Annotated in this window: 116 protein-coding genes and 2 riboswitches (2 of these 118 running past the window's edge); of the genes, 72 read left to right on the top strand and 44 right to left on the bottom strand. The window is 62.7% G+C overall.

Going from position 1 to position 113,153, the window contains the following annotated elements:
* The 3 genes from gnd to dnaA form a co-directional block, all read right to left on the bottom strand.
* Positions 1-225 carry the 5' end (the start) of a phosphogluconate dehydrogenase (NAD(+)-dependent, decarboxylating) gene (gene gnd / locus ACX80A_RS04705; RefSeq protein ID WP_459258526.1) on the bottom strand. 669 nt of this gene lie to the left of the window's left edge, so 225 of the gene's 894 nt are visible here — the first part of the coding sequence; its start codon is at positions 223-225; the stop codon falls past the left edge of the window.
* 65 nt (positions 226-290) lie between these two features.
* Positions 291-1,415 carry a DNA polymerase III subunit beta gene (dnaN, locus tag ACX80A_RS04700; RefSeq protein WP_459258525.1) on the bottom strand — a complete coding sequence of 375 codons (1,125 nt, stop codon included), beginning with the start codon at positions 1,413-1,415 and terminating at the stop codon, positions 291-293.
* A 452-nt stretch (positions 1,416-1,867) separates the two neighbouring features.
* Complete coding sequence (dnaA, locus tag ACX80A_RS04695; RefSeq protein WP_459258524.1) at positions 1,868-3,274, bottom strand: chromosomal replication initiator protein DnaA; 1,407 nt, start codon at positions 3,272-3,274, stop codon at positions 1,868-1,870.
* 428 nt (positions 3,275-3,702) lie between these two features.
* Here dnaA and rpmH point away from each other — a divergent pair, with 428 nt between their 5' ends.
* The 8 genes from rpmH to ACX80A_RS04655 all read left to right on the top strand — a co-directional run bounded on the left by rpmH (position 3,703) and on the right by ACX80A_RS04655 (position 9,438).
* Positions 3,703-3,840 carry a 50S ribosomal protein L34 gene (gene rpmH / locus ACX80A_RS04690; RefSeq protein WP_022892375.1) on the top strand — a complete coding sequence of 46 codons (138 nt, stop codon included), beginning with the start codon at positions 3,703-3,705 and terminating at the stop codon, positions 3,838-3,840.
* Positions 3,841-3,923: 83 nt separating this feature from the next.
* The gene (gene rnpA, locus ACX80A_RS04685) at positions 3,924-4,277 is read left to right on the top strand and encodes a ribonuclease P protein component (protein ID WP_459258523.1); all 354 of its coding nucleotides are present in this window, start codon (positions 3,924-3,926) and stop codon (positions 4,275-4,277) included.
* Positions 4,274-4,621, top strand: a complete 348-nt coding sequence (gene yidD, locus ACX80A_RS04680) for a membrane protein insertion efficiency factor YidD (protein WP_459258522.1) — start codon at positions 4,274-4,276, stop codon at positions 4,619-4,621. The genes rnpA and yidD overlap by 4 nt, the downstream gene beginning before the upstream one ends.
* 13 nt (positions 4,622-4,634) lie before the next feature.
* Positions 4,635-5,597, top strand: a complete 963-nt coding sequence (yidC, locus tag ACX80A_RS04675; protein ID WP_459258521.1) for a membrane protein insertase YidC — start codon at positions 4,635-4,637, stop codon at positions 5,595-5,597.
* Positions 5,594-6,151: a Jag family protein gene (locus tag ACX80A_RS04670; protein WP_459258520.1), complete on the top strand. Its 558-nt coding sequence runs from the start codon at positions 5,594-5,596 to the stop codon at positions 6,149-6,151. Before yidC ends, ACX80A_RS04670 begins: the two co-directional genes overlap by 4 nt.
* Before the next feature lie 22 nt (positions 6,152-6,173).
* Positions 6,174-6,809, top strand: coding sequence for a 16S rRNA (guanine(527)-N(7))-methyltransferase RsmG (rsmG, locus tag ACX80A_RS04665; RefSeq protein ID WP_459258519.1), 636 nt, complete (start codon positions 6,174-6,176; stop codon positions 6,807-6,809).
* Between the two features lie 116 nt (positions 6,810-6,925).
* Positions 6,926-8,029 (top strand): ParA family protein, encoded by a 1,104-nt coding sequence (locus ACX80A_RS04660; RefSeq protein WP_459258518.1) that lies wholly within the window; start codon positions 6,926-6,928, stop codon positions 8,027-8,029.
* Between the two features lie 95 nt (positions 8,030-8,124).
* Positions 8,125-9,438 carry a ParB/RepB/Spo0J family partition protein gene (locus ACX80A_RS04655; RefSeq protein ID WP_459258517.1) on the top strand — a complete coding sequence of 438 codons (1,314 nt, stop codon included), beginning with the start codon at positions 8,125-8,127 and terminating at the stop codon, positions 9,436-9,438.
* A gap of 1,347 nt (positions 9,439-10,785) precedes the next feature.
* On the opposite strand, the gene trxA is transcribed toward ACX80A_RS04655, so the two are convergent.
* The 5 genes from trxA to ACX80A_RS04630 all read right to left on the bottom strand — a co-directional run bounded on the left by trxA (position 10,786) and on the right by ACX80A_RS04630 (position 16,291).
* Positions 10,786-11,109 carry a thioredoxin gene (trxA, locus tag ACX80A_RS04650; protein WP_459258516.1) on the bottom strand — a complete coding sequence of 108 codons (324 nt, stop codon included), beginning with the start codon at positions 11,107-11,109 and terminating at the stop codon, positions 10,786-10,788.
* On the bottom strand, positions 11,106-12,149 hold the full coding sequence (gene trxB / locus ACX80A_RS04645) for a thioredoxin-disulfide reductase (protein WP_459258828.1): 1,044 nt from the start codon (positions 12,147-12,149) through the stop codon (positions 11,106-11,108). The genes trxA and trxB overlap by 4 nt, the downstream gene beginning before the upstream one ends.
* A gap of 162 nt (positions 12,150-12,311) precedes the next feature.
* Positions 12,312-13,796: an ABC transporter substrate-binding protein gene (locus tag ACX80A_RS04640; RefSeq protein ID WP_459258515.1), complete on the bottom strand. Its 1,485-nt coding sequence runs from the start codon at positions 13,794-13,796 to the stop codon at positions 12,312-12,314.
* A 146-nt stretch (positions 13,797-13,942) separates the two neighbouring features.
* On the bottom strand, positions 13,943-15,715 hold the full coding sequence (gene murJ, locus ACX80A_RS04635) for a murein biosynthesis integral membrane protein MurJ (RefSeq protein ID WP_459258514.1): 1,773 nt from the start codon (positions 15,713-15,715) through the stop codon (positions 13,943-13,945).
* A 45-nt stretch (positions 15,716-15,760) separates the two neighbouring features.
* Complete coding sequence (locus ACX80A_RS04630; RefSeq protein ID WP_459258513.1) at positions 15,761-16,291, bottom strand: NUDIX hydrolase; 531 nt, start codon at positions 16,289-16,291, stop codon at positions 15,761-15,763.
* 149 nt (positions 16,292-16,440) lie between these two features.
* Between ACX80A_RS04630 and ACX80A_RS04625 the strand changes: the two genes are divergently transcribed.
* Both ACX80A_RS04625 and ACX80A_RS04620 read left to right on the top strand, forming a co-directional pair.
* Positions 16,441-17,880, top strand: coding sequence for a CCA tRNA nucleotidyltransferase (locus ACX80A_RS04625; protein ID WP_459258512.1), 1,440 nt, complete (start codon positions 16,441-16,443; stop codon positions 17,878-17,880).
* Positions 17,877-18,524 (top strand): histidine phosphatase family protein, encoded by a 648-nt coding sequence (locus tag ACX80A_RS04620; RefSeq protein WP_459258511.1) that lies wholly within the window; start codon positions 17,877-17,879, stop codon positions 18,522-18,524. Before ACX80A_RS04625 ends, ACX80A_RS04620 begins: the two co-directional genes overlap by 4 nt.
* A 13-nt stretch (positions 18,525-18,537) precedes the next feature.
* Here ACX80A_RS04620 and ACX80A_RS04615 read toward each other — a convergent pair whose 3' ends face one another.
* Positions 18,538-19,692, bottom strand: coding sequence for a DUF418 domain-containing protein (locus tag ACX80A_RS04615; protein ID WP_459258510.1), 1,155 nt, complete (start codon positions 19,690-19,692; stop codon positions 18,538-18,540).
* Between the two features lie 499 nt (positions 19,693-20,191).
* On the opposite strand from ACX80A_RS04615, the gene ACX80A_RS04610 reads away from it, so the two are divergent.
* From ACX80A_RS04610 to ACX80A_RS04595, 4 genes are all read left to right on the top strand, one after another.
* The gene (locus ACX80A_RS04610; RefSeq protein ID WP_459258509.1) at positions 20,192-20,512 is read left to right on the top strand and encodes a hypothetical protein; all 321 of its coding nucleotides are present in this window, start codon (positions 20,192-20,194) and stop codon (positions 20,510-20,512) included.
* A gap of 270 nt (positions 20,513-20,782) precedes the next feature.
* Positions 20,783-22,030, top strand: coding sequence for a D-inositol-3-phosphate glycosyltransferase (mshA, locus tag ACX80A_RS04605; RefSeq protein ID WP_459258508.1), 1,248 nt, complete (start codon positions 20,783-20,785; stop codon positions 22,028-22,030).
* A 49-nt stretch (positions 22,031-22,079) separates the two neighbouring features.
* Positions 22,080-22,844: a phosphatase gene (locus ACX80A_RS04600; protein ID WP_459258507.1), complete on the top strand. Its 765-nt coding sequence runs from the start codon at positions 22,080-22,082 to the stop codon at positions 22,842-22,844.
* A gap of 99 nt (positions 22,845-22,943) precedes the next feature.
* Positions 22,944-24,635 carry a formate--tetrahydrofolate ligase gene (locus ACX80A_RS04595; protein ID WP_459258506.1) on the top strand — a complete coding sequence of 564 codons (1,692 nt, stop codon included), beginning with the start codon at positions 22,944-22,946 and terminating at the stop codon, positions 24,633-24,635.
* A gap of 78 nt (positions 24,636-24,713) precedes the next feature.
* On the opposite strand, the gene ACX80A_RS04590 is transcribed toward ACX80A_RS04595, so the two are convergent.
* Positions 24,714-25,799: an inositol-3-phosphate synthase gene (locus ACX80A_RS04590; protein ID WP_459258505.1), complete on the bottom strand. Its 1,086-nt coding sequence runs from the start codon at positions 25,797-25,799 to the stop codon at positions 24,714-24,716.
* Positions 25,800-25,978: 179 nt separating this feature from the next.
* Here ACX80A_RS04590 and ACX80A_RS04585 point away from each other — a divergent pair, with 179 nt between their 5' ends.
* From ACX80A_RS04585 to rplI, 25 genes are all read left to right on the top strand, one after another.
* Positions 25,979-27,406, top strand: a complete 1,428-nt coding sequence (locus ACX80A_RS04585) for a glycosyltransferase family 87 protein (protein WP_459258504.1) — start codon at positions 25,979-25,981, stop codon at positions 27,404-27,406.
* A gap of 15 nt (positions 27,407-27,421) precedes the next feature.
* Positions 27,422-28,510: a lipid II:glycine glycyltransferase FemX gene (locus ACX80A_RS04580; RefSeq protein WP_459258503.1), complete on the top strand. Its 1,089-nt coding sequence runs from the start codon at positions 27,422-27,424 to the stop codon at positions 28,508-28,510.
* Entirely contained in the window at positions 28,503-29,951 is a 1,449-nt protein-coding gene (locus ACX80A_RS04575; protein ID WP_459258502.1) for a phytoene desaturase family protein, read from the top strand. The genes ACX80A_RS04580 and ACX80A_RS04575 overlap by 8 nt, the downstream gene beginning before the upstream one ends.
* Positions 29,952-29,971: 20 nt before the next feature.
* Positions 29,972-30,241 carry a CsbD family protein gene (locus ACX80A_RS04570; RefSeq protein WP_459258827.1) on the top strand — a complete coding sequence of 90 codons (270 nt, stop codon included), beginning with the start codon at positions 29,972-29,974 and terminating at the stop codon, positions 30,239-30,241.
* A 36-nt stretch (positions 30,242-30,277) separates the two neighbouring features.
* Positions 30,278-30,380: riboswitch (glycine riboswitch) on the top strand.
* Between the two features lie 155 nt (positions 30,381-30,535).
* Positions 30,536-33,373, top strand: coding sequence for an aminomethyl-transferring glycine dehydrogenase (gcvP, locus tag ACX80A_RS04565; protein ID WP_459258501.1), 2,838 nt, complete (start codon positions 30,536-30,538; stop codon positions 33,371-33,373).
* Between the two features lie 65 nt (positions 33,374-33,438).
* Positions 33,439-34,545 carry a glycine cleavage system aminomethyltransferase GcvT gene (gene gcvT / locus ACX80A_RS04560; RefSeq protein WP_459258500.1) on the top strand — a complete coding sequence of 369 codons (1,107 nt, stop codon included), beginning with the start codon at positions 33,439-33,441 and terminating at the stop codon, positions 34,543-34,545.
* A gap of 35 nt (positions 34,546-34,580) precedes the next feature.
* Positions 34,581-34,964 carry a glycine cleavage system protein GcvH gene (gcvH, locus tag ACX80A_RS04555; protein ID WP_459258499.1) on the top strand — a complete coding sequence of 128 codons (384 nt, stop codon included), beginning with the start codon at positions 34,581-34,583 and terminating at the stop codon, positions 34,962-34,964.
* Positions 34,961-36,289 carry a serine hydroxymethyltransferase gene (glyA, locus tag ACX80A_RS04550; protein ID WP_459258498.1) on the top strand — a complete coding sequence of 443 codons (1,329 nt, stop codon included), beginning with the start codon at positions 34,961-34,963 and terminating at the stop codon, positions 36,287-36,289. Before gcvH ends, glyA begins: the two co-directional genes overlap by 4 nt.
* Positions 36,290-36,297: 8 nt before the next feature.
* A complete protein-coding gene (locus ACX80A_RS04545) occupies positions 36,298-37,671 on the top strand; it encodes an L-serine ammonia-lyase (RefSeq protein ID WP_459258497.1) in 1,374 nt (457 codons plus the stop codon).
* Between the two features lie 3 nt (positions 37,672-37,674).
* Entirely contained in the window at positions 37,675-38,484 is an 810-nt protein-coding gene (locus tag ACX80A_RS04540; protein WP_459258496.1) for a methylenetetrahydrofolate reductase, read from the top strand.
* A 105-nt stretch (positions 38,485-38,589) separates the two neighbouring features.
* Positions 38,590-40,272, top strand: a complete 1,683-nt coding sequence (locus tag ACX80A_RS04535) for an ABC-F family ATP-binding cassette domain-containing protein (RefSeq protein ID WP_459258495.1) — start codon at positions 38,590-38,592, stop codon at positions 40,270-40,272.
* Between the two features lie 102 nt (positions 40,273-40,374).
* Positions 40,375-41,547, top strand: a complete 1,173-nt coding sequence (locus tag ACX80A_RS04530; protein ID WP_459258826.1) for an MFS transporter — start codon at positions 40,375-40,377, stop codon at positions 41,545-41,547.
* Between the two features lie 96 nt (positions 41,548-41,643).
* Positions 41,644-42,636 carry an ATP-binding cassette domain-containing protein gene (locus ACX80A_RS04525; RefSeq protein WP_459258494.1) on the top strand — a complete coding sequence of 331 codons (993 nt, stop codon included), beginning with the start codon at positions 41,644-41,646 and terminating at the stop codon, positions 42,634-42,636.
* Positions 42,633-43,466, top strand: coding sequence for an ABC transporter permease (locus ACX80A_RS04520; RefSeq protein WP_459258493.1), 834 nt, complete (start codon positions 42,633-42,635; stop codon positions 43,464-43,466). The genes ACX80A_RS04525 and ACX80A_RS04520 overlap by 4 nt, the downstream gene beginning before the upstream one ends.
* 15 nt (positions 43,467-43,481) lie before the next feature.
* Positions 43,482-44,240 carry an ABC transporter ATP-binding protein gene (locus ACX80A_RS04515; RefSeq protein ID WP_459258492.1) on the top strand — a complete coding sequence of 253 codons (759 nt, stop codon included), beginning with the start codon at positions 43,482-43,484 and terminating at the stop codon, positions 44,238-44,240.
* Positions 44,237-44,992, top strand: coding sequence for an ABC transporter permease (locus tag ACX80A_RS04510; protein ID WP_459258491.1), 756 nt, complete (start codon positions 44,237-44,239; stop codon positions 44,990-44,992). The genes ACX80A_RS04515 and ACX80A_RS04510 overlap by 4 nt, the downstream gene beginning before the upstream one ends.
* Positions 44,993-45,141: 149 nt before the next feature.
* Positions 45,142-46,089 carry an ABC transporter ATP-binding protein gene (locus ACX80A_RS04505; protein ID WP_459258490.1) on the top strand — a complete coding sequence of 316 codons (948 nt, stop codon included), beginning with the start codon at positions 45,142-45,144 and terminating at the stop codon, positions 46,087-46,089.
* Between the two features lie 2 nt (positions 46,090-46,091).
* Positions 46,092-46,955: an ABC-2 transporter permease gene (locus ACX80A_RS04500; RefSeq protein ID WP_459258489.1), complete on the top strand. Its 864-nt coding sequence runs from the start codon at positions 46,092-46,094 to the stop codon at positions 46,953-46,955.
* Positions 46,956-46,990: 35 nt separating this feature from the next.
* On the top strand, positions 46,991-48,268 hold the full coding sequence (locus ACX80A_RS04495; RefSeq protein ID WP_459258488.1) for a sensor histidine kinase: 1,278 nt from the start codon (positions 46,991-46,993) through the stop codon (positions 48,266-48,268).
* Positions 48,269-48,275: 7 nt separating this feature from the next.
* A complete protein-coding gene (locus ACX80A_RS04490; protein ID WP_459258825.1) occupies positions 48,276-48,995 on the top strand; it encodes a response regulator in 720 nt (239 codons plus the stop codon).
* Positions 48,996-49,014: 19 nt separating this feature from the next.
* Positions 49,015-50,295 carry a M18 family aminopeptidase gene (locus ACX80A_RS04485; protein WP_459258487.1) on the top strand — a complete coding sequence of 427 codons (1,281 nt, stop codon included), beginning with the start codon at positions 49,015-49,017 and terminating at the stop codon, positions 50,293-50,295.
* A gap of 169 nt (positions 50,296-50,464) precedes the next feature.
* Positions 50,465-50,770, top strand: a complete 306-nt coding sequence (gene rpsF / locus ACX80A_RS04480; RefSeq protein ID WP_459258486.1) for a 30S ribosomal protein S6 — start codon at positions 50,465-50,467, stop codon at positions 50,768-50,770.
* Positions 50,771-50,835: 65 nt separating this feature from the next.
* Positions 50,836-51,420, top strand: a complete 585-nt coding sequence (locus tag ACX80A_RS04475; protein WP_019482096.1) for a single-stranded DNA-binding protein — start codon at positions 50,836-50,838, stop codon at positions 51,418-51,420.
* A 109-nt stretch (positions 51,421-51,529) separates the two neighbouring features.
* Positions 51,530-51,769 carry a 30S ribosomal protein S18 gene (gene rpsR, locus ACX80A_RS04470; RefSeq protein ID WP_005273147.1) on the top strand — a complete coding sequence of 80 codons (240 nt, stop codon included), beginning with the start codon at positions 51,530-51,532 and terminating at the stop codon, positions 51,767-51,769.
* An 18-nt stretch (positions 51,770-51,787) separates the two neighbouring features.
* The gene (gene rplI / locus ACX80A_RS04465; RefSeq protein WP_459258485.1) at positions 51,788-52,237 is read left to right on the top strand and encodes a 50S ribosomal protein L9; all 450 of its coding nucleotides are present in this window, start codon (positions 51,788-51,790) and stop codon (positions 52,235-52,237) included.
* A gap of 211 nt (positions 52,238-52,448) precedes the next feature.
* Here rplI and ACX80A_RS04460 read toward each other — a convergent pair whose 3' ends face one another.
* Positions 52,449-53,099, bottom strand: coding sequence for a TetR/AcrR family transcriptional regulator C-terminal domain-containing protein (locus ACX80A_RS04460; protein WP_459258484.1), 651 nt, complete (start codon positions 53,097-53,099; stop codon positions 52,449-52,451).
* A gap of 584 nt (positions 53,100-53,683) precedes the next feature.
* Between ACX80A_RS04460 and ACX80A_RS04455 the strand changes: the two genes are divergently transcribed.
* From ACX80A_RS04455 to dnaB, 3 genes are all read left to right on the top strand, one after another.
* Complete coding sequence (locus tag ACX80A_RS04455) at positions 53,684-54,115, top strand: MarR family winged helix-turn-helix transcriptional regulator (RefSeq protein WP_459258483.1); 432 nt, start codon at positions 53,684-53,686, stop codon at positions 54,113-54,115.
* Between the two features lie 52 nt (positions 54,116-54,167).
* A riboswitch (cyclic di-GMP riboswitch) is annotated at positions 54,168-54,242 on the top strand.
* A gap of 202 nt (positions 54,243-54,444) precedes the next feature.
* Positions 54,445-55,242, top strand: a complete 798-nt coding sequence (locus ACX80A_RS04450; protein WP_459258482.1) for a response regulator transcription factor — start codon at positions 54,445-54,447, stop codon at positions 55,240-55,242.
* Between the two features lie 709 nt (positions 55,243-55,951).
* Positions 55,952-57,334 (top strand): replicative DNA helicase, encoded by a 1,383-nt coding sequence (gene dnaB, locus ACX80A_RS04445; protein ID WP_459258481.1) that lies wholly within the window; start codon positions 55,952-55,954, stop codon positions 57,332-57,334.
* 9 nt (positions 57,335-57,343) lie between these two features.
* Here the strand turns inward: dnaB and ACX80A_RS04440 are convergent, their stop codons facing one another.
* The 4 genes from ACX80A_RS04440 to ACX80A_RS04425 are packed head-to-tail and all read right to left on the bottom strand — an operon-like array spanning position 57,344 to position 60,349.
* Positions 57,344-58,738, bottom strand: coding sequence for a DUF2254 domain-containing protein (locus tag ACX80A_RS04440; RefSeq protein WP_459258480.1), 1,395 nt, complete (start codon positions 58,736-58,738; stop codon positions 57,344-57,346).
* 44 nt (positions 58,739-58,782) lie between these two features.
* Positions 58,783-58,941, bottom strand: a complete 159-nt coding sequence (locus tag ACX80A_RS04435) for a hypothetical protein (RefSeq protein ID WP_459258479.1) — start codon at positions 58,939-58,941, stop codon at positions 58,783-58,785.
* 19 nt (positions 58,942-58,960) lie between these two features.
* Positions 58,961-59,260, bottom strand: coding sequence for a MoaD/ThiS family protein (locus tag ACX80A_RS04430; protein ID WP_459258478.1), 300 nt, complete (start codon positions 59,258-59,260; stop codon positions 58,961-58,963).
* On the bottom strand, positions 59,261-60,349 hold the full coding sequence (locus ACX80A_RS04425) for a WD40/YVTN/BNR-like repeat-containing protein (protein ID WP_459258477.1): 1,089 nt from the start codon (positions 60,347-60,349) through the stop codon (positions 59,261-59,263).
* A gap of 142 nt (positions 60,350-60,491) precedes the next feature.
* Between ACX80A_RS04425 and ACX80A_RS04420 the strand changes: the two genes are divergently transcribed.
* Positions 60,492-61,388 carry a DUF4031 domain-containing protein gene (locus ACX80A_RS04420; RefSeq protein ID WP_459258476.1) on the top strand — a complete coding sequence of 299 codons (897 nt, stop codon included), beginning with the start codon at positions 60,492-60,494 and terminating at the stop codon, positions 61,386-61,388.
* Between the two features lie 50 nt (positions 61,389-61,438).
* Positions 61,439-62,107, top strand: a complete 669-nt coding sequence (locus ACX80A_RS04415) for a TetR/AcrR family transcriptional regulator (protein WP_459258475.1) — start codon at positions 61,439-61,441, stop codon at positions 62,105-62,107.
* On the opposite strand, the gene ACX80A_RS04410 is transcribed toward ACX80A_RS04415, so the two are convergent.
* Positions 62,104-62,343: a hypothetical protein gene (locus ACX80A_RS04410; RefSeq protein WP_459258474.1), complete on the bottom strand. Its 240-nt coding sequence runs from the start codon at positions 62,341-62,343 to the stop codon at positions 62,104-62,106. The genes ACX80A_RS04415 and ACX80A_RS04410 overlap by 4 nt on opposite strands.
* A 97-nt stretch (positions 62,344-62,440) precedes the next feature.
* Here ACX80A_RS04410 and ACX80A_RS04405 point away from each other — a divergent pair, with 97 nt between their 5' ends.
* The 4 genes from ACX80A_RS04405 to ACX80A_RS04390 all read left to right on the top strand — a co-directional run bounded on the left by ACX80A_RS04405 (position 62,441) and on the right by ACX80A_RS04390 (position 65,202).
* Positions 62,441-63,778 carry an MATE family efflux transporter gene (locus ACX80A_RS04405; protein WP_459258473.1) on the top strand — a complete coding sequence of 446 codons (1,338 nt, stop codon included), beginning with the start codon at positions 62,441-62,443 and terminating at the stop codon, positions 63,776-63,778.
* Between the two features lie 124 nt (positions 63,779-63,902).
* On the top strand, positions 63,903-64,517 hold the full coding sequence (locus tag ACX80A_RS04400) for a hypothetical protein (RefSeq protein WP_459258472.1): 615 nt from the start codon (positions 63,903-63,905) through the stop codon (positions 64,515-64,517).
* A 63-nt stretch (positions 64,518-64,580) separates the two neighbouring features.
* Positions 64,581-64,913, top strand: a complete 333-nt coding sequence (locus tag ACX80A_RS04395; RefSeq protein ID WP_459258471.1) for a hypothetical protein — start codon at positions 64,581-64,583, stop codon at positions 64,911-64,913.
* A gap of 100 nt (positions 64,914-65,013) precedes the next feature.
* On the top strand, positions 65,014-65,202 hold the full coding sequence (locus ACX80A_RS04390) for a hypothetical protein (RefSeq protein WP_459258470.1): 189 nt from the start codon (positions 65,014-65,016) through the stop codon (positions 65,200-65,202).
* 290 nt (positions 65,203-65,492) lie between these two features.
* Here the strand turns inward: ACX80A_RS04390 and ACX80A_RS04385 are convergent, their stop codons facing one another.
* On the bottom strand, positions 65,493-66,038 hold the full coding sequence (locus ACX80A_RS04385; protein ID WP_459258824.1) for a CGNR zinc finger domain-containing protein: 546 nt from the start codon (positions 66,036-66,038) through the stop codon (positions 65,493-65,495).
* A gap of 55 nt (positions 66,039-66,093) precedes the next feature.
* Here ACX80A_RS04385 and ACX80A_RS04380 point away from each other — a divergent pair, with 55 nt between their 5' ends.
* Positions 66,094-67,092 (top strand): EamA family transporter, encoded by a 999-nt coding sequence (locus ACX80A_RS04380; RefSeq protein ID WP_459258469.1) that lies wholly within the window; start codon positions 66,094-66,096, stop codon positions 67,090-67,092.
* Between the two features lie 2 nt (positions 67,093-67,094).
* Here ACX80A_RS04380 and ACX80A_RS04375 read toward each other — a convergent pair whose 3' ends face one another.
* From ACX80A_RS04375 to ACX80A_RS04365, 3 genes are read right to left on the bottom strand one after another with little or no spacing between them, the layout of a single operon-like run.
* Positions 67,095-69,389 carry a heavy metal translocating P-type ATPase gene (locus tag ACX80A_RS04375; protein ID WP_459258468.1) on the bottom strand — a complete coding sequence of 765 codons (2,295 nt, stop codon included), beginning with the start codon at positions 69,387-69,389 and terminating at the stop codon, positions 67,095-67,097.
* Between the two features lie 59 nt (positions 69,390-69,448).
* Entirely contained in the window at positions 69,449-69,673 is a 225-nt protein-coding gene (locus ACX80A_RS04370) for a heavy-metal-associated domain-containing protein (protein WP_459258466.1), read from the bottom strand.
* Positions 69,674-69,702: 29 nt separating this feature from the next.
* Positions 69,703-70,014, bottom strand: a complete 312-nt coding sequence (locus ACX80A_RS04365; RefSeq protein ID WP_459258465.1) for a metal-sensitive transcriptional regulator — start codon at positions 70,012-70,014, stop codon at positions 69,703-69,705.
* 150 nt (positions 70,015-70,164) lie between these two features.
* On the opposite strand from ACX80A_RS04365, the gene ACX80A_RS04360 reads away from it, so the two are divergent.
* Both ACX80A_RS04360 and ACX80A_RS04355 read left to right on the top strand, forming a co-directional pair.
* Complete coding sequence (locus ACX80A_RS04360; RefSeq protein ID WP_459258464.1) at positions 70,165-70,800, top strand: DUF305 domain-containing protein; 636 nt, start codon at positions 70,165-70,167, stop codon at positions 70,798-70,800.
* Between the two features lie 54 nt (positions 70,801-70,854).
* A complete protein-coding gene (locus tag ACX80A_RS04355; RefSeq protein ID WP_459258462.1) occupies positions 70,855-71,499 on the top strand; it encodes a DUF3105 domain-containing protein in 645 nt (214 codons plus the stop codon).
* A 57-nt stretch (positions 71,500-71,556) separates the two neighbouring features.
* On the opposite strand, the gene ACX80A_RS04350 is transcribed toward ACX80A_RS04355, so the two are convergent.
* Positions 71,557-73,104 (bottom strand): MFS transporter, encoded by a 1,548-nt coding sequence (locus ACX80A_RS04350; protein WP_459258461.1) that lies wholly within the window; start codon positions 73,102-73,104, stop codon positions 71,557-71,559.
* A gap of 61 nt (positions 73,105-73,165) precedes the next feature.
* Here ACX80A_RS04350 and ACX80A_RS04345 point away from each other — a divergent pair, with 61 nt between their 5' ends.
* Complete coding sequence (locus tag ACX80A_RS04345) at positions 73,166-73,714, top strand: TetR/AcrR family transcriptional regulator (protein WP_459258460.1); 549 nt, start codon at positions 73,166-73,168, stop codon at positions 73,712-73,714.
* Positions 73,715-73,720: 6 nt separating this feature from the next.
* Here the strand turns inward: ACX80A_RS04345 and ACX80A_RS04340 are convergent, their stop codons facing one another.
* The 4 genes from ACX80A_RS04340 to arsB are packed head-to-tail and all read right to left on the bottom strand — an operon-like array spanning position 73,721 to position 77,177.
* A complete protein-coding gene (locus ACX80A_RS04340) occupies positions 73,721-74,368 on the bottom strand; it encodes an arsenate reductase ArsC (RefSeq protein WP_459258459.1) in 648 nt (215 codons plus the stop codon).
* Positions 74,369-74,402: 34 nt separating this feature from the next.
* On the bottom strand, positions 74,403-75,674 hold the full coding sequence (locus ACX80A_RS04335; RefSeq protein WP_459258457.1) for an FAD-dependent oxidoreductase: 1,272 nt from the start codon (positions 75,672-75,674) through the stop codon (positions 74,403-74,405).
* Positions 75,671-76,084, bottom strand: coding sequence for an arsenate reductase ArsC (locus ACX80A_RS04330; RefSeq protein ID WP_459258455.1), 414 nt, complete (start codon positions 76,082-76,084; stop codon positions 75,671-75,673). The genes ACX80A_RS04335 and ACX80A_RS04330 overlap by 4 nt, the downstream gene beginning before the upstream one ends.
* Positions 76,077-77,177: an ACR3 family arsenite efflux transporter gene (arsB, locus tag ACX80A_RS04325; RefSeq protein WP_459258454.1), complete on the bottom strand. Its 1,101-nt coding sequence runs from the start codon at positions 77,175-77,177 to the stop codon at positions 76,077-76,079. The genes ACX80A_RS04330 and arsB overlap by 8 nt, the downstream gene beginning before the upstream one ends.
* A gap of 109 nt (positions 77,178-77,286) precedes the next feature.
* Here arsB and ACX80A_RS04320 point away from each other — a divergent pair, with 109 nt between their 5' ends.
* Positions 77,287-77,640, top strand: coding sequence for an ArsR/SmtB family transcription factor (locus ACX80A_RS04320; RefSeq protein WP_459258453.1), 354 nt, complete (start codon positions 77,287-77,289; stop codon positions 77,638-77,640).
* Positions 77,641-77,835: 195 nt separating this feature from the next.
* Here the strand turns inward: ACX80A_RS04320 and ACX80A_RS04315 are convergent, their stop codons facing one another.
* Complete coding sequence (locus ACX80A_RS04315) at positions 77,836-78,915, bottom strand: lactonase family protein (RefSeq protein ID WP_459258452.1); 1,080 nt, start codon at positions 78,913-78,915, stop codon at positions 77,836-77,838.
* Between the two features lie 93 nt (positions 78,916-79,008).
* Between ACX80A_RS04315 and ACX80A_RS04310 the strand changes: the two genes are divergently transcribed.
* The 4 genes from ACX80A_RS04310 to ACX80A_RS04295 all read left to right on the top strand — a co-directional run bounded on the left by ACX80A_RS04310 (position 79,009) and on the right by ACX80A_RS04295 (position 82,291).
* Entirely contained in the window at positions 79,009-80,472 is a 1,464-nt protein-coding gene (locus ACX80A_RS04310) for a cryptochrome/photolyase family protein (RefSeq protein ID WP_459258451.1), read from the top strand.
* Between the two features lie 109 nt (positions 80,473-80,581).
* Entirely contained in the window at positions 80,582-80,833 is a 252-nt protein-coding gene (locus tag ACX80A_RS04305; RefSeq protein WP_459258449.1) for a hypothetical protein, read from the top strand.
* Positions 80,834-80,836: 3 nt separating this feature from the next.
* Complete coding sequence (locus ACX80A_RS04300; protein ID WP_459258448.1) at positions 80,837-81,751, top strand: FHA domain-containing protein; 915 nt, start codon at positions 80,837-80,839, stop codon at positions 81,749-81,751.
* A 9-nt stretch (positions 81,752-81,760) separates the two neighbouring features.
* Positions 81,761-82,291, top strand: coding sequence for a 2'-5' RNA ligase family protein (locus ACX80A_RS04295; RefSeq protein ID WP_459258447.1), 531 nt, complete (start codon positions 81,761-81,763; stop codon positions 82,289-82,291).
* 6 nt (positions 82,292-82,297) lie between these two features.
* Here ACX80A_RS04295 and purB read toward each other — a convergent pair whose 3' ends face one another.
* Positions 82,298-83,722, bottom strand: a complete 1,425-nt coding sequence (gene purB / locus ACX80A_RS04290; protein WP_459258445.1) for an adenylosuccinate lyase — start codon at positions 83,720-83,722, stop codon at positions 82,298-82,300.
* A gap of 207 nt (positions 83,723-83,929) precedes the next feature.
* Here purB and ACX80A_RS04285 point away from each other — a divergent pair, with 207 nt between their 5' ends.
* Positions 83,930-84,193, top strand: coding sequence for a hypothetical protein (locus ACX80A_RS04285; RefSeq protein WP_459258444.1), 264 nt, complete (start codon positions 83,930-83,932; stop codon positions 84,191-84,193).
* Positions 84,190-85,482, top strand: a complete 1,293-nt coding sequence (locus ACX80A_RS04280) for a hypothetical protein (RefSeq protein WP_459258442.1) — start codon at positions 84,190-84,192, stop codon at positions 85,480-85,482. Before ACX80A_RS04285 ends, ACX80A_RS04280 begins: the two co-directional genes overlap by 4 nt.
* Positions 85,483-85,492: 10 nt before the next feature.
* Here ACX80A_RS04280 and ACX80A_RS04275 read toward each other — a convergent pair whose 3' ends face one another.
* A complete protein-coding gene (locus ACX80A_RS04275; RefSeq protein WP_459258440.1) occupies positions 85,493-85,885 on the bottom strand; it encodes a phage holin family protein in 393 nt (130 codons plus the stop codon).
* Between the two features lie 51 nt (positions 85,886-85,936).
* On the opposite strand from ACX80A_RS04275, the gene ACX80A_RS04270 reads away from it, so the two are divergent.
* The 4 genes from ACX80A_RS04270 (at position 85,937) to ACX80A_RS04255 (ending at position 90,749) form a co-directional block, all read left to right on the top strand.
* On the top strand, positions 85,937-87,076 hold the full coding sequence (locus ACX80A_RS04270) for a histidinol-phosphate transaminase (RefSeq protein WP_459258439.1): 1,140 nt from the start codon (positions 85,937-85,939) through the stop codon (positions 87,074-87,076).
* Between the two features lie 119 nt (positions 87,077-87,195).
* On the top strand, positions 87,196-88,365 hold the full coding sequence (locus ACX80A_RS04265; protein WP_459258437.1) for a thiamine pyrophosphate-dependent dehydrogenase E1 component subunit alpha: 1,170 nt from the start codon (positions 87,196-87,198) through the stop codon (positions 88,363-88,365).
* Complete coding sequence (locus ACX80A_RS04260; protein ID WP_459258435.1) at positions 88,366-89,340, top strand: alpha-ketoacid dehydrogenase subunit beta; 975 nt, start codon at positions 88,366-88,368, stop codon at positions 89,338-89,340.
* A gap of 8 nt (positions 89,341-89,348) precedes the next feature.
* Positions 89,349-90,749, top strand: coding sequence for a dihydrolipoamide acetyltransferase family protein (locus ACX80A_RS04255; protein ID WP_459258434.1), 1,401 nt, complete (start codon positions 89,349-89,351; stop codon positions 90,747-90,749).
* A gap of 183 nt (positions 90,750-90,932) precedes the next feature.
* Here ACX80A_RS04255 and ACX80A_RS04250 read toward each other — a convergent pair whose 3' ends face one another.
* Positions 90,933-92,195 carry an aminotransferase-like domain-containing protein gene (locus ACX80A_RS04250; protein WP_459258823.1) on the bottom strand — a complete coding sequence of 421 codons (1,263 nt, stop codon included), beginning with the start codon at positions 92,193-92,195 and terminating at the stop codon, positions 90,933-90,935.
* Positions 92,196-92,315: 120 nt separating this feature from the next.
* The gene (locus ACX80A_RS04245) at positions 92,316-93,284 is read right to left on the bottom strand and encodes a LuxR C-terminal-related transcriptional regulator (protein ID WP_459258433.1); all 969 of its coding nucleotides are present in this window, start codon (positions 93,282-93,284) and stop codon (positions 92,316-92,318) included.
* 380 nt (positions 93,285-93,664) lie between these two features.
* On the opposite strand from ACX80A_RS04245, the gene ACX80A_RS04240 reads away from it, so the two are divergent.
* The 4 genes from ACX80A_RS04240 (at position 93,665) to ACX80A_RS04225 (ending at position 96,203) form a co-directional block, all read left to right on the top strand.
* Positions 93,665-93,802 (top strand): hypothetical protein, encoded by a 138-nt coding sequence (locus ACX80A_RS04240; RefSeq protein WP_459258432.1) that lies wholly within the window; start codon positions 93,665-93,667, stop codon positions 93,800-93,802.
* A gap of 84 nt (positions 93,803-93,886) precedes the next feature.
* The gene (locus ACX80A_RS04235; RefSeq protein ID WP_459258431.1) at positions 93,887-94,873 is read left to right on the top strand and encodes a lantibiotic dehydratase C-terminal domain-containing protein; all 987 of its coding nucleotides are present in this window, start codon (positions 93,887-93,889) and stop codon (positions 94,871-94,873) included.
* Positions 94,874-94,921: 48 nt separating this feature from the next.
* Positions 94,922-95,113, top strand: coding sequence for a hypothetical protein (locus ACX80A_RS04230; RefSeq protein WP_459258430.1), 192 nt, complete (start codon positions 94,922-94,924; stop codon positions 95,111-95,113).
* Positions 95,114-95,183: 70 nt separating this feature from the next.
* Positions 95,184-96,203 (top strand): Gfo/Idh/MocA family protein, encoded by a 1,020-nt coding sequence (locus ACX80A_RS04225; protein ID WP_459258429.1) that lies wholly within the window; start codon positions 95,184-95,186, stop codon positions 96,201-96,203.
* 1 nt (position 96,204) lies between these two features.
* Here ACX80A_RS04225 and ald read toward each other — a convergent pair whose 3' ends face one another.
* Positions 96,205-97,314, bottom strand: a complete 1,110-nt coding sequence (ald, locus tag ACX80A_RS04220; protein WP_459258428.1) for an alanine dehydrogenase — start codon at positions 97,312-97,314, stop codon at positions 96,205-96,207.
* Positions 97,315-97,593: 279 nt separating this feature from the next.
* On the opposite strand from ald, the gene ACX80A_RS04215 reads away from it, so the two are divergent.
* Positions 97,594-98,805, top strand: a complete 1,212-nt coding sequence (locus tag ACX80A_RS04215; protein WP_459258427.1) for a PucR family transcriptional regulator — start codon at positions 97,594-97,596, stop codon at positions 98,803-98,805.
* Between the two features lie 11 nt (positions 98,806-98,816).
* Here the strand turns inward: ACX80A_RS04215 and ACX80A_RS04210 are convergent, their stop codons facing one another.
* The 8 genes from ACX80A_RS04210 to ACX80A_RS04175 all read right to left on the bottom strand — a co-directional run bounded on the left by ACX80A_RS04210 (position 98,817) and on the right by ACX80A_RS04175 (position 106,485).
* A complete protein-coding gene (locus ACX80A_RS04210) occupies positions 98,817-99,218 on the bottom strand; it encodes a helix-turn-helix domain-containing protein (protein ID WP_459258426.1) in 402 nt (133 codons plus the stop codon).
* A gap of 559 nt (positions 99,219-99,777) precedes the next feature.
* Positions 99,778-100,542: an SDR family oxidoreductase gene (locus ACX80A_RS04205; RefSeq protein ID WP_459258425.1), complete on the bottom strand. Its 765-nt coding sequence runs from the start codon at positions 100,540-100,542 to the stop codon at positions 99,778-99,780.
* 55 nt (positions 100,543-100,597) lie between these two features.
* Complete coding sequence (locus tag ACX80A_RS04200) at positions 100,598-101,614, bottom strand: PHP domain-containing protein (RefSeq protein ID WP_459258424.1); 1,017 nt, start codon at positions 101,612-101,614, stop codon at positions 100,598-100,600.
* Positions 101,615-101,700: 86 nt separating this feature from the next.
* On the bottom strand, positions 101,701-102,462 hold the full coding sequence (locus ACX80A_RS04195; RefSeq protein ID WP_459258422.1) for an IclR family transcriptional regulator: 762 nt from the start codon (positions 102,460-102,462) through the stop codon (positions 101,701-101,703).
* A 209-nt stretch (positions 102,463-102,671) separates the two neighbouring features.
* Positions 102,672-103,478, bottom strand: coding sequence for an ABC transporter permease (locus tag ACX80A_RS04190; protein ID WP_459258822.1), 807 nt, complete (start codon positions 103,476-103,478; stop codon positions 102,672-102,674).
* A 40-nt stretch (positions 103,479-103,518) separates the two neighbouring features.
* Complete coding sequence (locus ACX80A_RS04185; RefSeq protein WP_459258421.1) at positions 103,519-104,499, bottom strand: ABC transporter ATP-binding protein; 981 nt, start codon at positions 104,497-104,499, stop codon at positions 103,519-103,521.
* Positions 104,496-105,623 (bottom strand): LolA family protein, encoded by a 1,128-nt coding sequence (locus tag ACX80A_RS04180; protein ID WP_459258420.1) that lies wholly within the window; start codon positions 105,621-105,623, stop codon positions 104,496-104,498. The genes ACX80A_RS04185 and ACX80A_RS04180 overlap by 4 nt, the downstream gene beginning before the upstream one ends.
* Before the next feature lie 220 nt (positions 105,624-105,843).
* The gene (locus ACX80A_RS04175) at positions 105,844-106,485 is read right to left on the bottom strand and encodes an NUDIX hydrolase (RefSeq protein ID WP_459258419.1); all 642 of its coding nucleotides are present in this window, start codon (positions 106,483-106,485) and stop codon (positions 105,844-105,846) included.
* A 59-nt stretch (positions 106,486-106,544) separates the two neighbouring features.
* On the opposite strand from ACX80A_RS04175, the gene ACX80A_RS04170 reads away from it, so the two are divergent.
* A complete protein-coding gene (locus ACX80A_RS04170) occupies positions 106,545-107,345 on the top strand; it encodes an MBL fold metallo-hydrolase (RefSeq protein ID WP_459258418.1) in 801 nt (266 codons plus the stop codon).
* A gap of 20 nt (positions 107,346-107,365) precedes the next feature.
* Here the strand turns inward: ACX80A_RS04170 and ACX80A_RS04165 are convergent, their stop codons facing one another.
* Entirely contained in the window at positions 107,366-107,731 is a 366-nt protein-coding gene (locus tag ACX80A_RS04165) for a hypothetical protein (protein WP_459258417.1), read from the bottom strand.
* A gap of 229 nt (positions 107,732-107,960) precedes the next feature.
* Between ACX80A_RS04165 and ACX80A_RS04160 the strand changes: the two genes are divergently transcribed.
* Positions 107,961-108,173, top strand: coding sequence for a DUF1206 domain-containing protein (locus tag ACX80A_RS04160; RefSeq protein ID WP_459258416.1), 213 nt, complete (start codon positions 107,961-107,963; stop codon positions 108,171-108,173).
* 3 nt (positions 108,174-108,176) lie between these two features.
* Here the strand turns inward: ACX80A_RS04160 and ACX80A_RS04155 are convergent, their stop codons facing one another.
* From ACX80A_RS04155 to ACX80A_RS04140, 4 genes are all read right to left on the bottom strand, one after another.
* Positions 108,177-108,938: an SDR family NAD(P)-dependent oxidoreductase gene (locus ACX80A_RS04155; RefSeq protein WP_459258415.1), complete on the bottom strand. Its 762-nt coding sequence runs from the start codon at positions 108,936-108,938 to the stop codon at positions 108,177-108,179.
* A gap of 8 nt (positions 108,939-108,946) precedes the next feature.
* Complete coding sequence (locus ACX80A_RS04150; RefSeq protein ID WP_459258414.1) at positions 108,947-109,945, bottom strand: acetamidase/formamidase family protein; 999 nt, start codon at positions 109,943-109,945, stop codon at positions 108,947-108,949.
* Positions 109,946-110,036: 91 nt separating this feature from the next.
* Entirely contained in the window at positions 110,037-110,675 is a 639-nt protein-coding gene (locus ACX80A_RS04145) for an alpha/beta hydrolase (protein ID WP_459258413.1), read from the bottom strand.
* 8 nt (positions 110,676-110,683) lie between these two features.
* Entirely contained in the window at positions 110,684-111,661 is a 978-nt protein-coding gene (locus tag ACX80A_RS04140; protein WP_459258412.1) for a ring-cleaving dioxygenase, read from the bottom strand.
* 417 nt (positions 111,662-112,078) lie between these two features.
* Here ACX80A_RS04140 and ACX80A_RS04135 point away from each other — a divergent pair, with 417 nt between their 5' ends.
* Together ACX80A_RS04135 and ACX80A_RS04130 are read left to right on the top strand one after the other, a co-directional pair.
* On the top strand, positions 112,079-112,756 hold the full coding sequence (locus ACX80A_RS04135; protein ID WP_459258411.1) for a type IV toxin-antitoxin system AbiEi family antitoxin domain-containing protein: 678 nt from the start codon (positions 112,079-112,081) through the stop codon (positions 112,754-112,756).
* 122 nt (positions 112,757-112,878) lie between these two features.
* Positions 112,879-113,153, top strand: partial view of a hydroxypyruvate isomerase family protein gene (locus ACX80A_RS04130; protein ID WP_459258410.1) — the beginning only. Its footprint extends 520 nt past the window's final position; the window shows 275 of its 795 coding nt (coding positions 1-275); it begins with the start codon at positions 112,879-112,881; its stop codon lies off the right edge, out of view.

Here is a 113,153-nt window from a genome sequence, read left to right as displayed (position 1 = left end):
CAAACGCTCAGCAAGGTCCTTCACGACAGCCCCGGTGGTTGCCCCAGCTGGCACCATAATCCAGATCACTCGTGGAGCTTGGAGCGTGGAGACCAGCTGATCGAGTGAATCAACATCAGAGATAGCTGGATTTCGGTCAAACCCGGTGACAGTTACCCCTTTGTGGCGCAGCCTTTCCCTCATGTTGAAGCCCATTTTGCCAAGTCCGATGAGGCCAATATGCATTGCGGCTTCGCTTTCTGTGGCCAGCGACTGGGGATTCAGCTGACTCGTTCCAGGGGTGGACGATTTTACTGGTTAGCCATTCGAACTGGCATCAGCAGGTACCGGTAATCGGTTCGGTCCTCGCCAGTTGCGTCTTCCTGGGCCGAAATTACTACCGGTTTGGGTGGTGTGGTGAATGAGAACCGAACGAATTTGCTATTGAAGGCGCCAAGCCCCTCGCTCAGGTAATGAGGGTTGAAGGCTACGGTGATCTCGTCTCCATCGAGGGTGGCCTCGATGGCCTCGGATGCCTGGGCATCCTCGCCTGTTCCTGCGTCAAGGGTGACCTGCCCCGCGCTGAAGGCCATCCGAACAGCAGTATTTCGTTCTGCAACGAGCGACACGCGGCGGACAGCCTCGACCAAGACACTGGTTTCAACTGTTGCATGGATGGGAGTATTTTCAGGGAACAGCGCACGAATCTTCGGGTAGTCGCCGTCGACAAGCAGCGACGTCGTGCGGCGGCCGCCGCTCTCGAACCCGATCAGTTCCCTGTCATTCGAAAGGGCGATGCTGAGGTCACCTGAACTGCCGAGCGTCTTGGCTACCTCATTCAGCGTCTTCGCTTTGACGAGAGCACTGGTCGAAATACCGGGGTTCCTTGGCTTCCAGGTGACCTCCCGGAGGGCCAATCGGTACCGGTCGGTGGCCAGAAGGGTAATCAGGTCATCCTCAATTTCCATCCGCACCCCGGTGAGAATGGGAAGAGTGTCATCACGACTTGCTGCGATGATCACCTGCGAAACAGCCTGGGCAAACGCATCCCCGTCGACGATGCCGCTTACTTCTGGTGGGGTGGGCAGCTCGGGGTATTCACCTTCCGGCATGGTTGCAAGGTTGAAACGGCTGTTTCGGCAGGTCAGCGTGACCTTGGTGCCCTCGGTTTCCACCTCGACCGGAGCGGATGGCAGGCTGCGGCAAATATCCGCCAACAGCCGACCGGATACCAGAATGGTTCCCTCTTCGGCGATATCAGCAGGGATCTCAAGGCGAGCGGAAATTTCATAGTCGAAGCTGGCAAGGCTGAGGGTTCCGCCAGCCGCTTTGATCAACAGGCCAGAAAGTACAGGAACTGGGGGACGGGGGGACAGCGAACGTGCCGTCCAGGTAACGGCCTCAGCTAGAACGTCCCGCTCAACTCTGAATTTCACTGAAGGGTGCCGCCTTTCTCAACATCATGCTTTGGAAGTTCACGTGGCCAGCGGGAAAAGGGGTCCGCCGCAGGGCAAGGAATAAGAGTACTCACAGAAAGCTTAGCCTGACTGCCGATGAGAGGTTTCCCGTCGTTTGGAGATGTTCGGGTGAGATTTTAGCGGGGGGGAAGGGACGCGAAAATGTTATTTGGAAGAACCCTTGGATTTAAGGTTCGTAGTGGTAGTAACGCCTGTTGAAACTGTGGATAACTGGCTTACAGCTAGTTGCGCCGGGCCATGGCCTGTTGAGAAGCTGTGTACAGCAGATCAGTGATCTCCGAGGGGTGTGTGGGGAAAACCCTTGGTATTCTGCGGATCCACAGCGTTGGGAAGGTTGTCCTCAGCAGAGTTGCTGTTGTTCGACCGGTTATCCACAGAATTATCCACACCTGTTAATACCCTTGCTGTAGTTAGGAGTCCTTACGGCGATGTTTGATCCGGTTGGTGAGTTCTGTGACCTGATTGAAGATGGCCCTACGTTCAGCCATCAGCTCACGGATCTTGCGGTCGGCATGGATGACGGTGGTGTGGTCTCGACCGCCGAGTTCCTGACCGATTTTCGGCAGAGACATGTCCGTGAGTTCCCGGCAGAGGTACATAGCAATCTGTCGCGCGGTGACCAGGGTCCGTGTGCGTGACTTGCTGCAAAGTTCTTCCATGCTGATCTGGAAGTAGTCTGCGGTCTGGGCCATGATGACGGCTGAGGTGATTTCCTGAGCGCCGTCGTCGGTAATAAGGTCCTTCAGCACCACTTCGGCGAGCGTCACATCCACTGGCTGCCGATTGAGACTGGCGAATGCAGTGACCCGAATCAGTGCACCTTCGAGCTCGCGGATGTTGGTGGAGATTTTTGAGGCGATGTATTCGAGCACGTCATCGGGAGCACTCATCCCCTCACTGATGGCCTTCTTCCGGAGAATAGCAATTCGGGTCTCCAACTCGGGCGGCTGGATGTCGGTGAGGAGACCCCACTCAAACCGTGACCGCATCCGTTCCTCAAACCCTGAGAGCTGTTTTGGGGGCAGGTCGGAGGTGATGACTACTTGCTTGTTGTGGTTGTGGAGGGCGTTGAAGGTGTGGAAGAACTCTTCCTGAGTCCGGTCTTTCCCCGAAAGGAACTGAATATCGTCAATCAGGAGGATGTCGACGTTGCGATAGGTCTGTTTGAAGCTCGTACCTTCATCGTCCCTAATGGAGTTGATGAAGTCGTTGGTGAACTCCTCCGAATTTACATACCGAACCCGGATGCCCGTGTAAAGATGCCTGGCGTAGTGGCCAATGGCATGCAGAAGGTGAGTCTTGCCGAGTCCGGAATCGCCATAGATGAAGAGGGGGTTGTAGGCCTTAGCCGGGGCTTCGGCGACAGCAACGGCCGCCGCGTGGGCAAATCGATTGGAAGAGCCAATGACGAAGGTGTCGAAAATATACTTCGGGTTGAGGCGACCAAACTCATGGGAGTTACTGGGAAGCGTAGGAGCGGGTTTGGCTTCCTCTCGGGCCGGCTCCGTGGTCTCGACAGGTTCGGCCTCTTCTACCTCGACCGGGGTCAACTCGGGGTCGATAACAAAGGCACACTGTAAATCCTCGCGGAAAACCGCCCGTAGTGCCTCATCCAGGGCAGCTTTCAGATGCGTCTGAAGAACCTCGCGGGTGAGTTCGTTAGGAACAGCGACCAGGAGGGTGGTGCCAATAAGCCCCTGAGCCTGGGCCAGCACAACAAATCCTCGCTGCCGAGGAGTCACCCTCTCATCGTGTTCCAGCGTGCGGATGACCTTGCGCCAGGAACTCCCTACGTCATTTATTTCGTCCGGGCCCACAAATACCTCTCACCATGTTCATTGAAAATGGCCATCATCCACAGAGTTATGCACAGCTAGTGGATAAATGACCCTTGGGCAAGACTAGAGGATGGGTAGTACAGAAGATAGCTCGTCTCCGGGGTCAACCAGGCGGTCAAAGGGAGCAAGCGGGGAACTATCGGGATCGTAAAACTGGGGGTTGTCCACAGCTCGGTGACTACCAACACCGGGATACCAACCGGGCCCGGTTTGACTGGCATGGGAGCGGTCGCCTAACGTTATGTAGTCCTATATGTCTGCATTCTGCATGCCTGCACGTCGGTTCCATCTCGTGGAACGTGTCGGTCTGCTCCATCCGCAGCCATCAAACGTCGAATCGCCAGTCTGTTCTTCCCCCTTGTAGCAACGGACCGGACGCATCCTAAGATTGTCTTGGAGTAAATACAGTGAGCAAGCGGACCTTTCAGCCGAATAACCGCCGCCGGGCTAAGAAGCACGGTTTTCGCCTTCGGATGCGCACACGCGCTGGCCGAGCCATCCTTTCAGCACGCCGCGGCAAAGGCCGCACCGAACTGTCGGCCTAAACGGGCCCAGCCAGTTTGACGAAGCCTCGGGCCAACCTGGCGGAACGCTATGCCGCACTAGTCCGATTGGTCGAGGTTCCCTAATGTTGGCTCGTATCAACAGGGTCCGAACAGCTTCAGATTTCACCCACACCGTACGTTCCGGCTCCCGTTCTGGGCGCCGGAACTTGGTGTTATATGCGGCACCCATTCACGGGGCGGATCCGAGCAGGTTTGGATTCATCGTTTCCAAGGGCGTGGGGAACGCAGTGACACGAAACCTCGTTAAGAGGAGACTAAGACAAATGGCTTCGTCAGCCTTATCGCGGCATCCCAGTGGACTCGCCGTGGTGGTGCGGGCGCTGCCTCCTGCCGCTGACGCAACCTGGAGTCAGCTCGCTAGCGACTTCGACCGGGCCTTCGACTCGGTATCCAGCAGGAAGAGAGGCAGCACATGACTACCGCTGCCCCACGTGTTTTTTCGCTGCTCGAACTGCCAGCCAATTGCTTGATTGCAGTGCTCAAGGCATACCGGATAGCCATTTCTCCTCTCTATGGCCAGGTGTGTAGATTTTTCCCCTCTTGCTCGGCATACGCGCTTGAAGCCGTAACCCTCCACGGTGCCCTCAGGGGCAGTGCCCTAGCAGCTCGACGGATTTGTCGATGCCACCCCTGGAATGACGGCGGGGTGGATCATGTTCCTGCAGGTGGTCGATCCTTCGCCGACGGAAAAATACCCAAAATTGTTGTGCTGAATCATCCTGTGATTCCCGCTGATGACGAAAGCCGCTCTGCGGCCTGAGGAGCAAATAGCTATGGACTTCTTCAATACCATCCTCTTCCCGTTCCAGTGGCTTGTGTCATGGATCATGACGTTTTTCCACGACGGGTTCACATTTCTTGGGATGGATGCCGCATCCGGCTGGACGTGGACGTTATCCATCGTGGGACTCGTGGTTGTCATCCGCGCCGCCTTGATTCCGGTTTTCGTCAAGCAGATCAAGGCACAGCGTGGCATGCAGGCGCTGCAGCCGGATCTGCGGAAGCTGCAGAAGAAGTACAAGGGTAAGACCGACCAGCTGTCCCGTCAGGCAATGACGCAGGAACAGATGGCCCTGTACAAGAAACATGGCACCAACCCGTTTGCTGCCTGTCTACCAATTCTGATCCAGATGCCATTTTTCTTTGCGCTCTTCACCGTGCTGAACGGTGTGTCTCGAGCCTCGGAAACGGGCGACACCATCGGGGAGATGACCGCCAAGGAAGTTGTCCAGTTTGATGACGCCGAGATTTTTGGAGCTCCGCTGTCGTCCACCTTCCTGGGAAGTTTTGGCGACAACGCCAACGTCAGCGTGATCATCCTGTCAGTGATCATGATTCTGGCCATGACAGCTTCGCAGTTCATCACGCAGAAGCAGATCATGGCCAAGAATATGTCTGAAGAAGCAATGCAGAGCCCGTTCATGCGCCAGCAAAAACTGATGCTCTACATTCTCCCGCTGGTGTTCGGTATCGGTGGTATCAACTTCCCCATCGGCGTCCTGATCTACTGGACGACCACGAACATCTGGACCATGGCGCAGCAGTTCTATGTGATTCGCCGGATGCCTACTCCCGGGTCTCCCGCAGCCAAGGCGCTTGCCGAGCGACGTGCCAAAAAGGGCCTTCCGATGATGCCGCTGCTTGGGGAGAGGAAGGCCGATCCCGTGGCGGAAGAAATCACTGAGACCAAGGGCCAGCGGACTCAGCCCCAGCGCAAGAACAGGAAGAAAAAATGACAGTTGAGAATGTTCCGGAGACAAACCCGGAGGAAGCGGTCGACAGCGCCGGGGTAGGGGCCGATTCGTCGGCCACGATCAGTCGACTCGAGGATGAGGGCGACGTTGCGGCAGACTATCTTGAGGAACTACTCGACATCGCCGACATCGACGGGGATATTGATATTGAGGTGAGGAACGGGCGCACCTATATCTCGATTGTTTCCGAAGATCCCACCAGTGGTTCGCTCAGCGGTCTGGTTGGCAAGGATGGCGAGGTACTCGAGGCGCTGCAGGAACTGGCTCGGCTGTCCGTGCTGACGTCGACAGACAACCGGTCACGGCTGGTGCTCGACATTGACGGTTTCCGTGAGGTACGAGGTAAGGAACTCCGCAGCATCGCGCTCGACGCGGTCAACAAGGTCAAGGAGTCAGGCGACGAGGTCGCCCTGGAACCCATGTCGGCCTATGAGCGCAAGATTGTGCACGACGTAGTGGCAGAGCTCGGGTTTGTCAGTGAATCCGAAGGTGAAGGCTCTGGCCGACACATCGTTGTCTCACCCGCCGAGTTCTAGCCATTATTGATCAGGTCAACACATGGTGGAAATGACTGCAGCTGAACTCGAGGCTGCGCAAACTATTTTTGGTGACCGGCTAGGTATCGCCGAACGCTTCGTTGGGCATCTCGCAACGACCGGAATCGAACGGGGTTTGCTGGGGCCCCGGGAAGTCCCCCGGCTATGGAGCCGTCACGTGCTCAACTGTGCGGTTACCGCCGAACTCTTCCCCGACGGGGTTTCTGTAGCCGACGTTGGCAGTGGTGCCGGCTTACCCGGTATTGCGTTGGCCATTGCTCGACCTGATCTCACTTTCACGCTGATCGAACCTCTTGAACGACGTGTGACGTGGTTGAAGGAAGTAGTTGGGGATCTTGCCCTGGATAACGTGGAGGTGTTCCGTGGGCGCGCTGAGGAAGCCGTGGGTAAGGTAACCGCGGCAGTGGTGACCGCCCGAGCCGTGTCCGCATTGGGCGGTCTTGCAGCAATGACTATCCCCATCCTGGCCGGAAATGGGCAGGTCTTGGCAATCAAGGGACAGAGCGCTGCCGAGGAAGTCACCAAGGCCGCGAAACTGATCCGCAAACTTGGTGGGCGAAAAACCGTTGTCCTTCAGGTCGGAGCTGGAATGCTAGAACAACCGACGACAGTTGTTCGCATTACCGTCGGGCAATAGCGGTGCGGCTCGTCGAATGTTCTCCCGAACAGGCTGTTTCACAGTCGGTTCGGTGGAGTCACCGGCTACTCTAGAAGGAGGACCGGCCCCGGCATGTTGAAAGCGAGTTATCCCGCGTGACCACGAAAGACAACGCAAGGCGGAATCAAACTTTGATGCCCGCAGGCTCTTCTCTCGCGGTCACCCTCGGCGAAATTCAACCAGAAGTGTTTGCAGATCCCGCCAACATGGGAATTGTTTCACGTGAAACAACTTTCACGGTATCCAACCCCCGGCCCGCAGCAACGACATCTGCTCCGACGAGCACCACTAGCGCAGCACCGAGGAATGTCATGGATGCGATGGACGACAGCACGCCGTTGGCCCGTGAACTCGCCAGCGAGAACCGGCGCCGGGAAAAACTCAACGGACGTTCCCTTCCGCGACCAGGTAGTACCCGTGTGCTGACGGTGAGTAACCAAAAGGGCGGTGTGGGTAAAACCACGACTACCGTAAATATTGCGGCGGCCCTTGCAGCAGCGGGCCTCAACGTTCTGGTCATTGACATCGATCCACAGGGTAATGCGTCGACAGCGCTGGGCGTGCCTCATCACGCCGAGGTTGACAGTATCTACGACGTTCTGATCGATGACCTGCCGTTGGGCAGTGTTGTCGTGGCATGTCCCGACGTATCAAATCTTCTGTGTGCACCAGCCACAATTCATTTGGCGGGGGCCGAGATTGAACTTGTGTCGCTCGTCGCGCGGGAGCAGCGACTTCGCCGTGCTCTCGACCTGTACGCGCAGGATCGAGCCAGGCAGGGCGAAGAACGATTGGACTACGTCTTTATCGATTGCCCTCCAAGTCTGGGACTTCTGACGGTCAACGCTTTCGTCGCGGCCAAGGAGGTCCTCATTCCTATCCAGTGTGAGTACTACGCGCTGGAGGGCCTTAGTCAGCTGCTGAAGAATATCGAGATGATTCAGAAGCATCTGAATGCCGACCTTGTCGTGTCCACAATCCTCCTGACCATGTATGACGGTAGAACCAACCTCGCCGCCCAGGTCGCCGCTGAGGTTCGTGAACATTTTCCGAAGCAGGTGCTAAAGGCGGTTGTCCCCCGTTCGGTAAGAATTTCCGAAGCGCCCAGCTATCAGCAGACTGTGATGACGTACGATCCGTCGTCGAGTGGTGCGCTTTCGTATCTTGAAGCAGCCTCCGAAATTGCTGAACGCGGATAAGCCGCTTTGACTACATGGATCCTCACCCGGAGTAGGGTGGGACTCAGTTATTCACACGATGCAGATTGTATTCTGCGCTCTTGAAGGGACCTGTCATGGCTGAGAAGCGACGCGGATTGGGGCGTGGGCTCGGGGCCCTCATCCCAAGTGCACCGGTGGAGACGCCGGATGAGGTCAGAGATACGGCAACTCCACGGAACGGTCGGCCGGCTGACCTCTTCTTCCCCGCCGCTCCGGAACGCTCGGTTAGCGAGTACGGTGCGACCGTCGAGCCTCCGCGGTCGGCCCGGGGTGCGTCGGGAATAAACAAGGACGCCCTCAAGGCTCCTACGCGGGCTCCGAAGCGGATCGTGCAGAAGAAGTCGGGCAGCGACCCCGTGGTGTCTTCAGAGCCTGATGGGAAGCTGGGCAGTGTGCCGACTGCCGAGGGGCAGTCCAACTCGACGCAGAGTGGATCGAGGGTGCCGACCGCGCCGGAGGTGGCCGATCTGTCTCGGATTGAGCCGGGTGTGACTGGGACTGAATCGCAGGATCTGGGTGGCGTTTCACGTGAAACAGCGCATTCTGGCGCGGAGTCGCATTTGGTCGCGGTGCCCGGGGCGACATTTGCTGAGATTCCTGTCGGCCTAATCCATGCCAATCGGAAGCAACCCCGCAGCGTTTTTGACGACGACGAGATGGCTGAGCTGGTGAACTCGATTCGTGAGATCGGGGTGCTACAGCCCATTGTCGTACGCCCTTCTGCGGAAGGCGGCGATCAGCCCTACGAGCTGGTTATGGGCGAGCGGCGTTGGCGAGCGTCACGCGAAGCAGGATTGGCAGCCGTTCCAGCAATCATTCGTTCGACAGCCGACGATGACCTTCTTAGAGATGCACTTCTGGAGAACTTGCACCGTAGTCAACTCAATCCGCTTGAGGAGGCCGCCGCCTATCAGCAATTACTTGATGATTTCGGGTGTTCTCACGACGAATTGGCCGAGCGCATCGGACGATCGCGCCCTCAGATCTCGAACACGCTTCGTCTCATGAAGCTTCCCCCATTGGTTCAGAGGAGACTGGCGGCAGGAATCATTACGGCCGGTCATGCTCGGGCTCTTCTTGGGCTGAATGATCAGGTTGAAATGGAGAAGCTGGCGCAGAAGATTGTTGCCGAGGGTCTATCGGTCAGAACCACTGAAGAGCTCGTGTCGATGAATGATGGTCTCAGGCGCCCAGTGAAACCCAACAGTCCTCGCGCGGGCGCGCGACACGAACGTCTCGACTACCTGGCATCATCGCTCTCAGATCGGCTTGATACCAGCGTGAAGATCACCCTGGGTGCCCGTAAAGGCAAAGTGAGCATTGAGTTTGCGAGCGTCGACGATTTGAATCGGATTATGGGCGTACTGGGCAGCTCCCCATCGGCCTAGGTGCGCTGCATGGCCTTATGCGACTTGCATGTTGCGTTTCACGTGAAACCTGGGAAGCGCTTCGCTGATACCGAACCGGCCGGGCTTCGGCGAGCCGATACTGCGGGGTCCAGGGTTGTGACCGGCCAGATTGCGGGCTCTGAAGGGTGACACCGATAGCGCGCAAACAATAGTGTTCTCGAAGGGCAGAATAGTCGATCTGCGGACCTTTACTGCTCGACGTGCCTAGAACCTACGTCGGTGCGGCAAATGAATGCGAACTCGCGCAATAGAGCTGTTCGAAGGGGACCTGCTGTTTCACGTGAAACAAGGGCTGCTACCGGCTCATAAAGGACCCTTTATTGATCAGAAATTCTCGACTTCAGACTATCTGTGGACGCATATTGCCTGCCAGGCAAGGCAATTACGGGATAAGCAAGCGTTTCACGTGAAACCTGGACGCTCGAGCCCGCCCGGTTTCAATAACCCACCATCAGCCGCGCCTTCCCTGCCTCTCCCGGACTAGCCTGGTACGGTCGTCGAGCCGATAGATTGAGATCCTTATCCGACTGTTTGGACCCGGCACAAAGGCTACCTACCCGGTTTCTCACTAAGCCGCTGGTCGCGCGAGCGGCCTTCATATCAGTCTTGCACGCTCCGAGCCTATTGAGCGACTGCGTTTCAACCCTCAAACACAACTGCGTGAAAATATCACGTGCAACTACTGGACACAGATGGGCACACAGGACGGCGATATGATGTGGCGAGGGAAAGTCTGTGAACCACGGGGCGTTCGGAAGCGGTGAACAATCATCTGGTGTCGCAGCCCGCTGGTCTGCTGCCGGGAGAAAATCACAAAGCCTCGTGCCAAAGGCGCGACGCTTACTGCAGGATATAGGGTCTTGTGTACGTCGTTTCACGTGAAACGACGTCCTAAGGCAGTTCACCGGATACCTATGGAGCTCCAGAAAGCCGTGGTCTAGTCCTTCGTCCGGATAGGGTATGGGTCGAAATGGGGCGCCCTATTCGCGGGTCCATCGTGGTAGCAGAATGGACAGTGAACTCGTGCGCCTAGATGACTATCATCAGATTCTCTTGAAGCTCCAGGAGGGGCAACCTATGGTTCCTTCAATCGAGCGGGGAAGGCCCTCTCCCGGGTTACCATTTTCCGCCGCTGGAGACAGCGTATAAATCCGCTACCGAAACATCGATTTGACCGTAAAGGACGATTGCGACGGCCGCGCGACGACAGCGACGGGAAATCCCTTGTTTCATGTGAAACCGGGGGCGAACCGGAGAAGCCACCACCTCTTTGGGAGGTGGTGGCTTAATAAGGCGACCGGCAATCTTTCGCTAACGCGCTCTGGACTACTTTAGGAAATCAGCAAATTCCTGCTCGATGACCTGTTTTGGCTTGGCCCCAATGGACTGGGCCGCTACGATACCATCCTTGAAAACATATACCGCCGGGATCGACGTGATGCCGTACTTGGCGGCCGTCGCCGGGTTGTCATCGACGTTGAGTTTTACAACATCAACCTTTTCGGAGTGTTCGCCGGCAATTTCATCAAGGATTGGGGATAGTTTGCGGCATGGACCGCACCACTCTGCCCAGAAATCGACAATGACGGGCTTGTTGGCCTGCAATACGTCGGCATCGAATGAGGCATCGGTAACTTCTTTGGCGGTCATAGTGCTTCTCCTAGGTTCGGGCTGAGTACGCGTGCTTCTTCTGAGACTTTTTCTGCTGGTGGAGTTGGGACCTCCGCAGCGGTATCCACTGAATCGCCGAGATCGGCCAGATAGTGTTCGACATCAAGCGCTGCAACACAGCCGGACCCGGAAGCTGTGATGGCCTGACGGTAGGTAGGGTCGATGACGTCGCCGGCAGCAAACACGCCCGGTATTGATGTCTTGGACGTGCGTCCTTGGACGGCGATGGTTCCCTCGGACGTCAATTCCAGCAAATCCTTGACGAGGTCGACCCGGGGATCATTACCTATGGCAACGAACACACCGGTGACCGCGAGTTGCTGGGTTGAGTCGTCAATTGTGCTACCGAGCCGTAGACCGGTTACTTTATCTTTGCCGTCGATCCCAACAACTTCCGAGTTCCAGATGAAGCGAATTTTGTCGTGATTAAGTGCGCGGTCCTGCATGATCTTGGAGGCGCGAAGAGACTCACGGCGGTGTACTACCGTGACGGTCCGCGCGAACTTTGTCAGGAAAAGCGCTTCTTCCATCGCCGAATCGCCACCACCGATAACGGCTATGTCTTGATCCTTAAAGAAGAACCCGTCACACGTTGCACACCAGCTGACGCCGTGACCGGACAGGCGCTTCTCGTCCTCGAGCCCCAGCTCACGGTATTCCGAGCCGGTGGAGATGATGATGGAGCGCGTCAGGTAGGTTTCCCCGGTACCAATGGTGACCTTCTTGACCAGCCCATTCAGCTCAAGAGCTGTCACATCCTCGAACAGGATTTCGGTACCGAATCGGACCGCCTGCTTTTCGAACTGTTCCATTAGGTCCGGGCCCATGACGCCGTCAGGGAAGCCGGGGTAGTTCTCTACATCAGTGGTGTTCATCAGTTCACCGCCAGCTTTGACTGAGCTGGCAATCATCAACGGAGCCAGGTTGGCGCGCGCGGTGTACACAGCTGCTGTGTACCCGGCTGGGCCTGAGCCCACGATGATCACGTCATGGATCATTTGTGTATCGTTGCTGGTCATTTCTGGCGTGCCGGTTTCTTTACTCACGGGTTTGGTGGACCTTCCTTTATTGACACCACAACAGTAGCCCTACGGCTCGATGACGCGGTTACTCATAAGAACCGCCCCATGGACCAGCTTATTCCGCCCCCGTCCCTGGGGTTTAACCAGAGGATGGCAGAGCTAGGAGGCGCTGATCTCCGCAATCCGGACGCCCCAGGGGAATACCGCCTGAACGTTGGTCAGGCGTGGAAGCTGCGTGAGGTTTACGATGATGTACTGCGCGGTGGCAGGCTCACCCTCTGCGCTGGGTGGAACCGGGATATTGATCGTGGGACCGGTGAATGAACTTTGCGCGATCTGCTCTGCACCATCAAGGGTCGGCTCATCGTTGAGGAGAACGGTGAAACTACCCCCCGAACCGTTGAGCTGTGCGATCTGAATCTGGTTGATCGTCGACTCTTCCTCGAGTTCGACGATGAGAGCCATGTTCTGGGCGAGGCCGCCAAAGGTTTCGTTGGCAAAAACCAGGCTTCCCCAGAAACTACCGGGATTTCCGTCAATGATGAGGGGGAGGTCCCCATCGGTGTCAGCGTTTAGCCCGGCGTTGTCGGGGACGAGCCGCGTGACCGTAGCCGGTACGGGATTGATGGGTTCAGGGGTCGGCTCGGTGGACTCTTCGAGGTCCTCAGAAGGTGTTGCAGTGACATCCTCGGTTGGCTCTTCGACAGCTTGGGTGGTGGTGGTGCCGGGTCCCGCCGCTGGATCCGGTGAGAAGAAGCCACTGAGCTGGTTTACGGCCAACGCTACAACCGTGACCAGGATGATGGTCAGCACTACACCGACGAGCACCCGCGTGTACTTTGGGTTGTTCCCCCGGTCGTCGTCATCGCTGTCGTCATACTCGTTATAGCCGTCGGGCACAGTGGCGCCGGTTGCGGCTGCGGCCGGGAAGTGCGATGCGGCGCGCCGGGTTTGGGTGGCCTGCGATTTCTCGGCACCGGCGTCATAATCCTGGTCAGACCAGAGTGAAACTTTTGGCTGACCAGGATCGCCGCCGCTACCTCCGTGGGTGACCCGGGGTGCTGATGTTGGTGGCGGCGGAACCGGAGACGGCGCCGGGGGGCCCGACGGGACTGCCCGGGCGGCAGCCGCCCCCGCGGCCCCGCCTGCTGCAGCTTTGCCGAACTTCGGCAGACGAGCTTTTAGCAGGCGAGACTTTCTGGCTGGCCGGTCATCTTCCTCGTCGGGCCCGTAGTCATCGTCGTCGTCGTCGTACGTTTCGGGCTCGGTAGAGCGAGGACCGCCAAAAATTTCGGATCCAAGAGTGTCGGTGAAAAACGGCTCAACAAACGGCGTATCCTGTGGGACAACGAGATCCAGCAGATCCGCAGGCGATGCGCGGTTGGTCACCAGGTAGGTGCTTTCGTCGGTGACGCCCAAGTCCAGGACCTGAATGTTCCCGGCTCGTTCACCGGTGGCAACCTCACGTGCGGTGGCGGCTATCTGGTCCGCGTTCGCGGCCGAGGCAACCAGGATACTGACGGGCCGGCTGAGAACCTGATCCATACCGTCGAGCACAAGATCCCGGTCAGCAGAAGCCAGTACGTAGGCGGTGACCTTGTAGCGGCCTCCCAATACTGAACCAACGTCTACTGGTTGTGGCACGTGTTCCTCCCGCGGAATGGTTGGATTGTCGGGCGTCGGACAGGGTTTCCCGTTCAACGCGTCAGATGAGCTGAAGATGATTCCTACCAATGTTACCGGTCAGTCTCGCCGATACCCGGGTTTTTCATGCGCACGCCGGGCTGGGTTCATTTGGCTCGGCTAAACCTCGCCAGTAGGGGGGCTAGGAAATCGTCCAGTTCCTTGATTCGCAGGACCTTCAGCATGCTCAGATAGACGCCCGCCATCAGGATTCCGCAGCTTGCCAGCACGATGAACGCGGCAGGCACCGATTGCCAGACGAATCCTTCGGGGTTGTACCCCCCGAAGAGCCACAGCGCCCCAGCGCCGACCGCGGCCGCGACCATTCCGGCGAGAGTTAGGCGTACATGGACGTTGTACACGTGCCCGGCACCATAGGAACCAATTTTGCGGACCAGGAACGTGTGGCTCACGACGACGGCGATCACGTTGCCCAGTGTGAAGCTGAGGGCGAGCAGCGGGACAATGTATTCGGGCGCGAAGGTCCCGGAGATGAGGGCAAGGGCGACACCAACCACTGACAGGATGAGTTGAATCCGGAGTGGCGTGACAGCATCTTCGGCCGCATAAAACACCCGATTGAGGAAGAAGTTGGCGCTGAGGAAGGGTGCGCCGATAGCCAGCAGGGTGATGAGCACTGCGTTGAGTGCCCCGTCCGGGCGTATCCCGCCCGAAAACAACATTCCCAGCGGTACGGCGAGCGCCAGGAGAACTGCAGCACCAAACACTGTCGCCACGCCCATGACGCGCAAACCGCGTGAGAGTGTTGCCTTGATCAGTGCAAAATCGTTGTTGCTGTGTGCAGCAGCCAACTGATTGAACATAACGGTGGCGATGGACAGCGCAATCACTGAATGCGGCAGGACGTACACCATGGTGCCGATGTCCAGGTTGAACGGGCCGGCAATCTGCCGGGGTGGCACGCGGTCGAGGTAATCGGGGCGGGCCTCAGCGGCGATCGATGCGACGCGAATATTGACCAGGTACAGACCGTTCCCGACCAGCATGGTGATGATGGTAATCGACGCCAGCTTCCCGGTGCGGCCCAATCCCACCCCGCGCCAGCCGAAGGTTGGTTTGAGCCCTAATCCGAGCCGTTTGAGGGGCCAGAAAAGGACCAGCGCTTGAATAACGATTCCGAGGGTAGTTCCTCCGGCCAGCAGGAGGGTTTGGGAGGAGTTCCACGATTCGGGCGTGTGCGAGCTATCGATTTGCGAGCCCATCAGCACGATGAACACCACCAGCGTTGTGATCGAAACAATGTTGTTGGCTACTGGCGCCCACATGTAGGGCCCGAAGGACCCGTTGGCATTAAGCACTTGTCCAATAATCGCGTAGAGACCGTAGAAGAAAATCTGCGGCAGACACCAGTAGGCGAAAATGGTGGCCAGAGCCAGCCGGCTGCCCGAAAAATCGGTGACGAGCGTTGTGATCAGCGGCGCAGCAAGGGTCACCAGAGCCGTCAGCACCACCAGGACGATGACTGCGAGGGTGATGAGACGACTGATGAAGTCCGCGCCACGGTCCGGGTTCCGCGTTGCCTTGATGATTTGGGGGACCAGAACCGCGTTGAACACGCCGCCGGCCACCATGAGATAGATGAAGTTGGGCAGCCCATTGGCAATGGAGAACGCATCCACCACACCGCCGGATGCCCCCAAGGCCGTCGCGAGGAGGGCTACCCGAACCAGTCCGAGCACTCGTGAGACGAGGGTCCCGGCTGCCATGATGGCGCTTGAGCGGGCCGTCGTGTCCGGGGCCTCAGGAGTGGGTCGCTTGTCGACGGCGTCGGTGGCTGCGGCGTCGCCAGGATGAACCGTGTGGCTGGGTAAAACTCCGGCGTCCTGGACGGGAAGGGAGGCTGTATTTAAATCCGACATCGTTGTCTATCGTCTCACCACTGGCTCGGCGGAGTTGACCTCGGGTCAGAGGTAGTCCGGGAGAACTTCCCGAGCCAGGTCGGCGATGCGGCGCTCGTTGGGGAATGAAAGTTTCTTGCCCAGGTCTGCCAGCGGAACCCACGCCACGTCCACGGCCTCGTGGTCGGGGTCATTTTCGATGGTCAGGTGGCCGCCGGTGGCGATCAACAGATAGTGGTGGACCGTTTTGTGAACGCGGTGTCCACTGACGGTAAACCAGTAGTCGATGCTGCCCAGGGCGGTGAGGATCCGGCCCTGAATTCCGGTTTCTTCCTCGATTTCCCTGACCGCTGCCTCGGAGTTGGTTTCGCTGCCTTCAGGGTGCCCCTTGGGCAGACACCACTCAAGGCGGCCGCCCCGGTTCAGCCGGGCTATGATCGCCACGTTCAGGAGACCATCGGAAGTATTGACTACTATCCCGCCGGCTGATACTTCTTCAACCGTTGGGAGGGACTGATGGACCTGGGGCGCGCCGGCACTGCCCATTGACACTGTCAACGGGGTCCGCTTTGGTGCGCTTGGAACAGGACGGTCCATGCAGTCCACTCTAACGATCTTTCGCTTCTGTTGATGACGACAACCAGCCTTCGCCGTCCCCTCGTGCGGGTTCCCGAGTGTCGGGCCCGAACGACGCGTCGCGGCCCCATAGTGGAGTTTTCCGTGTCATCTGGCACCCTTAAAGCACTATGGTGCACCTGCTGGACAACTCAACCCTGACCGCCCCGCTTCCACCGGTTGTTACCGAATTGGGACAGCTGTTCGTCGCAGCCGGACATGAACTGTCCCTGGTGGGCGGGCCGGTCCGCGATTTGTTCCTGAACCGCACCTCCCCGGACCTGGACTTCACCAGCGATGCGACTCCGGACCAGACCCTCACTGTGATCCGCCGGTGGGCCGATTCGTATTGGGAAATCGGTAGGGATTTCGGCACGATAGGCCTCCGCAGAGGCAATTACATGATCGAGGTCACAACCTACCGGGCCGAGGCGTATGACCCGACGTCCCGCAAGCCGGTCGTCGCTTTTGGGGACACGCTTGAGGACGATCTGCTCCGCCGGGACTTCACGATCAATGCTATGGCGCTCCGGCTTCCGTCAATGGAATTAATTGACCCTTACGGTGGGGTCAGGGACCTGCAGGCGGGTGTCCTGCGCACCCCTGGGACGCCGGCGTCGTCGTTCTCGGACGATCCGCTACGGATGATGCGCGCTGCACGATTTGTCTCGCAGCTGGGGATTGAAGTGGCCCCCGAGGTGTCGGAAGCGATGCGGGAAATGGCTCAGCGCATCACGATCATCTCCGCGGAACGGGTCCGTGACGAGCTGGTGAAGCTGATGTTGGGGGACGCCCCCCAGCGGGGCATCGATTTGATGGTGGAGAGCGGGCTGGCGGAGTTTGTCTTGCCTGAGGTCTCCGCCCTGCGGCTTGAGATCGACGAGCACCACCGGCACAAAGACGTCTATCAGCACTCACTGACCGTCCTGGAGCAGGCGTGCCGCCTTGAAACGGCCCCCGACGGTGCGGTACCCGGCCCCGACTTCGTCCTGCGGTTCGCTGCATTGATGCACGATGTCGGCAAGCCCGCCACTCGGAAATTTGAGCCATCCGGGGCCGTAAGCTTCCGCCACCACGACATGGTCGGGTCCAAGCTCACCGCCAAGCGGATGAAGGCCCTCCGATTCGACAACGACTCGATCAAGGCCGTGGCGCGCCTGGTAGAACTGCATATGCGGTTTTATGGCTACGGCGAGGCGGGCTGGTCGGATTCAGCGGTGCGCAGGTATGTCAACGACGCCGGCACCCTACTGGAACGGTTGCATCGGCTAACCCGGTCGGATGTCACTACCCGTAACCAGCGCAAGGCCGAACGGCTGGCTTTTGCCTATGACGACCTCGAGGCGCGCATTGATGCGCTGGCGGAACGGGAAGAACTGGAATCCATCAGGCCGGATCTTGACGGTGCCCAGATCATGGGGCTGCTGGACATCAAGCCTGGTCCAGTGGTGGGCAGGGCATACAGATTCTTGCTGGAGGAACGCATGGAACATGGACCGCATTCTGCTGAGGAAGCCGAGTCGAAGCTGCGTGCCTGGTGGGTACTGCAACCCGAGTCGGTGTCGTCATGAGTCTTTCCGGCGCCGCTTCCGCGGATTTGACCCCCGCCGGGACCCCGTTGCCGCAGCTCTGGTTGCTCCGGCATGGTGAGACCGAATGGTCCCGGGACGGCAACTACACCGGACTCACAGATCTCCCGCTGACCCACGTTGGGGAACGGCAGGCGGTTGACGCGGCAAGTCACCTGAAAGAAATTACGTTCGACACGGTGCTGTCCTCACCGTTGCAGCGAGCTGTCCGGACAGCTGAGTTGGCGGGATTCCCCGACCCGCACATCCTGCCGTACGCCCATGAGTGGGACTATGGCGATAACGAGGGCCGCAACAGCGCCGTCGTCCGGGCGGAAAACCCGGGCTACCTCATCTGGGACGACGGCGTACCGAACGGTGAAACGCTGGCCCAGGTTGCTGACCGGGCCGACCAGGTGGTGTCCCTGGTGCAGGCAGGATGCGGCACCCCGGCCGACCGGGAGCCAGCAGCGCAGCCGGCCCGCCACGTGCTGCTGGTGGCGCACGGTCATTTCCTTCGAGTAGTCGCTGCGCGCTGGCTTGAGCTGGACCCGGCGCAGGGGCGGCGCTTTGTCCTGGGCACCGCAGCTGTGTGTGCGCTCGGCTGGGACAAGCGGACGCCGGCCATCGTGCACTGGAATCTCTGACCAATTTCCGCTCTCACTTCAACGGCTTCCCATCGCGGGAGGCGTAGGTGACCTGCCGCAGCAAAGACTCCAGTGGGCCAACGGTGAATCGTGAGAGCCAGAGTCGGCTGAGCACCATTTGGGCACCGAATAGGACGACGACCCCACCCAGCACCTGAACCGGCGCCAGAACATTGGTCAGGCCCAGCCCCCATCCGGTGAACACCACGGCGAGAACCAGGGACTGGGCCAAATAGTTGGTCAGCGCCATCCGACCGGCCGGTGCGAGCGCGTTGAGGAGCGCAGGACCGGCCGTTGAGCGGAACAGCAGGAGCAGAAGGCAAACGTAGCCAGCGGTCGCCAGCGGGGCGGTCAGCGTGGTGATGCCAGTGGTGAGCAGGGAAAATCGGTCCCGGTCCGCGTAATAGAGAAGGTAGGACTGTCCCGCCGCGGCGAGCAGACCGATTGGCAGGCAGAGGGTGGCGGTGCGGCGGAGGGTGACCCTGCTGATCCGCCGTTCAAGCAGCCCGGAACGAGCGGCAGCGAGACCAAGCAGGAACATGGCCAGCGCCAGTGGTCCCTGGAAGAACAGCACCGAGGGAAGGGCAAGCAGATAACCCTCAATGTTGGCACCCAGCGCTGCTCCTGGCCCTGAGGCGATCGCCCCGACGTCGGGTGGCGGCACTGCCCCGTCGCCCGGGGGCACGTTGAACGCAGCGACGATGCCCCCGACCACGATCAGCAGGCTCGCCATGCCGACGGTGATTGCCGCCGCCGTCAGGATGGCCGCCCGTTGGCTGATGTTCCGCAGACCAAGGAGCACCACTCCGATCACGGCGTAGGTCAGGAGGATGTCGCCGTAATACAGCAAGAGACCGTGGGCTAGGCCCAGAGCAGCCAGGCAGGCCAGTCGACGCAGCGTTCGCGGCACCGGCGACGCGTTCACCCGATGGGCTGCTCGCTCCTGCAGAACAAAGCTGTATCCGAACAGGAACGAAAACAGAAGGTAGAACTTGCCCTCAAAGATGGCGGTGACGCCAAACCGGACCGCGGTGTCCGACGTCGACCGGTGGTCGGGGCTGAGCTCACCCGAGAGCGTCCAGGGGTCAGCGAAGTACCAGACATTTACTGCGAGGATGCCAAAAAGAGCGAAGGCACGTAGTCCATCGAGTTCGCGGACCCGTTCCACAATCGCCCCCTCCTAAAGTTCTGGACCTCCAAAGTGGCAGGTGCTGTCAGCCTAGCCGGGAGTGGTGAGAGGGCGTGTTAGCGGGGCGCACTGATGAAAAGTTCCCGGGGTGGCAAACTTTCCCAGAAATTTATTGGCTGAAACCCTAGGCGGCCCGGCATTCCGTGGGGTAGCTTTGTCTTGTGCCATTGGGAGTTCTCAATCGAGAAATCGGCTGAAGAATCCGGGCGCTGTCTCTATCCGCGCACTACAAGAAAGGGAGGTGGGAACTGTGAATACAAAACTACGCCGATCGTTTACCGCGTACACCAGTCCGACCTCCGCCGTCGCTGCGCACTAACTAACTGCTGATCTATTCGTCTGTCCATATTCTGGACGGCGAGTTCTTTCCGGCACCCCTGATGCGCTCAGACGGCCTCCGTCTTTCCGACCCGTGCGCTCGTGTGTACTCGAACCTCATTTGAGGACCCTCACAACCCATCAAATTTTGGAGACCCCTGTGTTGACTGCGCTCACCACCCACCCGTCCCTGGCACCAGAATCGGTTGCCGTACCAACCCCAAACCACACCGATCGCCAGCATGGCGAGTTCATCATGGCTGGCAGTTTCACCTCCACCGGAGATCCGGAAGCGGGGACGCCCAGTTCGCCAGTGACCGTCATGCCCAACTACGCCCATCGAGAGGAGGTACACATCATGCTGAAGAAACTAAGAGACGGCGTCGCTCTGTGGAAACGAATACCCAAAGCCCCTCCGCCTTCCGCGAGGGATTCCATTGACCGTTTTCTCCTGCCGCAGCACACCATGCACGTCAAGTGAGTGGTTCATCCACGCTGTGAACTGACCCTTCCTGACCTGATTCGACCACCGCGAAGGAGGACCTGATGCAAGTGATCAGTCCCACCAGTAGAGAAGCCCGCGCTTCCCAGCGCGGGCTTCCGCCTTTGACGGCAGCGGCAAACACCGTGCGTCGCGGATCCGCGCGGAATGTGCAGCCCGCACAGCACGTTATAGGGTCAATAGCGGCAAACAGTCCGACAATACGAGCGCTTGGTAATCATCCAGGGCATCCATGCGAGAGGAGTTCTTATGCCTCCGGTAAAACGTGTGGCAATGCTCTCCCTGCACACCTCCCCGTTGGATCAGCCCGGCGCCGGTGACGCCGGCGGAATGAACGTTTACGTGCGATCGCTGGCCCTGGAGTTGGCTCGCGTGGGAATCGACGTCGAAATCTTCACGCGCGCGGCTTCCGAGGGTCAACCGCACTCAGAAGAGCTAGCCCCGGGTGTCATGGTCAGGCACTTGCGAGCTGGCCCCCAGCGCAAAGTGCCCAAAGAGCTGCTGCCGGGCCTGTCGGAATCATTCACCGATGCCATCGCTGAGGTCACCGATCTGCTGGCGGATGGTCACTTCGATGTCATCCACTCCCACTACTGGGTATCCGGAAGTGTTGGGCTGACCGTGAGTGCGGGCCTGAACCTTCCATTGGTCCACTCGATGCACACCATGGGGCGGGTCAAGAACATTCGCCTGCACGCCGGCGGCACCCCGGAACCGGACGTGCGGGTTGCGGGCGAACAAGCGATCGTAGACGGAGCGTCCAGGCTGATCGCCAACACCAGTACCGAGGCGGCGGAGCTCGAGTCCCTGTACGGTGCGGCGCCTGAGCGCGTGGACGTTGTGGCGCCGGGGGTTGATCTGGAAACATTCAATCCCGTGTCCCGTCTCGAGTCGAGGGCGTCCCTGAACTTCTCGCCGGATGCGTTTCACGTGGTTTTTGCCGGCCGAATCCAGAAACTGAAGGGGCCGCAGGTGCTGGTCGCTGCGGCCGCTGACCTTGCCGCCCGCCGCCCGGACATTCCCCTGCAACTGAGCATCCTTGGCTCCGGCAGCGGCGCGGAGGCCCTGCGGCTGCAGCCCCTCATTGACGACGCCGGGCTGCAGAACACGGTGCGGCTCTACCCACCGGTGCAGGCCACGCAGTTGGCGCACTGGTTCAGGGCTGCAGATCTAGTGGCGATGCCCTCCTTCACCGAATCCTTTGGCCTGGTTGCCCTGGAGGCTCAGGCCTGCGGTACGCCGGTCCTCGCCGCCAACGTGGGCGGGTTGCCGCAGGCGATCAGCGATGGGCGCACCGGCACGCTGGTGAACGGACACACGCCGGCGCTCTGGTCGGCTGCCCTGGAAACCATGTACGACGATGCCGTCACGCGCGCCTCGCTTGGCCGCGGCGCAGCGATTCATGCGCTCGCCTTCGGATGGCAGCGCACGGCGTTGCTGACCGCGCAAAGCTATCGCACCGCCGTCGAGCGTTTCCAGGAGGCAGCTGCGCGCTGACCTCCGGGTGCGCTCCCGCCGGGCCGAAGGGCTCACTTAGGATGGTCTGGTGAACTCCTCCGAACTCGCCGCCTACCTCGACTCTGTCCGAATCACCGGGACGGTCGCTACACCCCGCGAAGACAACCTCCGTCACATGCAGTTGTTCCTTGAGGGCAGCGAACACCTAGAGTTTGGGGTCCGCACAACCCGCCAATGGATGTTCGACGAGGTGTTCGACCTGATGCACGATCGTGTAGGGATCAGTCCGGACCGCGGGCACCTTACGGGGCAGGACACCATTGACTCGTCGAAGTGCGTGGCGGCGCTGGATCGGTTTGGGTCTGTCCTTGGTGGAGCGGTGGCGGCCGGGCAACGGATCCTGTTCGCGACCGGCCACCCGGCAGGCCTACTTCCGGTTCACGCTGCCCTCGCCGCCGCCGCCCGGCGGGCTGGCGCTACGGTGGTCGACGTCCCTGAAGGTCAGCCGTTCCGGGAGGGTGATATCCGGCAACTGTTTGGGGTGCTGGTTTGGCATCAGCATGGCGGGCTGGCACACACTCATTCTCCGGAGCCGATGCAGCTCAGCCTTGACCTGCTGGCCGCGAATGGGGAGCCGGCACCCGACTTGGTGGTCGCCGACCACGGCTGGGCCGGTTATGCCGCCAGCGCGGGGATCGCAGCTCTGGGCTTCGCCGACTGCAACGACCCAGGACTGTTCGTCTCCGAGGCGGAAGGCCAGCTGAAGGTTGCCGTCCCGTTGGACGACAATCTCTGCCCCGGAGTCTACGAGCCCATGGTCGAGTATTTGCTGAAGCGGTCCGGGCTCCGCTGACCGTCCGGAGACCGCTGGTAGATTTGACGGTGTGCCCAGACCCGGGGCATCACAGGGGACTCAATCCCGACGCGCCACAAGCCCAGAGGACTGTTGACAATGAAGTCTTTGCCCACGCCAACGAGCGATCTGGATGTCGCCCGCAACGCTGACATCCGGCCCATCGATGAAATTGCCGCACAGGCAGGCATCCCGATGGAAGCACTCGAACACTACGGTCGATACAAGGCCAAAATCGACACCGCCAAGCTTCTCCCAAACCCCGGAAAAACGCCGGGCAGAGTGGTGCTGGTCACGGCGATGAGTCCCACACCCGCGGGTGAGGGAAAGTCGACCTGCACCGTTGGTCTGGCGGATTCCTTGGCGCGCAGTGGGCGAAGCGTCATGATTGCCTTGCGGGAACCTTCACTGGGCCCGATCCTGGGCATGAAGGGCGGCGCGACCGGCGGCGGATACTCGCAGGTCCTGCCCATGGAGGACATCAATCTGCACTTCACCGGAGACTTTCATGCGGTGACTTCGGCGAACAATGCGTTGATGGCCCTGGTCGACAACCACATTTACCAGGGCAACGAGCTGAACATCGACCCGCGCCGGATCACCTTCAAACGGGTCCTCGACATGAATGATCGGGCACTGCGGGAAGTGGTGATCGGCCTGGGCGGGCCCACTCAGGGCACCCCCCGCCAGGACGGCTTTGACATCACTGTTGCCTCGGAAATCATGGCCGTATTTTGCCTGGCGTCGAACCTCTCGGACCTCAAGCAACGGTTGGCACGGATTACCTTCGGGTACACGTTTGACCGCCAACCCGTGACGGTCGGTGACCTCGGCGTCGAGGGCGCCCTCACCCTGCTGCTGCGTGACGCAATCAAACCGAACCTGGTGCAGAGCATCGCCGGCACCCCCGCTCTCGTCCACGGGGGGCCGTTCGCCAACATTGCCCACGGCTGCAACTCGGTCATCGCCACCAGCACCGCCCGGCAACTGGCCGACATTGTGGTGACCGAGGCCGGCTTTGGTGCTGATCTGGGCGCCGAGAAGTTCATGGACATCAAGGCGCGGTACGCGGATGTGGCTCCTGCCGCCGTCGTCATCGTCGCGACCATCCGCGCGCTCAAGATGCACGGTGGAGTGGCTAAAACCGACCTGAGAGAGCCCAATACGGCTGCGCTGGAGTCGGGGGTGGCCAACCTCCGGCGGCACGTCCACAACGTGGAGAAGTTCGGTATCACGCCGGTGGTGGCCATCAACCGGTTCTCGACCGACACCGACGAGGAGCTCGAGTGGCTGCTCGCCTGGTGCGCGGCCGAGGGCATCGACGCCGCCGTGGCCGATGTGTGGGGTCAGGGCGGCGGCGGGTCCGGCGGGGACGAGCTCGCGACTAAGGTCCTCACCGCATTGGAAGGACCGCAGAAATTCCATCACCTGTACCAGCTGGAGCTTTCGGTCGAGGATAAGATCCGTACCATCGTGCAGGAAATTTACGGGGCCGACGGCGTCGACTTCTCGGTGCCGGCGCTGCGGCGTCTCGCAGAGATCGAAGCCAACGGCTGGAGTGGGCTGCCGGTCTGTATGGCGAAAACCCAGTACTCGTTCTCCGATGACCCCTCAGTGCTCGGTGCGCCGAAGGGCTTCACCGTGCATGTACGCGATCTGATCACCAAAACCGGAGCAGGATTCATCGTGGCGTTGACGGGGGCGGTCATGACGATGCCGGGCCTGCCGAAGGAACCTGCCGCGATGCGGATGGATGTCGACGACGACGGCGGCGCGGTAGGCCTGTTCTAACCGGCTTAAACACTTGAGGGCCGACCGGGTGTGATGCACGGTCGGCCCTCAAGGGTGATGCGAAGGTTAGGTCCGGCGTTAGCGGTCCAGTTCCCCGCGGATGAAGGCCTCTACCTTTTCGTGAGCAATGTCGTCCGCGAACTGCTCTGGCGGTGACTTCATGAAGTAGCTGGATGCGGAAAGTAGGGGTCCACCAATGCCGCGGTCCATGGCGATCTTCGCGGCGCGAATGGCGTCGATGATCACACCGGCCGAGTTAGGAGAGTCCCAAACCTCCAGCTTGTACTCGAGCGAAACGGGCGCGTCGCCGAAGTTGCGCCCCTCCAGACGGACAAACGCCCATTTGCGGTCATCGAGCCAGGCAACATAGTCGGAGGGGCCGATGTGGACGTTGCGTTCGCCAAGGTCGGCCTGCACGTTAGAGGTTACGGCCTGCGTCTTGGAAACCTTCTTGGATTCGAGACGGTCTCGCTCCAGCATGTTCTTGAAGTCCATGTTGCCACCAACGTTGAGCTGGTAGGTGCGGTCCAATGTGACGCCGCGGTCTTCGAAAAGTTTCGCCATGACGCGGTGGGTGATGGTCGCACCGATCTGGCTCTTGATATCATCGCCGACGATGGGCACCCCGGCCGCAGTGAACTTGTCGGCCCACTCCTTGGTACCGGCGATGAACACTGGCAGGGCATTGACGAACGCAACCTTGGCGTCAATGGCGCACTGGGCGTAGAACTTGGCCGCGTCTTCAGATCCGACGGGCAGGTAGCACACCATGACATCGACTTTGCTGGCCCTGAGTTCGGCGACGACGTCGACCGGCTCAGCATCGGATTCCACGATGGTCTCGCGGTAGTACTTGCCCAGGCCGTCGAGGGTGTGGCCCCGCTGGACCTTGATGCCGGTTGGGGGTACCTCGGCAATCTTGATGGTGTTGTTCTCGCTGGCGCCGATGGCATCGGCAAGGTCCAGGCCCACCTTCTTGCCGTCCACGTCGAATGCAGCAACAAACTCGACGTCATTGACGTGATACTTGCCGAACTCCACGTGCATCAGGCCGGGGATTGACGCGGTGGCATCAGCATCCCGGTAGTAATGTACGCCCTGCACCAGTGACGCCGCACAGTTGCCGACACCAACGATTGCCACCCTAATGGGGTTAGTTCCCATTGTTCTCCTCTTGAATCACTTCATATTGTCGACCCGCCGGATTCGTCCCGTAACGGACCGAGCAGCTAATCCAGTCTACTTCTTATTCTCAACACAGGATTTTCCCGAAGCATTCCGGCTGGCTGATATATCGACGAAATTTGGTGTCCACCCCCACCTCCGATCGGTAGGCTTCAGGGATGGGAACCGGTCGGTCCCGGCGTCGGCCGGTGCGCATTTCAGTGCCGTCGCGCGCTGACGCGCTGCTGCGGAACTTCACCGAACTGATCGGCGGACCCCTCGGGCGCCGGACCAGTCCGGGCAGGATCGACCCTGGAACGTTCACCGTGGACCGGGTGCTGGTTCTCCTGACCACCGTTGCGGCGGCACTCGCCGTCCTCATCAAGAACCCGTGCAGGATTGAGGGATGGGCCGGCCCCGACCAGTACTACATGGCGTGCCACTCGCAGTGGCTCGAAACCTTCAGCCAATTGGATGCCGGGACTTCCTTCCTCCAGTTGGGGCACTCGGCGCTGACCGGTGCGATTGCCGGTGCGACGGCGAACCTGGTCCCGGTGGGGAGCATCCTGCTTTACTACGACCTCCACTCGGTGTTGGCCGTGGCAGCGTGGCTCATCACTGTGTGCGCGACCGTTCGCATGTCCAATCGAAGGCCATGGGACGCGGCCATGGTTGCGGTGGCGCCGATCATCATCGTCGCCGGATTTGTCGGCTGGGACCTTTGGGCAGTGATGCTCGCGGCCCTCGGTATGCTGGCCTTCGCCCGCTGCCAGTTCGCAGCCGCGGGTGCCTTCCTTGGCCTGGGCACTGCGATTGCCGGCTACCCGGTGCTGATCTTCGCGGCTGTGACCCTGTTGGCGGTGCGCACCCGCGAAACCAGCGGCGCCGTAATGACCGGTGCGGTGCTGGCTGCGACCTGGCTGGCCCTCAACCTTCCCTTTGCGGTATCCGACCCCCAGGCGTGGGGGGCACAGTTCACCGGCCTCCTGACGCAGGGGGTCGACTATTCCTCGGTCTGGTTTGCCTACAATGCCCTGGCAGTCCGTGCCGGTGGCGCCGCACTGGAGGCTGCGACCACGTCGGCGGTGTCCATGGTTGTGTTTGGTCTCGTGTGCGTGGGCATCGCCGCGTTAGCACTGTTGGCGCCCCGCCGGCCACGCCTCGCACCACTGGTGGTCCTCCTGGTGGGTGCGCTGATCCTCACCGGCAAGGAATACTCCCCACAGCACGCGATCTGGATGATCCCCCTTGTAGCCCTGGCCTACCCGAAGTGGCGAACCTTCCTCACCTGGCAACTCTTCGAAGTGGCTCATTGGTGGGCGTTGATGGCCTACCTGGGCCGGGAGACGAGCGGCGGAGCAGCCCAAAACAACATTGACCTTCCGTACTATCTACTGGCCGTGTTCGGACATATGTTGGCAACGGCATATATAATGTATCGGGTCGTGGAGGGCATCCTTGAGCCTGGGCAGGACCCGGTGCGGCGCCTCGACATCGACGACCCGCAGGGAGGCCCGTTTGACCATGCTGCCGACCGCCGTATCTCCAGCCGCCGCCCACCTCGCCCCAATACGGCCTCGGGTACGCTTGAGCCGTCCCGCCCCTGAACTGAAAGATCACCCGTGACCGCAGTTGCCCTTCGTTTTGAGAAACTCAGTACTGAAGATTTCGAGGCGCTGTCAGCTGCCCATCCGACGGTGGTGATCCCCCTGGAACAGACACCCCAGTGGGCGGCCTTCGAGGCCAGCCGCGGGCGCACGCCGTACGGCATCTGGTCCTACTACGACGGCGCCACCCTGGTTGCAGTCGCCAGTTTCCTGTGGAGCACGAGGCGGTTCAGGAATTCACTGGTCGTCGTCAACGGACCTGTCTGGTTTGCCGAACGTACCCCCGACGCCGAAGCACGGCTGATGAGGACCGTCCGGGAGCAGTTCAGTGCGGACCCCGACATTAGTCCGCTGTACATCCGGCAGCAGGTGCAACATCCGCAGGATCTTGCCACCGGACCGATTGAGCACGGGTGGTACGAGCGGGAGATCGTCGTTGACCTCACCCCCAGCGAAGCCGACATCTACAAGGCGTTCCGCCCCAACGCCCGCAACAGTATCCGCCGGGCGGAACGCGCCGGGGTTGAGATCCGCAGCATCGACCGGTCCGACTGGCGTGCTGTCTTCAGGAGCGACCTTTTTCCCATCCTTGAAGAGACTGCCGCGCGGGACGGATTTACCAGTTTTGAATCCGCCTACTACGAGCAACTGCTCGAGCAGTTGGGCGACCACCTCCGGCTGCTGGTGGCCTACCTCGATGGAAAGGCCATCAGTTGGCTCATCACCACCGAATACCGCGGGTATTCGGTCTACTACTTCGCAGCGAGTACCCATGCCGCGCGGAAAATCTTCGCACCCTACCTGCTGCTCTGGCACGCCTTCAAGGAACTCAAGACAGCCGGTAACCACAGCTGCGGGCTGACGGGCATTGTGAGCGACAACTACCCGCAGCTCATCAACGTGACCACCTTCAAGCGAAATTTCTCCAGGAATGTGGTGGAAGTGCCCACCACCTACGACATTCCCCTGAACCGACTGCGCTACCGGGCGGTTGCCGCCGCACTTGAGGCGCGGCGCACGCTGCCAACGAAGGCCCGTTCAGCGGTCGCCTCAACCAGGGCTCGTGCCGCGTCACTGGTGCGACGGCGGGGCCAGGGTGACTGACGCAGCGGTTGTCGGATCGGGGCCCAACGGGCTGGCGGCCGCCGTCGTCCTGGCCCGGGCGGGCCTCAGCGTCAGGGTTTACGAGGCGGCGCCCACTATCGGCGGCGGAGCCCGCACGTCGGAACTCGTTCCGGAGCATCTGCACGACCTCTGCTCAGCTGTTCACCCGATGGCTGTTGCATCGCCGTTCTTCTCCCAATTCGAACTGAAACGGCGCATCGACTTTGCGGTTCCCGAGGTCTCCTACGCGCACCCGCTCGACGGCGGGCGGGCGGGCGTGGCCTACCGTGACCTTGACCGCACCGTGTCCGGTCTCGGTCAGGACGGCCCCGCCTACCGCCGGCTGATGGAACCGCTGGTGCGGAACATCGAAGGCACCCTCGACGTCGCGTTGAACCACCTGCTGCGGGTTCCCCGTCATCCGGGAGCCGCGATGAGATTTGCCGCGGCGGCGCTGGAGCAGGGGACCCCCCTGTGGAACCGGCGGTTCAGCACCGACACGGCAGCCGCACTGTTCACCGGCGTGGCTGCCCACCCGGTGGGCCGTCTACCGTCCCTTCCTTCGGCAGGGGCGGGACTGGCGTTGGGGGCGCTGGCCCACGCCGGCGGGTGGCCCATCCCGTTGGGCGGATCCCAGTCAATCGCCGACGCGATGGCCGACGACATCCGTGCACACGGAGGCGAAATTGTCACCGGCCACACGGTCCGGTCGCTGTCCGAGCTCAGCGGCGTGCCAGCGGTTCTGCTGGATGTGGCGCCGCCCTCGTTCCTGCAGTTGGCCGCGGGCAGGCTGCCACGCACCTATGAACGGGCGCTCCAGCGTTTCCGGTTCGGCGACGGCGCCTGCAAGGTCGCGTTTATCCTTTCCGGGCCCGTGCCGTGGAGCAATCCCGAGGTGGCGCGCGCCGGAACCGTTCACCTGGGAGGCACGCGGGCCGAGATCGCGGCCTCCGAAGCCCAGGTCGCCGGAGGGAAACACCCGGAAAGCCCGTACGTGTTGCTGTCCCAACCGTCATTGTTCGACCCGTCACGTGCCCCCGCCGGACGTCACATCCTGTGGACCTACTGCCATGTGCCGAGCGGGTCGACCCGCGATATGGCCGGAGCCGTCACCGCGCAGGTCGAACGGTTCGCCCCCGGCTTCCGCGACGTCGTCGTGCGCTCCTTCACGACGTCGGCGGCCGAGCTGGCAACCTCGAACGCCAACTATGTGGGAGGTGACTTCGGTGGCGGCGCAATAACCCTCGGCCAGATGCTCGCACGCCCCGTGTTGTCCCTCTCGCCCTGGCGGACTCCACTCGACGGGGTCTACCTCTGCTCAGCGTCCACCCCGCCCGGGCCAGGAGTGCACGGAATGAGCGGATTTCATGCAGCGCGGCTGGCCCTGCGGCAGGTGTTTGGGTTGTCCGTTCCTCCGCTTGGGCTGTCACCCGGAAAATAATCGGCAGCTGACCGTGAGGAATCCGTGCTGGCCGCGTCTCGGAGCTAGCCGGCGAGGCGAAGGAAACCGTTGGCGACGCGACCGACAACCAGGACCTCAGGTGCGAGGGACAGGTTGACCAGGGCTCGGCCCACACCAAGCAGGCCAGCGAGAACGTCAAGGACTTTATGGTATCTAAGGCGCCGGACGGGTCAACCTGGACCTCTCGGGTCAAGATATCCACCCCACCGGTCCAGCTTGCTCACCGGAACACAGGGACGCAGTTGTTGGCGCTCACTTGCAGCGCCTAGTAAGCTAGATCACGATCCTCATAACTTCATAGCCTTTGATCTGCAGCGGGAGAGTACTTCCGTAGACACACACTCCGGTAGGCGCCGTAGGAGCAAATCCTCCCCAGGAATCTCTCAGGCCCAGTACCGCTGCGGCTAGGCAACTCTGGAAAGCAGGCGGACATTTCAAGGTCCACCTCACCGACGGTGCAAGCGGGCACATAGTCCTGCGGAATCTCTCAGGTCCCATACAGAGCGGGGAGGAACTCACCGTCCGGGCAGACGCCTACGTCCGGACCTATCAAGGGAGTTCCCATGACCGCTCAACCCCTCACCGAATCGACCTTCGCGGATCGCCACATCGGCCCCCGCTCAAGCGACGCGGCCCAGATGCTCACCACACTGGGCTACCCCAGCCTCGACAAGCTGGTCGAGGTCGCGGTCCCCGCAAACATCCGCTCCGCCGAACGCCTGAATCTCCCCGCCGCGCTCAGCGAGTCGCAGGTCCTGGCACAGTTGCGCGCCATCGCGGACAAAAACACCACGGCTGTCCAGATGATCGGTCAGGGCTATTTCGACACAGTGACCCCGCCGGTGATCCGCCGGAACGTCCTTGAGGCCCCCGCTTGGTACACCGCGTACACCCCGTACCAGCCCGAGATTTCCCAGGGGCGTCTCGAAGCACTTTTGAACTTCCAGACCATGGTCCAGGACCTCACCGCCCTGCCGATCGCCAACGCCTCCCTGCTCGATGAAGCGTCAGCCGTTGCCGAGGCCGCACTCCTGATGCGCCGGTCCGGTAAGAACAAGGGTAAAACGGTGCTCGATGCCGATTGTCTGCCGCAGACGATCGCCGTCGTCCGGGGCCGCGCCGACGCCCTCGGGTTCGAGGTGGAGGTGGCAGACCTTTCCCAGGGCCTGCCCGACGGCGACATCAACGGCGTCATCCTCCAGCAGCCGGGCGCCTCGGGTGCCCTCCGGGACCACCGCTCGCTGATCACGGCGGCACACGACGGCGGTGCCCTCGTCACCGTCGCCGCCGACCTGCTGGCGCTGACCCTGATCACCCCGCCGGGCGAGCAGGGCGCCGACATCGCCGTCGGCTCCGCCCAGCGGTTCGGCGTTCCCCTCTTCTTCGGCGGCCCCCACGCCGCGTACATGGCGGTCCGTAAGGGCCTCGAGCGGATGCTTCCCGGCCGGCTGGTCGGGGTGTCGAAGGACGCCGACGGCGCACCCGCCTACCGCCTGGCCCTCCAAACCCGCGAGCAGCACATCAGGCGTGAGAAGGCGACATCGAATATCTGTACCGCTCAGGCGCTCCTGGCCATCGTCGCCAGCATGTACGCGGTCTACCACGGCCCCGACGGCCTGAAGGCGATCGCCGAGCGCGTGCACTCGCACGCCGCCCGGCTGGCAGCGACCCTCGCCGAGACCGTTGCCGTCGTTCACGCCGACTTCTTCGACACGATCCTGATCAACGTTCCCGGCAAGGCCCAGGAGTTCCTGGCCAAGGCTGAGGCCGTCGGCATCAACCTGCGCCTGGTCGACGAGGATCACCTGGGCGTCTCCTGCGACGAGACCACCACCGAGGAGCACCTCGCCACCCTCGCCGAGGTGTTCGGTGTTGACCAGGTTGCCGAGCGGTCCGGTTCGGTAGCGGTTCCGGCGGATCTGGTCCGCACGTCCACCTACCTGACCCACCCGGTGTTCGCGAGCCACCGCTCGGAAACCCAGCTGCTGCGGTACCTGCGCCGCCTCTCCGACAAGGATTTGGCCTTGGACCGCACGATGATCCCGCTGGGTTCATGCACCATGAAGCTCAACGCCACAGTGGAAATGGAGCCCATCTCCTGGCCGGAGTTCGCCACTATCCACCCGTTCGCCCCCGCACACCAGACCGAGGGCTGGCGCTGGCTGATCGAGGATCTTCAGGACAAACTCGCCGAGATCACCGGTTACGCCAAAGTGTCCATCCAGCCCAACGCCGGCTCGCAGGGCGAACTGGCCGGGCTCCTCGCCATCCGCGGCTACCACCTCTCCCGCGGCGACCAGGACCGCAACGTCTGCCTGATCCCCTCTTCCGCGCACGGCACCAACGCCGCGTCAGCGGTGCTCGCCGGGATGAAGGTCGTGGTCGTCAAAACCGCTGACAACGGCAACATCGACCACGATGACCTCCTGGCGAAGATCGCCCAGCACGCCGAGCAACTCTCCGCCATCATGATCACCTACCCCTCCACGCACGGCGTGTTCGAGGAAGACGTCCGCTGGGTCTGCGGTCAGGTGCACGACGCCGGCGGCCAGGTCTACATTGACGGCGCCAACCTGAACGCGCTGGTGGGCCTCGCGAAGCCGGGAGAGTTCGGCGGCGATGTCTCGCACCTGAACCTGCACAAAACGTTCTGCATCCCTCACGGCGGTGGCGGACCGGGTGTTGGCCCGGTCGCGGTTGCCGGGCACCTTGCGCCGTTCCTGCCTGGCGATGCCGCCGCACCCGAGACCGGGGAAGCGGGAGTCCCCATCTCCGCCTCCCGGTACGGCTCCGCCGGTGTTCTCCCAATCTCCTGGGCCTACGTGGCCCTGATGGGAGCCGAGGGGCTCACCTCGGCCACCGGCCATGCGCTGTTGGCCGCCAACTATGTTGCAGCCCGGCTGACCGAACACTTCCCCGTCCTCTACTCGGGCGAGAAGGGCCTGGTCGCCCACGAGTGCATTCTGGACCTGCGGCCCCTGACCGCTGCCACCGGAGTGACCGCCGAGGATGTCGCCAAACGGCTCATCGATTACGGGTTCCACGCTCCGACACTGAGCTTCCCCGTGGCCGGGACCCTGATGGTCGAGCCCACTGAGTCCGAGGACATCGGCGAACTGGACCGGTTCATCGAGGCGATGATCGCCATCAAGGGCGAGATCGACCAGGTGCAGTCGGGCGAGTACACGCTGGAGCAGAGCCCGCTCCGGCATGCGCCGCACACGGCGTACGCCCTGATTAGTGACACCTGGGACCAGGCGTACCCCCGCGAACTGGCCGCCTACCCGGTCCGCACGCTGAAGCACAACAAGTACTTCCCGCCGGTCCGACGCATCGACGGCGCGCACGGCGACCGCAACCTGGTGTGCTCCTGCCCGCCCATCGAGGACTTCGAAGACTGAAGCCCGTCCCCGCCCGGCCGCCGGCCGCGCAGGTTGACCCTGGATACTCGATCGGAAGGATCACCATGACCAAGCAGACCGCCCTGTATGCCGAACATGAATTGCTCGGAGCCAGTTTCACCGACTTCGGCGGCTGGCAGATGCCCCTGAAGTACCGCAGTGAACTCGAAGAACACCACACGGTCCGCCGCGCCGCGGGACTCTTCGACCTTTCCCACATGGGCGAGGTGTGGGTCACCGGTACCCAGGCCGCCGAGTTCCTGAACTATGCGCTGGTGGGCAACCTTGCCGCGATCGCCGTCGGGAAGGCCAAGTACTCGCTGATCTGCACCGAGGACGGAGGGGTGATCGATGACCTGATCGTCTACCGGCGGGCCGACGACAGGTTCCTCGTGGTCCCCAATGCCAGCAACGCCGACACCGTTGCGGCGGCCCTGCAGGAGCGCGCCGCCGCCTTTGATGTGACGGTGGAGGACGAGTCGGAGAGCACCGCCCTGATCGCGGTTCAGGGTCCGGCCGCCGAGGCGATTCTGCTGGAGATCGCCGCTACCGGGTCACGTCAACTCATCACGGACCTGAAGTACTACGCCGCCGTGGAGGTGGAACTCGCCGGCCTGCAGGTCCTGCTGGCCCGCACCGGGTACACGGGCGAGGACGGCTTTGAGCTGTTCATCGGCAACCCCGAAGCGGTGCAGTTGTGGAAAGCCGTCGCCGCGGCCGGAGCGCAGCACCAGCTCGCCCCCTGCGGGCTCGCCTCCCGGGACTCGCTCCGCCTGGAAGCGGGAATGCCGCTCTACGGCAACGAGTTGGGGTTGGACACCAACCCCTTCGAGGCAGGGCTCGGCGGAGTGGTCAGTCTGAAGAAGACCGACAACTTCGTGGGCCGGTCGGTGCTGGAGCCCCTCAAGGAAGCCCAGCTGATGCGGAAACTGGTCGGACTGCAGGGTGCCGGACGCCGGTCGGCGCGCGCCGGGTACGACGTCGTCGTCGACGGATCAGTGGTCGGCACGGTGACATCGGGGCTTCCCAGTCCCACCCTCGGCTACCCGGTAGCAATGGCCTATGTTCAGGCCGAACTTGCTGAGCCCGGCACCGAGGTGCAGGTTGACCTCCGGGGGAAGCCCGAGCCGTTTACGGTCGTCGCCACACCGTTCTACCGCCGCCAGAAATAACCAGACCTTACATACCCCGAAAGGTATATACCCACGTGAGCATCATCAAGTCAGGGCTTCGCTACTCAGCCGAGCATGAATGGATCGACACCCCGGCAGCTGGCGCCTCGATCGTTGGCGTGTCGGCCATCGCCGCCGATGCCCTTGGCGACGTCGTCTACGTCAGCCTGCCCGAGGTGGGCGACACGGTGACCGCCGGCGAAAGCTGCGGCGAGGTCGAGTCAACCAAATCCGTGTCCGACCTCTACGCCCCCGTCACCGGTGAGGTGACCGAGATCAACCAGGACGCCGTCGACAACCCCGGCATCCTCAATGAGGATCCCTACGGCGCGGGCTGGCTGTTCATGGTCGACGTCGCCAGCGAGGGCCCACTGCTCTCCGCCGAGGAATACGCCGCGAAGAATGGGATCGACGCATGAACACCGAGACCCAGCTCGACACCATCGGCCACCTGAACGCGAACCTCGTAGACCTAGACCCCGAGGTGGCGCGCAACATCGACGCTGAGCTCTCCCGGCAACGCAACGGACTCGAAATGATCGCCTCCGAGAACCACACGCCGGTGGCCGTGATGCAGGCCCAGGGCTCGGTGCTGACCAACAAGTACGCCGAGGGCTACCCGGGTCGCCGCTACTACGGCGGCTGCGAGCACGTTGATGTGCTGGAGCAGATCGCGATCGACCGCGTCAAGGCCCTCTTCAGTGCAGGATTCGCCAACGTCCAGCCGCACTCCGGAGCGCAGGCCAACGCCGCCGTCATGCATGCCCTGATCAAACCGGGGGACACCATCATGGGCCTGAACCTGGCCCACGGCGGCCACCTCACCCACGGCATGCGGATCAACTTTTCCGGCCGGCTCTACAACGTGATTCCCTACCAGGTGCGGCCGGATGACTACCGCGTGGACATGGACGACGTCGAGCGCCTCGCGCGCGAGCACAAGCCGCAGCTCATCGTCGCCGGCTGGTCCGCCTACGCACGGCAACTCGACTTTGAACGGTTCAGGAGTATCGCCGACGAAGTGGGCGCTTACCTGATGGTCGACATGGCACACTTCGCCGGTCTGGTCGCCGCAGGGCTGCACCCCAGCCCGGTGCAGCACGCCCACGTCACCACCTCAACCACGCACAAGACCCTCGCCGGTCCGCGCGGAGGGATCATCCTCAGCAACGACGCCGCGATTGCCAAGAAGATCAACTCGGCAGTGTTCCCGGGCCAGCAGGGCGGGCCGCTCGAGCACGTCATCGCTGGCAAGGCCGTTGCCTTCAAGATTGCTGCTTCCGCGGAGTTCAAGGAACGCCAGCAGCGCATCCTGGACGGCGCGCGGATTCTCGCGGACCGACTCACCCAGCCGGACGTCGCCGGGCACGGCATCTCGGTGGTCAGCGGCGGAACCGACGTTCACCTCGTGCTGGTGGATCTGCGGGACTGCGAGCTCGACGGGCAGCAGGCCGAAGACCGGCTCGCGCAAATCGACATTACCGTGAACCGCAACGCGGTGCCCTTCGACCCCCGCCCACCCATGGTCACCTCGGGCCTGCGCATCGGTACGCCAGCCCTGGCCAGCCGTGGGTTCGAAACGGAGGCCTTCGCCAGGGTGGCGGACATCATCGCCGAGGCCCTCATCGCTCCAGCGGACGCTGACCTGTCGGCTCTCGCTCGGCGGGTAGATGCACTGGCGGCTGAGCACCCGCTCTACGCCGACGTCGTGCCCTTCGGCGCGGGAACCCAGAACCAGAGCTAAGGACCATCATGCCCATCAGCGCGTTCGACCTGTTCAAAATAGGGATCGGCCCCTCCAGCTCTCACACCGGGGGGCCGATGACGGCTGCGTTCCTGTACACAGAGCTGATGGAGCAGCAGGGCCTGGTGGATGCAGTGCAGCGGGTCGAGGTGGAATTATTCGGCTCGCTGGGCGTGACTGGTCACGGTCACGGCACCATTAAGGCGGTCATTCTGGGGTTGGAAGGCGAACGGCCGCAGCTGGTTGATCCGGTGGCTGCCGGTCCCCGCGTGGACGAGGTGGCGCACACCGGCCGGCTGCGGTTCGCTGGACGCCGGGAGATCGACTTCGATCCTGACGTTGACCTGATCATGCATCGGCGGAAGCGGCTCGACTTCCACACCAACGGGATGCGGTTCCACTCCTACGGCGCCGACGGCGGGGAGCTGCTGGTCCGGGACTACTTCTCCGTGGGCGGCGGATTCGTGCTGGATGAAGACCAGATTGGCGCGGACCCCGCCGCCGAGGTGACCGTCCCGGTGCAGCACCCTTTCAATACGGGCGAGCAGTTACTGGAGGTGTGTGCCGCGAACGGGAAATCGTTCTCGGAGATTGTGATGGCCAATGAGCTGTCGTGGCGCACTGAGGCCGAGGTCCGCTCCGGCCTCCTCGAAATCTGGGAGGTCATGCAGGACACCATCCACCGCGGATCCACCACTGACGGAATACTTCCGGGCGGACTGGGGGTGCGACGTCGGGCAGCCACCCAGCTCCGGTTGCAGCAGAAGGCTGAAGACCCCAATGACAAGCTGAGCACGATGGAATGGGTGACCCTCTTCGCGTTGGCCGTCAACGAAGAAAACGCCGCCGGGGGCCGCGTAGTGACAGCACCCACCAACGGTGCCGCGGGGATCATCCCGGCGGTCCTGAAATATTATGTCGATTTCGTCCCCGGAGCCAACGACGACGGAGTCGTCCGTTTCCTCCTCGCAGCCACGGCCATTGGAGCACTGTTCAAGCAGAACGCCTCCATTTCCGGTGCCGAGGTCGGGTGCCAGGGCGAGGTGGGATCCGCGTGTGCGATGGCAGCCGGTGCGCTCGCCGAGGTACTCGGCGGAACTCCCGAGCAGGTGGAGAACGCCGCCGAGATCGGCATTGAGCACAACCTGGGCCTGACCTGCGACCCCGTCGGGGGTCTGGTTCAGATCCCCTGCATCGAACGCAACGCCGTCGGCGCCATGAAGGCGATCACCGCCGCCCGGATGGCCGTCCGCGGGGATGGGAAGCACCACGTCTCGCTCGACGTCGCCATTAAAACCATGCGGGATACCGGCGCGGACATGATGGACAAGTACAAGGAAACTGCACGCGGGGGGCTGGCGCTCAACGTGGTTGAGTGCTGAGCGATGGCTGAGCAACGCGGGCACGTCCCGCTCCGGGTGGAAATCATTCCCGGTGCGGGCATCGTTGCGGCCGTGCAGGAACAGTTGCCAGCGCCAGCAGCAGTCACCATTACCTGCCTCCCGCACCACGGAGCCGAGGAGACCATTGACCTTGCGGTACGTCTGGCCGACCTCGGGTATCAGGCGGTTCCGCACCTCGCTGCCAGATCCCTGACATCCCGCGGGCAGCTCGCCGGCTTTCTGGCCCGGCTGCAGGCCGCGGGGGTCACCGACATCTTTGCGATTGCCGGCGACGACAGCTCAGCCGCCGGGCCCTATGCGTGGAGCGGGGCGCTGATGGAGGAAATCTCGTCGGTGGGTGCGGGCTCATTCGCGCTGGGAACTGCCGCCTACCCGGAGGGCAGGCCCGGAGCGTCGGCTGCCGAACTCACCGACCTGCTCCTGAAGAAACAGGACCTGTGCTCCTGGGCAGTCACCCAGCTCTGCTTCTCCGGCCCGGTTCTCGACGCCTACGTGACCGGGTTGCGCAAGGCCGGTGTCACCCTGCCCGTCTGGGCCGGGGTACCGGGAGCCGTGCGCCGGACCAGGTTGATCTCCCTCGCCTCGCGCATTGGGGTGGGGCCATCCCTGAAATTTGCCCAGCGGTCCCTGACCGGGGCCGGGGGAGGCTCGCTGGTGCGCAGCGTGCTGTCGCCGTCATCGTACGATCCAGGTCCGCTGGTCCGGACGGTCCTCGACGCTGGCAGTTTCGCCGGAATCCACGTGTATAGCTTCAACGACCTGGAATCGATCGCCAGGACCTTCCCCCCATAGGCGGCGTCCGTCCCGCCAACCACCCCGATGGGTGGGTGGGCGGATGGGTGAGTGGCGCCGGAGGGACGGGACTGCGGGTTTGCCCCCGGATGACAGACTTAAGCCGTGGCCCATCTAGACGTTTCCAGCATTGACTACTTCCTCTCCGACGGACGGCAGCTCCTCAACGCCGTCAGCTTCAAGGTCGGCGACGGGCACAAGACGGCCCTGATCGGCCCCAACGGCACCGGCAAGACCACCCTGCTGCGCATCATCGCCGGGGACATCACCGCCGACGAGGGTGCGGTCACCCGCTCCGGCAACATGGGCATCATGCGCCAGTTCGTCGGCCAGGTCAGGGACGAGACGACGGTCCGGGACCTCCTCGTCTCCGCCGCACCGCCGGCGCTCGCCAAGGCCGCGAAAGCTGTCGACGACGCCGAGCTCGCCATGATGGAGAACGACGACGAACCCACCCAGATGCGCTACGCCCACGCCATCACCGAATGGGGTGACGCTGGCGGGTACGAGCTGGAAACCACGTGGGACGAAGTCACCATGGCTGCACTCGGGGTGCCCTACTCCCGGGCACAGTACCGGGCGTCGTCGTCGTTGTCCGGCGGCGAACAGAAACGGCTGGTCCTCGAGGCGCTGTTCTCCGGACCGGATGAGCTGCTCCTCCTCGACGAACCCGATAACTACCTCGACGTCCCCGGGAAACGCTGGCTGGAGGCGAAGTTGAACGAATCCAAGAAGTCGGTCCTGTTCGTCAGCCACGACCGGGAATTGCTCGCCAACGCAGCCACCCGCATCATCACCCTTGAACCGGGCGCGCTTGGTGCGTCCAGCTGGATCCACGGCGGCGGTTTCGAGAGCTATCTGCAGGCCCGTACCGACCGGAACCTCAGGTTCGAGGAATTGCGCCGGCGCTGGGACGAGGAGCACCTCAAGCTCAAAGAACTCGTCAACATGTATAAGAACAAGGCAGCGTTCCGATCCGATATGGCCAACCGGTACCACGCGGCCCAGACCCGGCTGGCCAAGTTCCTCGAGGCGGGTCCACCCGAGGCGATTCCGATCGAGCAGAATGTCACCATGCGGCTCAAAGGCGGGCGTACGGCTAAACGTGCCGTCGTCGCGCAGAAACTCGAACTCACCGGGCTGATGAAGCCGTTCAGCACGGAAATCTGGTTTGGTGACCGGGTGGGAGTGCTCGGCTCCAACGGTTCGGGCAAGTCCCATTTCCTGCGGCTGCTCGCCAGTGGCGGTACCGACCCGGAGAAGGAGCACGAGCCGGTCTCCGAGGTCAGCATCCAGCCTGTGCCTCACGAAGGAACGGTCAAGCTGGGCGCCCGGATTCGGCCAGGGTTCTTCGCACAGACCCACGTGCGTCCCGACCTGCTGGGCCGCACCCTGCTGGACATCCTGCACCGCGGCGACGACCACCGGTCGGGATTGCCGCGGGAAGCGGCGTCGGGTGTCCTGGACCGCTATGGTCTGGCCGGGCAGGCGGAGCAACTCTACGACTCCCTCTCGGGCGGACAGCAGGCCCGGTTGCAGATCCTGTTGCTGGAACTGTCGGGGGCCACACTGCTGTTGCTCGATGAGCCGACCGACAACCTCGACCTCCATTCGGCGGAGGCGCTGGAAAAGGCCATCGACGCCTTCGAGGGCACCGTGCTGGCTGTCACCCACGACCGGTGGTTCGCCCGCAGCTTCGACCGGTTCATGGTCTTCGGATCCGACGGCAAGGTCTATGAAACCGAGGAGCCGGTCTGGGATGAGGGACGGGTTCAGCGGGACCGCTGAACCCGTCCCACCCACCTGTGTCCAAGCCAGCGGTGAGTGCTGTAGACCGTCCGCGACAATTGCGCATACGGTTTACTGGTGCAAACCAATGTGACTCCGGCAATGTGGGCGACGTTCGCCGTCTTTGGGCTTAACGGGCTGGTCTTCGCCAGTTGGGCCGCCCGCATCCCCGCCGCATCCTCAACGCTCGGTCTCGGTTCCGGCGAAACCGGCGCCCTTCTGCTGGCCGCCGCCGCCGGCTCGGTGCTCGCGCTTCCCCTCGCCGGGAGTGTTGCCGGTCGGGTAGGAGTTGCCAACACCGTCCGGGTCGGGGGCGTCGTGTCGGCTCTGGCGGCAGTGACCATCGCCGCCGGATTGTCGACGACGTCGGTCCCCCTTACCGCGGCAGGCCTCTTCCTCTTCGGCGTCGGCGTGGCCCTGTGGGACGTGGCCCAGAACATCGAGGGTGCCGACGTCGAACATCGCCTCCGCCGCACCATCATGCCCAAGTTCCATGCGGCATTCAGTGGCGGTGCCTTCGTTGGCGCGATGATAGGCGCCGGACTGTCGCTGCTCGGCGTCGATCTGTCCTACCACTTGCTGGGAGTGGCGGCAGTGGTGCTCGTGGTTGCCCTGTGGGTGCCCCGCTACTTCCTGCCGGAGATCTCCCACGCCGACGCGCATCCCGACAGCCCTCAACTTGGCCGGTTTGGCGCCTGGCTGGAACCACGGACCCTGCTGATTGGGCTCGTGGTGCTCGGCGCGGCGCTCACCGAGGGCGCTGCGAACGACTGGGTCGCCAAAGCAACCGTTGACGGGTTGGGATCCAGTGAGGCCACCGGCGCCGTGATGTTCGGGGTGTTTGTAGCGGCGATGACCCTCTTCCGGTTTGTGGGCGGCGGCCTGATTGACCGCTACGGTCGGGTAAGGGTGCTGCAGATCAGCCTCGGATCGTCGCTGGTCGGTCTGCTCCTCTTCGTCTTCGCCCCCACCGTCCCACTCGCTGGCGTCGGCGCCGTGCTCTGGGGGGCGGGCGCAGCACTGGGCTTCCCGATGGGCATGTCTGCTGCGGCCGATGAGCCACGGCACGCCGCCGCCCGGGTGTCAGTGGTATCCACCATCGGCTATATGGCTTTCCTCGCCGGCCCGCCCCTCCTCGGGTTCCTCGGGGACATCGTGGGAATCCGCAATGCGCTGCTGGTGGTGGGGGTGGCGGTGCTCGCCTCGTTCCTGGTGGCACCGGCCGCCGCCGAACGCCGCATCGACGTCGACCAGCCGAACACCCGGGTGTCCTGAACGATTGATCAGTAACTGTCCGCCCCGTTTTTCATGAGGACGAAAGCTGTCCTCAATCCCTATCTGCGGATTGCCTTGAACCTTAGGCTTGGTCGCATGACAATTATTGAGGCCAGAGGTCTAAAAAAGACCTATAAATCGAAGAGTGGCCCCGTTCATGCGCTGGACGGAATGGACTTGCTGGTGCCCCAGGGCACGGTCAAGGCGTTGCTCGGCCCCAACGGTGCGGGCAAGACCACGGTTGTGAAGGTCTTGACGACGCTGATCCAGCCCACCGAAGGCACGGCGTTTGTTGACGGCATCGATGTGCTCTCGAACCCCCGGGCGGCTCGTCGCATAATTGGGGCGTCGGGACAGTATGCGGCGGTCGATGAGAACCTCACCGGATTCGAGAACCTGGAAATGGTGGGACGGCTGTACCACCTGGGTGCCAGGACGGCGAGGCGTCGCGCTCAGGAGCTGATCGACCAATTCGAGCTCACCGAGGCTGGCAACCGCCCGGTCAAGGGTTTCTCCGGTGGAATGCGCCGCCGAATCGACCTGGCTGGCGCGCTGGTTATCAACCCGAAAATCCTGTTTCTCGACGAGCCCACCACGGGCCTTGACCCACGGAGCCGGCTGGCACTGTGGCAGATCATCAAGAACCTGGTCAAAGACGGCACCACTCTGCTGCTTACCACCCAGTACCTCGAGGAGGCCGATCACCTCGCCGATGACATCGCGGTGATCGACGGCGGTAAAGTCATCGCCGAGGGCACCTCCGATCAGCTGAAGGCGCAGATCGGCGGACACCGGGTGGTCGTGGCACTCATTGACGAGACCGACGCCAGCGCTGCCAGGGGGATCCTTGCCCGCCACGGTGAGGGAGAAGCCCGGGTGTCCGGCGACCGCCGCAGCGTTGAGGTAGCCGTCACGGACGGCCCCCGCGCGCTGCAGTACGTGCTGGCGGACCTCGGTCAGGCAGGCATAGGCTTGCACGACGCCGGGATGCGTCGCCCCACCCTTGACGACGTGTTCCTCAAGCTCACCGGCCACACCGCCGAAAAAGAGCAGGATGCGGACGCAGCCGAAATGGAGAAAGCCCAATGAGTGTCCTCACCAAGCAGACCTACCAGAGCATAGGCACTCCGGCCGGTCAGTTGCTCTCCGACGGATGGATTGCCACCCGTCGGAACCTGATCAAGATCAAACGCGTGCCGGAGATCCTGGTCTTCACCATCCTGCAGCCAATCATGTTCGTGTTGCTGTTCAGCCAGGTCTACGGCGGAGCGATGAACGTCTCCGACTACACCAACTTCCTGATGGCGGGCATTTTTGCGCAGACGGTCATTTTTGGGTCGACCTTTTCCGGAGCCGCCATGGCACAGGATCTCAAGGATGGCATCATTGACCGGTTCCGCACGCTGCCCATGAGCCCCGCAGCAGTATTGATTGGTCGCACCAATGGGGACCTGGTGATCAACAGCATCTCGATGCTGATCATGATGGGCACCGGCTGGATAGTCGGGTGGAGGGTCACCACCTCGGTCTGGGGCTTCCTCGGTGGCGTGGCCATTCTGCTCCTCTTCAGCTACTCATTCAGCTGGGTGATGGCACTGCTGGGCATGAGCGTGCGAAGCCCCGAGGTTATTAACAATGCCTCCTTCATGATCCTGTTCCCGCTGACCTTCATCTCCAACGCGTTCGTTCCGATCCACACCATGCCCGAGGTGCTGAAAAACATTGCCGAGTGGAATCCGGTCTCCGCCCTGGTGGAGTCGGCACGGCAACTGTTCGGCAACACCAATCCGGACTTTCCGCCGCCCACCGCCTGGACGCTTGAGAACCCGTTCATCACCATCTTCGTGGGGATCGCCTTGATGCTGCTGATCTTCGTGCCCCTGTGCATCCGAAAGTTTGCGTCAATTAGTTCAAGGTGAAGGTCAGGAGCCGTTATGGCACCGCAGCGGACCAATCAGCGTAACGCGGTCGAGATTTCAGCACTGACCGTGACGCGTGCCAAACGAGACGTCCTCAAAGACGTCAACTTCAGTGTTCCTGCGGGCCGGATTACCGGACTGCTCGGGCCGTCGGGCAGCGGAAAGACTACGCTGATGCGGACCATCGTTGGCGTGCAGCGCATCACCTTCGGCACCGTGTCGGTCCTGGATCGGCCCGCCGGCGATCCAGCGCTCCGCCACGAGGTCGGCTATATGACCCAGGCGCCCAGCGTTTACGCCGACCTCACGGTCGAGGCGAATGTCGGCTACTTTGGGGCCATGCACGGCAGGAAGCGCGCCGATACTACCGAAGCGCTCGCCGTCGTCGGGTTGACCGAGCTCGCCCGGCGAAAAGCGTCGGACCTCTCCGGCGGCCAGTTCAGCCGGGTCTCCCTGGCGTGCGCCCTGGTGTCAGCGCCGCGACTGCTCATCCTCGACGAGCCGACCGTGGGCCTGGACCCGGTGCTCAGGGTCGATCTATGGCAGCGCTTTGCCGACCTCGCCGCCAACGGCACCACCTTGTTGGTTTCCAGCCATTCAATGGAGGAAGCCGCGCGGTGCGACTTCCTCAGCCTCCTCCGCGGTGGTCGCCTGCTCGCGCACCTCACCCCCGAGGACCTTCGACGACGGGCTAGAACGGATAACCTCGAGTCCGCTTTCCTTCGGCTCATCCGCGACTCGGAAGCCGAGTCCGCCGCAGGAGGCGCACCATGAATCCGCGGAGCCTGCTCGCTACCGCGCTGAGAGTACTTCGCCAGTTGCGCCACGACCCCCGGAGCATCGCCCTGATCCTGGTGGTCCCCGGGTTACTACTGACGCTGGTGTACTTCCTCTACGAGAATGAGACGGTTCCGGCGGGTGCGCCGCGGACGTTCGACCGGGTGGGATTGATGATGCTGGCCATCTTCCCGTTCGTGGTGATGTTCCTCGTCACGTCCATCACGATGCTCAGGGAACGCACCTCCGGAACCCTCGAACGGCTGCTCACCACCCCAATGCACAAGGCCGACCTGCTCTTCGGCTACGCCGTCGCGTTCTCATTGATGGCGGCCCTGCAGGCAATGGTCGCCACCGGGGTGGCCTACTGGATTTTCAACCTCGACATTGCTGGCAGCCCCGCGTTGGTGGTGTTGGTGGCCGTAGTGAACGCTGTACTCGGGGTTGCCCTGGGCCTATTGTGCTCGGCGTTTGCCCGCACCGAGTTTCAGGCAGTGCAATTCATGCCGGTGGTAGTGGTCCCGCAAATCCTGCTGTGCGGGTTGTTCGTGGCCCGGCACCGGATGAACGAAACGCTCGAGGCGGTGTCCAATGTGCTGCCCCTGACGTTCGCGGTTGACGCATTGCTGGAGATCGCCGGCAACGCCGAGGCCACGCAGAGCATGTGGAATGACGTGTCGGCTCTGGCCGTCATTGTGCTCGCCGTGCTGACTCTTGCTTCGCTTACCCTCCGCCGCAACACAGCGTAGAGGGCTGATTCCGGCTAACCCCTCATCCAAAAGGTGTACCGGAAGGAGGGCAAACATCATCCCAGGGAGCGGCGACCGGGCGGGGTGCAATCCGTACGGTAGAGAAAGGCCCATCAACGGGCATCAAAAGCTATTTTAAGGACGTAGCCATGATTGAGGCACGAGGCCTGGCGAAGCGCTATGGGTCCAAAACGGCGGTGGACAGCGTGTCATTCACCGTTCACCCCGGCAAGGTAACCGGCTTCCTTGGTCCCAACGGCGCCGGTAAGTCGACCACCATGCGGATGATTGTCGGACTGGACAACCCCTCCACGGGCACTGTCACGGTCAACGGGCGGCGCTACGCCGATCACCGTGCCCCGCTCCGTGAGGTGGGCGCCCTCCTGGACGCGAAGGCCGTCCACACCAAGCGCACCGCCTACAGCCACCTGCGCGCCATGGCGGCAACCCACGGTATTCCCAACAGCCGGGTCAAGGAAGTCATCGAAATGACCGGGCTGGGCCCCGTCGCCAAAAAGCGGGTCGGTGGGTTTTCCCTCGGCATGGGTCAACGCCTCGGCATTGCCTGCGCCCTCCTGGGCGATCCCCGCACGGTGATCCTCGACGAGCCGGTCAACGGACTTGATCCAGAAGGCGTCCAGTGGGTCCGCCACCTCGCCAAGGGGCTCGCCGCCGAAGGGCGCACCGTGTTCCTGTCCTCCCACCTGATGTCGGAAATGGCATTGACCGCCGACCACCTGATCGTGATTGGCCGCGGGCGGATCATCGCCGACGCGCCCATTGAGCAGATCATCTCCGATCAGGGTCAGACCCGCACCAGGGTCCGCACCGACAACCCGGGCGAATTGATCCGTGCGCTCGCCGGCGACGGCGTGACGTCGAAGCAGTTGGAACCCGAACTACTTGAGGTCACCGGGGCAGATTCCCACCGTATCGCCCGGGCTGCCCTCGACAACCGGGTGCTGGTTTACGAACTCACACCCCTGCAGGCCTCCCTCGAAGAGGCGTACATGCAACTCACCAACGATTCAGTCGAATACCACTCGCATGACCTCCCGCAGACAGCTCAGACCGCCGGCGTCGGGGAAGGAAAGTAGCCATGTCTCACACAGCAGTCACAGCGCCGCCGCGCCGCGCAACCCAGGGTAGCGGCGTTAACTTCATGCGGACTCTCAAGTCGGAATGGATCAAGCTAGTTACCCTTCCCTCAACAGTCATCATGCTGTCCATCACGGTCGTGGTGATGATTGGACTCGCTGCCCTCTTCGCCTGGCAGACCACTGTCCTGCTGGATCTCCAGGGAGACCCGGAGATGGCCGCCCAGATGCAGGGGGCTCCGGACGCCGCCTCAATCACCAGTACCATCCCAGGCTCCGGACTGATCTTCGGCCAGTTGCTGATCGGCTCGCTCGGAGTTGTCTTGATCGCCTCCGAATGGGGCACGGGAATGATTCGCTCCACGATGGTGGCCGTACCAAAGCGTATTCCCGCCCTCCTCGCCAAGCAGCTGGTGTTCGCCGTGGTGGCTTTCGTCGTCGGCGCAGGCTCTGCCCTAGTCAGCTACCTCATCGCACAGCCCATCCTGACTCCATCAGGACTCGAGTTCAGGCTAGGTGACGAGGGCGTGTTGATGCACATTATCAACACCGGTTCGGTGCTCGCCCTGATGGCCGTAATCGCCATGTCGATTGGAACCTTGCTCCGCAACACGGCCGGCGGGGTGGTCACCACGATCGGTTTGCTACTGATCCTCCCGATCCTCGTTGCAACCCTGCTGGCGGGTATCGCCGACTGGATTCCCGACGCCGCCCGCTTCCTCCCCAGCAGCGCCGGCGAGCAGATGGTGGCCATCACCATTGCCGACGGGGCACTCCACCAGTGGCAGGGGGCACTGGTGCTCGGTACCTGGGCACTGGTGCTGCTGGCAATATCCCTGCTGGTCACCAAGCAGCGGGACGTGTAAGACGCCCGTCCGCGACGGCCCGATAAGCTCACTCCATGAGTGAAAAAGTCTCGGTGGAAGGGGCGGCGGAGCGAACGGCCGCCGCCTCCTTCACCGAACTCAACGCGAAACGGCTCGGCCCGTTCCGACGCTATTTCCGGAGCCACCCCCGGGTGACCGATGCCCTGGTGGTTCTGATCTACCTCGCCACCAGCCTGCCGCAAGCGATCACCGCCACCGTCATATCAGATCAATGGCTCGCCCTGATCCCCGTCGTTACAGCTGGTGTGGTCCTCTTCTGGCGCAGGCACCGCCCGTTAATTGTCCTGGGTATGCTGGTAGGCCTTGAGTGGATGAGCCTTTTCACGTCGGAGGGCCAGGCGAGCGTCGGGATCGGCGTGTGGTTCGCCTCATACGCAGTGGCCGTGCGGCATCCTTTCCGCACCGCGCTCTGGGCCCTAACTGGGGCAGCACTGTTTTCGATTACCCCCCTTTGGTTTGTTGATGCACTGTTCGTCGAAGAGGCGCCGTACCTGGTCTGGATCGTGATGGGCTTCGTCCTGATGTGGTACTTCCTCGCGATCGGGTTCGGGGTCACTACCCGCCGGGGTCGGCAGCATGAGACTGCACTCCGCGACTGGGCCATCCGCAACGCCGAACTTGCGTCCGCGACTGAACGCAACCGGATCGCCCGGGAGATGCACGACGTCGTCGCGCACTCCCTGTCGGTGATGATCGCCCTCTCCGATGGAGCTGCCGTCGTGATGAAGCGGGACCAGGACCGCGCCCGGGAGGTACTGGACGAACTCTCAGCCAGCGGACGGACGGCGCTAGCCGACATGCGCCGGGTGCTCGGAGTGCTGCGTGAAAGCCCGAATGCCGCGCCGCGGGAACCACTGCCGGCGGCCGGGTCGCTGTCAACGCTCCTCGACGGATTCCGGGTAGCCGGGTTGCCCATCCGCCTGGGTCTCTCGGGTCCGGGCTTGCCTGATAACCCAGCCTTCCAACTCACCGTTTACCGCATCATCCAGGAATCCCTGACCAACGTGCTGCGGTACGGCAAAAGCGTGACCATCGTCGATGTAGCGATTGCGCGCACCGGCACCATGGTCAGAGTGCGGGTGTCCGACGACGGCCGCGGCAGTATGGGGCCGGTGGTCTCGGTTGGATCGGGGCAGGGAATTGCTGGAATGCAGGAGCGGGCCTCCATCTACGCAGGGACTATTAGCTGCGGTCCGGGACCCGAGAACGGGTGGGTGGTTGACGCGCGCCTGGTGATCCCCGAAGACCAACAATCCACCAATAGGGGAGCACCACGTGTCCAAAGAGCCTGATGAGCTTATGGTCGACGAGCCAGGCGCCGGCGACCCGCCGCCCAGTGACCACCTCAGAATCCTGCTCGTCGACGACCAACCCCTGCTGCGCATGGGTTTCCGGCTCATCCTTGAGGGCGAGGACGGCGTCGAAATTGTTGGCGAAGCATCCGACGGCGCTGAGGGGGTGCGGCTCGCGACCTCCCTCGCACCCGACGTCGTGCTGATGGACGTCAGAATGCCCATCATGGACGGGATCGAGGCGACCCGGCTCATCACCGCGTCGGGCTCCGGTTCACGCATCATCATCCTGACCACCTTTGATCTTGACGAGTATGCCTTCGCGGGTCTTCAGGCCGGCGCCTCAGCCTTCCTCCTCAAGGATGTGGCCCCGGCCGAGCTGGTCCACGCGGTACGGGTGGTCGCCAGCGGGGACGCAGTGGTGGCGCCGCGGGTGACCCGCCGCCTGCTGGAAACCTACGTGCGGTCGCTGCCATCCCAGGCGGCTCCGCCCTCCGCCGATCCGCTGTTGGACGACCTGACTCCCCGGGAACGGGAAGTGCTGGGGGCTATCGCCGAGGGTCTCTCCAACGCTGAACTCGCCCACAAATTCTTCCTATCCGAGGCCACAGTGAAGACCCATGTACGGAGGATCTTCACCAAGCTGCACCTGCGGGATCGGGTGCAGGCAGTGGTCTATGCCTACGAGTCGGGCCTGGTGGTCCCCAGCCAGAGTCAGGATTACTGAGGTTGATAGGCTCGGTTCCATGACCGCCCTCCAGCACATCACCGATCTCGGCAGCTACATCGGCGCCTCACCGTCGAGTTTCCACGCAGCGGCCGAGGGTGCCGCCCGGCTGGAGGCTGCAGGGTTTGTCCGACTGGACGAAACCGACGCGTGGGCCGCGGAGACGGGTAGATTCCTGGTAATCCGCGACGGCGCCCTCATCGCCTGGGTGACTCCCGCCAACGCCACTCCTATAACCCGGTTCCACATCCTGGGCGCGCACACCGATTCGCCCGGGTTCAAACTGAAGCCAAAGCCGACCACCGGGCGGCACGGCTGGCTGCAGGCCGGCGTCGAAATCTACGGCGGACCGCTGCTCAATTCCTGGCTAGACCGTGAACTGGCCCTCGCCGGCAGGCTGGTGACCCACGACGGCGTCGAGCACCTCGTCTCCACAGCACCCCTCCTGCGGTTCCCCCAGCTCGCCATCCACCTCGACCGCGCGGTCAACGACGGGCTCACCCTGGACAAACAGCAGCACATGAATCCTGTCTGGGGACTGGGAGATCCCCGCGAGGCGGACGTCCTGGAGTTGTTGGCCGACTCGGCAGGGATTGCTGCGGCTGACATCGGTGGGTACGACATCGGGGTCGCTGACGCGCAGGAGGGTCAGGTTTTCGGCGCCGATGGAGCGTTCTTCGCCGCCGGCCGGCTCGACAACCTGACCTCGGTACATGCCGGCCTGGTTGCTCTGATCGCCGCGGGGGAGGCCGGTTTGATGGACGGACCGATCGCCGTGCTGGCCGCGTTTGACCACGAAGAGGTGGGCAGCGCCTCACGGTCCGGGGCCAGCGGTCCGTTCCTTGTAGACGTTCTGCACCGCATTTCGGGTGGGCTGGGCGCGGGCGCCGAAGAACGCAGAAGGGCGTTTGCCGTCTCATTTTGCGTTTCAGCAGATGCCGGTCACGCGGTGCACCCCAATTACGCCGAACGCCACGACCCAGCGAACCGTCCCATTCTCGGCGGCGGTCCGCTCCTGAAAATCAACGCCAACCAGCGGTACACCACCGACGCTCCCGGCGCCGCCTACTGGGCGCGGCTGTGTGACGACGCGGAAGTGCCGTACCAGGAGTTCGTCTCCAGCAACGTGATGCCGTGCGGCTCCACTATCGGCCCGCTGACGGCCACCCGGCTCGGCATCCGGACGATCGACGTCGGCACCCCCCTGCTCTCCATGCATTCGGCTCGTGAACTGTGCGGGGTCGAGGACCCCCACCGGCTGTCTCGCGCCGCCGGACTGTTCTTCACGTCCCCCGCGTAGCGAGTTATCCACACGGTTCGGCCGGGCCCGGAATCTCCGGTATTATTGCTAAGGCTGTGCTGACGTCGGTGCCCGGAAGGGGAACCAGGCGTCAGGCAGGTCAACGCAAACAGAACCTCCTGTTACGGAAAGACCGTGACCGTTTAGCCCAGAGGAGGTGGGTTCACAAATGCGTGCATATGAATTGATGGTAATCATCGACCCCGATGTCGAGGAACGTACCGTTGAGCCTTCGCTCGACAAGTTCCTGAATGTCGTCCGCAATGGCGGCGGCACCGTAGACAAGGTAGACCTGTGGGGACGTCGTCGCCTGGCCTACGAAATCAAGAAGAAGGCTGAAGGTTTCTACGCTGTAGTCAACTTCACCGCAACGCCGGCGATCGCTGCCGAGCTTGACCGCCAGCTGAGCCTCAACGAGACGATCATGCGTACCAAGATCATCCGTCCCGAGGAGCAGAAGGTCACCGCCGAATAGTTTCGGCTTGGCTTCACAGTTTAGGACCAGGCCCACCACGGTGGGCTGTGACAGTAGGAGGCACCATGGCAGGCGAGACTCTCATTACGGTCGTCGGTAATCTCACCAGCGATCCCGAACTTCGTTTCACCCCGTCAGGCTCGGCCGTGGCTAATTTCACCATTGCGTCGACGCCGCGGACCTTCGACCGCCAGTCCAACGAGTGGAAGGACGGCGAAACGCTGTTCCTCCGCGCGTCAGTATGGCGTGAAGCGGCAGAGAACGTTGCGGAAACCCTGACCAAGGGAACCCGCGTCGTCGCTCAGGGTCGTCTCAAGTCACGCTCGTACGACACCAAAGAAGGCGAAAAGCGCACCGTCATGGAACTTGAGGTGGACGAGATCGGTCCATCTCTGCGCTACGCGTCAGCCAAGGTCACCCGCACCCAGCGCTCAGGCGGTGGCGGCGGTGGTGGTTTCGGCGGCAACAGTGGCGGTAACAGTGGCGGCGGAAACAACTCCAACTCAGGTTGGGGTGGCGGCCAGCAGGGCGGTCAGCAGGCGCAGCAGCCGGCTGACGATCCGTGGGGCGCACCCGCAGGAGGCAACTCCTCCGGGGGTAATTCCTCCGGCTGGGGCAACGGCCCGGACTCGTCCGAGCCTCCCTTCTAACCCTTCTTTATCGGCAGGACCGCTCCGCTTTCGGTAGCGGCAACCCGTCAAGTAGTTCCCATCCCGCAGAATCGTTCTGCGGGCTCCACCAGACATAAGGAGCACCACGATGGCTAAGGCTGAACTTCGTAAGCCCAAACCAAAGTCCAATCCCCTGAAGGCCGCTGACGTCACAGTCATCGACTACAAGGACGTAGCGTTGCTGCGTAAGTTCATTTCCGACCGCGGAAAGATCCGTGCCCGCCGCGTCACCGGTGTCACCGTGCAGGAGCAGCGCAAAATTGCGCAGGCAATCAAGAATGCCCGTGAAGTTGCCCTCCTGCCGTACTCCGGCGCAGGCCGCGGTTAAGGAAAGGAACCCAACCCAATGGCAAAGCTCATTTTGACCCATGAAGTAACCGGTCTTGGTGCTGCAGGCGACATTGTCGAGGTCAAGAACGGTTACGCACGTAACTTCCTTCTTCCCCGCGGCTTCGCCCTCACCTGGACCAAGGGCGGCGAGAAGCAGGTCGAGTCGATCAAGGCTGCCCGCGTCGCACGCGAGCACTCAACGCTCGAGGACGCCCAGAAGCAGGCAGCTGCTCTCTCCGCCAAGCCGGTCCAGTTGACCGTCAAGGCCGGCGAGTCCGGACGCCTGTTCGGAACCGTCAAGGCTGAAGACGTGGCGAAGGCCGTCGAGGCCGCAGGCCTCGGCACCATCGACAAGCGCAAGGTAGAACTGCCCGCCCACATCAAGTCGGTCGGTACCTACCAGGCGAACGTCCGTCTGCACGACGACGTCTCAGCAGTAATTGACCTGAACGTCGTCGCAAACTAGCTTCGACGCTCGCTTCGAGAACGGCTAAAGGGGCTCCCGCCTAGTGGGGGTCCCTTTTGCTGTCTCCGGCCAACTTCTCCTGCTCGTCTGTCTCGTCCGCCAGGCCCGCCAGGTGGAGCGCAAAACCCCGAACTGACCATTAGTGCCTGGACGCGGTTCAGCGCGAAGGATAGAGCCGGAACGTATCTAACCCATGGGTTTATTGAACTACTCAGAGCGGTCGAGGTTCCGAAGTGTGGAGTTGCGCCTGAAGTCCCTGAAGGAGAATTGTGATTCCCTGATCGAGTTCGGCTTGTCCGTCGTAGTCCAGCAGTAGAGATGCTAGCCGGCGGAGGTGGGGAAAGTCCTTTTTCGGTAGCCGGTGCAATCCTAGTCGTAGTCCGAGCTCGTCCTCATCGGGATTAACCACAAATTCTTCGAGCTCATTGAGGATGTGTCCGATCAGATAACCGTAGTAGGCGCGATAGGCGTGGAGTGCGTCCGCCGGCCTGAACCCGGCATCACTGAATACTGCGAGTATCTGCTCAAGGGGGCGTAGTGCGCCGAGAGGGCGGAGCCCTAATGGTGTGGAAAGTGGACGCGTCACGAGGAGCGGGACAACGTGGGGATGCTTTAGAACCAGAGTCCGGAAGTCGTGGGCGGCATGCCGGAGTTGGTCCTGCCACGAAGGTGACTGACCGGCCCTCGGAATAACCCATTGATCCAGCAAGAGCTCAGTCAGGCCGTCGAGCAGTGCATCTCGATTCGCGGCGTAACGGTACAGCGCCATCGGATCCTTGCCCAGCTTGTTCCCGAGGCGTCGCATTGTCAACGACTCAAGGCCGTCCGCGTCGACCAGCTCAAGGGCAGCTCGTAAGACCACAGCACGGCTTAGCTGAGACCGACGGGTCCCAGTATTGGATGATGGATCACTCCCCTTGTGGGGCTCCTGGAACGATCCAGCGGGGTCCCCGGATCCAGGCAGATCGACGATCTTTCTTGGTTCATCCATAGACTCCTCGAATCCCCTTCGCTAAGTAGGCTTGCTATTTTGGATCTACATTGTAGACTCTATGGTGTAGGAGCTACAGCGTAGACAAACCGATTGCAACATCCTTTGGAGCTTACTCCACTCGAATGCAGCTCTTTCGCCGAGGCAGTATCTATCCACACGGAAAAGTCCATTTTTACCATCTAGCGTGCAGCAGTATTTACCGTCGGGCATTCTAGTTCTAGTTAGGGAAATCATGAGTTCGTTATCGGCAAGAACGATGGACGGGACTGGTCTCAGTGAAGTGCTCGCAGCCGCTTGGCCACCACCGGCAGTTTGCCTGATTAGCCGCCCCGCACCCGATGGAGGTGCATGCAGCCGTCCCCTTACGGACTGGGTAACACGCCAGATCCAGTCATCGGCACAACCCACGGCTTAGTTGTCTCCACCCCAACAGAAGTGACGATCGAAAGAAAGTGGCAAATACATTGAACACAACACACTGGACAACCGGTCGTTTACTCAGCACGGCGGCCCGGTTGAACGAACGACTCTATAATCAGCGACTTCGAGAAGTAGGGCTCACTCATGCAGCAATGATCACACTAAGAGCCTTATCAGCTAACGGACCAATCAGCCAGACAGGCCTAGCTGAGCTGGTGCACGTGCAGGCCCAGACCATGGGAAAAGTCCTCGAGAAACTTGAATACAAGGACCTCATTTCCAGAACACGCGACTCGTCGGACCGGCGGTCGATGATAACCCGGATCACTAACAAAGGAGACGAGCTACTCCAGCACGTAAACCAAATGAGCGAATCGGGAGTAGAAGATCTTGGTCTCACCGACCAGAAGCTCCGGGATGCACTGATTACCTTCATCGCTACACTCGGGTCCTCACCCGCCTGAACGGGTCCCTCGGTGTCGTTTCACAAATAAATTTCTACTATGGGCGTTCGCTTATAGATAATGGCAAACCCGGGGCGACTCGGCGACGCAAAGCTTCGGGGCCCTCGCGGTCGGCCGGGTTACCGAAGAGCAAGGGCCTAGGTTATGTGTCACCTCCGTATCAAAGATAATTGTCTGAACATTTCACTAAACATCCAAGCTTCGAAACAATCGAGATTCGGTTCGCCGCCCCAAGTCAGGCAGTTACCGGGTGAGGGCCGCTACTTAGGGTCAAGACTTAACCGGCGCATGCGTCCACAGGTAACGGCCCTACCGGACGGAAGAACGAAGTGAGGGTAGATGCCCCTAATTTTTTTCGTTCCTACGGAACCGCCGTCGTCATTGATGATGACCTGGACATCCAAACCGCAGTTGTGGAGATGCTTCGGCAAGCGGGGTTTGATGTCCATGCAGGAACCACGGGGCTTGATGGGGTGGAAGCCGTCCGCGCGTCCACCCCATGCGTGGTCACGCTCAACGTTGATCTCCCCGATATTGACGGATACGAAGTACTTCGGCGTATCCGTGAGACCAGCGACTGCTACGTCATTATGTTAAGCGCTCGAATTGACGAGCACGACACGCTTACAGCGCTCCAATTGGGCGCCGATGACTTCATTTATAAACCGTTTCGTCCTCGGGAGCTGAGAGCTCGAATTGAAGCGATGCTGCGTCGTCCTCGAGATGGTTCTAGGAAACTAACTGAAATAACATCACCTTCTGTCCTGCCCGCTCTGGCGCCGCAGCAGTCGGTCCTCTTCCGTAGGGGGAAACTTACCCTCGATTGCGGAACCCGAACGGTCAGGATCGCTACTAAAGAAATGGCATTGACCAAGAGTGAATTTGATCTGCTCTACGAGATGCTCCGAAGTGACGGGGCCGTTCGTACCAAGTCGGCACTGGCGCGAGTCGTCCGGGGTGAGGAGTACAGGGGTTACTCCTACGTGAGTGGGGCAGAAGAAAGGGCGATCGAGGTCCATATGGGAAATCTGCGACGGAAGCTCTCTCAACGTCTTGGGCATGACGAACTGATAAAAACTATCCGTGGAGTGGGCTACCGCGTTGCCCTATCTGCGGAGACGGAATAACACCCACCGCCAGAGCTTGCCCTTAGGTTGGCCCGAGCCCTTGCGGCAAATCCGCGATGGAGTGAGCGAGCGGGAAAGCCCACACACCATAGGCTTCTTCGGTCCAGGGTCTACTACAGATAAGCCCAATGGGCGACAAGCGTCTCAGGGTCGAATATTTCGAGGCTGACGCAGTGGCGGAACGTTTCGCACATACCTCTTTGTGCATACTTCGCTCGGGCCGGCTCATGAGGGTGCGTCTGCCGTTATGCAGGCCAGTGGGAGGCGCCGCATCCTGGAGCTCTGTATTACACATCTGGCGTTGTGGCTGTGGATAGCAGGTGAATAACTCTGCTAGTAGGCCCTCAATGACCATCTGTCAACACGCAAGTAGAGCATGAACGTTGGGTGACCGAAACATTTACTCCACAGGTGTTCATGAGTGTTTCCGCAGGTCAGGGCCGCACGAGCCAGATAAGTATTTCGTTATCCACACCCTTGTCCCCATCCTGTGCACAAGACACGCCGCGTAATCCACAGTGAATCCACAGGGCCTGTGGATTACTCGTTTGGCAGGATGGTGCTTCGGCACTACCGTGGCGGAGTATCCCAGACGCTAAAACTGTCAGAGCCGGGTGATAAACCTCAATTATCAGGCCGGGTACGACCGAAGACGACGATCCGTCGGAGCTGGTTCCCGGGGTAGGCAACTGGAAGAGAGAGTGCAGCGGTGTCCCTCACGCACGCAGAGTCAAAAGAGGACACCCGGTCCCCGGAGTTCACTCGAACCCCGCCGCAGGATCTGGTTGCCGAACAGTCGGTACTCGGCGGAATGATGTTATCGAAGGATGCCATCGCCGATTGCGTGGAGGTGCTGCGCGGTGTCGATTTTTACCGGCCTGCCCACGAAAGCATCTACGAGGCGGTTATCGACCTCTACGGCCGCGGCGAACCTGCTGACGCAGTCACCGTGTCTGATGAGCTCACCAAGCGGGGCGAAATTTCCCGGATCGGTGGTCCGGCCTACCTCCACACCCTGATCCAGTCCGTGCCGACCGCCGCAAACGCTGGCTTCTATGCGGAGATTGTCCGTGAGCGAGCGGTGCTGCGCCGTCTGGTGAATGCCGGCACCAAGATTGTCCAGCTGGGCTACTCAAACGACGGCGAGGTGGATGACATTGTCAACGCCGCCCAGGCCGAGGTGTACGCGGTTGCGGAGCGACGCAGCGCCGAGGACTACGTTGCGCTGAAGGACATCATCGAGAGCACCGTCGATGAGATTGAGTCGGCTGGTCATCGTGGTGAGGGCATGACTGGTGTGCCCACTGGGTTCTTTGAACTCGACGAGTTGACCCAGGGGTTGCACGGCGGGCAGATGATCGTTGTCGCGGCCAGGCCGGCGATGGGCAAGTCGACGTTCGCCCTGGACTGGGCACGATCGGCGGCGATCAAGCACAACATGACCACCGTGTTCTTTTCCCTGGAAATGGGGCGCAATGAGATCGCCATGCGCCTGCTCTCAGCCGAGGCGACGATCGGGCTGCAGGATCTGCGTAAGGGCACCATTAAGGACGAACAGTGGGGCAAGATTGCTACTACCATGGGACGGATGAACGATGCTCCGCTGTTCATTGATGACAGTCCCAACATGTCCCTGATGGAGATCAGGGCCAAGTGCCGGCGGTTGAAGCAACGTCACGATCTCAAGTTGGTGGTCCTTGATTACCTACAGCTCATGTCCTCGGGCAAGCGCGTCGAGTCGCGTCAGCAGGAGGTCTCGGAGTTCTCCCGTGCACTGAAGTTGCTGGCGAAGGAGTTGAACGTGCCAGTGGTGGCTCTGTCGCAGCTTAACCGTGGCTCCGAGCAGCGTACCGACAAACGCCCGATGGTTTCGGATCTCCGGGAGAGTGGTTCGATCGAGCAGGACGCCGACATGGTGATCCTCCTGCACCGGGACGACGTCTACGACAAGGAATCCCCGCGCGCCGGTGAAGCGGACGTGATTGTCGCCAAGCACCGTAACGGTCCCACGAAGACTATCGTCGTCGGGTTCCAGGGCCATTATTCCCGGTTCAACAATATGGCTGTCGACGGCGGAGGCGGCGGGTTCTAGTCCCCGCGCCTACCCAAGGTCGCCCCCATCAGATGCCCTCGGCGACCACACGCCGCTGAGGGCACGCTCGACGTCCCCAGCCCGCCGGTCGAGGTGCACCAGTATCGCTGGTGGATGGGACCCCTGCTGGATTGCCGTCGTGACCCTGCGCAGTTGCTCCCGGATGGCGGCCTGATCTTCCTTAGCGGCGCGCCACGCGATCTCCTGCAGCAGACTGAGAACTCGATCAATCACCGCCGGGTCGGAACTTCCGTAAAGGACCGGTTGGTCGAGGGTGATGTTCAGGAGCGCGGCAAAGTCTGGTCGGTGAAGAATCACGCGGACCTGGCCGTCGTCGTCGCGCAGTACCCGCGATCCGAGGTCGCGCTGTGCGAGATCGCATAATAGGGCCGCTGTGTGGCCGAGCACGTGGATGGCAGTTGTCGGATCGTTGATGCCGGGGGACAGTGCCTTGGCCGCGACGTCGATGAGTTGCCGGAACCCGAAGGCCACATCCTGCACAGCGGTTCGTTCGAATCCGGTGGTGAATGTGGATGCAATGTCTTTCCGGAATTGTTCCAACGCCTCCTCATCCATGCTCGGGCCGCCGCTGCGCACCCAGCCGACGGCAGCCGGAATTCTCTTGACAAGGGAAGACCCGACCTGGGAGTCAACTCTCACAATTGCCTGGTGCTTCACCGCGGCGGCGAGGAGCCGTTTCTCGTCGATCCCGGTCAGGAATCCGGACCGGGATGCACAAATCAACACGGCGGAATTGGGGGCCTCCGGTAGTACCGGTCTGGTGGATCTGTGTCGGTCCGGGTAGACCCGTTCGATGGTGTTCGCCGTGTCTCCGTGAACCTTGCGCATGATCGTTTCGGCCCGAATTTCCCGGGCCAGGTGAGCAAGGAAGAACACCAGTCCAACGATGCTCCCAATCGCAAGCAGGAAAGCGAGCGTTACCGCCAGATGAGGAACGAATGGCTCTTCATTGTCGTACCCCGAGCGAACCGTCCGCAACACTGTCAGCGCGTAGGCGAAGGTGCCGAGGAACAGGGCCAGCGTCGCGTGCACAACGCGATCGCCGGTGAAGGTTCGTAGGAGGCGAGGAGAAAATTGGCTGCTGGCCAACTGTAGGGTGACCACAGTCAGGGAGAACGTCAATGAGGTTGCGGTGATCAGCGACCCAGCAGTCGCTTCCAGGATGGCTCGCGCGGCATCGGGGCCGCCGCCGATCAAGAGATTGGATACCGTCTCCGGCATGTTGTCGCCAACAGCGGCATCGACCATGGGTAGCCAGATTCCCAACCCAATAGCCACCACCACGGCGAAGATGGGTAGCGGCCACAACTGGGTCCGCAGCGCATCGGCGGCGGACCGTAGTCTTCCGCCAACCTGGTGAGTTGGGCCGGACGAGGTTGTCATCGGCGGTGCGGCTCCTTGCGGCTGGTTTGGGCTACCTGCACAGCCTAGACTAAGCCGAGCCGAGAGTGGTCCGGCATGAAGTGGATAGTCCCTTTGGAGAAGGAAAATCCGTCAAGATCACCCTGTAGCCAGGTGATGACCCGCTCGAGACAGGTCCGCTCCGGCTGATCGAGCGCGGCAAGAGCCTCGTCAACGGCATCCATTCCCTACCTTACTTTCCTGCTACCCGCCAGCCACCGACTGCACGATCATCACCTCGGCGCCGGGCGGAACCGGCGTCGAGAGCCCTTCCATCCGGCGCACATCTTCCCCATCGACGTACACATTGACGTACCGGCGCAGCGCACCCGTCTCATCGCGGATGCGGCGGGCAAACACCGGGTACCCGTGGTGAAGATTGTCGAGGAGTTTCGCCAGCGGTACAGGGGCCGCCGTCGCAAGGGGCACCCGGGACCGGTCCCCGATCAACGGCCGCAGCAGGGTTGGGATCAGAACTGTCACCGCGCCGATGGGGAGCTCCATTTAGTAGCCAACGACGGCGGCAGCCCGGACGCACAAAACGTCCGGTAGGTGGGAGGCGACCTCGGCGAACGTGGCGCCCTCGTTGGCGCTGGCATAGACGGTCCCCCCGCGGGTGCCGAAGTACACACCGGCCGGTTCGAGCGTGTCCACGCCGGCCGCATCCCGCAGGACGGCGTTGTACTCGCCCTCAGGCAGACCGTGATCGAGGCGGGTCCAGGAGGCGCCGGCGTCGTTGGTGCGATGCACGGCCAGTTTGGCCTCGGGTGGGATGCGTTCGCCGTCGGCCTTCAACGGGATGACCCAGGCGGTGCCGGTGCGGTTCGGGTGGGTGAGCATCACGAAACCGAAGTCAGCGGGCAGCCCCTCGGCAATGGATTCCCAGGTTTCGGCGCCGTTGTCGGAGCGGTAGACGCCGTGATGGTTCTGCGCATACAGCCGGTTGGGTTCCACCGAGTCGCGGGCGATCTTATGGACACACTGTCCGAATTCGGGGCTGGGATCGGGCATGAAATAGGCGGAGATGCCCTTGTTCCGCGGCGCCCAGGAGGATCCACCGTCGTCGGACCGATATACGCCCCCGGTGCTCATGGCCACGTGGACGGTGTCGTCGGCTGGACTCGGAACCACCGAGTGGGCTGCTGCGCCGCCGAAACCTGCACCCCATTCGGAGCGGTGCGGGTGATCCCACAACCCCCGGTTCAGTTCAAAGTGCTCTCCGTAGTCGGTCGACTTCCAGACGGAGATGGGTTCGCAGCCCGCCCAGACGACGCCGGGGCGACCAGCCGAATCCGGTTGGAGCTGCCAGATCCGCTCGACGGCGGCTCCGTCGCCTTCGGAAAACTTGATGGCGCCCTGCTCGGGTTCGGACCAGGTGGCGCCCAGATCATCGGAGTAGACCACTGTTGGACCCCAGTGATAGGAGAGCATCCCCACCATGATCCTGGTGCGTCCGTCACGGGTATCGATTCCGACGCTGGCTACTTCCTGCATCAGGAAGTGTGGTTCGGACAGGGTCCAGGACTGCCGGTCGGTGCTGGTCGCGAGCCATAGGCCTTTTTTGGTGCCAATGGCAAGAAGTGTTGTCGTCATAGGGTCCTCGGTTCAGTGGATAACTGATGTGAACACTGTAAACAATGGCACAGCCGGAAGGTCCTGTATATACGTAATTTCGTCACCGCCGCGGCGCCAGTTTGGAGCCAGGCCACAGGCTGCGCGCCGGTAGGCTGGAGTGATGGTCATCTACATCGACCCCCCGCTCTGGCCAGCGCACGGGACCGAATTTTCCCACCTGATTTCCGACCAGTCGGTCGCCGAACTTCACGCCTTCGCCGCGGAGGCAGGGATCCCTGAGCGGGCGTTCGACGACGACCACTACGACGTCCCAGCCCGCTGCTACAGCACCCTGGTGGCATCCGGAGCCCAGGAGGTGGACTGCGGAACCCTGGTCCGCATCCTCATTGGCAGCGGCCTGCGGATTCCGGCCCGCCAGCGGACGCCGCGGCTGCGCCGGACCCTCCTCGCCCGCTGGGATGCGGTGCTACCCACGGAGCCCTGGTTGGGTGAGGAGCTGATGGTCCGGTGGGCGGAGACGCACCGGAAATACCACACTCCCTCCCATCTCCTCGACGTGCTCGAGGCCCTCGACGTCCTCTTTTCCCCGGCCGACGACGACAATTTGCGGCGACGGGTCCGGCTCGCCGCCTGGTTTCACGACGCTGTCTATGAGGGCTCCGCCGGTGCGGATGAACGCACTTCGGCGGCTCTGGCCGACGAGTTGCTGGCGGGGCTGGTGCCCGCTCCTGAGGCGGCCGAGGTGGTGCGGCTGATCCTGCTCACTGCATCGCACCGCCCACAGCCGGGAGACCGGGCGGGTGACCTTCTCTGCGACGCGGACCTAGCCGTTCTGGGACGACCGATGCGCGGATATGGGCAGTATGTGGCTGCCGTGCGGAAGGAATACTCCCATGTATCGGATGGGGACTTTGCGGCCGGACGCGCCGACGTCGTCCGCCGTCTGCTGGCGATGGATCCTCTGTTCCGCACTGAGTCAGCGCAGCTCCGCTGGCTGGACGCGGCCCGCACCAATCTGACGAATGAGCTGCACTCCCATATCAGGACCGCCCCATGACACACTTGTGTACGGTGTTAACTTTCGACGTTGAGGAGAGGCTAGGACCAGTGACCGAGCAGTCTGCTCCCCGCACCACGTACCGTCACGGTGACCTGCGACGGGCTCTGGTCGAGGCGGGAACCGAGCTGGCACGCGAGGGTGGGCCGGCCGCCGTCGTTCTCCGCGAGGTAACCCGCCGGGCCGGGGTGACGCCAAACGCCGCTTACCGCCACTTCGCTGACAAGGGCGCTCTGTTGCGCGCCGTCTCTCTGGCCGCGCAATCCCGGCTGGCGGCGGCCATGGAGGAGGAACAGTCAGCCATCGCTGGTGACTACAGGGACAACGACAGTGGTGAACGTGGGAACGAGAGCGCTGCGGCGCTCGCGCAGGCGAAGCTACGGGCGGTGGGCGCCGGCTATCTCCGGTTCGCCCAGACCGAGCCGGGACTGTTCAGGACAGCGTTCGCGAACCACGTGGATCTGCGGGACGCTGCAGTCGAAGATTCGGCGGGCCCCCACGGCAGGACGCCGTTCCAGCTCCTGTCCGACGCTTTGGATGGTCTGGTGGATAGCGGAGTGCTGGCAGCCAGCCGGCGTCCGGGGGCCGAGTTTGCCGCCTGGTCGGCGGTACATGGGCTGGCCATGCTGGTGATCGACGGTCCACTGCGAGGGCTGGACGCGGCAGTGCGGCTTACGGCCGCGCAGCGCCTGCTGGAAATGGTGGAGCAGGGACTCTAATCTCTCGTATGGCCGATGGTGAGGCTCTTGCGCCGAATTACGTAGCCGGTTGCCAGCAAGGTGATCGCAACAACGATGAGCAACGCACCAATGCCGAGGGTGAGCCCGGCACCCGATGGCACGGCTTCTTCAAGGGCGGCGGCGCGCGCGAAATCCGAGATGCCCTGCGGAATGAAGAGGGTGCTCAGGAAAAACGCGACCAGACCACCGATGAAGAACCAGACTTCCTTTTTCATGTGTGCTCCCTGTGCGCCATCGTGCCTCACGGTTCAGCCTAGCGGACGTTCCTTGCCGGCCCCTCAGAATGCCAGCAGCAAGGCATAGGGTGGCATGGTGAGCGCCGCCCTTCCTGAGACCCGCGAGTTGAGCCGGCGCATCCTTCACCTCGCCGTCCCGGCGCTTGGGGCCCTGATTGCTGAACCATTGTTCCTGCTGGCAGACTCGGCCATCGTGGGTCACCTGGGCGTCGATGAGCTGGCGGGAGTGGGCCTGGCGTCCACCGTTTTGCACACCATCGTCGGTCTGATGGTGTTTCTCGCCTACTCCACCACCCCCGCCGTGGCGCGGTTCATTGGAGCCGGACGTATCCAGGACGCGGTGGCTGCGGGCCGCGACGGCATCGGCCTGGCCGTGGTCCTGGGAGTGCTGCTCTCCACTGCGGGGTGGATCCTTGCGCCCGGGCTGGCCTCGCTGATGGGCGCGGAAGGACAGGTGCACACCTTCGCCGTTGACTACCTGCGCTACTCCATGCCGGGGCTGACCGCCATGCTGGTGGTGCTTGCCGCCACCGGGGTGCTTCGTGGCCTGCAGGACACCAGGACGCCACTGCTAGTGGCCGGCGTCGGATTCGCCGTGAATATTGGGCTGAACTTCCTGTTGGTCTACGGGTTGGGACTCTCGGTGGCAGGATCGGCCCTGGGCACCAGCGTCACCCAGTGGGGGATGGCAGGTGTCTACCTCGTCATCGTCTTCCGGCTCTCCCGCAGGAACCAGGTGCCGCTCCGGCTGTCTTGGCAGGGGTTGCGGGCGACGGCGAGGGTGGGCTCCTGGCTGATGTTGCGCACCATGAGCCTGCGGGTCGCCATTTTGGCAACCGTGTATGTCGCGACGGCGCAGGGTTCGGTTTCCCTTGCGGCGCACCAGCTGGTGATGACCATTTTCATTTTCCTGGCCTTCGCGCTCGATGCGCTGGCCATCGCCGCCCAGGCGCTGATCGGCAAAGAACTCGGCGCCGGGGATAAGCCACTGGCTCACGCGCTGACCCGGCGAATGATCTGGTGGGGGCTCGGGTTCGGTGTGATCACCGGCGCCATCCTGGCCCTGGCAGCGCCGTTCGTTGGCTGGATCTTCACCTCCGATCAGGCCGTGCAGTCAGCGCTCGCGGCGGGGCTCTTTGTCCTCGCAGTGTCCCAACCCGTATGCGGTCTGGTGTTTGTGCTGGATGGCGTCCTCATTGGCGCCGGCGATGCCCGCTATCTGGCGATTGCCGGCGTCGTCAATCTCCTCGTGTACCTGCCGCTCCTGATGTGGATCTTCAATGCCGGTCTCACCGGTCCGGTCGGCATTGTCTGGCTGTGGCTCGCGTTCGGCATCGGCTATATGGCAGCCCGGGCTCTGACCCTGGCGTGGCGGGTACGCAATGATTGCTGGATGGTGATCGGCGCTCGCTAGCGTGGGGCGGGACGACAGTCCCGGGATCCTGGGTTGCACCGCTGTTTCGCTCCTTTGTCGCGGGGATAAACTGGGAGCTCTGGACTGAGGTGATCAGCCCGTTTCGAACCGGAGGTTTCGCGCAATGGGTGCCGCACCACACGATGTGACGGTCCAGCCGCCTCATAACTCGCTGGACCAGGCCGCGGCAGTCTGGCCGCCGCTGCTGTTTCGTGCCGTCGTGGCTGCAGCGTTTGGCGCCCTGACAATCTTCTGGACGCAACCGTCAGTGCAGGTGGCATCGGTAGGTGGCGGCCTGTACTTGCTCGGACTCGCTGCCTCGGCGTTCTGGATGGAACGGGCAGTCGACCTGCGCCATAGCGTTGACCGGTGGGTGGTGTGGATTGCTCCCGGCTTCCTGCTGTCCGGTGGCGTTCTCAACCTCTGGATCCATACCAACGCCATGTTCGCCCAAGTGGGGGCTCTCGTCCTGGTGATCGCCGGTGCGGTGGACCTTTATGTGGGAATCCGGCAGCGCCGCACCACCGTCGTCGGGAGGGACTTGATCGCCGTCGGCGCAGTGAGTGTCGCCACCGGCCTGCTGCTGCCCCTTTTCGAAGGTGCGGGGGCCCACGCACTGCTGGGGGTCACCGGTGGTGGCGCATTGATCACCGCCGTCGTCCTTGCGATCGCTGCGTCTGGGTATCGACATGACGTGCGTCACGCTGCCCCGGCAAGCGCCGCCGACCCCGTAAACTAGAGGTAGCAGTCTTTCTACTCCTCGTAGAAGAATCTGCGGCGACAATTTTCTCAAGGAGCAACAGTGTCCAAATCGGTTAGGGGCGTCAAAGGCCCCCTTATTTTCTCAGCCGCCCTCGCGGCGGTAGCCGGCATCGTGGCGATGGTCGTCTCCACCGGTGGCGGCACCCGGGAACTGAGGGTTGACCTCGGCCTTACAGCGGCGGGGATTGCCTTCATCGCGGCCCTCGTAGTGTGCGCCATGCTCATGATGACGGAGAAGCCGAATGCTGACCACCTCGGTAAGGGGACGGGAATCAACCGGTCGTCCTCGAAGATCCCCGGCGGCGCGGGCAACGTCGAGAAGGATGGAAACCCCAAGGGGACACCCCGCGGCGGCACGGACAGCACCCACTAGCCAGACCTCGCACGCCCGCCATTCCCTCTTCCCGCGATGGCAGGGAATTCCTGACGTGACGGTCTACACTTTCAGCTGAACCGGATACAGCAAGGAAGAGGTGCAGATCATCACCGTGGGGGTCAGCCTGATCAGTGCCTGGGTGCTGGCCGGCGGCGCCGCGATCGCCCAGGACTTCTACGGCGGAAATTTCCTGCTCAACACCCTGATCACCGCGGTCATCCTCTGGGCAGGGTTCACCGCCTCCCCGTTCATCACCCACGACGCGTTCGAAGGCCAGCCGGGCTGACGCTCCTGAACTGCGCCCACGAGTTGGTCACCTACCTGGTGATGGCGCTCGTCATCGGGCTGTTCGGCATCAGCGGGGCCTGACCCGGGCTGTCGCGGCCAAGAAAAGTGGTTGAACCGCATACACGCTGTTGGGCAACCACTAACGTGCGGGTGCGCTACTTTCCTGTGCACGCCGGCGATGCTGCGCTACTTTCCTGTGAGCGCCGGCGGGTGCGCCACTTTCCTGTGCACGCCGGCGATGCTGCGCCACTTTCCTGCGCACGCCAGTCGCCGGTCGCGTGCACGGGTCTAGCCGGCCACCGCTTTCCGGGCGCGATAGGCCTTGACGTGTGCCCGGTTCGCACAGTTCCCGGTATCGCAGTACCGCTTTGAGCGGTTGCGGCTCAGATCCAGCACGACGGCGCTGCAGTCCTCAGCGGCGCAAATCCGCAGGCGGTCCATTTCGTGGGTCCTGATGACGTCGATTAGCGCCATCGCCGCCTCGGTGGCCATCCGGTCTTCGAGTGGAGCATCGGGGTCGGTGGCGTGGAGGTGCCAGTCCCAGTGATCATGGCGGACCAGCCGGGGGAGGGCCTTCGCGTCGCCCAGGATCCGGTTGACCCGCGCGACGGCATCGTCCTCGGATGACGTCCAGACCTCCTCCAACTCTGCCCTCAACCGCACCACCGCAGCCAGCTCGGCGGCGGTCCGGGCACGCGATCCGGAGAAATCCTGCTCGGCAAGGAACCGGTCGAGATCCGCCAGGGTGCTCAACTGATCCGGATCCTCTTTCCCCGTGTTGATGAGCGCGGCGGCGGAGATTAGCGCAATTTCTGTGTCATAGGCAAAGGCCACGTTGACTCCTGACATCGTTCAAGGCTACTGTCACTACCATAATCATATTTTGGTCATGACACTAACGCGCGCGGAGGAGTACGGCATGAAGAACGGTGCAGCGGCGGGCCTGTGGTTCGCGGTCATCTCTGCGGCGGCGTTTGGCGTGTCCGGGCCGTTCGCCAAGTCCCTGCTGGAGATTGGGTGGAGTCCAGGTGCAGCAGTAGGCGTGCGTATCGGCGGGGCCGCTCTCGTGTTGCTGATCCCGGTGCTGATCGCCCTGCGGGGGCGCTGGACAGCTCTGCGTGGGAGTGCACTGACCCTCACCATTTACGGTGTGACAGCGATCGCGCTCTGTCAGTTCTTCTACTTCAGCGCGGTCCAGCGGATGTCCGTCGGAGTTTCCCTGCTCCTGGAGTACCTGGCACCGGTGCTGATTGTCGGCTGGCTATGGGCACACACCCGTCACGCCCCACGCCGCCTGACGGCCGCCGGCTCGATAACGGCCATGGTTGGGCTCCTCTTGGTACTGGACCTGACCTCAGACGAACGCCTCGACCCGATTGGCGTCCTCTACGGACTGGCCGCGGCGGTCTGCCTCGCCGTGTTCTTCCTGATGTCCGCCCGCGCCAATGACGCCCTCCCGCCTCTGGTGATGGCAGGCGGCGGCATGGTGGTAGGTGCTGTGGCCATCGGGGTGATGGGACTGGCGGGCATCATGCCCTTCACCTTCGAATTCCGCGACGTGACCCTGGCCGGTTGGGAGACCAGCTGGCTGGTGCCCGTGTTGGGGCTGGTGCTGATCTCCACGGTGGTGTCGTACTTCACGGGCATCCTCGCTGCCCGCCAGCTCGGCTCGAAGGTGGCATCCTTCGTGGGACTCACCGAGGTGATGTTCGCGGTACTGGCTTCCTGGCTGATGCTCGGTGAGCTCCCCGGGCTGATCCAGCTTCTCGGCGGATTGCTAATCGTCGGCGGAGTGGTGATGGTCCGGGTTGACGAGTTGCGCGCACCGGCGGACGGGACCCCGCCGCTGGAGCGCGCCAACGACGTCGAGCCCGTCCCCCTGCCGTAGGCCTACCGGCCGAACCGCCGCAGCCGCAGCGAGTTGGCCACGACGAGCACAGAGCTGGCGGCCATTGCTGCACCCGCGACCATCGGGTTGAGGAACCCCAGGGCGGCCACCGGGATGCCAATGGTGTTGTAGAAGAACGCCCAGAAGAGGTTGGTCTTGATGGTCCGGAGTGTCTTGCGTGACAGCTCGATTGCCTGCGCCACCTGCTCCAGGCTGTTCCCCATCACGGTCAGGTCGGCTGCCTCAATGGCAACATCGGTGCCCGAGCCCATCGCGATCCCTAGGTCGGCCTGCGCCAGGGCGGCGGCGTCGTTGACCCCGTCACCCGCCATCGCCACCGTGGCGCCGTCGGCCTGCAGCCGCCGGACGGCGTCCACCTTGCCCGCCGGGAGCACTCCGGCGAGCACGTCGTCGGGAGCGATTCCAACCTGGGCAGCCACCCGGTGTGCCACCGAGGCGTTGTCGCCGGTGAGTAGGATGGGCCGCAGTCCCAGATCCTTGAGCCGGGCGATAGCGGCGGCAGATGAGTCCTTGACCGTATCCTTCAGCGCCACCAGCCCCACGATGCGGCCGTCGACTGCCACCCAGACGGCGGTGGCCCCGGAATCCTGCCGATTCTGCAGTGCTGAACGGTGTGCGTCGGTGATAACAACCCCGTTCTCCCGCAACCAACCGGACTGCCCGGCGAGCACTGTGACGGCTCGCCCGCCGTCGTCGACGGTGCCCCGCACTCCACCGCCGGGGGAGCTGCTGAACCCGGTCACCGCGGGGTGGCCAGGGGCTGCTGCAGCGATCGCCTGGGCAATCGGGTGCTCGCTGGCAGCCTCAACCGCGCCGGCCAGTGAAAGGAGGTGGTCCCGATCCAGGGCATCGAGCACGACGACGTCGGTCACCGCGAGTTTGCCGGTGGTGACGGTGCCGGTCTTGTCCAGCACAATGGTGTCGACCGTGCGGGTGTCCTCCAGAACCTGCGGTCCACGGATGAGGATGCCGAGCTGGGCGCCACGTCCCGAACCGGTCAGGAGCGCCGTCGGCGTCGCGAGCCCAAGCGCACACGGGCAAGCGATCACCAGGACGGCTACGGCGGCGGTGAACGCCGATTGAAGGTCGCCAGTCAGGACCATCCAGGCCACGAAGGTGAGGACGGCGATGGCCAGCACGATCGGGACGAAGACGGCACTGATTCGGTCCGCCAACCGGGCGATGGGCGCCTTGCCGCTTTGCGCCTGGCTGACGAGCCGCCCCATTTGGGCCAACGTGGTTTCGCTGCCGACCCGGGTTGCCCGGACCACGAGGCGCCCTGAGGTGTTGATGGTGGCGCCGGTGACGACGTCGTCAATGCCCACCTCCACCGGAACGGATTCACCGGTGAGCAGTGACGTGTCGACGGTGCTGGCGCCGTCGATCACCACCCCGTCGGTAGCAATCTTTTCGCCGGGCCGCACCACAAACTCGTCCCCGTGGACCAGCGAATCGGCAGGTACCTTGACCTCCACCCGGCGGCCGTCCTGGTTGCGGAGGACTGTTGCGTCCTTGGCGCCGAGGCTTAGCAGGGCTTTAAGGGCCTCGCCAGCCCGTTGTTTGGCATTCGCCTCAAGATAACGGCCCAGCAACAGAAAGGTGACGACAACTGCTGCCACCTCGAAGTACAGCGCGTGGTCGCTCATGGCCATGCCCACATGTTCGGTGATGGCGGGGTCACTGAATAATTGCCAGGCCGAGAAGAGAAACGCGGCGGTGACGCCGATGGACACCAGGGTGTCCATCGTCGACGCGAGGTGGCGGGCATTGATGGCGGCCGCCCGGTGGAACGACCAGGCGGACCAGGTGACCACCGGCAGGGCAAGGGCGAAGACCACCCAACCCCAGTGAGGGAACTGCGCCGCGGGCACCATGGAGATGACGGCGACCGGCAGCGTCAGAAGTGCCGCGACGATAAGCCGTGGCCGCAGCTGCGCAGCTGATCCGCCGTGGGCCATATGATCGGAGGCTTCCGGGTGGGTACCCTCCAGCGCGGGGTCTCCCAACTCCAGGCCTGAGGTGGTGCTACGGCCCTGATGCTTCAGTTGCGCCGTGTATCCCGTCGCCTGCACCGTGTCCACGATGTCCTGGTCCGAGATGTGCGCGGGGACCGTGACTGTGGCGGTTTCGAGCGGCAGGTTCACGCTGGCCCCGACGCCGTCAAGCTTTCCCAACTTACGTTCCACCCGCCCTACGCAGGACGCGCAGGTCATGCCCTGGATATCGAGTTCGACAACCCGGGTAGCGGGGGTGGTCTTCAACTGGTTCGTGCTCATCGCATTCCTAGGTGGTACTAATCGGTAGCCGTATGGCCCTACTTGAGCGTCGATGGACCCTAGGCGTCGGTGGCGACAACCAGGTAGCCAGCTTCGGCTACGGCCTCGCCGATCTGCTCCGGGGCAAGGTCGGACGCTGAGGTGACGGTGGCGGTGGAGATGCCGCCCTTGTTGAGGTCGACCGAGACGTCCTGGACGCCGTCGATGGTGAGGATTTCTTCGGTGACTGAATCGACGCAGTGGCCGCAGGTCATGCCCGAGATGTTGACGGTGGTGGTGCTCATGGTGGTACTCCTTAGGTGAGGGGGACGTGTTATCTCAGTAGGCGGCTGATGGCCGCCGAGGCTTCCTGGACTTTTTCCTGGACAATGCCGGGGTTACCAGTGAGCTGGGACTCGTTGGCGGCTCCCACGACACAGTGGGCAATATGCTCCTCAAGTAGGCCAATGCTGACCGCGTGTAGCGCCTTGTTGATCGCTGATACCTGGGTGAGGACATCGATGCAGTACTTGTCCTCCTCGATCATCCGGGCGATCCCACGAACCTGACCTTCAATACGTCTCAGGCGCCGCAAATAGGCGACCTTGTCGGCTGTATAGCCATGTTCGGTAGCGATGTCGGTCATCAGGCTCTCCTTGATCTCCTCCAGGATATACCCCCTACCCGTATATTCCAACTACCCTAGGGGGGTATCTCCACGACGTTCAGGGAACGCTGAGGCTGATGCAATACGTTAAAGAAGTTGGAATGACTGTGGAACAGGGGAAACAGGTAGATGACGCTGCACCTCGAGACGTGGCAGAAGCGCGTGCTCATTGGCCTGGCCGGAGCGCTGGTGGTCTGCCTTTTTGCTCTTGCGTTCGTGGCGGGTCGGATCGGCACCGGCCCGCAATACCCGGCCACCAATAGCGCTGACGCTGGATTTTCCCGCGACATGCAGGTGCACCATGCTCAGGCAGTAGAAATGTCACGACTGGTGCGTGACCGCACCGACGACGAAGTGGTCCGCACCATCGCCTACGATATCGCCCTGACCCAGCAGCACCAGATCGGCCAGATGTATGCCTGGCTGGAAGAGTGGGGTCTGCCGCAAAGTTCTGCCGCACCGAGCATGGCGTGGGTGGCGGGGTCCATGGATCACGGGGGCGATGGTGAAATGCTGCGAGCCGACGGATTGATGCCAGGGATGGCCACCCCGGAGCAGATCGCTCAGCTGACGGCTGCCTCTGGTGTTGCGGCGGAGCGACTGTATCTAACCCTGATGATCGCTCACCACACGGCAGGTGCGGACATGGCGCAGGCGGGGGCGGGACTGGTTCAGGAGCCGCGGGTCAGGGTTGCAGCCGAGAAAATGGTGGCGGCCCAGGTGGCTGAGATAGCCGCCATGGAAGACATGCTGGATGAGCTGTAGCACCACCGACGGTACATTGGTTTCAATCACTCTTACGGAAAAAGGATTCACGCGTTGAATAAGAAGCGAGCCCAGGACAATGCCGACCGTCAGGCGCGGCTGAAGGCCATCCAGTCCAAGCAGCGGGCCGGTGACCGTCGGCGCACCACGTTGATCCTCGGCGGAATCGGTGCCGTTGTCATCGCCATCATTGTTGCCGTGACGATTGTCATTGTGGGTCAGGTGCAGGAGAACCAGCGGATCGAAGAGCTTGCCAGCCAGCCGATCGAAGGCGTACAGGAATTTGAAGACCTCACCTTCAACCACATCGAAGGGCCGGTGGACTACGAACAGACACCTCCCGTGGGCGGAGATCACAACCCCACCTGGATCAACTGTGGCGTCTACACCTCCGAGATCCCCAACGAGAACACCGTCCACTCGATGGAGCACGGGGCAGTCTGGATCACCTACCAGCCCGATCTTCCCCAGGCCGAGATTGACACCCTGACTGATCTGGTGGGCTCAAGCGGCTACGTGCTCCTGAGCCCCTACGCCGACCAGGAATCACCCGTCATGGTGAGCGCCTGGGGCCTGCAGTTGAGCGTCGATTCAGCCGAGGACAGCCGGCTTCCCGTGTTCCTCGAACGGTACATCCAGGGCGAGCAGAGCCGCGAGCCCGGCGCGGCCTGCACCGGCGGAATCACTCCCGCAGCATAGTCCTGCCTGACAAGGGACGGACCGAGCCTGCGACGTGCAGGGATCCGGTACGGATCTTTACGCGCGTCGCAGGCTCCACAGCGCCAGCGCGGACGCGAACACCATGAGTGCTGCACCAATCCCTGAGGTGAGTACCACACCGCTATCAAACGCGTGGAACGCCGAATCTAGAAGTTGACTGCCGCCGTTGCCCGGCAATTGTGCAGCAGTGTTGACGGCCCCGCCCAGAGTTTCGGTGGCGACAGCTTCCTGCTCCGGGCTGAGGCCCGCTGGCAGCACGAGGTTGCGTTGGTAGGAGGCGAGTAGCACGCTGCCCAACAGGGCCGTGCCAAAAACTGAACCCACCTCGTAGGCGGTTTCGGACACCGCCGACGCGGCACCCGCTTTTTCGGCGGGCACGGTAGAGAGGATCAGGTCGTTGGATACCGTCTCGGACGCTCCAACGCCGATGCCCAGTAACACAAATGCGAACAGCAGCACGGCGGCGGACCCGCCCTGACCGGTGACCGCCACGAATGCGTACGCCGATGCCGACAAAAGTAGCGCTATCGGTACCACGGTGCGCGGGGGCACCCGGCGTACAACGGGGACCACCGCAAGGCCCGCGATGATGGTCATTATCAGACCGGGCACCAAAACCAGCCCGGCATTTAAGGGGCTGAGCCCCAGTACCAGCTGCAAATGCTGTGAAACGAAGTAGATGAACCCCACCAGCGAGAAGATGGCGAGCAGATTCACCAGCACCGCCCCGCTGAAGGCACGCACGGTGAACAGCCGGACGTCCAGCATGGGATTGGGCCGGCTGAGTTGGCGCCTGGTGAACGCCGTTCCAGCGGCGAGGCCAATGACGACGGCGGCTACCGTCACCGTCACCGAATCACCCTTGGCGAAGTTCTTGATGGCGAACACAATGGGCAGCATCGTCGAGACCGATAGGACAATGCTCAGGTAATCCACGCGCCCGGGGTTGGGGTCCTTCGACTCCGGAACCAGCGTGGGCGTGAGTGCCAGCATCAGTACCAGGACCGGCACGGCCAACAGGAACACCGACCCCCACCAGAAGTGCTCAAGAAGCGCGCCGCCTACGAGCGGCCCCAGGGCAGCGCCAGCAGAGAATCCGGCGGCCCAGATAGCGATGGCCAGACGGCGCTGGTTGCGATCGGAGAAGATGTTGCGGAGGAGCGAGAGCGTTGAGGGCATCAGCATGGCGCCGAACACGCCGAGACCCACCCGCGAGGCGACAAGCGCCTCTGCTGTAGGCGAGTAGGCGGCGGCGACCGAAAAGACTGCAAACCCCAGTGCGCCGATGATGAGGAGCCTTCGGCGGCCAAAGCGGTCGCCGAAACTCCCCATGGCCACCAGAAGGCCTGCGAGCATCAGAGGGTAGCTGTCGATAATCCACAGCAGTGTTGTGCCGCTGGTATTGAACGCAAGGGAAATGGCAGGGGTGGCGAAGGCAAGCACGGTGTTATCGACGGCAACCAAGAGGACGGGCAGCATCAAGACAGCGAGAGCTGTCCATTCACGCCGGCCGGCCCGGGTAGGCGCAGGGTCGAGGGCAGGCGCTCCGGTGGTCGGACCGAGAACGTGCGTCGGGTTACTCATGATCTGAGACTATACCGTCCAGCCGGTACAGTAAAGCGTGAGGCCCCGTTACGATGAACACATGGCTAGTTCCAAAGAGCGCATCCTCGACAGTTTCGAGAACATCCTCATAAACGACGGCGAACGGGCCGCCACCATGGAAGCGATCGCCGGGGCTGCCGACGTCTCCAAGGGTGGTTTGCTGTATCACTTTCCGTCGAAGGAGGCGTTAGTGGATGCGTTGGGGGAGCGGCTCCTGGCCCTCTCCTCGATTGATCGCGAACTGATGACCGCTGACCCCGAAGGGCCAGCCCGGTACTACGTCAGGACCTCGGTATATGAGGACAGCGCCTTGGACAGGGCACTCGTGGCAATGGCACGCCTCGCCCAGCGGGGCCACCCGAAAGCACAACAAAACTTTGCGCAGATCCAGGCTCTGTGGCTGGGAGCACTTGAGTCGTCGCTGGGCAGCCGTTCAGTGGCTCGCGCCGTGAAGCTGATGGGCGATGGGCTTTACTACGACGCGGCATTCTTCGCTGGCAGCGGCGCCAATCAGGAATTCGCCGAAGAGATGGAGCAGCTGCTGGAGCTGGTCGACCTGTTGCAGCAGCCCCAGCGAAGGGATCCCTAGTCCCGTTTATTGGTCCAGGAGCTCGGCGGCCAGTTGCCGAATCCGTCTGTCCAGGTCGTTCCGTACCCGCTCTACCCCCGACGGATCGAGGTCAGCCGGGTCCTCGACCTGCCAGTCCTCGTAGCGTTTCCCCGGGTAAATAGGGCAGGTATCGCCACAGCCCATTGTGATGACGACGTCGGCCGCCCGAACCACGTCGTCGGTGAGGGGCTTGGGGAAGTCAGCATCGAGGTCGATACCGAGCTTTCTCATGGACTCGACGACATGAACGTTGAGGTGCTCTGCGGGCATTGACCCTGCCGAACGAACATTGATGCGACCCTCGCCGTAGTGCCTAAGCAACCCGGCGGCCATCTGGGAGCGCCCTGCGTTCTGTACACAAACGAATAAGACTTCAGCCTTCCCGCTAGGACGGACACCCTGGGCATGAGCGAGTGCGTTCAGGCGGTCCTCGGCGAAGTGCTTGGTGATTGAGGCCAGATACGTCTTGATTTTCGCCGTCCGGGCGAGAGCTGTGTAGGACTCGAAAACGTACCGGTCGACCATCTCTGGGCTGAACACGCCATCGAACTTTCCAGCTAGTTCACCGCTTATCCGGTGCAGTACATGCTCATCGTTGATCAATCCGGGCATCGGGTTGGGGCGAGTGGACATCTTTGCTCCTCGGTGGTTGATCTCGGGCGCGGGTTTACTGGGCCATCAGGGCTGGTACGTCGCAGGAGCCGCCCAGATCGGTGCTGCAGACTCCGGTTGCCGGAAGTTTCAGCTGCACGTCCTCAGCGGCTGCTGCGTCACCTGCAATTGCCGCAACCACCGACCGCACCTGTTCGTAGCCGGTGGCGAGCAGGAAGGTGGGAGCGCGGCCATAGCTCTTCATTCCGACGATGAAGAAGTCCTTGTCAGGGTGGGCGAGCTCTTTGGCGCCGTGTGCAGGGACGGTGCCGCAGCTGTGGAACTCGGGGTCGATCAGGGGTCCCAGCGCGCGGGGCGCTTCTACCGCAGGGTCCAACTCCAGCCGTAATTCTCGGAGGATTCCCAGATCGGGCCTGAATCCAGTGGTTGGAATCAGGACGTCCACTTCGACTGAGCCGCCGACGGTGTGGACAGTCAGCGCATCGCGTGCACTGAAACCGGCGATGGTGAAGGAGGTCCTGAGTTCCACTACCCCGTCTTCCACCAATTTGCGCAGTCGGGAGCCGAGTTGTCCGCGGGCCGGTAACCCGTCGAGGTCGCCGCCTCCGTAGAGTCGTTCAGCAGATCCGGTGCCGCGGACGGCCCAGATGACGGAGGTGGATTCGGAGGCCCGGGCGACCTGTCCGAGCGCGATTAGGGTGTTGGCCGCGGAGTGTCCAGCGCCGACCACCATGACCCGTTTGCCTTCGAATCTGTCCCGGTCCGGCCCGGTGATATCCGGGAGCGGATCGGTAATGAACTGACGCGCCTCAGTCTGGCCGTGCGCGGGAAGTCCGCCCTGACCGAGGGGATTTGGTTGGTTCCAGGTGCCGGACGCGTCGATGACTGCCCGGGCCAGGTGGTCTTCGATGCCATGAGGACCCTGGGTACGGACCAGGAATGGCTGCTTGTCACGGCCCTTGGTCCGGGTCTTGTCCATCCCCTGGCGGGTCACGGCGACTACGCGGGTGCTCAGCTGCAACGTCTCGGCGATGGCTGGCACAGCCGCCAGCGGTGTCACGTATTCGCCCACCAGTTCGGATCCGTAGGGGAGGGCAGTTCCCCGCGGTGAGACCCAACCCGTGGGCTCCAACAGGCGGCGGGCGGCGGCGTCGACGTTGAACTGCCACGGGGAGAACAGGCGGATGTGGCCCCAGTCGCTAATGGCGGCGCCCGGTATCGGGCCGGCCTCGAAGATCAGCGGCTGCAGGCCGCGCTCGAGGAGGTGGGCCGCTGCGGCGAGACCGATCGGTCCCGCCCCGATGATGGCGACTGGGAGCTCACTCATGCTGGGAGTAGCTCTACGATCAGGGCCTCGACGCGGCGTTTAATGGTGTCGCGGATCGGCCGGACCGACTCCACACCCTTCCCCGCCGGGTCTTCGAGCACCCAGTCCTCGTAGCGTTTGCCCGGAAAGTAGGGGCACTCGTCGCCGCAGCCCATGGTGACGACGACGTCGGAGTCCTTGACGGCGTCGTCGGTCAGGACTTTGGGTATCTCGGCCGACATGTCGATGCCTAGTTCCCGCATGGCTTCAACTGCCGACGGGTTGATGGAGTTGGCTGGCTGTGATCCGGCGGAGCGGACCTCGATCCGGCCCTCGGAAAGAGTGGTCAAGAAGGCGGCGGCCATCTGTGAGCGGCCCGCGTTATGGACGCAGACAAAGAGGACCGAGGGTTTGGTCGATGACTCAGACATGTGAATTTTCCTTCGTTGGTGTCAGGGGATCGGTGGTGAAGAAGCGCTTCCGCGCCCAAAGGGCCACATAGACCAGTGCAACAAGAACGGGGACCTCAATCAAGGGCCCGACGACGCCGGCCAGCGCCTGTCCACTGGTCACCCCGTAGGTGCCGATGGCGACAGCGATGGCCAACTCGAAGTTGTTGCCGGCGGCAGTGAAAGCGAGGGTGGTGGTCTTGGCGTAGCCAAGGTTCAACAGCTTGCCGATCACCATGCCCGCCGTGAAGACCACCAGAAAGTAGATCAGGAGGGGCAGGGCAATGCGGGCGACGTCGAGCGGCCTGGCGAGGATTTCATCACCCTGAAGGGCGAAGAGGATCACGATGGTGAACAGGAGTCCGTAGAGGGCCCACGGGCCCAGCTTGGGAAGGAGCGTTCCCTCGTACCAGTCGCGGCCCTTGGAGCGCTCGCCGATGGTGCGGGTCAGGAACCCGGCCAGGAGCGGTATGCCCAGGAAGATGAGTACGCTGATGGTGATGGCCCAGAACGAAAAGTCAGCGCTGGTGGTTGGCAGGCCCAGCAGGCTAGGAAGTCCCTGCAGGTAGAACCAGCCCAGCGCCCCAAAGGCGAAGACCTGGAAGACCGAGTTGATGGCCACGAGAACGGCCGCTGCCTCGCGGTCGCCGCAGGCGAGGTCGTTCCAGATCATCACCATGGCAATACACCGGGCCAGGCCCACGATGATCAGGCCAGTACGATACTCGGGGAGGTCGGGGACGAAGACCCACGCCAGGATGAACATGAAGGCCGGTGCGGCGACCCAGTTGATCACCAGGGAAGTAATCATGAGCTTCCGGTCCTTGATTACGGCTCCGGTTTGGTCGTAGCGTACCTTTGCCAGCACCGGGTACATCATCACCAGGAGCCCAAGGGCGATGGGCAGTGACACGGTGCCGATGGCCAGCGAATCGAGAAATCCGGCCATGCCGGGAATGAACTGGCCGAGCGCGATGCCCACCACCATCGCGGCGATGATCCAGACCGGAAGAAGCCGGTCAAGGGTGGACAGTTTGCCGGTCGTCTCTTCGGCGGGAAGGGTGTGTGTACTCAAGGGGCTCCGTTGAACGGTATGAATGACGGGCACATGCATCGATGGTTGTCGATGCCTAAAGTATTTCCCAACCCATCGATAGATGTCAATGTCGGTGCATAATGGATGGATGACTCCAGCAGTGACCATCGCCCCCGACCCCCTCGCCGCCTGCTGCACGCCCAAGGGAGGGCCAGCGATGTCGGAGGATTCGGCGTCGTCGTTGGCTGCCCAGTTCAAGGCGATCGCTGACCCCAACCGGCTGCGAATGGTCTCCATCATTTCCTCGAGCGAAAACGCCGAGGCGTGTGTCTGCGACATTACCGAGCCGCTGAATCTTGGCCAGTCGACCGTCTCGCATCACCTGAAGATCCTGGTGGACGCCGGTGTGCTGACTAGGGAAAAGAGGGGCGTGTGGGCTTATTACTCGCTGGTCCCGGGCGCGCTGGCTAGCCTCGCCGGAGCGCTCACCGGCCGCCCCTGACCCACCCCTTCCCGCCGAGGAGTTAGCTGAGGTGACCTGGGAGGGCCGTGAGTCGCCAGACGGCACAGTTCGGCGGAGAGGATCCGGGGTTACTCGAGGGCAAGAACCGACAGGACGTTTCCCGTTGACCCTGACCCGGGTTCCGGAAATAGCGGAGAAAAGTGGCAGTGCCGCGGATTAGTGGTGGCTCGACCACTAAACCGCGGGCTCACCACTTTTCTGTCCCAGCGGGCTGAATTCGATCCAGCGCGGACCGGGGGAGCAGTCGTACCTTCCAGAGTCGTGCAGGCTCCCGCTCTCAGGGTCGATCCGGTACACCGTCAGCTGGTCGGAGAGCTCGCCGACCGCCAGTAGAAACTCACCGGTCGGGTCGATGTTCATCCCTCGCGGCTGCGCCTGCGTGGCGGTGGTGTCGACCAGCGAGAGCGTGCCGTCGGGTGCGACGGCAACGACAGCGATGGTGCTGCTGGATCGTTCGGTGCTGTACAGGAAACGGCCGTTGGGGGACACCTGCAGTTCAGCGCACCAGATGGCATCCGCGGCCGGCTCAGGGCCGGAACCGTCCCGGACCCGGCCCGGCACGAGGTTCAGCGAGGGGGTAATCGAGGAGATCCGCTGCTCTTCGGTCAGGGCGCCGGTCTCGGGGTCCCGGGCGTAGGCGGCAATCTCCCCCGACATTTCGTGCAGCGCGTAGAGCGTCTCTCCGGATGGCGAGAACCGCAGATGCCGTGGACCGCTCCCGGCCGGCGTGGCCACCTGGCCGCCGTCGCCCAGGGCGCCGCTGATGGAGTCGACCGGCCACCACGCAATCAGGTCATCGCCCAGCGCAGTGGCGTAGACGATCCGTCCGTCGGGGCTGGTGACCACCGCGTGGGCATGCTTCCCGGGTGCCGCGGAGGATTCGGTGTCAGGACGCATCCCGCCGTCGTCGTCAAGGCTCATGACGCTGACCAGGTGGTCGGTGTAGGAGGCGCCCAATAGGTGACCGCCCGATGGGTCAACCGCCAGATAGGCCATCCCGGCAACCAGTTCGGCATCGCCGCGCGGCACGAGGTCGCCGGTGCTCGCATCGATAGCGAGTAATCGAACCGTGGGCGGGGTGGTGGCCAGCGCAGCGTACAGCAGGCGGTCGCTCGGGTGCATCGCAAGGCACTGCACCTTTACTCCGAGCGGCAACGACCGACCGGGGTCGAGCGTCCCTGTTCGGTTGTCCAGCTGGAAGGTGTCGATGCTCTGGCCGTCGGCGCAGGCAACATGAACGGCGAATCGAGTCATACGCTTCACCCTAGCAACCGGGACGCAAGGAGCCATCGATGTGCAAGCATTGCAGCGGTGCAGAAGCACGGCAGGCGGGACGAAGGAGATGCAGTGCACGTTCGGTTGGTTTTCCCTCACCAGCTCTTCGAAGAGCACCTCAACGCGCCGGCAGCGCATCAATTCATCCTGGTAGAGGATGATCTCTTCTTCCGCCAGTACCGCTTCCATCAGCAGAAACTGGTGTTACACCGGGCTAGCATGCGCCACTTTGCGGGGCGTCTCAGAGACTCCGGGTACGCGGTGGATTACCTCGAAAGTTCGGCGACGACCCCCAGCCAGGAACAACTGCGATCCCACCTGCAGGACCTCGGTGCCACGCAGTGCAGCTATTACGACGTCGTCGACGACTGGCTGGAGCAGCGCCTCACCAGGACCCTTGGAGATCTTGGCCTGGAGGCTCAGGCGGATACCAGCCCAGGATTCCTCCTCAGCACCGATGACATTCACGGCTATTTCACCAACGCCGGCTGGCGGATGCAGAACTTTTACGAATGGCAGCGCCGTCGACTGGGAATCCTGGTTGAACCGGATGGGAGCCCGGTGGGTGGACGCTGGAGCTTCGACGCTGACAACCGGAAGAAGTTACCCAGGGGTTTGGCCGCCCCGGACCTGCCCGTGTTTGACGCCACCAACGACGTGCGGGACGCCATCGACTGGGTAGCGCGGGAATTCCCCGACAATCCGGGCGTCGCCGTGGCATTCAACTGGCCGATCACGCACCAGCAGGCGGCGGACGCCCTCGAAGCGTTCCTCAATGAACGGTTTGCCCAGTTCGGTCCATACGAGGATGCAATCTCGGCGCCGGACTCGTTTCTGTTCCATTCGGCGCTGAGCTCCAGCATCAACCTGGGTCTGCTTAGCCCGCTGGAGGTGGTGGATGTGAGTCTGGATCACGCGGCCCGCCATGACACGCCGATTGCCAGCGTCGAAGGATTCATTCGGCAAGTCATCGGGTGGCGCGAGTACATGAGGGCCTCGTATCTGCTGCGCGGCCGAGAGATGCGCACCAGTAACACCCTCGGGTTTGACCGGAACCTCGAGGAGGGTTGGTGGACCGGGGAGACGGGTCTGGAGCCGGTCGACGTCGTCATCAAACGGATCCGTGAAACCAGTTATGCCCATCACATTGAGCGGCTGATGGTGCTTGGCAACGCGATGGCGCTGCTGCGGATCAATCCGGATGCCGTCTACGAATGGTTCATGGCGATGTTCATCGACGCCTACGACTGGGTGATGGTCCCCAATGTGTACGCCATGAGCCAGTACGCGGCCGGCAGCATGATCACCACCAAACCCTACGTGAGCGGGAGCAACTACCTGAAAAAGATGGGCAACTTCCCGGCTGGCACGTGGCAGGAGGCGTGGGACGCCCTGTACTGGCAATTCGTCAGCGATCACCGCGAGACGTTCAACCGAAATCCCCGGTCATCAATGATGGTCACGCTCTACGACAATTTCGACGGCGCGAAGAAGGTGCGTTTGCGGGACGACGCAGCGAAATGGCTTCGGTCGTAAGTGCAGAAAGGCTTGTTGCCAGTTGGGGGCCCGTACTAGGGTTGGATCGTTAGCGTCAGACGGGTAGAGGGCGTCTGTCATAATGCACACTCCATTAAGGGACTCACTCATGACCGAAAATACCTCCCCAGACCAACAGGGCAACCACAACATCCGCGACTGGGCGGACCTTGCCGAGGAAATGTGGACTTACCTGACCGGCAAGGGCGCGGCGGTGAATTACAGCTTCATTGACATGACGGTTGAGGTTCCCCGGGATATCGGGCCCGACGCTCCGCGCGCAACCTGGAAGTTGAACGGAACCCTGCGGGTCACCACCAGTGACAATAATGCAGCGGGTTCCGATACCCACCGCAGCTGAGCCATGGCCGCGAATATCCGGTTGGAGATCAATCTCGCGTTTTCGATGGTCGAACCAGCAACGCCGGATCACACCTCATCAACGATCAGCGGCACAGTGACCGCCGACGGTACAACGGTTGAAGTGTTCGTCGACTCGCCCGAGGCGTTCGGCGGGACATCCGTTCCGTCGCTCGATGCTGTCCGGGCGTTGGCGAAAGCACTCGCTGATAAGGGCCTTGCGGTGTCCATTGGGGGACCTAAGGGCAACCTCGTAAGCCTCGGGGCGGTCGAGGTTTCGCGGGTGCAACGACTCCTGACCCGGTCCCCGCACATCAGGCTGGGATCCCTCAGCGCTCTCACCCCCATAGCCAAGAGCACGCGGACGTCAGGGAAGGCGGATGCTCCCGGCCTACTGCCGCCGTCGACTCCGTTCCCGCTGGTGCCCACCGTCAACCGGAAGATTCACCGTCGGGTAACCACCACCCACCACACGCCCGGTAGCGGACGTGCCCGGTTGATCTTTGTCCAGGATTCGGCGACGTGGAATGGTCAAGTGCCACGGGAGTTCAACCTGGGGCCAGCGACCACCACCATTGGCAGTGGGCCCGACGTCGATCTGGTGCTTCCCGGGTTGGACGTCGTCCACGCCGAGGTGGTGCACAACGATGCCGACGAGTATGTCCTCATGCCGCGCGGACCGGTCAGCGGGAGCGTCAACCCGACCGGACCGTCGGTGCTTAGAACCGGTGCACGTATCCAGTTGGGACAGTGGTGTCTCGCCTACTTTCGTGAGGAGTACGCCGATCATGGACGGCCGTTCGGGGGCCGAAGTGGGGGAGAGTTGGCTTACCAGCGACCACAGTTCGATCCGCGGACCGGCAGAACCGAGGGCGACGGCTCGGAGGGCGTCGGGGACTTCCGCCGACACCCTCGCTAGGCTGGGCCGGTGGACAGCATTGAACTGCTCCTCGACGGCGTCACGGAGCAGTTCATCAGCGCCGAATGGGATGCCCTGCTTGCGGCGGGCCTGCCCAGTCGGGCCGCGCACAATTCACCGCACAACCGGCCGCACATCACGCTGGTCGCGGCGCCGGTAATCACCGGCGACCGGGATGGGGAGCTAAGCGAACGCCTGACCCTTCCCTTGACGATTTCCTGCGCCGGACTGCTGTTGTTCGACGCCGGACGGCGTGGTTTTGTACTGGCCCGGCAGGTGGTGTGTAGTTCCCCGCTGCTGCAGCTGCATCAGAGGGTCCACGACGTCGGCAACTTCGAGGGCCCTACGCACACGTCACTGCCTGACGCGTGGGTTCCACACGTCACCCTCGCCAACGCGGTAAGCGCCAAACGACTGCCGGACGCGCTTGCCGTCCTGACCGGGGCCGTGCCGGAGGGCAGCGTCGTGGGGGCGCGACGCTGGGACAACGGGTCGAAGACCGTTACGATGCTCGACGGGGGTCCGGCGTCAGCTCAGTAGCCGGCCTTATTCGAGGTGGTCGACGAGCTGCTCGGCGACGCCAGTGTAGGCAGCCGGTGTGAGCGCCAGTAGACGAGATTCGGCCGCAGGGGAAAGCCCCAGCCCCGCGACAAACTCCCGCATCCGGGTTGCATCGACGCGCTGACCACGAGTCAGTTCCTTAAGCCGTTCGTAGGGGTCATCCATGCCGGCGACACCGGCAATACCCTCCGCCCGCATGACCATCTGGATTGCTTCGCCGAGGACCTCCCAGTTGGTGTCGAGGTCCGCCGCGAGAACTGATTCGGCGACGTCGAGGCGGTCCAATCCTTTTGCCACATTCGACAGGGCAAGGAGGGAATGACCAAACGCTACACCGATGTTGCGCTGGGAGGAGGAGTCGGTGAGGTCGCGCTGCCACCGTGAGGTCACGAGGGTGGCACCGAGCACGTCCAGGAGCGAGCAGGAAATCTCAAGGTTCGCTTCGGCGTTCTCAAACCGGATCGGATTCACCTTGTGCGGCATGGTGGAGGAACCGGTGGCGCCCTCGACCGGGACCTGCGCGAAGTATCCGATGGAAATGTAGCTCCACACGTCGGTGCAGAAGTTGTGGAGAATTCTGTTGAATCGAGCCACATCGGCATACAGCTCGGCCTGCCAGTCGTGGGACTCGATCTGGGTGGTGAGCGGATTCCAGGAGAGGCCCAAACCCTCGACGAAGTCTCGGGAAACCTGCTGCCAGTCGGCATCCGGAACCGAAACATAGTGGGCTGCGAAGGTGCCGGTAGCACCGTTGATTTTGCCCAGGTACTCGGTGCCCTCGATACGCTTGAGTTGCCGGTCCAGGCGGTGCGCGACGACGGCGAGCTCCTTGCCCAGGGTGGTGGGGGTTGCTGGTTGACCGTGGGTGCGTGACAGCATTGGAACGGCGGCCGACTCGCGAGCCATGCTGGCGATCTGAGCGGTCAGGGAGCGGGCAGTCGGGAGCCACACGTTTTCGACGGCGCCCTTTACTCCGACAGCGTAGGACAGGTTGTTGATGTCCTCCGAGGTGCAGCCAAAGTGGACCAATGGTTTGAGCTCTGCGATGCCGATGTCGGGCAGCCGGCGCCCAATGAAGTACTCGACTGCTTTGACGTCGTGCACGGTCACGCGTTCCAGCTCGGCGAGCTCCGCAACTGACTCGCCGTCGAAGCTGGTGACGATGTCCCGCAGCGCCACCTCCTGCCCAGCGGTTAGTGGTGTGGTGCCCGGCAACACTGCGTTCCGAGTGAGGTGGATCAGCCATTCCACCTCCACGTGGACGCGGTCCCGGTTGAGGGCAGCCTCCGAAAGGTAGTCGACCAGCGGCGCCACGGCTCCGCTGTACCGGCCGTCCAACGGTCCGAGAGTCAGCGCAATGCCCGACTGGGTTGAGGTCGATGCGAGGTGCACCCTAGAAATATCAGCCATGACATCGATCATTTCATGATCCGGCGGATGTTAGCTGCCTGTGACTCCTCCTCCCCAGTGCAGGGCGCACTGCGTGTGCACACATACAGGGCATTCCCCTCCCGGACCGCTGGCACCGGAGTAGCCTTCAGGGCAATAACCCTTCGATCGTGACAGCTAGGAGGAACGGTGAATGTGGCGACGGACTGGTCATGTGAACCCTGGGCGGTGGCGAGCTCAACTGCCGCTGCGATCAGCTCCCAGCTACTGCTTCAGGCGGAGATTGTGGATGAGGTTGCTTTCCGGCTAACGGGAGGTGGCGTCTTAGAGTGGGAGTCACCGGCCGGTCGCAACTTCAGCGAGTATGTTACGGGCCAGGCGCTCGGAGTGCGGCGGGCCAGCGATCTATTGCGGGAGGCCGCGACGCAGGTCGGGTCGTTTGCCTCGACACTCAGGAGCCTCGAATACAGCGCCTTCCTTGCACAGTTGTGAGTGCTACAGCGGATTTGACCCCCGTCGAGCCGCCGCCCGATAGGGGACCGGGCGGCATCACCGTGCGGGGCGGCGTTGGAAGTATCCGCTTCCAATGGGAGGAGCTGCGGCAAGGCTCTGAGCGGCTTGGGCTCCTGGCCGACGAGTTGCGGGACGCCCTGCACCGCTGCGGGGACCTGCAATGGCGGTTACAGATGCTCCCCAAGGGTCAGGACGCGGCGGCGCTCGGCAGCGGGGACGCTGCGGTCGCCGCTGTGGATTCAGCACGGCTGGCACTGGGCCGCAGCGATGGCGAGCTACGTGACACCGCTCAGCGAATCGAGCTGTGCAGGCTCACCTACGAGGGAGCGGAAGCCCTGGCCGAGCTGGCCACCGCCGGGACCTGGGGGGCTGTGGGCGACATCGAACGTGGGCTGCACTGGGTTATTGGTTTAGCCAACGCGGGCAACTTCGCGGAGCCGGCGCCGCTCAGCGTGGAACGCGCGGCCGCACTGGAACGGCTCTCTCTGGACGGCTCGGTACCGGCCCTGCTGCAGCGGGTCGACGCTGTAAAAGCTGAAGGCCCAGGTGTCTTTGAGATACTGAAGGTGCAGGGCACCAACGGTTCCGTCTATGTCGTGGTGCTTCCTGGCACCCAGGGCTCCAGCCTAGTGGGGGGCAGCAACCCCTTCGACCCGACGGGGGTGGTCGAGGCTGTTCATTACGACAGTGCCTTCGTCGCGGACGCGGTCCGCGGCGCTCTTACTGACGCGGGAGCCAAGCAGGGGGACAGCGTGATGATGGTCGGCTACAGCCAAGGCGGAATGCACGCAGTAAACCTTGCACAGGATCCCGGTATCACCGAAAACTTCAACCTTCAGCTGGTTCTCACCGCTGGCTCTCCCACCGGGCGAGAACCCTCCGGCGGCGGGAGGTACCTGCAATTGGAACACGCCGATGACTGGGTGCACCAGGCAGACGGCACTACCAACCCCGACGAACGGGACAGGGTAACGGTGACGTTGCGAAACCCGGTGGAAGAGGCACCGGACGGAGACGAGGGCCTCGGTGCAGCGCACAAGCTGGGTACGTACGTCACCGGCGCTGAGGCGGTCGAGACCAGCTCCCATCCGTCAATCGTTGCATCGATTGGCGTGCTCCGGGCAACGATCGGCGTCGGAGCGTCAGCTGAGCGGCATCTGTTCCGGGCCCGGCGCCAGCTACCAGCCGGGGCGCCGAAATCAGGCCTTGGACGCCGCGCCCAGCCCCCAGGGGCGGCGAGGGTACGCGCGCCCCGGCCGGATCGCTAGATTCGTTCAGCTACCGGCGTGTGCCGGTGAGGGATCCGGCCACCATGGACACGACGCTGATGATGAGTGAGCCGAGAACTGCCGACCAGAAGAAGTCGTCAACCGAGAACCGGATGGGGGTGAAAGACGTCAGCCACGCGGTCAGCATCAGCATCCCCGCGTTGATGACAATGGTGAACAACCCGAGAGTGAGGATGGTGAGCGGCAAGGATAACACCGCAACAATGGGACGAACCAAAGCGTTGACGATGCCGAACACGAGACCCACAAAGAGGTAGGAAAGGATCACGCCGGTCGCGTCCCCGCCGGATGAGGTGGACCCCACCTCGATACCAGGAAGCGCCCAGGCAGCGGCGAAAAGCGCCAGCGCATTGATCAGGATGCGGACAGTCATCTTCAGCATGCCCCAATGCTGTCATAAGGCGCCGTTCCTGCCCAGCGATAAGCTGGAGCTATGACTACACCAGAGCGCCAAGGCGATGACGCCGGGGCACAGGACCTTCCCATTCATCCCCGCAGCGTGCTGGGGCGTTTGCCTCGCTATGCGGCTGGGAAACCGCCGGTGGCCGTGGAGGGGCTGCAGAGCTACAAGCTCTCCTCCAACGAAAACCCGCTTCCGCCGCTTCCTTCGGTGCTGGCCGCGATCGCTTCCCAGACGCATATCAACCGGTACCCTGACCCGATGACCACCGCGCTGCGGACGGCCCTCGCCGCGTTCCTCTTGGTCCCCGCCGAAGACATTGTGACCGGTGCAGGAAGTCTTGGCGCCCTGAACCAGGTACTCGCCACGTTCGCGGGCCAGAACGACTACGATGCCGCCGACGAGGTAATTTATCCCTGGCGGTCCTTCGAGGCGTATCCGATCTGTGTCGGCCTGGCCGGGGCCGCGGGAGTGCAGATCCCGCTGCATCAGGACGGCACCCACAACCTTGAGGCAATGCTGGCCGCGATCACCGACCGGACCCGGGTCATTCTGCTCTGTACCCCGAACAACCCGACCGGGCCCATTCTCACGGAGGACGCCGTCAGCGCGTTCCTGCAGCGGGTGCCGGGGCACATCATCGTGGTGATCGATGAGGCCTATCAGGAATTTGTCAGGGACACGGACGCGGTGGGCGGCCTCGCCATGTACCGGGAGCACCAGAACGTTGTGGTGTTGCGCACGTTCTCGAAGGCTCATGGCCTCGCCGGTCTTCGCGTGGGCTACTCCGTCTCGCAACCGGAGCTGACCCAGCACCTGAGAGTCAGTGCAGTGCCGTTTGCTGTGTCACAGATCGCCGAACAGGCAGCGGTTACGTCGCTGGAGCACTTCGACGAGGTCGAGGAACGCGTCCAGGGAATTGTCGACGAGCGGACCAGAGTGGTCGAAGGCCTGCAGTCAATAGGCTGGACGGTACCGAAGGCCGAAGGAAATTTTGTCTGGCTGGCACTCGGGGAGCGGACGCCCGAGTTCGCAGCGCTCGCCGAGCGGCAAGCGCTGTCGGTCCGGGCTTTCGGCGCCGAGGGGGCTCGGGTGAGCATCGGAGAGCCTGAGGCGAACACCCGGTTCCTTGAGCTCTGCTCCAACTACGGAAACGGCCCCGGCGTTTCGTAGAGCGTCACAAATGGGGCGCACACGATCGCGTCGCTAGTGTGGACCGGGTACATGCGGATGAGGGCATGTCCCAGCAAAGCATTCCATCTGGGGTATATAACGACGGTGAGGAAGTACATATGGACGTTGCGCAACCGACGACTCCCGGCATTGAGCTGGGAAGCGACGTAAACGGGCGGGACTCCGCCCGGGACGTCCCGGAGATGATCCAGTTGCTGACCGAGGACGGCCATTTGCTTCCTGAGTCCCGGTTCAGTGCCTATGCTCCAGACCCGTCAACCTACGAAAGCCTCTACCGGGACATGTACCTGATCCGGCGGTTCGATCAGGAATCAACAGCATTACAGCGCCAGGGCCAACTCGCCCTATGGGTGCCGCTCACCGGCCAGGAGGCCGCACAGATTGGGTCGGGTCGGGCGATGCAGCCGGCCGATTATGCCTTCCCCACCTATCGGGAGCACGGCGTAGCGCTGACCCGGGGCGTCGATTTGCCCGACGTGCTGCGGTTGTTTCGCGGCATCACGAATGGCGGCTGGGATCCCCGCAAACATAATTTTCAGCTGTACACCCTGGTTCTCGCAGCCCAAACCCTGCACGCAGTGGGATATGCGATGGGAATCCAGCGTGATCGTGCCGCCGATCCCGCCACCCCGGCGGCCGCCTCAGTTGCCTATTTCGGCGATGGCGCCAGCTCGGAGGGCGACGTCCACGAAGCCATGGTTTTTGCCGCCTCGTTCAACGCCCCCGTGGTGTTCTTCTGTCAGAACAACCACTGGGCCATCTCGGTACCCTCTGACGTCCAAACCCGGGTCCCCCTGGCTAATCGCGCCGCCGGCTACGGCTTTCCCGGCGTCCGGGTCGACGGAAACGATGTCCTGGCCGTCAACGCGGTCACAGCCTGGGCACTCGACCATGCCCGGCAAGGCAAGGGCCCGGTACTGATCGAAGCCTTCACCTATCGGATGAGCGCCCACACCACTGCCGATGACCCCACCAAATATCGGGCGTCGACCGACGAAGAGCCGTGGCTGGCCCGCGATCCGCTGCTTCGGCTGGAAACCCATCTCCGGGCCAACGGCACCGACGATTCCTTCTTCGAGCATCTCGCGGAGCAGGCGGTCGAGCAGGCGTCCCGGCTCCGCAGCACCGTGCTCGCCATGGAGGCGCCCGACCTCAGCCAGCGGTTCGGCACGGCCTACGCCGAGCCCCACCCCCTGGTCCAGGAGGAACTGCGGCTCTGGCGGGACTACGAGGCCGGATTCGTTGAAGGAAACGAGGGGGATCACTAAATGCCGGTCATGACCATCGCCAAAGCCATCAATGAGGGACTCCGTGCTGCGCTGAAGAAGTCCCCGACGACCCTGCTGATGGGCGAGGATATCGGCGCGCTCGGGGGCGTATACCGGGTCACCGAAGGGTTGAAGGCCGAGTTCGGGGCCGATCGCGTCGTCGACACTCCCCTCGGTGAATCGGGCATTATCGGGACGGCAATCGGTCTGGCGTTGCGGGGCTACCGTCCTGTCTGCGAGATCCAGTTCGACGGATTTGTCTTCCCTGGGTTCAATCAGATCACCACCCAGTTAGCCAAAATGCACGCCCGCAGCGATGGGATGCTGCGCGTCCCGGTGGTGATCCGAATACCATACGGGGGCGGCATCGGCAGCGTTGAACACCACTCCGAGTCCCCCGAAGCTCTCTTCGCTCACACTGCGGGACTGCGCATCATCACTCCATCCAACCCGCAGGACGCCTACTGGATGATCCAGCAAGCCATCGACTGCGACGACCCGGTGATCGTGTTCGAGCCCAAGCGGCGCTACTGGCTCAAGGGCGAGGTCGATCGGACCGCACCGCCGGGAGATCCGTTCGCCGCGCACATCCTCCGGGAGGGAACGGATGCCACGGTGGTGGCCTACGGCCCGCTGGTCCCCGTGGCGCTCGCTGCCGCTGCCGCCGCCGCCGAAGACGGAAACAGCGTCGAAGTGATCGACCTCCGATCGGTCTCCCCGATGGATTTTGACACCGTCACCGCGTCAGTTCAAAAGACTGGTCGGTTGATCGTGGCCCACGAGGCTCCAACCTTCGGCGGAATTGGTGGTGAACTTGCGGCGCGCGTCTCGGAACGCGCCTTCCTTTCACTGCAGGCACCGGTCATGCGTGTTGGTGGCTTCCACCTGCCGTATCCGGTGGCCCGCATGGAGGAGCAGTACCTGCCCGACATCGACCGCATTCTCGAATCCCTCGACCGCGCCCTGGCCTACTAGAGGAACCCATGACACTGAACACGTTCAATCTCCCCGATGTCGGGGAAGGTCTCACCGAAGCCGAGATAGTGCAATGGAAGGTCAAGCCCGGCAGTGTCGTGGCGATCAACGACGTCATCGTCGAGATTGAAACCGCCAAGTCCCTGGTCGAGTTGTCCTCCCCATACGCCGGCGTCGTCGCAGAACTGCTGGTCACCGAGGGGGAGACGGTAGACGTCGGCTCGCCCATCATCTCGGTCGCTGACGACGACGATGACGTGCCGGTCCCGCAGATGCCCGGCGAGCTATCGACGCCGCCCACCAGCGGTTCGGCCGCCACCCACGTTCAGTCGGATTTGGCTGCCCCTGAATCTGGTGAAGCGGGTCCCCTGGTAGGGGCCGGGCCCAAAGCAGACGCGGTGAAACGCCGGCCGAGGCGGTCTAGCACCGGATCAGTCCCGCCTGCCAGCCCGACCCGACCTGTGCCAAGCGAGTCCGGGCCGCCCGCCAGTCCGCCCCAGCCTGCGGCCGGCAATTCGTACCAGCAACCCTCCCGGGTGCTCGCCAAGCCGCCCGTCCGGAAGGCTGCCCGTGACCTTGGAATCAACCTCGCGGATGTCGAAGGTACCGGACGCTCCGGGGAGGTCACCAAACGTGACCTTCTGAGCTATCAGGCGCAACGGGACGCCGAACAGGACGGCGCGAATACGTTTTGGGATGCGGCGCGGAAGCCTCAGGAGCAACGGATTGAGCGCGTGCCGGTCAAGGGTGTGCGCAAGGCGACGGCAAAGGCAATGGTGGACAGCGCCTTCTCGGCGCCACACGTCAGTATTTTCGTTGACGTCGATGCATCGCGCACCATGGAATTCGTGAAGCGGCTCAAAGCTTCGCGGGACTTCGAAGGAATCAAGGTCTCTCCACTCCTGATTCTGTGCAAAGCGGTGATCTGGGCTGCCGCCCGCAACCCGTCGGTCAACGCCACCTGGGCCGGGGACGAAATACTGATCAAACACTTCATGAACCTGGGTATTGCTGCAGCCACTCCGCGCGGGCTTATGGTCCCCAATATCAAGGACGCGCAGAACCTCTCGCTAAAGGAACTAGCTATAGCGCTCAATGAACTGGCTACCACAGCTCGAGCGGGAAGGACGCAACCAGCGCAGATGCAGGGCGGATCACTTACTGTCACCAACATCGGTGCTCTGGGAATCGACACGGGTACGCCGATCATTAACCCCGGGGAGGTCGCCATCGTCGCTTTTGGCACCATCAAGCAGAAACCGTGGGTGCTCGACGGGGAAGTGATCCCTCGATGGGTCACCACCCTGGGGGGTTCGTTCGACCATCGGGTGGTCGACGGCGACCTCAGCGCGCGATTCATGGCCGACGTCGCGTCCATCCTTGAGGAACCAGCATTGCTGCTTGACTGAGAACATCAGCCCCCGATACCGAAATCACCACAGCGACGCCGGCCGCCTTCATCGGGTCAAGCCTGCTTCGGATCCTCATCCCCGAGCTGAATTTCGTTCTTCGGCTGCTGATTCTTACCGTCCGGCTGCTGGCCGTCTCGGTGGTCCTGGGCCGGTTGCGCTCCCGCACCCGGTAGGATCCGCTTACGCATGGTTTGCCTCTATTGCTTCCTTCAAAATCGGGGCAAGACGCTCGATGCCGGTGACGATGTCTTCGCTGGAGACGGCGCTGAAGGCGAGGCGCAACTTATTCGATGGCTCGTCGGACGGGGTGAAAGCGGCGCCCGGGATAAACACCACACCTGCGTCAATGGCCTTGTACAACAGTGGGTAGGTGTCGATTCCGGGGGGTAGCGTGACCCAGACGAAGAATCCACCATCCGGCCTTGTCCATGTGACCGACGGCGGAAGACAGTCCTCGAGGGCGCTCAACATGGTGGAGCATCGCTCCCTGTACAGGGCGCGGGTGGTTTCGAGGTGTCCCAGCCAGTCGTAGTCGCTGAGGTAGGCAGAGACGAGCATCTGGGTCAGGGGAGATGGGCAGAGAACCACTGCCTCACAGGCCAGGTAGAACCGTCGATGCAGATGTTTGGGAACCAGTGCCCATCCCAGCCTGACCCCAGGGGCAAAAATCTTGGAGAAGGAGCCCAGGTAGATGACGTCGTCGGGGTTGCCTTCCCGCATGGGCGTCAGCGGCTTGCCGTCGAAGCGCAGCAGCCCGTAGGGGTTGTCCTCGAGGACCAGAATGTTGTTGGCCTTGCAGAGGTCGACGATGGTCTGCCGCCGGCTGACTTTGAGGGTGATTCCGCTGGGGTTGTTGAAGCTTGGGATGGTGTAAAGCGCTTTGATGGTGCGACCCTCAGCCTGAAGCTCGGTAATCCGCCGCTGGAGCTCTTCGGGGACCAGCCCGTCGTCGTCCATTGCCACGGCCTGGACGTCCACCTGGTAAGCCTCGAACGTATTCAGGGCGCCCACGTAGGTGGGGTCCTCGCAGAGGATCACGTCGCCCGGGTTGCAGAAGACCTTGGCTGCGACGTCCTGGGCGGACTGTGAACCGGTGGTGATCACTAGATCCGCCGGATCGGCGTCGGTGATGCCCTCGGCTGCCATCACGTCGCAGATCTGGGTGCGGAGCTTTTCCATTCCCTGACCGCCGCCGTATTGCAGCGCCTCCAGGCCGTGCTCGGCGACGATCTGCTGGATGGTGTCGCCGAGTTCCTTCAGCGGCAGCGACCGCAAATAGGGGCTGCCTCCCGCGAGTGACACGAGGCCGGGCTGAATGGAAATATCGAAGACATCCCGCACGGCAGATTGTTTGATGTTCGCGGCCCGGTCGGAGAAGAGCGCCTCGTGCCGGTGGGCGGAATTTGTTGCCCGCACCAATGCGACTTCGGTCTCAGCGGCCATGGTGGTCCGGTCAAGTTTTGCCTGTGAGTTCACTCACGCAGTCTAGGGCAAAGGTTAACTAATGAGCAACGGGTGTTGCCTTTACTCGACCATAATTTGGCACGCCTCAATCCGGCATCCCTAGATCCATCCTGCGTCGCGGGCCTTGGCGCCGGCCTGGAATCGACTGTCCGCCTTCAACGTCTCCAGCATCCAGGCAATGTGACGCCGGCAGGTGCGGACGTTGAGGTCGAGACGCCGGGCAATGACTTCATCCGAGTAGCCTGCCGCGAGCCCCGCGAGAATCGCCTGCTGGGTCCCATTGAGAGGCGAGGCCGAGTCTTCATCCATGGGGAACGGTTCGGCGAATTCCCAGGTGAAATTGAAGACCTGGATGAAGATATTCACCAGATTAGGGTCCCGGATCATCATTGCTGCTTTGTCGCTGCTCGTCAGCTGCCGGGCTACGACCGCCAGTTTCCGGTCGAAGATCAGCATCCGGAAAGGAACCGAGGGTAGGGTTCGGAACTCACCGCCTTCCGTAGCGATGGCCTTGACCGCCTTGCGGGTCGGTGTGTGGTCGCGGGTGCTGAGGTCGTAGAGATTCCGGCGGTTCACACCCCGCTTGAGTAGGTCAAGATCTTTCCTGACATTTTCTTCCTGGAAATCGGCATTTGCGCCCTGGCCCGGAACGGCCATCAGGACCTGCTCTGAAACATCGCGCCCATATTCGATCAAGACGCGCTGGATGAGGTGTGGATCCTCCAGAACCTCGACGGACGCGCTCGAAATGATCTCCCGCCGGGCTTCAAGGTACAGCGGCACTAATCCCGACAGTTCACGCCGTTTGGTATTAATCCGGGTTTTTAGGTCCTGGACCTGTCGTTCGTCAGCGTCCACCAGGTCGGCCAGAGCGACGTCGGGTGAAATGGCGACGAACGCTTCGGGGTCCGCCGCGTGGGCGCTGAGGAGCTTCTTCAGGGTTAGCTGCTCCATCGCAGCGTCAATGTCCCTGAGCGTGTAACCGAGGGCTTCCGAGACTCCCCGCCGGGTCCACCCTGGATTCGCGACGGCGTAGCGGTAGAGCTCCAGGCATAATCCGTCAAGCATGAACATTCCTCCCTGGCATGGCGGCACGCCTGAGTGAAGCTTACCGACCCATCGTGTCATCGGGTGATTTAGTGTTGGATGGCGCTAAACCGGCAGGTTCGGACGTGGTAAAAAGTGACATGTCCACTTTATGACAGGGCAACCTCGCGACCTCGCGAAGTTGTCGCCAGGCGACCGTATTCCCACGTCAGACCCGACTTTCTCGATGTACCGGGTCACGTCACACGCAGCAATAACACCCCGGGCAGTCCCCTTTAGGTCATGTCCTGAACAGGGCGATTATCTGACTGGACAGGGGTGGAGTGGGCGGCCCATTGTTGGACTGTCGGCTCCACTAATGCCGACGCAGCACCACCTGCAGCTACTCGAAGGGGAATCTCGTGAAAAAGATTGTCGGCGCAGCAGCCGGGCTTCTGGTTGTTATCGGCGTCGTCGCTCCCGCCAGCCCGGCACTCAGCGCCAGCAACTGGGAATGGCCCAAGACCGTGGTGGCTCAAAACTGGGAGTGGCCAAAATAGTTTGCTGTTGACGCAACTCGATCGGCGTCAACAGCACATAGCTCGCCCCAGTGGCGGTGACCAAATATCCGGAAGGAGAGTGCCATGAGTCAGCTGACTGCAGTTCGAAACGCCTCACGAACAGCTAGCAGCACTCAATGGTGGCATCTCTCGATCTTCGCCGGTGGCTTTGATGTAGCGGACGGCATCATCGAAGACCTGGTCACCCCACTGGCGGCGCAGGCTCAGTTACTGGGCGCCAGCCGCTGGTTCTTCACCCGAGGTGGGGAACCAGCGGCAGCCCAGGTGAGAGTGCACGTACTGGCGAGCCCCGCAGCAATCGTCAGCCTTCAAGACTTTGTCACGATTCTGCGCGCGAGGACCCAGGGCGGCGAGTTGGCCAGACCGGATCCCGGCACCCCTGCCCACCTTGATCTGAGGCGAGAGTTGTCAGGGCTTTCCGGCGACCCCGCGTCGTCGGCTCCGGAAAATGACTCCGATCGCCGGCTCGAGGCCGATCTGGTGAAATACGGCGGCGCTGAAGGCCTGCAACTCGCCGAGGAAGTTTTTGAACTGTCCTCCGAACTCACCGCCTGGGCCAGCAGGCGCTTCCCCAAAATGCACAACCGCTCGGCGTTTGGCGCGCTGATCCTCTTCGACTCGGCGCGCAGCATGATGAAAGGCCCCCGGTCGGCCGGTTGGCCCGACCGACGACGCGTTTCCTGGGATTTCTACTGGGACAGCCACCTCAGAAGCTGCACCGCTGAACTCGGCCCCCGCGCGGTGGGAGTCCGGGAGGCCCTCACCGCCCAGGTCGGAGTCCGAATTCCCGCGTTCCATGGACTGATGGCCGCTACAGCCGCCGAATCGGCCGCCCAGAACTGGCGACGCCGGTGGTCCCGCGCCATCGACAACTACCTTTATCGCGCTGACAAGGCGCGGGTCAGCCGCAGTGCTCAACACCTGACCGTGTACCAGGCACACATGACCTTGAACAGGCTCGGCTTCACTGCGCGCGAGGAAGCGGTTCTTGGCCTCTATGCCCGGTCGTGGAGTATCGAACGCGAGGCGTCATCCTACCACCAGAACTAGGCGAGACGGCAACCGACCAGCAGGAAACCACGGAAGGATTCGATCACCATGGCGGCAATCAATGATGTCATCTTAGCCAGCAACGCTCGGGAACTCAGCGATGCCCTGGGGTGCTCGCCCGACACCCTTGAGGACATGCGCGACCAGGGTGTCCTCGCTTCCCGAGGCGAGCTGTGGGAGGTAGGCCCCGCCCGGGATTACTTGCGTGACGCCGCCTGGGCCGACAGCCTCTGGTCCTGACCCGACGCGGTCACACCTGACGCATCCGGGAGCCGCCGGTTGACTGGGCCCCGACCGGTAGGCTGAGTGCATGAGGATAATCCGCACAGCAGTATTCGGTTATGGCCTAGGCGGACGCGTGTTCCACGCTCCTCTCATCCAGGCTGATTCCCGGTACTCACTCGACGTCATCGTCACGTCGGACCCGGCCAGGAAGGTTGAAGCCGAGGTGCGGTACCCCGGTATCCGGGTGGTACCGACCGCTGCTGACGCGTTGGCGCTCGCGGCTGACCTTGACCTCGCGGTTATCAGCACCCCGCCCGCCACCCACGTCCCCCTCGCCGAGGCGGCGCTGGAAGCGGGACTCGCCGTCGTCGTCGATAAGCCCTTCGTCGTAGACACAGCCGATGGTTTGCGCCTAATCGAACTGGCACGGGCTCGCGGGAGCGTTCTGAGCGTGTTCCAGAACCGCCGCTGGGATGGAGATTTCCTGACCGCCCGGAGACTCATCGACGACGGTACTCTCGGCACCGTGCGCCGGTTTGAGTCCCGCATGGAGTCGTTTAAGCCGGTAGTTTCGAAGCCGTGGAAGGGTGCGGTTGCAGGTGAAGGGGGAGGTATCCTCTACGACCTCGGACCGCACCTGATTGACCAGGCGCTGCAGCTCTTCGGGCCGGCCAAACTGCAATACTCGGAACTCGCTGCGCACCGCGGCGACGGCGGTCCTGACGACGACGCCTTCCTGGCCTTACGGCACGCCAGCGGCACGACCAGCCACCTCTGGATGAACGCCCTGGCACCTCAGGCAGCGCCGCGGTTCCGGGTGGTCGGCTCCGAGTCGGCTTACTCGAAATGGGGGGTTGACGTGCAGGAGCCGTCCATCGTGTCGGGGATGTTGCCGACCGATCCCACCTATGGGGTGGAGGATGAACTGGCTTGGGGGCTGCTGGGGTTCGACGCCGATGCCATCAAAGTCCGCACTGAAAAGGGTGCCTACCCGATGTTCTACGAGCTGATGGCATCAGCTGTGCTGGATGGGGGGCCGGTGCCGGTGGATCCGCAGGACAGCCTTGCTGCCCTGCGGATCATTGAGGCCGCCCACGGGGGCTGAGTTAGACCAGTTCCCGCCAGGCGGCGAGGGGTAGGCCGTGCGCTTCCGACACTGAATGGTGTGCCACCTGCCCACCAGCGATGTTCAGGCCGTGCGCCAGAGCGGCGTCGGCCTCGAACGCTGCCTTGACCCCGCGGTTGGCTAAGGCGACCGCGTAGCGAAGGGTCACATTGGTCAGCGCATAGGTTGACGTGTTGGGCACCGCGCCCGGCATGTTGCCGACGCAGTAGAACAGCGAATTGTGCACTGTGAACGTGGGGTCCTGATGAGTGGTGACATGCGAATCTTCGAAGCAGCCACCCTGGTCGACGGCGATGTCTACCAGGACACTGCCGGGCTTCATCCGGGAGACCATCTGGTTGGTGATCAGCTTCGGGGCGCGGGCGCCAGGGACCAGGACAGAGCCGATGACCAGGTCCGCGTCGAGAATGGCACGCTCAATTTCAAAGGCGTTCGAGGCCACGGTTTTCACGCGTCCGGCGTAGAGAGCGTCGACTTCCCGCAGCCTTCCAATGTTGATATCGAGAATCGTGACCTCTGCTCCGGTGCCCACGGCCATGGCCGCAGCATTGGTGCCGGCAACCCCGGCGCCAAGGACCACGACTTTGGCGGGCCGAACCCCAGGAACGCCGCCCAGCAGCAGTCCCGGGCCGCCTGCCGGTGCCGTCATGACCTGGGCCCCAACCTGCACTGACAATCGCCCGGCCACCTCAGACATCGGTGCGAGGAGCGGCAAGGCACGGCCGTCCTGGACTGTCTCGTAGGCAATCGCAGTAACTCCCGAATCCATCAGCGCTCGTGTCAGCTCTGCCTCTGCGGCGAGGTGCAGGTAGGTGAAAAGAATCAGTCCGGCCCGGAACCGGTGGTATTCCTCGGCGATGGGCTCCTTGACCTTGAGCACCATGTCCGCCCGCGCCCACAATTCGTCGGCGGACACGACGATTTCCGCTCCTGCCGCCGTGTATTCGTCATCGGTGATGTTCGACCCGGTTCCCGCACCCTGTTCGATGAGAACTGTGTGCCCGGTGGTGCGGAATTCGTGCACCCCCGACGCAGTGATGGCAACGCGAAATTCGTTGTTCTTGACTTCCTTTGGAACGCCGATGATCACGGGGTTCTCCGTTCACTCGTTGAGATGCGGTGGGGAGGCTTATGGCCCGACTCCTAGCCTACGGATGGTCACGAACGCCTGAACAGGCGTCCGGCCCAACAGATTGACTCTCACGAGTCGCCTGGTGCCCTGCCAGCTGACGGATTCGACGTAATGTCGCTACGCCTGCCAGATGTGACCTCCTTCACTACCACAGGGTCCGGCACGAACGAAGTCGACAATTGTCGTCCGTTTACGCATCAATTGTCGTCTCATCGTCTCCGCCGCTAGCATGAACTGATGCAGCCAGACGGGGTAGATGCGGTGGTGGAGGCCATTGCCGCTCAGCTGAACCGCGGTCTTTCATTGGAGGATCTCGACGGTGTCCTGTTGGCTTACAGCAGCCATAAATCGGCGGCCGACAGGGTGCGCGTCAACTTTCTGCTCAGCAAGAAAGTGCCTCAGGACGTCAGCCAGTGGCAATTGCAGCACGGCATTGCATCGGCCGTCCGACCAGTCGTGTTACCCGCCAACCCGACACTGGGCATGCTCGGCCGGGTCTGTGTTCCCTTGTTGGTGCGCGGGTTCCGGGTTGGCTATCTATGGGTCCAGCAGGACTCGGATGAGGCGACACCTCAGGCGATTCTGGGCCACCTCTCCGGCGTGCGTGGCGACCTGGATCGGCTGGCCTCCCTCCTGTTGGAAGGTAACACTGCAGCATCCGAGCATCGCCGCAAGCGTGAGAGCACGTTCTTGGCCGCGTGTCACGGGATACCAGCGGGAATCGACGAACTTGCCGGCTGGACAGAACTTCACAACACGGCCCCGTGGCAGGCTGCCGTCCTCCTCGCGCGGGACGAATTGCAGGAACCGCTCGATCCGCAGGCGAGCCTGCTTACTCACCGCACCGCGGCCCTGCAGGCGACCGTGGGAGTGCGTTCAGTGTTGTTCAGCGCCGGAACTCAAACGGTTGCGGTCCTGCTCCTGACCGGCGGTGCGGGCGCGGTGGAATCCTCCGAAATCCTCAGACGATATGACCAGGAGCTCGCCAAACGTGAGGGCGGCGACACCGGGATGACACTTCTTGGCCTCAGTGAGCCGTTCCCCGACCTTCGGAACCTGCCGGGAGCCTTTGGTGAGGCCTGCCAGGCCGTTCAGGCTAGCGCGGTCGATGGCGGACTGGGTCCGATCACTGATTACCGGTCCACCGGCTGCTACCAGTTCCTTGCCGCGGGGGGCTGGAAATTGACTTCGGCGAAGTCGGTCTATTTCGCCGAAATAGAGGAACAAGACAAAAATGCCGAGCTGCTGCCGGTCCTCGAGTTGCTCTACGACAAGAACGGGTCGGTTCAGGACGTAGCATCGCAGCTCCATCTGCACCGGAGCAGCGTCTACAACCGACTCGCCCGCATCCGATCGATCATCGGCGCCGACCCACTCAGTGGACAGGTGCGTCTTGAACTCCACCTGGCGCTCAAGGCACGAAAATGGTCACGGCGTCCAAGGATTTAGCTAGCCCGCGCTTACTCGAACGCTATTTCCGACGCCCCGGTGCGCCTGTCCGTTTTTTGCGATGCCAACCAGTCAGCAATGTCCTGCGATTTAATCCGACGATGCGTGCCACGATATTCCACTGGGATAACTCCGGAATCGGTGAGATTCCGCAAATAGGTAGGAGAAATTCCTGCGGCGGCTGCTGCCTGCGAAGTGGTGAGAGTCTCCGCTGCGGACGCGGTGGTGACCGCGTCGCCCGCGGCAAATCTGAGGAGGAGGTCAACCACGGCATCCCGCGCGCCCGGCGGCAATTTCACCGCGGTACCGTCAACAAACACCGTGATGTCGTCGTTGTCAGCCAGAGCCCGTCGCAAGGACGCAACTTCTACGGCAGGGAGGGGCCCGGTCGTGCGGGGAATGCGGATGACCATTCCTCTATTCTGCCAAAGTCTTCCAAAAGTGGAACATTAAACCGAATTCTTTTTATGTTGCCTTGACGAATATCCCTTCCTAAAATGTTATGGCGGGACTAAAGTGGAGGAACCTCATCAGAGGACAGGATTAGCAGAGCTTGAAATATCACTGGCTGGAGTGATCCCCATGGCCGTACATAATTCCTATGGATCTGACCGGACTCGGACGCCGACTGCCGCTGTCAAAGATCGCGACAACGGATTACCGTGGTGTAGCGCGTGTGACACCGATGAATTTCTTATCTATGAGGATTACGTCCCAGCCCGCCTGACAGCGGGAAATGGCGAATCCCTTGCCGCGTGCGTGAACTACTCCTGCTCGGTCTGTGGCAGGTTCAACGGGCACGAGGTTCCTTCCTTCTGGAATCCCCCAAACTGGTTCTGGTACTCCTGACGGGGTCCTCATCTGTCAAAGTAGTGCCCCACCCGCAGGAAAGTGGTGGGCCCACAGCTAAAGCGCTGCCCGGCTACTTTTCTCGCGTCCCCTAGTCTCGCCTTTCGTCAGCCTCACCCTTCGTCAGCCGCGCCCAATGAAGGGCATCCCGCTGGCGGTGATCAGGAGTGAACCCACCGACGCCGACGCCGGTAGCTGTGCCATCATAAGCACGGCACGTGCCGCCTCTTCCACCGGGAAGGTGGGTTCCGGTCGGCGTGAACCGTCAGCCTGCAGGGCGCCACCATTGACGCCGATAGTTTCCATCAGCCGCGTGTGGGCATTCCCGATGTCGATTTGTCCGCAGGTGATGCCGAAGGGCCGGCCGTCCAATTCAATCGACTTGGTGAGACCCGTGATCGCGTGCTTGGTGGTGGTGTAGGCCACCGAGAGTGGGCGGGGCACGTGAGCTGAGATGGATCCGTTGTTAATAATGCGCCCGCCCTGCGGTTGCTGACTTTTCATCAGCCGGACGGCGGCTGCTGCGCAGAGGAACGCCCCGGTGATGTTCACGGCAACGGTATGCGCCCACTCCTCAGGGTGGACCTCGTCAACGGCTCCGGTCGGTCCGAAAACTCCTGCGTTGTTGAACAGTACCGAGATTGCACCGAGTTCAGTCGTGACGTAGCCAAACAGGTGCTTGACGTCGTCGGGCCGGGTCACATCGGTCGGCACCACGTGGGCGCGGGCATGACCGTCTGCCGTCTCCTCGAGAGCGGCCCGTCGCCTGCCAGCAAGCACGACGTCGAACCCCGCAGCCAGAAACTGCTGCGCCACCGCCCGTCCAATGCCTGAGCCGGCACCCGTCACGACGGCGGTGCCGGGCTGGGTGCTCGCTATAGTGTCCATCTGGCTCCCTTGAGTGGTGGTTTTCGCTTCCAGGCCCATCTTGGCGACCACCTGCCTAACCGTTGGTTAACCAGCTGACCAGCCGATCCTCGGGCCAGGTGGTGATGATGCGGTCAGCTGGTACGCCGTTCGCTTCGGCTCGCTCCGCTCCATACTGGAGGAAGTCAAGCTGTCCGGGCGCATGCGCGTCGCTGTCGATGCTGAATAGGCAACCGGCGTCCAGAGCCAGCCGGATCAGGTCATCCGGCGGATCCTGGCGTTCGGGTCGGGAGTTGATCTCGACTGCAACATTGTTGTCAGCGCACGCAGCAAAGACCTGTTTCGCATCAAACTCAGACGGCGGGCGGGCACCGCGGGCTCCTTGCACCAGTCGGCCGGTGCAGTGGCCCAGGATGTTGGTCTGCGGCTGGCGGATGCCGCCGAGCATCCGTCGGGTCATCGTGGAACGGTCCGCGCGCAATTTTGAGTGCACACTGGCGACGACGACGTCGAGTCGGCCCAGCAGCTCGGGGGTCTGGTCCAGGGTACCGTCCTCGAGGATGTCAACTTCGATACCGGCGAGCAGCCGGAACCCGTCGGCGTCGTCGTTGAGTCGGTCCACCTCGTGGAGCTGGTCACTCAACCGTTCGGCGCTCAGCCCATTGGCGATGGTGAGGTTCGGTGAGTGGTCGGTCAGAGCGAGGTACTGGTGGCCGAGCGTCTTAGCGGCCTGGACCATCAGGTGGATGGGGCTGCCGCCGTCGGACCAGTTGCTATGGCTGTGCAGGTCACCGCGCAGCGACTTCCGCAGCGACTGGCCTCCCTTAGCCAGGGGCTCAGCAGATTGCTCCCGGAGTTCGGCCAGGTAGTTGGGAACCGCGCCACCGACCGCCTGGGACACTACCTCGAAGGTTCGGGTACCGATCCCCTTCGTTTTCTTGAGCCGACCGTCCCTGGTCCGGGCCAGCAGGTCATCGGGGGAAAGGTCGTGGAGTGTCTCGGCAGCATTTCGGAACGCCTTGACCTTGAAGGTGGGAGCGGCCTTGCGTTCGAGCCAGAAGGCTATTTCGTTGAGTGCATCGACGGCATCCATACTCCACCTTACAAAGATCCGGTGCGAACTCGCGCCCTGCCATCGGTAACGATGTGCTGAAAGATCCGGTTCACCAGGTGACGCGGTCAGGCGGTGATGTTCAGTTCGTTGGCGATGGACCGGACCGCCGCACGGAGTAGCGGGACAGCCTTTTCGGCGAAGCGTTCATCGACGCGGGAGACCGGGCCGGATACTGAGATGGCGCTTGGGGTCGGAGCGTTGGGCACCGCCATCGCGAAACACCTGACCCCCAGTTCCTGTTCTTGCTCATCGATTGAGTACCCTCGCTCGCGGATGAGATCCAACTCAACCAGCAGCTCTTCGATGGTCCTGAGGCTCTTATCGGTGGGCGTGGGCATGCCAGCACGGGCGACGATGCTGCGCACGGCGTCGTTGCCCAGCTGCGCGAGGATGGCCTTCCCGACACCGGTGTCATGGGTGTGGGCGCGTCGGCCCACCTCCGTGAACATGCGCATCGAGTGGGGGGAGGGCACCTGAGCAATGTAGATGACCATGTCCGAGTCCAGGACTGCCATGTTTGAGGTCTCCCCGAGGTTATCCACCAGGTTCTTCAACTGCGGACGTGCCAGGGCGCCGAGCTGCTTGTTCGCACCCTCGCCGAGGCGGATCAGCCGTGGGCCCAGCGCGTAGCGGCGATTGGGGAGTTGCCGGGCGTAACCCTTGGTGACCAGGGTGCGTAGCAGGCGGTGGATGGTTGGCAGCGGGAGATCCGTGGAAGAGGAGAGTTCGCTCAGGGACACCTCACCGCCGGCGTCAGTGATAAGTTCGAGCAGTTCAAAAACCCGCTCGACGGACTGTACTCCGCTGCCGCCCGTTTTCTCAGCCATGTAACACTCCCAGCTCTCCAGCTTTCGCTGGCAGTCTTCGTTTGCGGCGGGAAACTTTTTTCAGACTATCTTACTTTCCACTGAGTGGAATCGGGCATCCAATAAGAGCTCAGATTCCATCATATGAGGGACGTTTCAGTGTTCGCGTAGCTCCTCTTCGAACCGAATTCGCAGCAGCGGCTACAGCCGCAACGGCAACTTGTCAGACATCAGGCGAGGACGTCCCGTGAGGTGAACCTGCCGTAGGCGAGAGCGCCGAACACGAGGACGTAACCGGACTGGAGGAGGGCGTTCGCCGCGAAGGACGACCATTGAATCGGCTGCCGGAGCAGGTCAGCGAAGTCGAACCAGTAATGACTCAAGAGCCACGGATGCAGGAACTCCAACTGGGGAAGCTGGCCCACCACCTGAGAGACCACAGAGACCACCACGGTGGCCGCCATCGCGCCCACCGGCACATCCGTTAGGGTCGAGATGAACAGTCCCACGGCACACAGACCGGTCAGTGACAGCGTCACGTACGCGCAGATCAGAGCCGACCGCAACAACGCCTCGCCAATGCTCACGGTGTCTCCGGACAGCAGCGTCACCGGTCCCACCGGGAAGAGCGCTGCGCCGATGAGCGTGCCGGCCAGGACGACGGCGAGGGTCGCGGAGAGGCAGAAGACCACGGTTCCAGCGAATTTGACGGCGAGAAGCCGCCCACGGCCTACCGGGGCGACCAGCAAGTAGCGCAGCGTTCCGGTGCTCGCTTCGCCGGCGATGGTGTCGCCGGCCACCACTCCAACTGTCAGAGGCAGAAACAGAGGAATGGCCACGGTGATGGCTGCGACGGCGACGAAGAGACCGTTCTGGGTGATTTGATCAAGGAACGCTGGTCCCCGGCCGGAGGGCGGACCTGACGTCAGCCGGACAGCCACGGCAATCAGCACCGGGATCGCGGCGAGGGCCAGGAGCAGGGCCCAGGTACGCCGTCGTCGGAACAGGACCGCCAGCTCGGAGGCCACGAACACCATCCCCGATGCGGGTCGCTGGTCGACGCTCGTCGGCTGCTCGCTACTGGACAACATCAAACCCCTCTCCGGTGAGGGACACGAAGAGCTCCTCAAGCCCCACCTGGTCAACGGTAAACCCGGTCACCCGAACGTTGCCGGCAACCAGGGCAGCGACGATGGTTTCGGGTGGCAGGTGGTCGACCAGCGGCGCGGTGATGGCAGACCCCAGACCGTGCGGTGAGCGGTGGGATGGCGTCGTCGCCTCCGGAACGAGTCCCAGACCAGCCAATACCCGCAGGCAGTCCGTCGGGTCTGGGGTGAGCACCTCGACCCGGGTCTGCCCGGCGGCGCGCAGCTCGCCGAGCGACCCCTGGGCCACGAGGTTGCCTGCCCGGAGCACCGCCACGTGAGAGCAGATCTGTTCCACCTCGGCTAGTAGGTGGCTGGAGACAAACACTGTGGTGCCCTCGGCGGTCAGCGAGTGAACCAAATGTCGCACCTCGCGGGTGCCCTGGGGGTCCAGCCCGTTGGTGGGTTCGTCGAGCACGATGAGGTCGCGGTGCGTCAGCAGCGCATTGGCGATGCCCAGCCGCTGCTTCATACCAAGCGAATAAGCCCCCACCTTTTTATCAGCGGCCTGGGAAAGCCCTACCCGTTCCAGTGCCCGGGTGGTGCGAGATTGGCGGGTCGACGGGTCAACAAAACGGTCCGCCGCGTCAAGGCGGTGCAGGTTCGCACGGCCCGACAGGAACGGGTAGAAACCCGGGCCCTCGACCAGGGCTCCCACCCGGGGGAGCACCTCAGGGAGGAACCGGGGGATGCTGCGCCCGAGGACCTCGACCTCCCCGGACGTTGCGGAGGCCAGCCCCAGCAGAATGCGGATGGTCGTGGTCTTGCCGGACCCGTTCGGCCCGAGGAAGCCGAAGACGGACCCCTTCGGCACGGACAGGTCAATGCCGCCCAGAACGGTCTGCCCACCAAATCGTTTGGTGAGGCCGCGGGTCTGGACGACGGGCCCCGCGAGGAACGTTTCGTCACTCACTCGTCGTCGGCGACTGCCTGGAGACGAGCGGCGGGTACCGATCCGATTAGAACCCGCCCGTCATCGGTGAGCAGGACGTTGAGCAGACGGGTTTCGACGAGGTGGCCGCCGTCGACCGGGGTGCCCAGTTGGTCGACCATGCCGGCCAGGTCCGGATCGTCGGCCACGGCGGCATCAGCGGGGAACTCGATGACGGTTGCCCATCCTGTGCCAGTCACTGTCGGTTCAACGGCGTCCGTGGTTGTGGCAGTGTCATCGACCTGCTCGTTGGGTGCGCTGTGCTCGGTCTCATCGGGCGCCTCGGTCACGGCGGCACCGGCCGGCGGAGCAAAGGCGAAGGTGCCGGCCGGTGGCGTTTCGAAGCTGATCTCGGTGTAGCCCGCGCTGAACGCGGGGCTCGCTACGCCGGTCGCAGCAACGCTCACCGCGAGGGGCAGTCCTGTTTCGGCGTCAATGTCGACGGTGATTGAACCGACTAGCGTTTCCTGAGTGCGTGGGGTCAGGATCAGCTGATAGGCGGCACGGCCGGCGACCATGTGGTCGGGTCCAACCGACACTTCGGTGGATGGATCGGCCTTCTCAAGGAAGAGCGCCGCGAGCCGATCCGGCGTCGGGACGTCGGAGAGGTGCGTGGATCCTGGTTCGTGCTCCGGAACGGTGGCGTGGACTGCCGAATTTTCCTCCGAGTCGTAGAACCAGAGGTCGTCGCCATTGAGGATGATGTTGCGTTCGGCCATGTCGTCGAGCACCTGCACGCGGGCCTGTGACGTTCCGTTGAGGAAGACCCGCGCCGTGTGGGGCGCGGTGAGCAGCTCAAGGACCGCGCTTTCGGGGGTCACTGCTGCGCCGCCGTCGCTGTCTGTCCCGGGCGCTGGACTGACGCCTGCACCCCCCGACGATCCGCCGATCAGGGACAGATCGGGGAGGCCGAGGTCGGAGGTCTGCTCGATGGTGCCGGAGAGCGCATCTACCGAGTGGCTGGCGGCGAGTTCCAATATCTCGGCTGCGCTTAGATCTGGCAGATCCACCGCAGCGCTGGCGGTCAAGGGGACCACTAGAGCCCCGGCTCCAAGGACACCGGTGATCGCCACGGCTGGCATCCAGTTTCGCCACGTACGGTTCACGGTCTATCTCCCTTGATCAGCTTGCGCCGCAATCACAACGGGTACCACTGGACGTTACTCTCGTTTCCTGAGAGTTCGATCTGAGTTTTCCCACGCCAGATTACGGGCGAGGCCCTGCTCAGATCCCAAACCGTCGAATCTGCCAGCGTCAACATCAAACCACGTCAGCGGTTTTTTGTTGGAGCAGTCCCGGTTGTGTTTGGTGCCGAGATCTGGAAGGTTACATGCTGCCCACCGGAGAGATCCGGCGGGGCGCCCCCAGCACCACGTTGAGGGCCGCCGGTGACTCCCCTGGAAGCGAGGCCAGCTCCAGTAGCAGTGCTTCAGTGGGGCGCATTAGTTCCACCCGGCCGTCCGCAGCGCGTACAAGAATGTCCTTCACCGAGGCCCAATGAGACGAATCTGCCTCGGTAGTGCGATGCTGAGGATCGAGCGTCGGCGTGAGCAGCGTCAGATAGAAGAACGTATCGAACCTCTTGCTGTAGCTTGCTGGAGTGATCCAGTTGGCCCACGGCGTCAGCTCCGCAGGGGACAAGATGGCCCCGGTTTCTTCGTGCACCTCCCTGACCGCGGCGGCCAGCAATACCCCGGCAGCCTCCGTCGGGTCGCTCCAACCGCCAGCCGTAACACTGGTCTCCGCCCAGCAGCGTGCGTGGGTCGCCAGCAGAGACGCGGGGGCCGGGTGGGCGCGCGCCGTGACATGATCGACGTCGTCAACGCGACCTCCCGGAAACGCCACAACTCCCGCAGCGAAGTCCATGGTCAGCGAGCGGTTCTGAATGAAGATCTGATCGCCGCGCAGCATCAGGACGCTGACTGCCAGCCGGGGAACGGCCGGGTCTGAGTTTGGGAATGTCCTCATGCTGCGCACTCTATCGGACCCGGACAGTGTCCGAGAGAGCAGCTGACTAAAGTAGACGCATGCGTACCCCCGCTGCCTCCGGCCTGATCACAAGCAGTGTCCTGACCCGGTACCGGCTCGCGCCCAACCCGGGTCCCATGAGTCTTGAGGGTACGAACTCCTACCTGCTCGCCGCGCCGGGAGGAGTCGAGGGTGGGCGGCCGGTTGTTGTCGTCGATCCAGGGCCGCTGAACGAGGAACACCTGTCCGGGCTCGCCGGAGCAGGGTCGGTTGAACTGGTCCTCATCACCCACCGGCACCGGGACCACACCGAGGCCAGTGAGCGTTTCCACCAGCTGACCGGCGCGCCGGTGCGGGCGATGGACCCCGCCCATTGCTACGGCGGAGACCCTTTCACGGACGGTGAGGAGATCACCGCGGCAGGTGTAAGGATTTCGGTTCTCGCCACCCCTGGGCACACTTCGGATTCGGTCTGTTTTCACCTGCCTGACGATGGCGACACTGGTTCCGTGCTCACTGGTGACACGATCCTGGGCCGCGGCACCACAATCATCGACTACCCGGACGGCCGCCTTGGTCCGTATCTCAACTCGCTGGCGAAGCTGGAGGCTCTGGGCGCGGCCGCTGTGCTACCCGCCCACGGGCCGATCCTGCCGGATTTGGCGGCCATCTCGCTTGTTTACCGTCAGCACCGGTATGAGCGGTTGGATCAGATACGTGCCGCGCTCGCGAAAATAGGAGCCGACGCATCAGTGAACGACATTACCGACCTGGTCTACGCCGACGTCGACTCTTCAATTCGTCGGGCCGCGGAGGCATCGGTGGCAGCGCAACTGGACTATCTGCGTAACCCTGGCTAGACAGTCGGGGCTGGACCGCCTCACTTGAGAAAGCGACGGCGGCCCGACTGTTTAGTGAATCGTTCCGCCAGGCGGTAGGCGGTTCCGCCGTCGAACCGCTTGTACTCCAACAGATGGAGAAGGGACGCGAGGCAGAGTGCTACTCCAGCCATTTCTAGGGTTTGCTCAACCAGGACCAGGACGAAGAAGTGCCAGGTCATCCCGTTGGCGTCGATCCAATTGCCGCCGATCGTCTCGACGACGATGAATGTCGTGCCGGCCAGAATAATTCCGTTGCGAACGCTCGAAGGCGATGACAGCACGAGACGGAGCAGCATGAGGACCGGCACCGCGGCGATGGCGATGCCGGGAATGATCCAGGTGAAGCCGATTTCGAACGGTAGCACCGTGGCTATCCGTCCGCCGATCAGGTCAAGACGTTCGTGGAGTTCGAGGGTTTCGTCGAGGGAGAAGAAGTCGGAACATTGATCTCACGGCCGACGTCGAAAAAGTAGCACCAAAAGTGGATCCGTTCGAAGTTCTCTAAGTCCTGTAGGTGCTGCAATAGTGGCGGGGCCGCAAACGAGTGGTCGGGCAGCCACTTCGCTGCGACCGGGTCACTATCCTGTGGCCAGTATGTCCACCGAGGAGACCAGCAAACCCAAGACTGGGGCCGACGCAGCTGAGGAACTTTCCGATGCTGGGAACGAACCGGATTCGAGTGAGTTCACCCAGGACTTCCCCCGGTCGATGATGGCTCACCCGTTAGGCCTGGCAGTGGTTCTCGCTGTAGGGCTGATCTGCTACGGAATCTTCGTCGTAGTCCGCGTCCGGTTCGGGCGGATGTAAGGATCAGAACTGGATCCCCCGCGACAGGCCGCCATCCACCAGGATATTGGCCCCGGTGGTCCGGCTGGACCGCGGGCTCGCTACGAACACCACCGTGTCAGCGACCTCCTGGGGCGTCCCCATCCGATGCGTGGGGTTCAGCCCCATCGCCATGCTGTACAGCTCGGGATTTCCCTGTTCGATGCTCTGCCACACTCCACCCTCGTGAAAGGTGTTGCCGGGAGAGACCGTGTTGGCGCGGATGCCTTTATCAGCAAGCTGAAACGCCAGACCCGCTATGTACGCGATGAGCGCGGACTTCACTGTGCCGTAAGGCCCCGATGCAAAGTCCACTTCGCGGCCGGAGACGCTTGAGATGGCGATGATTGATGCCGCCTCGCTCTGCTCCAGGTGCGGCATTGCGGCTTTGACCAGCCGAACCGTTCCCATCAGGTCCACCCGCAGAGATGCTTCCCAGGACTCGTCGGTATCCGGAATGGCTAGTGCGCTGACGTTGCTGACCACGATATCGATTCCGCCGAACATCGACGCCGCGTCGGCGACCCACCGGGCCACGGCGTCGGCGTCCCCCATGTCCAGGGCGGTCCCCGAAACGCGGCCTGTGGTGTCAGCTAGGGCCGTCTCGGTCGCCTCGATCTCGGCGGCGTTCCGCGCGCAGAAACCCACATTGGCGCCTTCCGCCGCGAAGCTATCGACGATGGCGCGGCCAATGCCCTTCGTGCCGCCAGCCACCAGGACAGTGAGACCGATGAGCTGCAGGTCCATGGATTCTCCTAAAGGTTTTGGCTGCGGCGCCGCAGCTCGTCGTGTATTCCGTCAAAGGCATGGACCCGGGGGAACAGCTGTTTGGCCGCTTTGATGACCACGCTGTAGTTCGCATCGACGGCATTGGCGATCGGCGCCAGCGCCGTCTGGGTAAGGAGCTGGTAGGCATCCATCTGGTGCAGTCCAAACAGGTCCTTGAACCACCTCACCATTTCCACCTGACCAATCCGCCAGGAATCCTCCATTGGCCGGGAGGAGCCAACAGTCATCCAATGGGTATTGCTCTCCAGCCTCGGCCAGGCCGGCGCGTTCCCCTTGATCAGCTCAACAAGGATGGTCGAGTTCATGGCGCCTTCGACCGCGGTGCCGCAGGCCTCGCCTTCTCCCTGGCGGTAATGGCCATCCCCAATCGAAAACAACGCACCCTCGACGTTGACCCCCAGATAGACGGTGGTTCCCCGTTTCACCTCGGGGGAGTCCATGTTTCCACCAAACCGCTCGGGGACCAGGGATGACCGCACCTCACCGCCCGGCGGAGCAACCCCAATGGTGCCAAGCATCGGTTCCAGGGGGAGCGCCACCTCGAAGTCGCTGTGCCGGGCCTGAAATCCTACGGTCTGTCGCGCTGTGTCTACATGGTAAATCCAGGTAGTGTCCGGCAGTGGTTCCTGCAGAAAGGCAGTTCGGTCAGTGCTGGTCAGCCCGCCGAAGAACGGAATGGTGGCCGACGCGCCCCACGACCGTGCCGGTGTCAGGTCGACGATGTGGATCGCCAGGGTGTCTCCGGGTTCCGCTCCCGCCACGTAGAACGGACCGGTCTGCGGATTGACGAACCGAAGGTCAACCTTCTCGCTTGACAGGTCATCGACACTGGTCAGCGCATGGTTGAAGGCGTCCTCGGACCACAGCTTGAGCACCGTACCGGGCTGCACGGTCATTACCGGAGCGGCGCCCCCGAACGTATAGACGAGCTGATCCCGGGTTGGAGTGTATTCAACGGCATCCATTACTGGATGCTATGCCGGGAGTGCGGTGCTGACAAGGGCGCGGGGTCAGGGCGAAGGCCCCCCTCGATGGGGAGGTGGGGGGAGGCGTTGGTCATGGGGTGGCGGCGGGGGCGCGGGAACTGATCCAGGCCGCCGCACCGTCCACCTCGTCGGGGTGCACGCCATGGCCACCCTTTCGGATGGCCTGATGCACGTCGGAGCCAGCGGCGTCCAGCGCCGATTTCAGCTGCGTCACGCTGGTCAGCGGCGCCATGGGATCTGCCTCGCCGTTAAAGAGCGCGACGGCTGTACCCGCCAGATCGCCGTCGGACGCCCGGTCACCCAGCGGGTACATCCCGGAGAACGCGACGACGTCGTCCAGCACCCGTGGATGCAGTAATACCGTGGCAAGTGCGATGTTCGCCCCGTTGGAGAATCCGACGGCAATGACCTTCCGGTTGCCCAGGGCGTAATGGTCCCGTGCCCAACCGATGAACTCGGCGAGTTCAGCTGCACGGCGGACGACGTCGTCGACGTCGAACTGGCCCTCACCAAACCGCCGGAACCAGCGGTTCATCCCGTGTTCCTGCACCGGGCCGCGGGGGGAAAGGTACCCGGCGCCGGGGGCGAGGCGCTGAGCCAGCGGAAGCAGGTCGTGTTCGGTCCCACCGGTGCCGTGGAGGAGGAGCAGCACAGCGCTGCCCGGTGTTCCCGCATCGTAGAGGTGTGGCCAGTGTGCAACTTTGGTCATTCGGACTCCTAGCTCAGGAAGGTAGCGATGGATGGGTTGTTCTCATCGGGCACCTTGATCTTTGCGACCGCGTGCGAGATGGCGTCCCGGTTGGGTTCGAGCCAGGGTGGCAGTTTCAGCGAGCGCCCCAGTTCGAGCAGCGGCTCGTCGATATCGAAGCCTGGAGTGTCGGTGGCGATTTCCAGCAGGGTGCCGCCGGGCTCTCTGAAGTAGATCGACGTGAAGTATTGGCGGTCGAGGATGGCCGTGACGGCGTAGCCGCGCTCCGCTAACTCCTGACGCCAGAGCTCCTGGGTGGCCTGGTCGGGCACGCGGAAGGCGATGTGATGGACGGTGCCACCGGCCACGAGGCCGCGTTCGCCGCGTCGGTCGGTGACGATGTCGACGACGGTGCCGGGCTCGCCAGTATGGGTGCTGAGTCGGTACCTGCCACCCGCTTCGCTGAGGATGTTCATGCCCAGATCACGAGTAAACGTTTCGATGCTGGCGGTGGGGTCTTCGACGGTGAGCACCGATGAGTGCTGGCCACGGACTGCGTATTCCGCCGGGACTGAAGCGGAATCCCACGGGTTTCGGGGATCGGAGAGCGACGACGCCACGAGGTCGATTTGCAGGCCGTCGGGATCGCGCAAGGACAGGCGCTCTTCCTCGGACGAGGCGCGGGTGAGGTCTGAATCGACCCCGATGCCCTTGAAGTGTTGTTGCCACCAGCCGAGGCTTCCCTGCGGAACGGAGAATGCAGTGGTGGTGGATTGCCCGCTGCCCACCCGTCCGCTACGGACGCCCTGCCACGGGAAGAAAGTAAGGAGGGAGCCGGGATTTCCCGCTTCGTCACCGTAGTAGAGGTGATAGGTGCCGGGATCGTCAAAGTTCACGGTTTTCTTAACCAGCCGTAGGCCCAGGCCTTTGATGTAGAAATCGATATTCCTCTGAGGGTCGCCCGCGATTGCGGTGACGTGGTGGAGCCCTTCGGTTTGTGCGGTCACAAGTTCCTCCTCGGTTAAACCAGCACGGGACGCCAGTATATACATGCAAACGCATGCACCCATAGGTTTGTTCCCCATAACGGTTCACTGGGGTTGTCCACATAGTGGCGTCCACCCGTGGCTGCGGGCTCCGGGGGAGGGCATCCTGTTGCCATGACTCTTCCGGATTGGCTGGATCGACAGGGACCATGGCTGACGCATGAGCTCGCGGGTCAGGGTTTGACTACCGCAAATATTGACGCACTGGTGCGGCATGGACAGCTGATCCGGGTGCGGAGAGGCTGCTATCTGAGCGTTGGGCAGTGGAACAAGCTGTCGACAGATGGACAGGCACTCATGAAGGTGTTTGCGCATTGGAGGGTCGGCGCGGTCTCCGGTAGTTATGCCCCAATTTATAGCCATACCTCTGCTGCTCGATTGCACAGGCTATTCCTCCTGAACCCGGATCCCCTGATCCACATCACCGAGCGACCGGGTGCGTCCGCGACCAGTCATGCCCGAGATGTGCGGCTGCATCAGGGTTGGCTTGCCGCCTCCGACGTGACCCGGAAGTTCGGCTTTCTCAGCACGTCGCTCGAGCGCACGGCAGTAGATTGTTCGCGGATCTTCCAGTATCCGAGCGCACTGATCACGATCGAGCACGCCCTCAAGCTTGGGGCGAGCCGGGAACGAATGGATGCCATCGTGGCGTCTCTGGCCAACCATAAGGGCATAGGGCGCGCTCGGAAGGTATTGCGGAACGCTAGCCAGCTTTCGGAATCACCAGGCGAGACCGTCGCACTCGACATCCTGCGGTCCATGCCTCTGCCCATGCCCGAGCAGCAGGCCCTGGTGTCCAGTCACCTGGGCGGGTTCCGGTTGCACTTCGCCTGGCGGGAGCCGCGGGCCGCACTCATGATTGGCGGTTGGGCCAAGTACTCTAACTATCAGCTCACTGCCGTGGGGTTGCTTGAGGAGCGCCGTCACGAAGAGGCCCTGACCGCGCTCGGGTGGACCTTCCTGCGGATCGAATGGACCGATCTCTTCCGGGAGGCTGAGTTCAAGGGACGTATTCTGGCGCACCTACGGCGAGCTGGAGCGCGTCATGCCGCCTAGGAACTCGCCCTCGTTAGATTTTCGCACCGAATCCGTTGACGGACCATCCTAATCCGGCCTAATATTCCATCCAACAGAAGACGAGTTTCAGATTACGGAATTGCTATCGAATCGGATTGCCAATGACCTACACAGTGAACTGTTCAATCCTTCTCACTGAACTGCCTCTGCTGGAACGGCCGGCCGCTGCGAAGAGCGCCGGATTCGATGCCGTGGAGTTCTGGTGGCCGTTCCCCACCTCAACGCCCTCTCCGACGGAAATCCAAGAGTTCGAGGACGCCATCACCAGTGCAGGAGTCCAGCTGACCGGCCTGAACTTCAACGCCGGAGACATGCCCGGCGGGGACCGCGGACTGGTCTCGTGGCCCAGCCGCAGCGACGACTTCCGCGCTAACCT

This window comes from Arthrobacter sp. TMN-50, assembly GCF_054511125.1.
Note: the sequence above shows the minus strand (reverse complement) of the source record. Positions and strands in the feature narration are given on the sequence as shown.

Excerpts from the sequence above, each read along its gene's own strand:
- rnpA (WP_459258523.1), top strand. The coding sequence starts at position 3,924 with ATGTTGGCTCGTATCAACAGGGTCCGAACAGCTTCAGATTTCACCCAC.
- yidD (WP_459258522.1), top strand. The coding sequence starts at position 4,274 with ATGACTACCGCTGCCCCACGTGTTTTTTCGCTGCTCGAACTGCCAGCC.
- yidC (WP_459258521.1), top strand. The coding sequence starts at position 4,635 with ATGGACTTCTTCAATACCATCCTCTTCCCGTTCCAGTGGCTTGTGTCA.
- ACX80A_RS04670 (WP_459258520.1), top strand. The coding sequence starts at position 5,594 with ATGACAGTTGAGAATGTTCCGGAGACAAACCCGGAGGAAGCGGTCGAC.
- rsmG (WP_459258519.1), top strand. The coding sequence starts at position 6,174 with ATGGTGGAAATGACTGCAGCTGAACTCGAGGCTGCGCAAACTATTTTT.
- ACX80A_RS04655 (WP_459258517.1), top strand. The coding sequence starts at position 8,125 with ATGGCTGAGAAGCGACGCGGATTGGGGCGTGGGCTCGGGGCCCTCATC.
- trxA (WP_459258516.1), bottom strand. The coding sequence starts at position 11,109 with ATGACCGCCAAAGAAGTTACCGATGCCTCATTCGATGCCGACGTATTG.
- trxB (WP_459258828.1), bottom strand. The coding sequence starts at position 12,149 with ATGACCAGCAACGATACACAAATGATCCATGACGTGATCATCGTGGGC.
- murJ (WP_459258514.1), bottom strand. The coding sequence starts at position 15,715 with ATGTCGGATTTAAATACAGCCTCCCTTCCCGTCCAGGACGCCGGAGTT.
- ACX80A_RS04630 (WP_459258513.1), bottom strand. The coding sequence starts at position 16,291 with ATGGACCGTCCTGTTCCAAGCGCACCAAAGCGGACCCCGTTGACAGTG.
- ACX80A_RS04625 (WP_459258512.1), top strand. The coding sequence starts at position 16,441 with ATGGTGCACCTGCTGGACAACTCAACCCTGACCGCCCCGCTTCCACCG.
- ACX80A_RS04620 (WP_459258511.1), top strand. The coding sequence starts at position 17,877 with ATGAGTCTTTCCGGCGCCGCTTCCGCGGATTTGACCCCCGCCGGGACC.
- mshA (WP_459258508.1), top strand. The coding sequence starts at position 20,783 with ATGCCTCCGGTAAAACGTGTGGCAATGCTCTCCCTGCACACCTCCCCG.
- ACX80A_RS04595 (WP_459258506.1), top strand. The coding sequence starts at position 22,944 with ATGAAGTCTTTGCCCACGCCAACGAGCGATCTGGATGTCGCCCGCAAC.
- ACX80A_RS04590 (WP_459258505.1), bottom strand. The coding sequence starts at position 25,799 with ATGGGAACTAACCCCATTAGGGTGGCAATCGTTGGTGTCGGCAACTGT.
- ACX80A_RS04585 (WP_459258504.1), top strand. The coding sequence starts at position 25,979 with ATGGGAACCGGTCGGTCCCGGCGTCGGCCGGTGCGCATTTCAGTGCCG.
- gcvP (WP_459258501.1), top strand. The coding sequence starts at position 30,536 with ATGACCGCTCAACCCCTCACCGAATCGACCTTCGCGGATCGCCACATC.
- gcvT (WP_459258500.1), top strand. The coding sequence starts at position 33,439 with ATGACCAAGCAGACCGCCCTGTATGCCGAACATGAATTGCTCGGAGCC.
- glyA (WP_459258498.1), top strand. The coding sequence starts at position 34,961 with ATGAACACCGAGACCCAGCTCGACACCATCGGCCACCTGAACGCGAAC.
- ACX80A_RS04545 (WP_459258497.1), top strand. The coding sequence starts at position 36,298 with ATGCCCATCAGCGCGTTCGACCTGTTCAAAATAGGGATCGGCCCCTCC.
- ACX80A_RS04540 (WP_459258496.1), top strand. The coding sequence starts at position 37,675 with ATGGCTGAGCAACGCGGGCACGTCCCGCTCCGGGTGGAAATCATTCCC.
- ACX80A_RS04530 (WP_459258826.1), top strand. The coding sequence starts at position 40,375 with ATGTGGGCGACGTTCGCCGTCTTTGGGCTTAACGGGCTGGTCTTCGCC.
- ACX80A_RS04525 (WP_459258494.1), top strand. The coding sequence starts at position 41,644 with ATGACAATTATTGAGGCCAGAGGTCTAAAAAAGACCTATAAATCGAAG.
- ACX80A_RS04520 (WP_459258493.1), top strand. The coding sequence starts at position 42,633 with ATGAGTGTCCTCACCAAGCAGACCTACCAGAGCATAGGCACTCCGGCC.
- ACX80A_RS04515 (WP_459258492.1), top strand. The coding sequence starts at position 43,482 with ATGGCACCGCAGCGGACCAATCAGCGTAACGCGGTCGAGATTTCAGCA.
- ACX80A_RS04510 (WP_459258491.1), top strand. The coding sequence starts at position 44,237 with ATGAATCCGCGGAGCCTGCTCGCTACCGCGCTGAGAGTACTTCGCCAG.
- ACX80A_RS04505 (WP_459258490.1), top strand. The coding sequence starts at position 45,142 with ATGATTGAGGCACGAGGCCTGGCGAAGCGCTATGGGTCCAAAACGGCG.
- ACX80A_RS04500 (WP_459258489.1), top strand. The coding sequence starts at position 46,092 with ATGTCTCACACAGCAGTCACAGCGCCGCCGCGCCGCGCAACCCAGGGT.
- ACX80A_RS04495 (WP_459258488.1), top strand. The coding sequence starts at position 46,991 with ATGAGTGAAAAAGTCTCGGTGGAAGGGGCGGCGGAGCGAACGGCCGCC.
- ACX80A_RS04490 (WP_459258825.1), top strand. The coding sequence starts at position 48,276 with ATGGTCGACGAGCCAGGCGCCGGCGACCCGCCGCCCAGTGACCACCTC.
- ACX80A_RS04485 (WP_459258487.1), top strand. The coding sequence starts at position 49,015 with ATGACCGCCCTCCAGCACATCACCGATCTCGGCAGCTACATCGGCGCC.
- rpsF (WP_459258486.1), top strand. The coding sequence starts at position 50,465 with ATGCGTGCATATGAATTGATGGTAATCATCGACCCCGATGTCGAGGAA.
- ACX80A_RS04475 (WP_019482096.1), top strand. The coding sequence starts at position 50,836 with ATGGCAGGCGAGACTCTCATTACGGTCGTCGGTAATCTCACCAGCGAT.
- rpsR (WP_005273147.1), top strand. The coding sequence starts at position 51,530 with ATGGCTAAGGCTGAACTTCGTAAGCCCAAACCAAAGTCCAATCCCCTG.
- rplI (WP_459258485.1), top strand. The coding sequence starts at position 51,788 with ATGGCAAAGCTCATTTTGACCCATGAAGTAACCGGTCTTGGTGCTGCA.
- ACX80A_RS04440 (WP_459258480.1), bottom strand. The coding sequence starts at position 58,738 with ATGACAACCTCGTCCGGCCCAACTCACCAGGTTGGCGGAAGACTACGG.
- ACX80A_RS04435 (WP_459258479.1), bottom strand. The coding sequence starts at position 58,941 with ATGGATGCCGTTGACGAGGCTCTTGCCGCGCTCGATCAGCCGGAGCGG.
- ACX80A_RS04430 (WP_459258478.1), bottom strand. The coding sequence starts at position 59,260 with ATGGAGCTCCCCATCGGCGCGGTGACAGTTCTGATCCCAACCCTGCTG.
- ACX80A_RS04425 (WP_459258477.1), bottom strand. The coding sequence starts at position 60,349 with ATGACGACAACACTTCTTGCCATTGGCACCAAAAAAGGCCTATGGCTC.
- ACX80A_RS04420 (WP_459258476.1), top strand. The coding sequence starts at position 60,492 with ATGGTCATCTACATCGACCCCCCGCTCTGGCCAGCGCACGGGACCGAA.
- ACX80A_RS04410 (WP_459258474.1), bottom strand. The coding sequence starts at position 62,343 with ATGAAAAAGGAAGTCTGGTTCTTCATCGGTGGTCTGGTCGCGTTTTTC.
- ACX80A_RS04400 (WP_459258472.1), top strand. The coding sequence starts at position 63,903 with ATGGGTGCCGCACCACACGATGTGACGGTCCAGCCGCCTCATAACTCG.
- ACX80A_RS04380 (WP_459258469.1), top strand. The coding sequence starts at position 66,094 with ATGACACTAACGCGCGCGGAGGAGTACGGCATGAAGAACGGTGCAGCG.
- ACX80A_RS04375 (WP_459258468.1), bottom strand. The coding sequence starts at position 69,389 with ATGAGCACGAACCAGTTGAAGACCACCCCCGCTACCCGGGTTGTCGAA.
- ACX80A_RS04370 (WP_459258466.1), bottom strand. The coding sequence starts at position 69,673 with ATGAGCACCACCACCGTCAACATCTCGGGCATGACCTGCGGCCACTGC.
- ACX80A_RS04365 (WP_459258465.1), bottom strand. The coding sequence starts at position 70,014 with ATGACCGACATCGCTACCGAACATGGCTATACAGCCGACAAGGTCGCC.
- ACX80A_RS04360 (WP_459258464.1), top strand. The coding sequence starts at position 70,165 with ATGACGCTGCACCTCGAGACGTGGCAGAAGCGCGTGCTCATTGGCCTG.
- ACX80A_RS04350 (WP_459258461.1), bottom strand. The coding sequence starts at position 73,104 with ATGAGTAACCCGACGCACGTTCTCGGTCCGACCACCGGAGCGCCTGCC.
- ACX80A_RS04345 (WP_459258460.1), top strand. The coding sequence starts at position 73,166 with ATGGCTAGTTCCAAAGAGCGCATCCTCGACAGTTTCGAGAACATCCTC.
- ACX80A_RS04340 (WP_459258459.1), bottom strand. The coding sequence starts at position 74,368 with ATGTCCACTCGCCCCAACCCGATGCCCGGATTGATCAACGATGAGCAT.
- ACX80A_RS04335 (WP_459258457.1), bottom strand. The coding sequence starts at position 75,674 with ATGAGTGAGCTCCCAGTCGCCATCATCGGGGCGGGACCGATCGGTCTC.
- ACX80A_RS04330 (WP_459258455.1), bottom strand. The coding sequence starts at position 76,084 with ATGTCTGAGTCATCGACCAAACCCTCGGTCCTCTTTGTCTGCGTCCAT.
- ACX80A_RS04320 (WP_459258453.1), top strand. The coding sequence starts at position 77,287 with ATGACTCCAGCAGTGACCATCGCCCCCGACCCCCTCGCCGCCTGCTGC.
- ACX80A_RS04315 (WP_459258452.1), bottom strand. The coding sequence starts at position 78,915 with ATGACTCGATTCGCCGTTCATGTTGCCTGCGCCGACGGCCAGAGCATC.
- ACX80A_RS04305 (WP_459258449.1), top strand. The coding sequence starts at position 80,582 with ATGACCGAAAATACCTCCCCAGACCAACAGGGCAACCACAACATCCGC.
- ACX80A_RS04300 (WP_459258448.1), top strand. The coding sequence starts at position 80,837 with ATGGCCGCGAATATCCGGTTGGAGATCAATCTCGCGTTTTCGATGGTC.
- purB (WP_459258445.1), bottom strand. The coding sequence starts at position 83,722 with ATGGCTGATATTTCTAGGGTGCACCTCGCATCGACCTCAACCCAGTCG.
- ACX80A_RS04275 (WP_459258440.1), bottom strand. The coding sequence starts at position 85,885 with ATGCTGAAGATGACTGTCCGCATCCTGATCAATGCGCTGGCGCTTTTC.
- ACX80A_RS04270 (WP_459258439.1), top strand. The coding sequence starts at position 85,937 with ATGACTACACCAGAGCGCCAAGGCGATGACGCCGGGGCACAGGACCTT.
- ACX80A_RS04265 (WP_459258437.1), top strand. The coding sequence starts at position 87,196 with ATGGACGTTGCGCAACCGACGACTCCCGGCATTGAGCTGGGAAGCGAC.
- ACX80A_RS04260 (WP_459258435.1), top strand. The coding sequence starts at position 88,366 with ATGCCGGTCATGACCATCGCCAAAGCCATCAATGAGGGACTCCGTGCT.
- ACX80A_RS04255 (WP_459258434.1), top strand. The coding sequence starts at position 89,349 with ATGACACTGAACACGTTCAATCTCCCCGATGTCGGGGAAGGTCTCACC.
- ACX80A_RS04250 (WP_459258823.1), bottom strand. The coding sequence starts at position 92,195 with ATGGCCGCTGAGACCGAAGTCGCATTGGTGCGGGCAACAAATTCCGCC.
- ACX80A_RS04245 (WP_459258433.1), bottom strand. The coding sequence starts at position 93,284 with ATGCTTGACGGATTATGCCTGGAGCTCTACCGCTACGCCGTCGCGAAT.
- ACX80A_RS04235 (WP_459258431.1), top strand. The coding sequence starts at position 93,887 with ATGAGTCAGCTGACTGCAGTTCGAAACGCCTCACGAACAGCTAGCAGC.
- ACX80A_RS04230 (WP_459258430.1), top strand. The coding sequence starts at position 94,922 with ATGGCGGCAATCAATGATGTCATCTTAGCCAGCAACGCTCGGGAACTC.
- ACX80A_RS04225 (WP_459258429.1), top strand. The coding sequence starts at position 95,184 with ATGAGGATAATCCGCACAGCAGTATTCGGTTATGGCCTAGGCGGACGC.
- ACX80A_RS04215 (WP_459258427.1), top strand. The coding sequence starts at position 97,594 with ATGCAGCCAGACGGGGTAGATGCGGTGGTGGAGGCCATTGCCGCTCAG.
- ACX80A_RS04210 (WP_459258426.1), bottom strand. The coding sequence starts at position 99,218 with ATGGTCATCCGCATTCCCCGCACGACCGGGCCCCTCCCTGCCGTAGAA.
- ACX80A_RS04205 (WP_459258425.1), bottom strand. The coding sequence starts at position 100,542 with ATGGACACTATAGCGAGCACCCAGCCCGGCACCGCCGTCGTGACGGGT.
- ACX80A_RS04200 (WP_459258424.1), bottom strand. The coding sequence starts at position 101,614 with ATGGATGCCGTCGATGCACTCAACGAAATAGCCTTCTGGCTCGAACGC.
- ACX80A_RS04195 (WP_459258422.1), bottom strand. The coding sequence starts at position 102,462 with ATGGCTGAGAAAACGGGCGGCAGCGGAGTACAGTCCGTCGAGCGGGTT.
- ACX80A_RS04190 (WP_459258822.1), bottom strand. The coding sequence starts at position 103,478 with ATGGTGTTCGTGGCCTCCGAGCTGGCGGTCCTGTTCCGACGACGGCGT.
- ACX80A_RS04175 (WP_459258419.1), bottom strand. The coding sequence starts at position 106,485 with ATGAGGACATTCCCAAACTCAGACCCGGCCGTTCCCCGGCTGGCAGTC.
- ACX80A_RS04170 (WP_459258418.1), top strand. The coding sequence starts at position 106,545 with ATGCGTACCCCCGCTGCCTCCGGCCTGATCACAAGCAGTGTCCTGACC.
- ACX80A_RS04160 (WP_459258416.1), top strand. The coding sequence starts at position 107,961 with ATGTCCACCGAGGAGACCAGCAAACCCAAGACTGGGGCCGACGCAGCT.
- ACX80A_RS04155 (WP_459258415.1), bottom strand. The coding sequence starts at position 108,938 with ATGGACCTGCAGCTCATCGGTCTCACTGTCCTGGTGGCTGGCGGCACG.
- ACX80A_RS04150 (WP_459258414.1), bottom strand. The coding sequence starts at position 109,945 with ATGGATGCCGTTGAATACACTCCAACCCGGGATCAGCTCGTCTATACG.
- ACX80A_RS04145 (WP_459258413.1), bottom strand. The coding sequence starts at position 110,675 with ATGACCAAAGTTGCACACTGGCCACACCTCTACGATGCGGGAACACCG.